This window comes from Acinetobacter haemolyticus CIP 64.3 = MTCC 9819 (assembly GCF_000369065.1).
In the GTDB taxonomy this organism is placed as follows: domain Bacteria; phylum Pseudomonadota; class Gammaproteobacteria; order Pseudomonadales; family Moraxellaceae; genus Acinetobacter; species Acinetobacter haemolyticus.
Genome location: NZ_KB849803.1, coordinates 1 through 115,110, shown reverse-complemented (window position 1 = coordinate 115,110; position 115,110 = coordinate 1). Strand labels below are relative to the sequence as shown.

Sequence of the window (115,110 nt, the reverse complement as noted above, 5' to 3'; positions counted from 1 at the left end):
AAGTATCCTCTGTAGAGCGCTACATCACGGGTATGATAACGAAAGCCTTCTTGCTGTTTATAAGAAAGATCATGCTCTTCATCGAGGATAATCAGTCCGAGATGAGGAAGCGGCGTGTAGATCGCAGAACGAGTCCCGATCACAATCGAAGCTTTTCCTGTTTGTGCGTGTTGCCATGCTTGTAAGCGCTTCGAGTCATTTAAACCTGAATGTAATAAAGCAATATCACAATGAAAACGTGATTTAAAGCGAGCGACAGTTTGAGGGGTAAGGCCGATTTCTGGAACCAGTACCAACACCTGCTTACCCTGCTTTAATACTTCATGCATGACTTGCAGATAAACTTCAGTTTTGCCACTGCCTGTTAAGCCATCCAGTAAAAATGCTTGGTAATGATGCTGCTCTTTGAGGATTTGTTGAATCGCTCTTTTTTGATCCTCATTGGCTGTGAGTGGTACTTGCGCCAATTGTACAGGTGTGGGGCTAAAATCATGTGGTTCCAGACAACACTCAACCAACCCTTTCTTTTCTAAAGCTTTCAGTGTTGCAGTTTCAACACCACTGAGGTTCAAGACATTTTCAGTGGTGCCATGAGGATGTATTTTTAAGATTTGATACGCCTCATATTGTTTTGGAGAGCGTTTCAATAATGCATTCGGATCATCATTTGGCACGATTTTCCACAGATGAAATAAAATGTCTAATGCACGCCCTTGTCTGAGTAGTGTGGGGAGGGCACTTTGCATCACTTCGCCAATTGGGAATTGATAATACTGAGCAGACCATGTCATCAAAGTTAAAACGTGTTGATCTAATATTGCTTCTTTATCAAGTAATTCAGTAATTGCTTTCAGTTTAAATTGACCTGTGAAAACTTGATTAGGATCAATTTTTTCAACAATGATACCTACGAGATTTTGTCGTCCGAACGACACTGCAACACGCGCTCCAATCTGTGCTTGTTGATACTGTTCGGCACTGACCGTATAGTCAAACGTGTCATACACATATACGGGTAGGGCAACTCGAATACGGTACAAAATGGCGTTAGAATTTTCGCTAGGCATATTGGTTTCATTCACGTGTAAAATGGCATGACTGTATGTCATATAATTATGCTAAAGTGCTGAGCGTTATGTATAAATGAATATGAATGATTCCAGCATATGGATGCAACAGTAACGACAACTATTTTGGGACAATTAGAACAGAACCATGCCAGCTTATCAATTTACTGCTATTGATGCTTCTGGAAAGCAACATAAAGGTGTGCTTGAAGGAGATTCTGCACGTCAAATTCGTCAACAGTTACGAGATAAAGCATGGACGCCAATCGCGGTCGATGCCGTTGAGCAAAAAGACAAACAACAACATCGCTCATGGTTTAGAAAAGGTTTTAGTGCTTATGATCTGGCTTTGATGACACGGCAACTTTCTGTTTTAGTGGCGGCGGGTATTCCATTAGAAGAGGCATTGCGTGCGGTTAGCAAACAGAGTGAAAAATCACATGTCCAAAATCTATTGATCTCAGTGCGCTCAAAGGTGTTAGAAGGGCATTCGCTGGCACAAGGGATGCAGCAATCAGGTCGTTTTCCTGAGCTTTATATTGCCACGGTCGCCGCTGGTGAGCGATCAGGGCATTTGGATCTGATTTTAGATCAGCTTTCAGATTACACTGAAAATCGTTTTGCCATGCAAAAGAAAATTCAGGGTGCAATGATTTACCCGATTATCTTGATGCTGATGTCCTTTGCAATTGTTATGGGGCTGATGACCTATGTTGTCCCCGAAATTGTGAAAACATTTGAGCAAAGCAAAGAAGCCTTGCCTTGGATTACTGTTGCCCTGATGAAAGCCAGCGCCTTTATTAAGCAGGCATGGGTGGCGATGTTAATCATTGGGTTTGTTGCCGTGGTTCTATTTACCCGTTTCTTAAGAACGACAGCGGGTCATTATGCATTTGACCGATTAACGCTCAGATTGCCACTATTTGGTAAACTTTCACGTGGTATAAATGCAGCACGGTTTGCCAGTACTCTGTCTATTTTGACGCGTTCTGGTGTTCCTCTGGTTGAGGCTTTACGTATCGGCGCAGAGGTGAGTAATAACTGGGTAATTCGTGATGCAATTACTGTGGCGATGGAACGTGTCACCGAAGGGGGGAATCTAGCAACACAACTAGAGCGTTGCGGCTATTTCCCACCAATGATGGTACAAATGATTCGCAGTGGTGAAGCTTCTGGTGAGTTAGATCGAATGTTGGATCGGGCATCAACCATGCAAGATCGAGAGGTCACCACATTTATCTCCACCTTGTTGGCATTACTTGAACCTTTAATGTTGATTTTTATGGCAGCAATTGTGTTGGTGATTGTGATTGCGGTAATGTTGCCAATTATTAATATGAACAATATGATCTAATGAGTGACATGAAAGAGATGAATATGAATAATTCAATGAATAAGCACAATGTTGAACAAAGCTTGAATACTTGCACTCAAAGCATAGCGGCGCGGTCGAGCGTTGCTCGAATGAAGCGTGCCTCAGGATTTACGCTCATCGAAGTGATGGTTGTTATTGTAATTCTTGGTGTACTTGCTGCGTTGATCGTTCCGAATGTGATGGGGCGTGGTGAAAAAGCAAAAGTGGATACCACACAAATTACTTTAAAAGGCGTGGCTGGAGCATTAGATCAATATAAGTTGGACAATGGTCGATATCCATCAATGCAAGATGGTGGTTTAGATGCTTTAGTGAATCAGCCTGCATCTGCAAAAAATTGGTTGCCTGGTGGTTATGTGAAAGGTGGTTATCCAAAAGACAGTTGGGAAAATGATTTACAGTATGTCATTCCAGGCCGTGATGGACGCTCATTCGATTTATATTCATTTGGTGCAGATGGTAAAGAAGGCGGAGAAGGTAATGATGCTGATATTTATTATCAACCATAATTTTTAATTAAAAATATCACTTCACTCTTAATTTAGATGAATAAGGAGTGAAGTGATAATGTTTCTTAATAATAAAACCAATCATAAGTTTTTGAAATAAAAAGAATTGATAAAATATTATAGATTTGAGATTTATAATAAGAATTATTCCTATATTTAATGGTTACAAGAAAAAAGAAATAAGAGTCAAAATAGACTTTTTCTTTAGATCAAAGCTTTGCATAATAAATTTAGATCATTGAATTGACGTGTGGAGATAACAGATGAAAGCATTTTTTGTGTTGGATGAACTGAATCAGTTTCATTGGGCAATGCTGAAATCTGTATTGCTTATTTTAACTTTATTACCAATTAGTCAAGGTGCTTTGACTTTATGGCAAACAACTGAAGGCAGTAGCCAAATTATGATTGGCTTTTTTGCACTGAGTATGTTGAGTGCATGGTTTGTCTTATGTTTTTTAAGTGCTTTGAAAACTAGTGTTTGGCGTCATGCAGATTTGATTTCCAAATATGAGAAATTTTTATTTAAAACCTATCGCTATATTCCCATGTTATTTTTGTCTAGTTTAGTCGCGTATTTATCTTTGCAATTGTCGTTGGTACTTTAACTCTCATTCGAGCTTTTACATCGTCTATTTTTTCTGAGGCAAATACAAAAGCTATTCGTAATGATGTAAATATTTTTGGGTCAAAAAAAGAGCGTTTTATTGTAAAACGCTCTTTTTGATATTATCGACGTGATTTGAAAGAAACATCGACCTTACGTGGACGATACATCCAGCCTACAATTAATAAAAGCAATGAGAAGATCAGTATTGGATAATCACTTAAACGGCTATATAAGGTTTGCCCTTGCATAGCAGGTAACTCCCCACGTAATACTGCCTCTTCATCGATAGGTGCTTGTTTAACAATATGTCCATGATGATCGATAAATGCGGTGACACCTGTATTGGTTGCACGAATAAACCAACGTCCATTTTCTTTGGCACGCATTTGAACCATTTGTAAATGTTGCCAAGGGCCTGCTGTACCTGTAAACCATGCATCATTCGAAACTGTAATGAGAAAGTCACTATTGAGTGCATTCCGACGGGTTAGATTTGGATAGGCAACTTCATAGCAAATCGCTGCTGCTAAAGCATGACCTTTAACCATCAATGGTTTTTGATTGGCTTCGCCACGAGAAAATCCTGCCATACTGACATCATTTTGCATGGCTGGCAGCACCCACTTCAACATTCCAGATAGTGGAATGTACTCACCAAAAGGAACTAAACGTTGTTTCTTGTATAAACCAGAAGAATCACTACCTGAAGCCATAATACTATTGTAGTACATTGGCTCACCCGCTTGTTGCGACTGAGGAATATCCCAGTATGGTATGCCTGTAACCCAAGCCGTGTCGGTCTTTTTGGCTTGGACAGCCATCGCCTTTAGAAAATCAGGAATATCAGTTTGAAACAAAGGAATCGAGGATTCAGGCCAAACGATGAGGTCTTGTCCCCATTCTTTGCGTGATAAATTGGCATAAATCTCGAGGGTCTTAATTTGATATTCAGTCAACCATTTAAGGTCTTGAGGAATATTGCCTTGAAGCAAAGAAACCTTGAGTGGTTTTTCATCTTTAGGTTGAACAAATTGAATAAGCCCTGCACCCCATGCACCGATCAATAACAGTGCAGAAGGAATCGCCCAAAACCAGCGTCGATTCAGAATTTCCACCAGCGCGCAGGCAAGTACGATCACTACAAATGAGACGGCATAGATACCAAATAATGGGGCATAGCCATCTAAAAAGCGTTCAGTGAAGGCATAACCAGCAAATAACCACGGAAAACCAGTGAATACCCAAGTCTTGGTCCATTCAAACAAAACCCAAAGTGGGGCAAAGGTCAAAGGTGTTTCTGGGAAAAAGCGACGATATAGCCATGTTTGCAGGGCAGTAAACAGCCCCATTAACAATGCCATGATGCTGATCATTAAGACACTGAGAACTGCATTGGTATCGCCGTAGACATGAATGGACGTATAGAGCCAAAAAGCGCCTACAAACCATAGGCCAAAACCATAGGCCCAGCCTAATATGAAGGCTTGTTTAGGGTTTCGTTGTCTCAAAGTTGCATATAACAATGCAGGCGATAGAATCGCAAGCCACCAAAAATAATAGGGTGCCAGTGCCAAACTAAAGATCGCACCTGAAATGAGAGCAATCAATAAAGGAATAATAAAAGGCAACTGTTTTTGATTGTTGGCAGGGCTTAACAGCTTGTCAAAAAAGTTTCTCATTGACGGACTGCTCGAATCAGGTGAATCGTACGCGCATCTGCTTCAATAATGGTAAATTGCCATGTTCCGAGCTCGATGGTTTGACCTTGTAAATCACTGACAAGACCAATTTCTTGGAGTAATAGTCCACCCATAGTTTCAACTTCATCATCAGAAAAGTCTGCATTGAGCACCGTATTGAAATGTTCAATTGGGGTTAATGCTTGCACAATCCATGTATTTGAAGTCGTAGGATCATTATCTGGAACGATAAATAATGCTTCTTCATCCGCAATATCATGCTCGTCTTCAATTTCACCCACAATTTCTTCTAGAATGTCTTCAAGTGTGACTAAACCAGAAGTTGAACCATATTCATCAATAACAATAGCGATATGCGTTTGTGTATTTTTAAGCATCCGCAGAACTTGATCGGAACGTGCACTCTCAGGAACAAATAAAGGTTGTCGCATTAAAGCACGAATATCAACTTTCACATTGCGATCTGTTAAGAACGGTAAAAGATCTTTAGCTAACAGAATCCCGACTACATTATCGCCTTGTTCCGATGAAAAAACTGGAAAGCGAGAATGCGCTGAGTCGATAAGAACATCTAAGATATCGAGTAATTGGTCATCTTCCTGCAAGCTAATAATCGCTGTACGAGGTGTCATGACTTCTCGAATCTTTGTTGCTGGCAGATCGAGAACACCCTCAAGCATAGCAACAGTATCTGGCTCTAAAAAGCGACGGGAGTCTTGAACTAACTTGAGTAATTCATCGCGGGTTTCGGGTGCGGTTCCTAACCATTTTCTTAAGCCACGCATACCCCACGACGGACTGGATTCCTCGATCATGATCTTTCCTAAAGACTCTCTATATCAATTAGATGATTTTCATCATACCGAAGATAAAGCCGATATGCATCAATAAAACGATGCAAGAAATGTACAGTTTTTCAAAATGCTGTTGATGATTTTTAGAAGTGCACTTTATGGTAAAATGTGAATATGAAAATATTTGAGCTTTATCATGTCTGAACAATCAAAACTTGCTACTGTTCAACTCAATACTAGAGGGTTACGTTGCCCTGAGCCTGTGATGATGTTGCATCAAGCGATCCGTAGAGCAAAGTCAGGTGATATTGTTGAGGTGTTTGCAACCGATCCTTCAACCTCATGGGATATTCCAAAGTTTTGTATGCATCTTGGACATGAATTATTACTCAAAGAAGAAAGTTTGGATGAAAATAGCAATACTGAATATCGTTATTTGGTGCAAAAGGGCTAATTCGCTTTTCAAGAATATTGAGCTCCCTTGTTATGGGAGTTCGATGCGCAATAAGATTGGCAACAGAACTTATTGTTTACGATAAATTTTTTGTATCAGGTGATTCAACCAATAATCTAGACTGACATAGCGACCACCACCTAGAACGAGTAACGCAAGTAACATCACAAAATAGGTCACTGCAAACTCAATTCCGTTATTTAAAATCACAAATGAACCACTCGATGTGAGCCAGTCATAGTTGCCATAGGCACTTAAAATCTCTCTTGCTTTCTCTAATTTTTCTGCGGACTCCATCACTTGCATATTTGCAAAAGGAGCATTGGGATCAGCAATCGCTTGCCAGCCATTGGGTAAATGCACGGTAAATATCGCGACGAGCATAGTGATCATCAGTGGAATACTAATCAGCCGAGTTGCCAATCCAAGTGCTAATAAAATTGCACCACCCAACTCAGCAGAGGTTGCTAGTGTCGCCATCAGTGTTGGAAAGGGTAATCCTAAGCCCCATTCAGGATTGCCAAACCATTCAACGGTATCTGCAAAATGAGCAAGTTTATTTGAACCTGCCATCCAAAACACTGGAATGAGAAACAGTCTTAAGGAAAGTGCTGCAATTCCATCGAAATGTTTTAGATATGAACAAAAATTCTGATAGCGTAATAATAAAGGATAAATAAGTTTATTCATGAGGATTTCACACCGACTCGTATTGAATAATGTTTAGTCGTTTGAATTTTTGATTTCTTACACAAAAAAATCTAAATTTGACTGTAATAATTTGATTGTTCGCACGTCTAATTTTATGTACCTAGTACAAAAGCAATATTTACTTAAAAGGAACTTCACAATGAATAAATTAAACTCAATGACTTCGGTTGCCGCTTTAGTTGCATTATCTATGGTTGGTGCAGCAACTCAAGTTTCGGCAGCATCGACGACGACTGAAACACATGTGACTAAAACTGCAGATGCAAAATGTGGTGAAGCGAAATGTGGTTCAGATAAAGCGAAAAAACAACACAAAACTACTGATGCAAAATGCGGTGCAGATAAAAAAACTGCGGATGCTAAATGCGGTGCAGACAAAAAAATGGCAGATGCAAAATGTGGTGCAGACAAAAAAGTGGCTGATGGGAAGTGTGGCGCTCACTAAGCCTTATGCAGACGGTTGATGACAGCATCTAAAAAGATGGCTGTCATTCACCAAAAGGATTCTTTATGGATGCAATCACAAGTGTTGGTCTTGGTCTAAGACGAGATTTTATCGAGGCATTTTTAGGTGCGACTCACCATCCTGATTTTATTGAAGTTGCTCCAGAAAATTGGATGGGCTTTGGTGGTCGACATGCCAAAATTCTAGCTCAGTGTGTAGAAAAATCTCCATTGATTTGTCACGGACTATCTTTGTCGATTGGTGGTCCTCATCCCTTAAATATTGATTTTATTCACCAAATCAAGAAATTCTTAGATGCTTATCAAGTCGAGATTTATTCGGAACATCTGAGTTATACCAATGATGGTGGTTATCTATACGATCTCTTGCCTATCCCAATGACTGAAGCTGCTGTGAAGTATGTAGTGGAACGGATTTCTCAAGTTCAAGATATTTTAGGGCGCAGATTAGTATTGGAAAATGTTTCTACTTATCTTATGCCGAATGCTGAAATGTCCGAGGCAGACTTTGTTCGTGAAGTAATCACCCAAGCAGATTGCGAATTGCTGTTGGACGTGAATAACGTTTATGTAAATAGTATCAACCACCAAGCAGATGCTTATGCTTTCATTGAAGCGATGCCGAAACAACGTATTCGTTATTTGCATATTGCAGGGCATGAACAGGTGAGTACAGATTTACTCATTGATACTCATGGTGCGGAAGTCTGTGATCCTGTTTGGGCATTGTTGGAATACACTTATCAAGTTTGTGGTGTGAAACCAACGTTATTAGAGCGCGATTTTAATATCCCTACATGGCAGCAACTTCAGAATGAATTGAATAAGATTCGGCAGTTACAGCATCAATATTCAAATCAACACACACTAATCCCAATGAGCCCGAATTTGGTCGATGGCGTGAAAGTATGAATATGAATGAGCATAGTTTTCAGCAGACCCAACATGATTTTTGTGACTGGCTGCGTGATCCTAATTCAGCAAAATCAGTACCTTTTGCTTTGGATCGTATGCAAGTTTATCGAGAACTGTTGTTCAACAATGTTTGCTCGTTCATCAATTTGGTTTATCCCGTGGCTCGATCGTTATTGCCTGAGCAGCAATGGCAACAGTTACTGACGGTTTTTTTTAGAGAATCTCAAAATCAATCACCGTTCTATAATGATATTTCGCTGCAATTCAGAGAATTTCTCACAGAACAGCAGCATCCTATTTTAGTTGAATATCCGTGGCTTGCTGAGCTGTTGCAATACGAATGGCTTGAACTGTACTTGGATACACTTGAAATTGAAGATGTCACTTTGAATGCCGAATTGAATTGGCAGCTGACTACACAAGTTTGGGTGTTGGTGTATCAATATCCTGTTTATCAATGGTCAATTAATCAAATAAACAAAGATCCTGCTCCAAGTGCCATTATGGTTTGGCGAAACAAACAGGATCGGGTTTGTGTTGAAATACTTACACCATTATCCGCTTATCTAATTGAGCAATTAGCACAACAACCATTGCCTCGAATAGCACTTGCTGAATTTATCCAGCAAATAATTCCAGATCTATCGGTCAGTGAAGTGAATACTCAACTGGATGAACTTGCAGAAGATTTGATCCGTTTAGAATTGTTATACAAACCAGACTAGCACAGTGAGAAACGCTATGCCTGAAATGACAACATCGAATGCTAATGCATCTCAGCAACTGTATAACGATGATTTTTTGTCGGAATTACGGCAACAAATGATGAAATTTGCAGTAGTGCAGCTCTCTTCATTTCATCAAGCTGAAGATGTGGTGCAAGAAGCTTTAGTCAGTGCTTTACAACATTCAGGCTCTTTTTCTGGCCGATCAGCATTTAAAACATGGGTGTTTGCGATTCTAAAAAATAAGATTGTTGATCTGATTCGTCAGAAGCAACGTTTAGTCAGTATGTCTGAATTGTTTGATACGGAAGAAAATGAGCGAAGCGTGGATGAGTTGTTTGATGCTTCAGGGCATTGGCAAAAATCAGAAAGACCAAAAGCATGGTTGAATCCTGAGGAAATGATGGAGCAGCAAGATTTTTGGATGATTTTTGACGCCTGTTTGAATCATCTACCAGCGAAGTATGCACAGGTGTTTATGTTGCGGGAAATGATTGAACTGAGTTCAGATGAAATCTGCGAAAAATTAGAATTAAGCATCTCAAACTTGAATGTTTTAATGTATCGCAGTCGAGTAAGACTACGTGAATGCTTAGAAAATAAATGGTTACTACAGGGGGATTGTTCATGTTGACGTGCCGACAAGCGACCCAATTGCTTTCAGAAAAACAAGATCGAACTCTGAACTTCAAAGAACAGAGTGCTTTACAGTTTCATGTGATGATGTGTAGTTCGTGTCGGCGTTTCGGTAAGCAAATGAACAGCTTAAGTTTGTTATCGAAACAATATAAAAAGTTTGATGAAGGGCAGAAAGATTAAATTAAAAAAGCCTCATATTTTATGAGGCTTTCTTGGCTTAGTTTGCGCTAAAAACTCAATTTCAGCGCAAATTAAAAATTACATGTTCGGGTAGTTTGGACCACCGCCGCCTTCTGGCGTTACCCATGTAATGTTTTGTGATGGATCTTTGATGTCACAAGTCTTACAGTGAACACAGTTTGCTGCGTTGATTTGGAAACGCTTCGAGCCGTCATCATTTTCCATGACTTCATAAACACCCGCAGGGCAGTAACGTTGAGCAGGCTCGTCCCACTTCGGTAAGTTGACCTGAATTGGCGTTTCAGGATTAGTTAACTTTAAGTGAGCTGGTTGGTTTTCTTCGTGTACCGTATTTGATACGAATACTGAAGACAAACGGTCAAACGTTAACTTACCATCTGGTTTTGGATAGTTTGGTTTGAACGTCGATGCATCAACAGTCTTAAGCGCAGCAAAGTCTTGTTTCAAGTCATGCAATGTGAATGGGACTTTAAAGATATTTTGATCGATAAAGTTAAATGCACCACCAATCCACGTACCAAATTTATGCATTGCAGGACCGAAGTTACGCGCTTTATATAACTCTTCTTTTAACCAAGAGTTGTTATATTTTTCAGTATAAGCAACCAATTCTTTTTCGAAGTGGTCTTCGCCTTCAGTAACGCGTGCAATCGCAAGGTCACCACCTTTTGCAACACCCGCAGCGATCGCTTCAAATACTGCTTCACCACACAACATACCTGACTTCATTGCGGTATGTGAGCCTTTGATTTTTGAGAAATTCAAGAAACCAGCATCATCACCGATCAAGCAGCCGCCTGGGAAAGTGAGTTTAGGTAAAGAGTTGAAACCACCTTTTACAACCGCACGTGCGCCGTAAGAGATACGTTTACCGCCTTCAAGGAATTGTTTAATCGTTGGGTGTGTTTTCCAACGTTGCATTTCCATGAATGGATACATATGTGGGTTTTCGTAAGATAAATCTACGATCATACCCAAAGTCACTTGGTTGTTTTCAGCGTGATATAACCACCAACCGCCTGCAGAACCTGTCTCAGACAATGGCCAACCTGCACCGTGCATTACAAGACCAGGTTTGTGTTTCGCTGGATCGATTTCCCAAAGCTCTTTGATCCCGATACCGTAATGTTGTGGATCAGCATCACGATCAAGTGCAAAACCAGCAATCAGGCGTTTACCTAGATGTCCACGGCAACCTTCTGCAAATAAAGTATATTTAGCATGCAATTCGTAGCCTGGTGCAAAGTTATGCGTTGGTTGACCATCTTTGCCGATACCCATATCACCAGTTTGAATCCCTTTTACCGTACCATCTTCATGGTAAAGGATTTCTGATGCGGCGAAGCCAGGGAAGATTGATACTTCTAATTCTTCTGCTTTTTGACCTAACCAACGAACTACGTTACCTAAAGAGATAACATAGTTGCCTTCGTTATGCATAGATTTTGGAACCATCCAATACGGCATTTTTTGTGCTTTCGTATCAGACAATAAGAAATAAGTTTCGTCTTCAGTAACAGGTACATTGAGCGGTGCACCTTCTTCTTTCCAATTCGGAAAGAGTTCATTCATGGCACGTGGTTCAAGTACAGCACCAGATAGGATATGCGCACCTACTTCAGAGCCTTTTTCAACAACACACACAGAAAGGTCAGGTAGGTTGTTTTCAATCGCTAGTTGACGAATTTTAATCGCAGCAGATAAACCCGCAGGGCCTGCGCCTACGATCACTACGTCAAACTCCATCGCTTCACGTTCGATGTGTTCCATGTAGGACTCCTCATATTTTATAGGGTGGCAACCGTAATGATGTAATTCGGTGCTGCCATGAGTATTCTCAATTACCAAACACAAATGCGACTAGTGTGCTTGCAAGTATTTGGGATAGTATAGTTTTAAACCTTGATCCCGCCAATTGGCTGAGCGGTCATATTTTTTCGTCAGCAAGGCATAAACTATGATAAATGAAAATGATTCTTCACAGAATACAGGAAAAATCGTGTTTTCTGATGATAAAAACTTAATGAACATTGCACAATACTTAAAAGATGTACAGCAAAGTCACAAAAGGTCAATTCCTCCGTTAGAGCAGTGGCATCCAAAGCATTGTGGCAAAATGGATTTGAAGATAAAAGCCAACGGTGAATGGTGGCACGAAGGTCAATTGATCAAACGACAAACATTGCTTGATCTGTTTAGCAAAGTATTGTGGAAAGAAGAAGGCAAATTCTATCTCAAAACACCCGTAGAACAGATTGAAATCGAAGTCGAAGATGAGCCATTATTGATTAATCAAGCGGATCAGGTTGAGATCGAAGGCAAGACTTATTTACAACTCACGACCACCAACCAAGATGTGGTGATTGTGGATGAACAGCATCCTATTTTTATGCGTGAGTTTGCGGGCGAATTACGTCCTTATGTTCATGTGCGATTTGGAATGAATGCATTAATTCAGCGACAAAGTTTTTATCATCTCGTTAACTATGGCAACTTGTCTGAAAATCAGCAAGGTGACACGGTTTTAACATTAAAAAGTGGTGATTTGGTCTTGCATTTAAGCACCTGAGGTTTAAGCTTGAAAGAGCAAATAAACCTATGTTCGTGTGTATGACAGCAGTGCAATTTTTAGCTCAATTACGTGACCCAATGCCGCAAGCATCAGCAGATGCACCGATTGGCATTTTTGATTCAGGGATCGGCGGACTATCGATAGCACAAGAAATTGCTCTGCATTTACCCAATGAGCGTATTCTTTATTATGCGGATACTGCACACGTACCGTATGGTGCGCGTTCAGATCAGGAGATACGGAATTTAACCGCACAAGCAATCGAATGGCTTTATCGGCAGGGATGTAAGGTTGCTGTAGTCGCGTGTAATACGGCTTCTGCATTTAGTTTGGACTATTTGCGAGATCATTACGGTGAGCGCTTTCCGATTATTGGATTAGTTCCAGCATTGAAACCCGCGGTGATTCAGACACAAACGAAGGTTGTAGCGGTTTTGGCAACACCTGCGACATTTCGCGGGCGCTTGATTAAAGATGTCATGTTAAATTTTGCTGAACCTGCAGGGGTAAAAGTACTCACGGTGACCAATTTGGCATTGGTGCCTTTTGTTGAAGCTGGGGAGCAAATGAGCGAGGCATGTAAAGCGGTACTCAAACAGATCCTACAACCTGTCATAGAGCAGGGTGCTGATTTTCTAGTACTTGGTTGCACACACTATCCATTTCTCAAACCCGCAATTCGTCAGGTTTTTGATGAAAAGTTGAAATTAATTGATTCTGGACAAGCAGTTGCGAGACAAACAGCGTATATTTTGATTAAAAATGGGTTATTATCTGACAAAATACGTCATAATGTTTCACGTATTGAATGTTTTGTCAGCGGTAACAATGCTGCCGTACTAGAACCTGTACTTCAGCACCTTATACCCAAACAACTAACATGGACGATTCATAATTTGGGCGATGAAATACGTGAAAAAACGTAGTCAATCGAACTCTATTTTACAGTTTATCGGGGTTGTCTTTTAATAAAAATCAAGATTAGAACTTGATGCTATTGATAAATAAATTGGGGCTTCGCCTATGCAAGATACTCGTTATCAAGTCTTTATTTCTACCTCTGGCAATGAAATGCAACCAGAGCGAGCGGTTTTAGCACAAACTTTAGTTGGTATGGGGTTTTTCTCTTGGGGGTTGGAGCAACGTACGCCATTAAGTACTTCGATTGCACGTCGTCAGATTGATGATTGTGATTATGTGGTGATCTTATTGGGTAGTCAGTATGGTGAGCAATCTGTTTCAGGTGTGGGTTATATGCATTTAGAGTATATCTATGCAATGACCAAGCAAAAACCCGTAATTGTATTTATGCATGAAGATCCAGAGTCTCGTGAAGCCAAATTGCATGATCACAAAGCCGAACTTAAAGAGAAATTCAAAGAGTTTAGAAAGCAGTTACAACATGAAGTCGATCAGGTTTTTTGTTACCGTAGCTTAAGAGATTTAGAGCTCGCAGTACGTTCAAGTATGCCGCAAATGTTAGAGCGCTACCCTGTGGTGGGTTGGGTACGTCCACAAAATACCCAAGTATTACGTGATGAGATAGACAACTTACGTGCCAAAGTCAAACAACTTGAAACAGAGTTGGGGAGCCGTGAGGCAGATCCTCTCACTAGTTTGCCTAAAGTTTCAATGTATGAACTTTATTCTTTTGAATATCGTATGCATGCTTATCAAGATGGGAATTTTAAAGAGATTAAGCCACATCGTAAAATGACGTGGGCACAGTTATTACATGTCCTCGGTGCGACTTTTGTGGTTCCTACGCCTGAAGAATATTTTTCTAAACGTATGAATGAATATTTAAATGAGACAGGTTTGGATGATGCACGCAAAGAAATGCCCAGAGCACATGCGGTGTCGCGTGCGCAAGTCAATATTCGAGCTTTGCATGAAATCAAATTACAAATGCGTCAGAATGAATGGATTATCCCAACCGGCCGTGATGATCGTCAACGCATGTTATGGCAATTAACCGCAAAAGGTCAGAAGCTTTTAGAGAGTAATGTCTTGGATAGTCATCGTGTTTTTCAGTTTAAGACGATGCATTAATTCAATTTAAAAAAGGGTGTGAAAACTGCTAAAGTAATTGAATAAATTCAGCTATAGCGGATGCGATCTATGTCAGCGACACCAAAACCCAAAGTGACTGTGGTTCTGGCAAATCTAGGTACGCCAGATGAAGCCACTGCGCCAGCAGTACGTCGTTTCCTTAAGCAGTTTTTATCTGATACGCGTGTCATTGAAATTCCCAAATTGCTTTGGTGGATCATTCTAAATTTATTCGTGTTACCATTTCGCCCAAAACGCGTTGCAGAAGCCTATGCTTCGGTTTGGTCAAATGACTCCCCAATGCGTGAAATCGTACTTGAGCAAACGCGCTTGATCAAACAACGTTTAGAAGATGAAAATCATCATTTTGATCTGACCGTTGTTCCTGCGATGACTTATGGGCAACCCAGCATATATGGGGTTTTGTCCCAACTTGAAAAATCACCACAAGAACATGTGATTCTGTTACCTCTGTTTCCGCAATATTCTGCAACTTCTACAGCACCGCTTTATGATGCCTTTGCTAGATGGATTCCGAAACAACGTCATTTGCCCGGTCTCACCATTATGAAGGACTATCACCAACATCCGATGTTTATTCAGGCATTGGCAGATAGTGTGTTGAATTATCAATCCCAGCACGGTAAAGCTGAAAAGTTATTGATGTCTTTTCATGGGATTCCACAGCCTTATGCAGATAAAGGTGACCCCTATGCGGACCGTTGTCGAGTGACGGCACGTCTAGTGGCTGAAGCGTTGCATTTAAATGAAGATGAATGGGCAATTAGTTTTCAATCTCGCTTTGGTAAACAAGAATGGGTAAAACCATATACCGATGTACTGCTTGAGCAATGGGGGAAAGCTGGTGTGAAATCGGTGCAGGTATTAAGCCCCGCATTTTCAGCAGATTGTTTGGAAACGCTCGAAGAGTTAGCGATACAGAATAAAGAAATCTTTCAACATGCGGGGGGTGGCGAATATGCCTATATCCCTGCTTTGAATACAGATCAAGCACATATAGATTTGCTTGCGAGTCTGGTTCAGGCTAATCTTGATGGCTTAACTCATACCTTAGCCCACCGTTAACTGCGTTTTAGCCAGAGGTTTTTATGCTGCAAGTCAAAATTGTTCCTGTTACTGCTTTCGCCCAGAATTGTTCCATTTTATGGGACAGTGAAACCAAAGAAGCGATTTTGATTGATGCGGGCGGTGATGCTGCTGTACTTAAAAAAGAAGTCGAGGATCTAGGCTTAAAGGTAAAAGCTTTATGGCTTACGCATGGCCACCTTGATCATGCTGGCGCAGTGGGTGAGCTTGCTGAAGCGTGGAAAATTCCAGTGATTGGCCCACACAAAGAAGATCAGTTCTGGTTAGACATGATTCAAGAAGTCTCAGCACGTTATGGCTTTCCGATTCCACAACCTGTCAAAGTAAATCAGTGGTTAGAAGGTGGTGAAGTACTGAAACTGGGTGAAGATGAGTTTGAAGTCCGTTTTGCTCCCGGACATACGCCAGGTCATGTGATGTTCTATAACAAGAAACATGGCTTGCTTTGGACCGGAGATGTACTGTTCAAAGGTTCAATCGGACGTACTGATTTTCCGAGAGGAAATCATCAGCAACTTTTAGATTCGATTCAACGTGAGTGCTTTAGCTTACCTGATGAGACTCAATTTATTTCAGGTCATGGTCCAATCAGTACCATTGGATATGAAAAACAATTCAATCCTTTTGTGGCGAGTAAAGCTGGTTAATGGGTTGAGTTATGCTTCTGTATCATCTCTATACAGAAGCATATCGATCGGTCAAATCGTTTCTAGCCATTTCTGATTGGCAAGACTCAAATCAAAATTCAAACTATTACAGATAGTTTGTAAGTCAAAAGATGCCCTATCTTCTGGAATCTCAATCAAAATCGGTAAGCGTGTGATTCCATTATCACCTGTTGGGAAGGCGTAGTGACGTTCTTTGTGGTTGACCGAAATCAGTGATTCAAATTCTAAATAGACGATCAAGGACGGGAATCGTCGTTGCATCCGAATAATTTCCTGATGTGCATTTCTCTTAATTTGAATCGTTTTCTCTTTTAACTTGGTAATATTATCTTTAATTTTTTGCGGTTTATTTAACAACTTATTCAAAAATGAAACACTTTGCTTTAATAAGCGTTGGTTTTCCTTAAGTTCAGAAAAGGCGTCTTTGTATTCCTGAAGAGAATTAAGACTAAGGTCTTTTAGGAGATTGGTGGGTTCTAATGCTTCGGCATGGTGTTGTTTCCACGCTTCATAGGAAAACACAGTGAAAATATCAGTATGTCTTTTTTGTAATAGGGTCGCGTAAGATTTTAGTCTAGCAATAAACAAGTGAACTTGTTTATTGAAAATAATGGATGGCTGGGATTGAAATTCCATAAAGTGTCGAATTAAATCATCCAGTATTTGTTTAATATTGATATATAAATAATGACACTCATCAGTGTGATGCACAGAATGTTTTAATGCATCTGCAATGGGTTCAAGTACATGATTAGATAGTTTTTGCTCAAAATCGATGAGTCTTTGTTCTACTAACTTTTCAATAAAAATGCCTCGTGGATTGAGCGGCGCCATAAGAAAAGGAATCAGCTCTTTGTGACAATATAGCTCGATATTACGCACGATATCAGATACATATTGGTTCACTTGTTTATCAATGGTTATGATGTGATTGATCTGCCATTCAAAGTGTTGCTGATGGACAGGATCATCTATTTTTTTAAGTATTAAGATCGCTGCATTGATGTAAATATTTTCACAGGCTTCGAATTTTTCTTCTTGCAAGAATCGTCGGATTGAAAACGTATTTACCATCCCTTCGGAGCTTGGAGCAAGTGCAAAAATATATTTGGATGTTTTTACAATATCGAGCTGTCTGGTTTTCTGTTGTTTATAAAGGAAATATTTAAGGATATGATTTTTTTCTTCTCTGAGTTGTTGCGAACGTAGGATATTAAAACTGTATTTCAAAAGTTGTTGTTTTAAGAATACTTCAGTAATAAAAGTTTTGATTACATCATTATTAATGTGACGGTGATTGATCGGTAAGGCGATATGATCTTTTTCAAAAATGATTTGTGCTGCCGCATAAATAAACTCTTTTAGAATCTGTTGTTTTTGTGCTTGCAGCTCAAGATCATCCTCAGCATCAATTTGATTGATTTGGCTCAAAATATTTTCTAAATAATCAGATATTTGGTAGATGTCATCATAAGTTTTCAACTTATCCAATGAGTCCGCAATTTGTTTGATTAGAATCTTGGTATAGGGAGAGTGCGTGTTTTCAATCAGTGAGTGAAAGTCATGTTTGGCAATGTAGCAAAAACTATTCTCTTTTCTATTCCAGTGGATTTTCTTTTGTTGCAGAATATGTTGACAAATGATTTCACGCTGATGAGGTTGTATTTCTGCAAATAAGCGTTGCAAGGTGATCTGCCAATTTTGATCTAAATTTGGATCAACTTGGGTTGCCAATAATTTTAGAGGGTAAGGAATATCATTATTCATTTTAACATCCTGTTGAATCTAAATATTTTTATTAAGGCTGATCGAAAATAATGATGATTGAATCAGCTGAATACTTTGGTTGTTATGCATTATCTGAAAGCTTAGTGACAGATAAAATTGTTTGAATAAGATTTGCATAACGTCATGGAAAAGTAAATTACTGTGATGTAAGTCACACATTTAAAATATGTAAATTTTTATTAAATTTGAGTTGCGATTGAGTTTTGTTGATCAATGCTAAAAGTATGCTTTGTTAAATACTAAAATTTAGACAAAAATCACAATTATCGAACAATATCTTCAGTAGATACGGTCTACAAAGCTGAGTTTTTTATTTAGAATGAATTTTTGAATGCTTTATTTAAGTTGAATCAGGTGTTTAATCTCAGACGATAAATACTGATTGGAGACGATTTTATGCAATGGACGAAACCCGCTTTTACTGATGTTCGGATTGGTTTTGAAGTGACAATGTACTTTGAAGCACGTTAATTATTCACATTTTCATTTGTCATAAGCCCTAGTTATTTCTAGGGCTTATCTCTTTCTAATAAGAACTTCATTTTTATGCATATTTATATTTTAGGTTCAGCTGCTGGGGGCGGATTTCCTCAGTGGAATTGTAATTGTCCTAACTGTCATGGTGTACGTACAGGCACGATGAATGCCAAAGCTCGCACACAATCTTCGATTGCGATTTCTGAAAATGGAATGGATTGGGTTTTACTCAATGCTTCCCCAGATATTCGCCAGCAATTGTTTGATTTCAAGGCTGCACAACCTGCTCGACAGTTAAGAGATACAGGGATTCGCAGTGTAATCTTAATGGATAGCCAACTTGACCATACCACAGGGCTGTTGACTCTACGTGAAGGTTGCCCGATGGATGTGTGGTGTACTGACATGGTCTATCAAGATCTCACCACGGGTTTTCCAGTATTCAATATGCTGAAACACTGGAATGGCGGTCTTCAATATCACCGAATTGACCCTAAAAAAGTGTTTAAAATTGATGGCTTTGGTTGTTTGGAATTTATCCCTTTTATTATTCAAAGTGCTGCACCGCCATATTCACCCCATCGCCACGATCCGCACGAAGGTGACAACATTGCCTTAATCATCAAAGATCATAAAACACAGAAACAGTTGTTCTATGCACCAGGGCTTGGAAAGATTGATGATCAAGTTATGCAGATTATGCAAAATTCTGACTGTGTCATGATTGATGGCACACTTTGGACAGATGATGAAATGCAGCAAACCGGTGTAGGTAAAAAAACTGGTCGTGAAATGGGGCATTTATATATTAGTGGTGAAGGTGGTTCGCTGTCTTATTTGAACCAACTCAGTACACCGAAGAAAGTACTGATTCATATTAACAATACCAATCCGATTTTAAATGAAGACTCTGCTCAATTTGCTGAATTAAAAGCAAATGGTGTAGAGGTTGCCTATGATGGCATGCAGATTGAACTCTAAGGTGAAACATGACTCAAACACCTGAAGCTTTAACAACTGAGCAATTCAAGCAGGCTATTATTGATAAGGGTCAGTACTATCATATCTATCATCCATTTCACGTGATGATGTATGAAGGGAAGGCTACTCAACAACAAATTCAGGCTTGGGTTGCCAACCGCTACTATTATCAGATCAATATTCCGTTAAAAGATGCTGCAATCATGGCAAATTGTCCTGATCAGCGTGTGCGTCAGGAATGGATTCAGCGCATGATTGATCAGGATGGTGAATATCCTGATGGCGGTGGCCGAGAAGCATGGTTACGCTTGTCAGAAGCAGTTGGGCTTAGCCGTGAACAGGTTATCTCTGAAGAATTAGTTTTGCCGGGTGTGCGATTTGCGGTAGATGCTTATGTCAATTTTGCACGCCGTGCCTCATGGCGTGAGGCAGCGAGTAGCTCTCTAACCGAACTATTTGCACCTCAAATTCATCAGTCCCGTCTTGAATCATGGCCACAACATTATCCTTGGATTGATGACAAAGGCTATGAATATTTTCGTTCTCGTTTAAGTCAGGCACGCCGAGATGTTGAACATGGTTTAACAATCACGCTTGATTCATTTACCACACAAGAGCAACAACAAAGAATGCTGGAAATATTACAGTTTAAACTGGATATTTTATGGAGCATTTTAGATGCGTTAACACTGGCATATGTACACAATCAAGCACCATATCACAGCGTGACCCAAGAACGTGTATGGCACAAAGGACTATTCAAATGAATAAAGAACAATTTGATGTAAATCTTGTGCCGACATGGCGACAAGGTTATCGCTTTCAATTTGAACCTGCTCAAAATGGTTTTGTGATTTTATATCCTGAAGGCATGATTACTTTGAATGAAAGTGCAGGGGCCATTGGACAGTATATTGATGGAAAAAATAATGTTTCCGACATTATTACCCAGCTCAAGCAGCAATTTGGCGATATAGCTGAAATTGATAATGATGTCATTGATTACATGTTAGTTGCCCAGCAACAAAATTGGATTGATTTTAGATGACCCATGGTGTTGGTTTGCCTCTATGGCTATTAGCGGAGTTAACGTATCGGTGTCCACTACAATGTCCATATTGCTCAAATCCTTTAGACTACGCACAACACAAAAATGAACTGACCACGCAAGAGTGGTTTGAGGTTTTTGATCAGGCACGTCAAATGGGGGCTGTCCAACTAGGGTTCTCTGGCGGTGAACCTTTGGTGCGTCAGGATTTGGAACAACTGGTTGCACATGCACACCAACTTGGGTTCTACACCAACTTGATTACCTCTGGCATGGGACTTACCGAGCAGCGTATTTCTCATTTAAAACACGTTGGTCTAGATCATATTCAAATTAGCTTTCAAGCGAGTGATCCAGTCGTCAATGATGCTTTGGCAGGTTCAAAGCATGCTTTTGAACAAAAGTATGAAATGTGCCAACTGGTGAAGAAATATGATTATCCGATGGTTCTTAATTTTGTAACTCATCGGCATAACATCGACCAGATTGATAAAATTATCGAGCTTTGCCTTGAACTTAATGCAGATACAGTTGAGTTAGCAATTTGTCAGTTTTATGGCTGGGCATTTTTAAACCGTCAAGGTTTATTACCTACACAAGAACAACTCATACGTGCCGAACGTATTACCAATGAATATCGGGAAAAGTTAAAAGCGCAAAATCATCCGTGCAAACTTATTTTTGTGGTGCCTGATTATTACGAGGAAAGACCAAAAGCCTGTATGAATGGCTGGGGAAAAATCTTCTTTACGGTCGCTCCAGATGGTATGGCGCTGCCTTGTCATGCAGCAAGACAATTACCGATTTCTTTCCCGAATGTTCGTGAGCAGAGCCTCTCTAAAATTTGGTATGAATCGACCGGTTTTAACCACTTCCGTGGCGATGCATGGATGCCAGAAGGTTGTCGTAGTTGCCCTGATAAAGATCGTGATTTTGGTGGCTGTCGTTGCCAAGCCTATATGTTAACCGGCGATGCAAGCAATGCAGACCCTGTCTGTGGCAAATCGCCGTATCATCAAGTGATCGAACAGGCACGTGCCGAGAGTGAACTCGATTCAACGCTAGAAAGACTGGTGTTTCGTAATAGCCGAAATTCAAAACAATTTACGGTTCAACAAAACATTCCTGTTCAAAATATTGCAGATGAATAGCGGTGAGAACGTAAATATGAACCATGGCACGTTTCCTATTTTTGATGGCCATAACGATGTACTCACGCGTTTGTGGTTAAGTGATCATAGCAATCCTGCTCAAGCTTTTATCCTCGATCATTTAGCAGGACATCTCGATTTAACACGTTGCCAACAAGCTGGTTTTGTTGGTGGCATGTTTGCTATTTTCTTACCTCCATACAGCTATGTTCAGCAGTACCATCCCAACAAACTTTTTGATCCAACTGCATCTGACTTTACACAACAACAAATTGAACACATTTGTTTGGCACAACTCGATTTAGCAAAACAACTTGCTCAGTATTCTAACAATATCCAAATTTGCACAACGGTTCAGGATATTCAGCACTGCTTAACACAACAAAAGTTAGCGATTGTATTACACATGGAAGGTGCCGAAGCACTTCAGCTCAATCCAGATTTACTCGATGTATTTTATGAGGCTGGGCTTCGTAGTATTGGTCCACTTTGGAATAGACCCAGTCGTTTTGGACATGGTTTAAATGCCAAGTTTCCTCATTCACCGGATACAGGAGCAGGTCTTACACACGAGGGCAAAGCATTTATAAAACGCTGTGCTGATAAAAAAATGGTGGTTGATGTTTCCCACATGAACGAACGTGCTTTTGGGGATACAGCTGACATTCTTCAACAGCCAATCGTCGCGACCCATTCGAATGTCCATGCTTTATGTCCACAAGCGAGAAACTTAACAGACGCTCAGCTCAGTGCAATTCGAGATTCTAATGGCATCGTCGGCGTAAATTTTGACGTTGCATTTTTGCGTAAAGATGGACAGCGTGAAGCGAACACGCCCATAGATGTACTTTTAGAGCATCTCGAATATTTAATAGATCGAATGGGTGAAGATCATGTTGGCTTCGGCTCTGATTTTGATGGCGCACTGATTAGCACTGAAATTGAAGATGTTATTGGTCTACACAGACTTATCGAGCGAATGCAGGAACGTCGTTATTCAACAGAATTGATTACCAAAATTTGTTGGCATAACTGGTTGAATGTGTTGAATCGAATTTGGATGTAATCAAATGAGGACATTTAGTCCTCATAATCATCTTCACCACGCTTTAAATCCGTTTGAGGTGCATCTTGGGTTGGCAGTTTATATTCATCACTGGCCCAAGCACCTAGATCAATTAATTTGCAGCGTTCTGAGCAAAAAGGGCGAAATTCATTGCCTTCCCAAGTGCTGTTTTCGCCACAACGTGGGCAGGGGAATGTACGAGGCATAGAAAATTCCTAAAACATAAAACAAATAGATTAGGCAAAAGTAAGGTGAGTTGTTAGACTTATGCCGATTTAGAGATAGTTTGATGTGAATATGTCGATTCGTCAATTTCAAGCCCACCGAATGCAGGCACCTCGAGATTTTGCTGTGATTCCCAATACGCCGATTTGCGTTGAAATCGGTGCTGGAAAAGGTAAACATGCATTGTTGTTTACAGGGCAGAATCCACAAACAACACTGTATGCAATTGAACGAACCAAAGAAAAATTTTTAGCGATGCAAAAACAGCATCAGCTCGAGGTACGTGAACACCTATATCCGATTCATGCGGATGCTTTACCTTGGATCGTACACGCATTATTCCCTGCTCAAGTAGAACAGTTTTTCATTCTTTATCCAAATCCAGAGCCGCATAACCCCGCACAGCGTTGGTTGAATATGCCTTTTTTTGAGTTTTTACTTTCGCGTCTTCGACCGAATGGTACGATTACCTTAGCGAGTAATATTCCTTCATATATTGATGAGGCGGAACAGCAGTTAATTCATGTATGGAAATTACCCTATGAGAAACAAAAAATTGCAGCGGATTCTGCAAGAACACATTTTGAAATTAAATATTTGGAACGTGGGGAACCTTGCCAACAGTTAGTCATCACAAAACCTGTTGCCTACTCAACCCGATTTGATGATTTTGCACCCTTACAAGGGAAAAATGAGCAAGAGCAACATGAAGTCTAAGCGTATTGCCATTATTGGAGCTGGACCCGCAGGTTTAATGGCTGCGGAAGTTCTTAGTCAATATGGTTATGAAGTTGATGTGTTTGAACAAAAACCTTCAGCTGCTCGAAAATTTTTAATGGCGGGTAAAACAGGACTTAATATTTCTCATGCTGAGCCTATACAGGCATTCATCCAACGTTATGACCGTGCTGAATGGCTAAGCCCTTGGATAACGCAATGGGATGCAAAGTGGATTCAAGATTGGATGAAAGGTTTGGGAATTGAATCTTATATCGGTAGTTCTGGGCGGGTATTTCCAATAGAGATGAAAGCAGCGCCGTTACTTCGCGCATGGTTAAAACGATTAGCTGTAGATGGGGTTAAATTTTATTACAGGCATCGCTGTGTGGGTTTATCTCAGAATCAACTGACCATTGAAAACCAAAGCCAACGCTTTACTGCAACTTATGATGCGATTGTGCTGGCTTGTGGTGCTGTGTCGTGGACGCAATTGGGGAGTGATGGAGCGTGGCAGCAATGGTTGTCGAGTGATGAGATTACCCCCTTCCAAGCAAGTAATGTTGGTGTATTGAAAACATGGTCGCCATTTATGCAGGATTGTTTGGGGCAAGCGCTTAAACGTGTTGATGCTTGGGTTGTTCCTGAACGTAAGACACATGGCGATATTGTGATTACTCACTATGGTTTTGAAAGTGGCGTGATTTATAAATTAGGGCGTGATCTAAGATCACAGCTTGCTCAAGATCAAAACTTGCAGCTTCATTTAGACTTGTTACCTGATATCAGCCTTGATCAATTAACTAAAAAGTTACAAGGCAATAAGAAGCAGTCACTTACCAATCTTTGGCGCAAAGCAGGTTTGGATCATGTGAAAATTAATTTAATTCGTGAAGTGGTTGAGAAAAATTTATGGTCAGATGCGCATCAAATGGCTGAGCACATTAAAGGGCTTATAATTCCTCTCAGTGGGTTTCGTCCAATTGAGGAAGCCATTAGTTGTGCTGGCGGAATTCAGCAAGCGGCATTGTCACCACGGTTACAATTGCAGTCAAATCCTTATGTGTTCTGTTGTGGTGAAATGTTGGACTGGGATGCACCAACTGGGGGGTATTTGTTGACTGCTTGTTTTGCAACAGGACGTGCCGTGGGTGAAGGGATACATCATCTATTGGCTTAGTTTGATTTAAGATGATGTTTTCTAAAGTATTGCTTATTTTTTATTTATTTTTCATGTTCTAAATATCCTTTATTTTTATTTGTTGGCGAGTTTTTTGCACTGTTGAGATTTATCTATTTATTGATGAATTTACAATGTGGCAAAAACTCAAATCCAGTTTATTTCTTCAGGTCGTTCTTGCATTAGTCCTTGGTATTATTATCGGGATTAGCTTTCATGATTTTTCTTTAGCATTGAAACCATTGGGTGATGGTTTTATTTCACTGATCAAGATGTTGATCGCACCGATTGTTTTCTGCGTGGTGGTACTTGGGCTGTATGGTGCCAATGACATCAAGAAAATGGGAAAGGTGGGGGCAAAAACAATTTTATACTTTGAGATAGTGACTAGTGTTGCGCTGATCTTGGGAATAATTGTTGCCTATGTATTCAAGCCTGGTGTGGGCATGAATATTGATATCACGAAACTAGACGGAAAGGATTTAAATGTCTATACGGAACGTGCCAACACAATGGGTTCAGGCTCAGATTTTCTTCTACATATTATTCCAAAAACTTTTGTAGATGCATTTGCTAGTGGGGACATTTTACAAGTTTTACTGATTGCAATCCTATTTGGCATTGCTTTATTGCTGATCCCAAAACATATGGGAGATTTGGTTTGTCAGGCACTCGAAGCATTTTCTGAAGTGTTCTTTAAAATGATGGGATTAATCATACGGTTAGCACCGATTGGCGTCTTGGGGTCTGTTGCCTATACCACCGCAAAATTTGGCTTGGACTCATTGATTCAATTGGGTTACTTAGTTTTGCTGTTTTATGTGACTTGTATCTTATTTGTGTTGATTATTTTAGGTGGGATTCTTCAAATCTCTGGCTTAAACATTTTTAAATTCTTAAATTATTTTAAAGCAGAACTGTCCATTGTGTTGGGTACAGCATCTTCTGATTCTGTGTTACCTCAAATTATGAAAAAGCTTAAAAATTTAGGTATCAAAGATTCCACCGTTGGCTTAGTCATTCCTACAGGCTACTCGTTTAATTTAGATGGTTTTTCTATTTACTTAACACTCGGCGTTATTTTTATTGCTCAGGCCTGCAATATTGATTTATCGATGCATGATCTTCTCGCAATTTTATTGGTGTCATTAATCACCTCAAAAGGTGCTCATGGTATTCCAGGCTCTGCATTGGTGATCTTGGCGGCGACATTATCAGTTATCCCAAGCCTGCCAATGATTGGGCTGGTTTTACTATTGTCTGTCGATTGGTTTATTGGAATTGTACGTGCCTGTACCAATCTAATCGGAAACTGCGTGGCAACAGTTGCAATCGCACATTGGGAAAAAGATATTGATCATGAACGCGCACGTGCCGTATTGGATCAGCGAATTTAGGTCATGATTCTTCTGTTGGAGGATTGCTTTCGTAAATTGAAAAGCGCGATCCAAATGCGATTCACAATTTGCGTGTTGTACCGATCTAGCCTATATTTTTATGTGAAAATTCATGAAAGGAATTAATAATGTCTCAGACTTCACCTGTATATCATGGTAGTTGTTTATGTGATGGAATTCATTATGAGATTCATGGCGAAATAGGCGAGATCATTCAATGTCATTGTCAACGCTGCCGTAAAGCAAATGGAAGCGCTTTTGCCACGAATGCACCGATTAAAATAGCTGATTTTAAAATTACGAAGGGCGAACATTTACTAAAAAAATTTCAGTCTACTGACACGACACAACGTTGTTTTTGTATGGAATGTGGCTCCCCAATTATGAGCATAAAAACCGATACGCCTGAGTATTATCGTTTGAGAATTGGAACTTTAGATACACGGTTACAACAGAAACCAAGTCTGCAAATTTTTACGGCGTCTAAAGCGGAATGGGATAGCATCACTGATGATTTACCACAATATGCAGAACGTCCTTAATATAGTGTTTGATTATGATTTTTGAGACAGCAAATTTAGAAGCAAATGAAATCTATCGTTTGTTAAATGGCGGGGTTACGCCTCGTCCGATTGCTTGGATTAGTACCTTATCTGTGGATGGTGTAGCGAATCTGGCACCTTATTCCTTTTTCAATGTGGCAAGCTGCAACCCACCGATCCTTTGGTACTCACAAGTAAATCCGAGAACAGGGCAGGACAAAGATACTTTGCGGAATTTAATTGAAACCAAAGAATGTGTGGTGCATATCGTAAATACTCAGTTACTTGAGCAAATGAACTTGTCATGCGCGGCACTGCCATCCGAACAAAGTGAATTTGATTTTGCTGAAATTGAATCTTGTCCAAGTCATGGCGTAAAACCTTTATCGGTTAAAAATTCTATGATTCGGTATGAATGTCATTTGCGAGAGGTGATTCAACTCAGTTCCTTGTCTTCTGGTGGAACGGTTGTCTTGTTAGACGTGAAATCTATTTATGTCGATGATCGATTGTGGCAAGCCGATACAGGCATGATTGATCAACAACAATTGGATAGTGTGGGAAGAATGGGGGGAGAGTTTTATAGCTTCACCACGGGATTACAAGCCCTCAAGCGACCATAAAATCAGATAGAAACAATAGGAGGTAAAATACCTCCTATTTTATTATTTTGCGACTAGCGCCTCACCTTCAAATTTCACACCATCCCAACCATTTTGCATAAATTGACGAATGTTTTGGTGGTCCGTTCCTTCTGGTGTTGCAAGCACAGAAGCATAATGCTCAGCAAATAAACTTAAGGTATCTTCAGCATTTAAGCCTTCAATTTTAGCAAAAGAAAAAACTTTGGCACTGCCTTGATTTTCCGTTGCAGCATTAAATTGTGCGCCATTTTGAAAAGCAGTTGGGGTGTGTTGATAGCGTGCTTCAATAAATGCCAACACATCTGCAAATTTTGCTGAGCCATCTTTTAATTGTGCGAGTAAGCTTTGTGCCATGAGGACTTTCCATTGTTATTTCGTCAGCGGACAATCATAACATGATGTATCTGTGGATAACTTCGCCTTTATACACAGAGTAAAAGATTCGTTGAGTTGTTTAAAAATTATGTTATTTTAGGGCAAAGGAGATGGCATTCCTCCTGTAACAAACCGCCATTGTGGCTAATGATGCCTACGTTACCCTGAACAGGGGCGTAGGATCGTGCGTGCTCTGTTCTTAATTTAGAGGGCTCGCAGATGCATACTATCGATAAAAAAATTGATCACACCATGTCTTATCTTTGTTGTACTCCACATTTGGTTTTGGAGTAATTATGTATTATTCCTTGATTTCAATTGCATTAGGTTCTGTGCTCGGCGCATGGTTACGTTGGTTTATTGGCTTAAAACTCAATCCAATTTTTCCACATATTCCACTCGGGACCGTAAGTGTTAATTTGGTTGGTGGCTTTATTATTGGTTTTGCGATTTCATATTTTTCGCAAAGTGCTTTAAGTCCAAATTATAAGCTATTTGTGATTACTGGATTTTGTGGGGCACTCACCACCTTCTCAACCTTTTCCGCTGAGATTATTGCGCTGTTGCAAAGTGGTAAATTGGAATACGCAGCGCTGACTATTTTGATCCATGTATTGGGATCATTGTTGTTTACGATTTTGGGTATGAGTCTACATCAATGGTTGAGTGCTGCTTAGTCTGGGAGGGTTAGATCGATGAATGGATTTTTAATTAGCTTTTATACTGCGCAAAGTCGTCAGTATGATGGACAATCAATCGTTGACTGGTTGCTAGCGATTGCAAAGCAAATGGATCTACGTGGTGCGACAGTGATGAATGCCAGTCAAGGGTTGGATCATCGAGGGCAATTTCATTCAGCGGGTTTCTTTGAGTTAGCGGATCAGCCCGTACAGATCCAGTTTGCAGTCACTGAACAACAGGCCTCAGCCTTACTTGACTATCTCAAGACTCAAGATATTTCATTATTCTATGTCAAAAGCCCAATTGAATTTGGCTTTATTGGCACTGCTTCTGCTTCGGATTAAACAATAATAATAAGTTTCAGACATAAAAAAAGAAGCCTAAGAGGAGGAGATTAGAGCCTTAGACTTCGAATTTTTTTACTTTAACTGCTCAACCTTAAAATAAGATTAAGCCTTACGACTAAAACGACCAAAACGTTTGTTAAAGCTTGCAACACGGCCTTCATTACTCGCCTGACGTTGCTCACCTGTATAAAACGGATGTGAAGCACTTGAAATATCAAGCGTCACATAAGGGTAAACTTGACCTTGATATTCTTTGGTCTGTTTGGTTTGAATGGTGCTACCAATCAAGAAATACGCATCTGCATTGGTATCATGAAAAAGTACTTTTTGATAAACAGGGTGGATATCTTTACGCATATTGAATACTCCTATGAATGATTGAAATGTTATAACATAACTTAAATTCCGTCAATCAGAGTACACTGTGTGTTGAGCTGTCAAAGCCTTTTCACGGCATGGGTACTAACTCTTCAAATAGATCATTTAGATTGTCATGTACCTTGAGATGGATAAGATTCCAGTAGTGACCAGAAATGGTACGGTTGACCATTAAGGTATCTGGCGATGGTTTAAAGACATCCCAATATTTCAATGATTTTTTAACCAGACGCATCCCATCATGATGTGAGGAGTTTTCTTCAAAGTCATAGTGCGTACTTAAAGGACGAAGCAGAATTTCGATCCATTGCAGATACAACTCACTTGGGAATTTCTGTTTTTCTGCAATTGAATGGAGTTCGACCAATAAATCTTCAACTTGATCAATGTCTTCTTGGCGAGCAGCATTCACCAGTGCTTTAAAGTGCTGAATAATTTCAGGTGAAAGGGTTTTGACGCTACCGTAATCGTAGATGATGACACTTCCATCTTCACGGAAGGCAAAATTTCCAGGATGCGGATCGCAGTGGAAACGTTTCAGGAAGAACATTTCCTGCCCTAAAGCACGAATCAAGCGACGACCGATCTGATTGCGGATATCAACTGACCACGTACTTGCCGTTTCAATCGATTCACCTTGTTCAAGACTTAAGGTCAATACGCGCCGTGAAGAATATTCTTTATATACTGTTGGGATAATGATTTGGTCATCCAATTTTTCATGGAAGGTTTTAAAAACTTCGAGATTCTGTGCCTCGATTTCATAGTTTAATTCTGCTGATAAACTGTCTTGGATCTCTTGGAATAATTGGTCTTGTAGTTTTTTATCAATTTTGAGGACACCCATGAGACGTAAGGCAAGACGGACTTGTTTAAGATCACTCTCACATGCGTCATCCACTCCAGGGTACTGAACTTTGACTACCACAGCTTGACCATTTGGAAGTACTGCACGGTGAACCTGTCCAATTGAGGCTGCTGCAAAAGGTTCTGCTTCAAATGAGCTAAAAATTTGATTTAAAGGCTTGCCGAGTTCTTTTTCAACTTGTTGTTGAATGGCTGAGAAAGGCATAGCGGGTGCTTGGCGTTGTAACTTGGCAATCGCTTTTGCAACTTCAGGCGGGAAAATGTCTTTGTATTGTGAGGCGATTTGCCCAACTTTCATGACTGCGCCTTTCATTTCTCCTAGTGTGTCAGCGATTTGCAAGCCAATGTCTTGGAACAGTTGGCTACGTGCTGCATTTTTTTGCTCTTCGTCAGCAGTGAAGTTGCGAATGGAGTTGGCGACACTTTTACTGGCAATGCTTGCGGTCATGCCAGCCAGTTTTAAAAAACGTTTACTGGGTGAGCTTGCATGTTTTGCCATTTTGCTTGACCTCGGGTGATCCGCTGTTATCGTGATACTTTGATCATAGGCGACAAAGCTTAAATTGCCTATAACAAAATGTTAAGTCCTGTAAGTATTAAGCCTTGCTGCCTTCATGATCATCATGAAACGTAATTTATGTGATCTCTGCTAAACGTTTATTATTTAAGTATAAGCGCCCAATTAAGAGTACACAGGCAATGCTTAAACCAATAATCAAACCGAGCCAAACGCCTGCGACGCCCCAAATGGTATAACGTGCCAAATATAAGCCAATCGGGAACGCAATGACCCAATAAGCCATGAGGGTAATCCACATCGGTGCTTGGGTGTCTTGCATGCCACGTAGACAACCTGCCGCACCGACTTGCCAAGCATCCATGAGCTGATAAGCCATCGCAAACCAGAGTAAATACATCGCTACAGGAATAACATGAGGGTCTGTTGTATAGATCGCAACGATATATGGACGTGCAACTGCAATTAACAGCATGGTACAGATTGCAAAGAAAGTCGCACTCATTAGTCCGATTTTCTGAACTTGACGCATGGCATGCCAGTTTTTCTCACCATAGTACATTCCAACACGAATCGTGAGCGCAATCGCGAGAGATAACGGAATCATAAATAAGACAGAGGTTACAGAGATTGCAATTTGATGTGCAGCAATCGCATTTTCCCCCAATGGACTTAATACCAATGCACCTGTGCTGAAGATACTCACCTCAAAGAAAATCGCCAAACCAATCGGCAGACCTAGCATCAAGATGCGCTTTGCCCACATTGGATCAAGTTTTTCCCATGTCGTGAAGATCGGAGTTTTTTGATAGGCTTTGGCTTTAGAAATATAAATGGCCAAGGTAATAAACATCAACCATTGTAGAATTGCTGTTGCGAAACCACAGCCTGCACTCCCTAAAGCAGGAATCGGCCCAAAACCATACATGAAAATTAGATTCAGTGGGATCAGTATCACAAGCGCAGCCAAGCTAATGACGGTGACTGGACGAGGATGTCCCAATGCCTCTGAATAACTGCGTAATGCGGCATACATCATCACTGCAGGCATCCCAAAACCAATTGCATGCAAGAATAGGCTTGCCTTGGGCAATAAGCTTTCAGGTACGCCAAACAATGGCAATAATAGTGGCATCGCTTGCAAAATGAGCATTGCGATTACACCGAGAATGGCAGCAACCCACAATGATTGGCGTGCAATGGTGGGAATCTTCTCGGGTGTCTTGGCACCTCGTGCTTCGGCAACGAGAGGTGTCGTTGCAATCATAATGCCTGCAAAGAGCAGCATAATGGGCATCCACAATCCAACCCCAACGGCAATTGCCGCAAGATCACCTGCGGATAGATGCCCCGCCATAATGGTATCTATCAAGCCAAAACCAGCTTGAGCAAATTGGGTGATCAAAATAGGGAGCATTAAATGAGACAGTTGTTTGAGTTCAAACCGTGTGTTGGTAACGTGAGCCACTAAATATACTCTTCAAAAATTAACGCTGTAGTGTGAGTAAAACACCAATAAAAATGACAATACTGCCGAGTAGGCGTTGCCAATTCACGGGGATTTTTTCTGTGCCTAACCAACCAAAATGATCTAATAAAATTGAGATGGTGAGCTGGCCAAAAATCACAAGGCCCGAAAAAGTCAGAAATCCGAGTTTAGGCGCAGTATAGATACTCATACTGATGGCATAAACCCCAAGAAAGCCGCCAATCCATAGAAACCATGGAATTTGTGAAAGTTCACCTAAACTAGGTTTTGCTGTGCTTTGAAAGTAAACCAATAACGCCAAGATAATCGTACCGACTAAAAAAGACAGAAAGGCTGCCTGTAATGGAGAGTGAAGATGCTCTCTGAGTTGAGCATTAATTGCAGTTTGAAATGCCATTGCCACGCCAACGCCGAGCGCTAGGGGAAGCATCAGAAGCAATTGGCTTGAAATTTTCATCATATGATTTGGTCTAATTGTTCTTTATTTTTACAGTCTAACTGAATCCAAGCATGATGATAAGCAATAGCATTGTTGCAACATGCAACCGACTTAAAGGCAGTCATGATAAAATAGAGGGGTTCTTTTATTGAGCCGCTATTTTGAGTCCGTTAAATCCAGCAAATATTCCTTTATCCTTATACATTCACATGCCTTGGTGTGTGCGTAAATGTCCTTACTGTGATTTTAATTCACATGCTGTTCCTGATGGGCATTTGTCTATGGATTTGGAACAGCAATATCTTGCAGCCTTAGTGGCTGATTTTGAGACGCAAATTGAAATGGCACAAGGGCGATCAATTCATAGCGTGTTTATAGGTGGGGGAACGCCATCGCTGATTTCTGCTCAAGGTTATCAGTGGTTATTTGAACAACTGAAAGCACGGTTGAGTTTTGAAGCTGATTGTGAAATTACCCTCGAAGCCAATCCCGGTACGGTTGAGCATGATCCATTTGCAGATTATCTTGCGGTTGGTATTAATCGGTTATCGCTTGGTGTGCAAAGTTTCGATACAGAGCACTTGCAGCGTTTGGGACGTATTCATACCGCCAGCAATGCACTGGATGCGATTCAACAAGCACGTCAAGCAGGTTTCGAGCGTGTGAATGTCGATTTGATGCATGGTTTACCTCAGCAAACAGAGCAACAGGCATTAACTGATCTAAAATTAGCTGTAGAGCATGGTGCGACGCATATTAGCTGGTATCAATTGACTATTGAGCCGAATACGGTTTTCTTTAGAACTCAGCCTGTGTTGCCACAAGATGAAGTCTTAGAACACATCCAAGCGGAGGGTGAGGCATACTTAAAAGCCAATGGCTATGTAAATTATGAAGTTTCCGCATGGCGAAAGGAAAAGCCATCAGCACATAATTTGAATTATTGGCAATTTGGCGATTACCTCGCGATTGGAGCGGGTGCACATGGAAAGGTGACACGTCCCGAAGGCGTCTATCGGTTTCAAAAAACCCGCTTGCCGAAAGATTATTTGGCTAAAGTTCCTGCTGAACATGTACAAATGAAGCGTATTGAAGCAGATGAGTTAGCATTTGAATTTATGATGAATGCTCTACGTCTCAATGATGGTGTTGAAGCGACTTTATATGAACAACGTACTGGTTTAAGTTTGGTGGAGTTAGCGCCTATTTTGAACACATTACGCGAGAAGAAACTTTTGGTGGCTGATACAGATCGTATTGCTTGTACCGAGCAGGGTCATATCTTTTTAAATACGGTATTAGAAGCGTTTTTATAAATTATAAACTCGGGAAGGGAATCCTGAAGTTATGACATAGCTCTTGTCATCTTTTGGAAAGATATTCCATACAAAATAAAAAACCTCATCATGAATGATGAGGTTTTTTAGAATCTGGTGGGTCGTCCGCGACTCGAACGCGGGACCAACGGATTAAAAGTCCGCTGCTCTACCAACTGAGCTAACGACCCTGAAATAATTTTAGAGTAACACTCTAAAATTGTTGCAAGACAAGCGAAGCGCGTAGTCTTACAAATCTTGATAACTTTCGGTTATCAATCCTTTTCAGGAGTATCAAAACTTAAAGTGGTGGGTCGTCCGCGACTCGAACGCGGGACCAACGGATTAAAAGTCCGCTGCTCTACCAACTGAGCTAACGACCCTAAGCAAGTGTTTAAACATGCTACGCAAGAAAAACTAATCAGTTCTAAGTGCGTCTTCGTTTTGATGTTGCGTATTCTAGCAACTTATTCAGCTAACACAAGAGGAAATTTAAAAACATGTGCATGATTGTTTATAAAAAGCACGATTTCCTCTTGTTTAGTTAAAAAATAAACTAGAAACGGTATTGATAACTTTGAATATTATCAAATATCTCAGTGTTTACATCACAATAGCTTGATGCACCAGGTAATAAAACCAGTAAACGTTCAGAAGTTTTGCTTGGATCAAATGAATCTTCTTTCAGCTTATTTTTCTGGTATTTAAATGTACCTGTAGTTTCAACTTTCTCTTGTACACGTAAGAACACTGGAATTGCGTAAGATGGTAAGCATTTTTTAAATACATTGACCATTTCGCTAAGATCGGTTTCAGTGAGTTCCTGTCCGTCAACTAAGGTGATTGCTGCCATACCTGCACGACCATTGGTATTTGGAATTTCTACACCATAAACAACTGCTTCTGCGATTTTTTCATATTCGCAGACCATGTTTTCAACTTCGGTGGTTGAAACATTCTCACCTTTCCAACGGAAAGTATCACCTAAGCGATCCACAAACTGTGCATGACGGAAACCGATATCACGAACTAAATCACCTGTGTTGAAGTATGAGTCGCCTTTTGTGAAGACATCTTTCAATATAACAGATTTGTTTTTTTCAGGATCAGTGTAGCCATCAAAAGGAGAGCGGCTGGTAATCTTCCCTACCAGTAAGCCAACTTCACCTGTTTTTACTTTCTTGCAATAGCCTTTGCTATCACGTACCAGTTCATTTTTCTCTTTGTCATATTCAACGATTGCATATGGTGTTGGAGAAAAGCCAACGGTGTTGTCAAAGTTAAAGATGTTACTAAAACCAACGTTACCTTCACTTGATGCATAAAGTTCAAGGACTTCTTGCACACCAAAGCGTTCTTTAAACTTGCCCCAAATATTTGGACGCATACCGTTACCAATCATTTTAGTGACACGATGTGCGCGATCAAGCTCAGTAACAGGTGCATCCATGAGGTAGCGGCACAATTCACCAACGTAGCCGATTGCTGATGCATTGAACTTTTGTACGTCTTTCCAGAATGCGCTGGTTGAGTATTTACGGCGTACCGCCAGTGTTGCGCTACCTGCAATCACACCACACCAACACACCACTACACCCGTGGCGTGGTAAAGCGGTAAAGTCACATACATGACATCATCTTTACCTAGATTGAGGATATGGCCATAGGTACCGTAAGCCAATGTCCAGCGGCTATGTGTAAAGATCACAGCCTTTGGTAGACCTGTTGTACCCGAGGTATAAATGTAAAATAAACCATCTTTGCCTGTTACTGTACGTGTGGTCGATGGATTGAATTTTGGAAATTGATCAATTTGTTGGGCTAGATTGACGTAGTCCTGAGGCGCAGTCCCCGCATTCTTGCGTGTCTCTTGATCAGCAAACCAATGAAAACGGTCTGGTGCAATGGTTAAGTCTTGACGAATTTCATCAATTACAGCGCGAACTTCTTCACCAGCAATCACTGCAATTGGATTGACTAGATTAATACTATGCGCGAGTACTTTACCAATTTGTGAAGTATTAACGAGTGCAATGGTTACCCCAATTTTTGCCAAAGCAACAATCGTTGCAATAAGCTCAGGACGATTCTCAACCATTACCGCAATCACATCACCTTTTTTTGCGCCGATTGAAAGGTAGTAGTGCGCAATTTGGTTGGCCCATTCATTGAGTGCCTGATAGCTATAGCTTTGCTCTTCAAATAATAGTGCTGTGCCTTGAGGATTACGTTTTACAGCTTTTTCAAAAGCGATGCCTAAACCTGCTGGTGAAGTCGGAGTGCGTATATACGCCTGCTTAAGTCCATTGAGGATATGAGGTACTTTGGTGATGAAGTTCGGGAGTCGAGTCGCGACATCACTTAGGGTAATAATATCGGTTTGTGTAGTTTGGCTCATATCAATCCTATTTATTTTTTGATCAATCCAAAATGGCTATCTATTGGAACACAACCATTTACATCACTGTTGTTGATGCTGTTTTTAATGGTAAGTTCCTAGAGCAATCAACCTAATTTTGACAAAATAACAAAAAAGCCCAGTCATCGAAATGACTAGGCTTTTGTTTATTGTGCGCAATTTAGCAAATTATTCATTGCCAGGCGTACTTTTCTTCGGCGGACGTCCACGCGGGCGGCGCGGGCGACTTGATTTTTCTTTTTCAATTTTAGCAGCTTCGTCTTCCTCAGCTTCAGTTGCTTCCGTTTTTTCTACAGCTTCAGCTTTTTCAGTCACTTTTTCTGCTTTGGTTGCTTTTTCTACAACCTCTTTCGCAGGCTTAGGCGCTGGTTGTTGAGGTTCTGGTTGCGTTTCTTCAACAACGGCTGTAACTGTTTCTGTTTCAGCGGCTTCTACTGCTGTAGCTGCAAGTTCCAAAGGTTGTTGCTCTGGTACTGGTGTTGCCTCTACTGAAGGTTCTTCAAGAGGTGCGGTTTCTTTCACCTCTTCAGCAGCGACTTCAGTGTTCTCTACAACAGTAGGTGTGGCATTTGAAGCAAGATGTGCTTCTTTTGCTTGTTCTGCAGCAAGTTTTGCTAAACGGCGACGCTCACGAGGATCGTTTGCGACACGAGCAGCGGATGCTTTAGGCGGTGTTAGGTCTAACACTGGCGCAGGTTCAGCTTCTTCCATTGCCTTTTGAGTTGGAAGTTCTGCATCTCGTGTTACAGGACGCTTTTCTTCAACAACTGTATTTTCCACAACAAGTGTGCTTGCATATTGTTCAGTGAACTTTTGCAAAGCACGATTGAACGTGGTGATTAAACCAAACTGCTCAATCAAGATTTTGCAATCTTCACCGTATACATGACGGATTAAGCTGCCAAGAGTGTATTGTCCCAATGTTGGGATTTGTGACGGCGCTATTTTAACGGAAGCTTCTTTAGCAGCAGCTTGACCACCACGTTGGCGACGGCGTGAACGTGGATCATTGCTGGCACGTTTCGCTGGAGTTTGAGTTGCTTCAGCCTCAGCTTCTTGTTCAATAACTACTGGCTCAGCTTCGGCAGTTGGAGTCACCTCAGCTTTTTCCACAACAGCAGGTACAGCTTCAACTTTAGTTGCTGGTGTCGTTTTTTGTTGCGGATTCAGTGCAATAATTTCACTTTGTCCTTGATCGATATTCACGACCAATGCAGTATTCATCGGCTCAGTGCGAGGAGCATCGATCACATCAACTTTGACCTGTTGAGGGTTAACCGCAGTTTCAGTTACAACTGGTGCTTCATTTAAAACGCTTTGGTCGCGGTGGCGATTTGGGCGATTTGGACGCTGTTGATTACGCTCACGACGTGGAACAGGAGCAGACTCATTGCCTTGTGCAGCATCGTGATGCTGTTGCTGGTTTTGAGGCTCTTGTGTTTGCTGACGTTTTTGTTGACGTTTTAGCTCACGTTGCTCATGGCGTTGTTCTTGGCGCGATAGTTGTACAACTTCTTCATGCACTTGATTTTGTTGTTCATGGGCATGTGCATGTTGTTCACGTTGCTCTTTATGCTTGCGCTTCTTCTGGTTTTGATTTGGACGATGTGTTTTTTCGTCTTTTTCAAAGCTTTCGCGCGCTTCATGTTTCACAGGGTTTTGTGAAATATAGGCATTGTTCGTTGTTGACGCAGGTGCTGGTGTTTCAGTGACAACAGGGGTGTTGACTTGACCAAATTGACCGCGGCTGACCGCACCACCATTGACCAATTGCTCAATCGCTGCTGCCGCATTTTGTGCAGAACGAGATTGATCAATCGTCTGTGCTTGTTTTTGAACAAATAGATTTTCTAACCAAGCACAAGGACTTGCTGACTTCTGTGCAGGCACTTGTGCTTGCTTCGGTTGAGCAGCCTGTGGCTGAGCAGTTTTTTTCTGTGGAGCGGCAGTTTGAGCTTGTACTGGAGCAGCATGAACGTGTTCTGCATCTTCTAAATGCCATTCAGATGACTCATAGCCCAGTTCTTTTTCACTTGAACGTGTTGCTTCGGTACGTTCATAGCTTGAAGGTGCAAAGCCTGCTGGATTGTATTGGATTTGGTAATGTGGTGTTTCTAAATGCGGATGAGGCAATACAGTGACACGTACATTTGAAGTTTGTTCAAGATAAACAAGGCTATGACGCTTTTCATTCAATAAGAAGGCTGCGATTTCTACAGGAACTTCAACTTGAACTTCACCTTGGCGCTCACGTAATGCAATTTCCTCGACCTTACGCATGATCGAAAGTGAAAGTGAACGTAAGTCACGTACCATACCTGTACCATGGCAACGAGGGCATACATAACCAGTTGCCTCTTCTAAGGAAGGGCGTAAGCGTTGACGACTCATTTCCATGAGGCCAAAACGTGACAGTTGACCAAACTGGATACGTGCACGATCGCTTTGTGTTGCTTCACGAAGTTTCGCTTCAACCATGCGTTGATTACGGTCTTTGGTCATGTCGATGAAATCGATCACAACCAAGCCACCAATATCACGTAAACGAAGTTGGCGTGCAATTTCTTCAGCTGCTTCTAAATTGGTATTTAAAGCGGTTTCTTCAACATCATGACCACGTGTTGATTTCGCTGAGTTGATATCGATTGAAACCAATGCTTCAGTTTGGTCAATCACGATAGAACCACCAGACGGAAGTTTTACTTCACGTTCATAAGCGGTTTGGATTTGGCTTTCGATACCAAAATGAGCGAATAACGGTTCATTTAAAGTATAGGTTTTTAATTTGTCGAGTTGACGTGGCATTACTGCTTTAACAAAGTTATACGCTTCGTTATAAGCTTGTTCGCTATCAATTAAAATTTCACCCACATCATCGCGTAAATAGTCACGAATCGCGCGCGTAACAACACCCGCTTCTTGGTGAACGAGCATTGGTGATGGACCCGTGCTTGCAGAGCTTTGGATTTGTGCCCAAAGGTCAAGTAAGTGTTGTAGGTCGAGTTGTAATTCTTCTTGCGTACGCCCGATACCTGCAGTTCGAACGATGACGCTCATGCCACGAGGGATGTTTAGTGTCGCTAAAATTTCTTTAAGCTCTTCACGGACTGAACCCGAAATTTGACGACTAATACCGCCACCTTTCGGATTGTTTGGCATAAGAACTAAATAACGACCAGCAAGTGAAATAAATGTCGAAAGCGCAGCACCTTTGTTGCCGCGCTCTTCTTTTTCAACTTGAACCAATAATTCAGTGCCTTCAGTAATGAGTTCACGAATATTAGAAGTTTGGCGAGGATCCGCTTTGAAATATGAGTTTGCGATTTCTCGCATAGACAAAAAGCCTTGACGCTGTGCGCCGTACTCAACAAAAACCGCCTCTAAAGATGGCTCAACGCGAGTGACATGGCCTTTATAGATATTTGATTTTTTTTGTTCACGAGTACGATTTTCTAAATCGAAATCGTAAAGACGATTACCAGTGATAAGTGCAACGCGGACTTCTTCTGCGTGGGTTGCATTAATCAACATACGTTTCATGGGTGTGACACCTAATAGTGATGCACACAAACAACTGGCCCAATATTTTTGAGCAAACATCAAATTGGCGCGATCAAGACTCAGAAGCAACTATATTTCGGATGCTCTGAAACCACTGACTGTAAATCCAGCTTGGGCTTTGATACGGTTGTTTCGATGTCAGCAATACTGCTTTAATCTTCGATCTATTGACATTTCATTCATGTCTTACATCTGTGAAATATCACTAGATCCGACATAATCAAAGTTTCCTGTACGCTTCACTGGCGGGTGAGCGGTGCATTGGATGGTGACTTTCACTGTCATTAAGCATTGAAGTCGATCCATCTGGAAGTCTTGATACGGAATGATCATCGTATCTCTGCTTAGCAGTTCCAATGCATCAACGCTTTAGCCTGAATGCGACATCAGGGAGCAAATTGTCTGATGTGGATCAGTTTACGTTTAATAACCAACAAGAGTTGGCGACATATTTTTTCTGAACAAACTGTATGTGCAGATGCACAATTAAACGCAACAGTTTGTCATTTTGCCGATATAATAAGCCTTCGGCGTCGGCATAATTCTTTAGGACCTATCCGAGCTGTTGGTGAATATCTCATCGATTTAAAATTTTATCTAAATAAAATTTTTGATTTGATGCTCACTTACGGTGGTATCCGTGCGCTGAATATATCAAACCTTGCGGCATCTGCCTATGGGCTAAGTTTAGGTTTCTTGTGAAATAACTTAGCTAAATGATCATTTTTTAATCATATTTAGCAAATCTTGGATAAATCGAGCGTATGAATTCTACACAACAATGGCAAAGTGTCACTTGGTTTGACGTGGATGAGCATCAAGACGGGCAGCGAATAGACAACTTTTTATTTACCCGATTAAAAGGTGTTCCAAAAAGTCGAATCTATCGTTTGATTCGTGAAGGACAAGTACGTGTCAATAAAAAAAGAATAAAAGCAGAAACACGGTTGCAGATTGGTGACCAGATTCGTGTTGCACCGATTCGTTATGAGCAAAAAGATGAAACGGCTGCGCCTGTGAGTGATAGCGTTGCTCAAAGCTTATTGAGCCGTGTCGTCTATGAAGATGAAGGTTTATTGGTGGTCAATAAGCCTTCCGGTATTGCAGTACATGGCGGTAGTGGTGTCGCATATGGCTTGATTGAGGCTTTACGTGCGGCGACAGGAAAAAAATATTTAGAACTGATTCATCGGATTGACCGAGACACTTCTGGCTTGGTGATGATCAGTAAAAAGCGTAGCACCTTAAAATTGCTACAAGACCTACTGCGTGAGCATAAAATTCAAAAAACCTATGCGGCGATTGTCAAAGGACAGGTCAGCTTGGATAAGCAGTTGATTGACGCACCTTTATTGCGTTATGAACTGGCTAATGGTGAACGCCGTGTGCGTGTCACCAAAGAAGGTAAGCCCAGTAAAACAGAATGGAAGGTGGCTGAGCGTTTTAAAACAGCAACTCTGGTGCATGCTTCGCCTTTGTCAGGTCGTACCCATCAAATTCGTGTACATGGTTTAAGTATTGGTCATCCACTGATTGGTGATGATAAATATGGGCACAATACAGCGTATTCAGGGCCTGAAGCGCGACGTTTGTGTTTACATGCCATGCGTTTAGAGATTCCAAATTATCCAACCATTGAAGCACCCATGCCTGAAGATATGCAGCAGTTAATTGATGAGTTGAGAAAGCAATCATGAATCAAATTGAGAACATCATCATGCGTCAAAATGTGGAGTTGGTGATTTTTGATTGGGATGGAACCTTATTTGATTCTGTTGGGCAAATTGTGGCAAGTTTGCAGCATGCTGCACAACAATTTGAACAGCCGCTGAGCAATGACGCTGCGAAAAGTATTATTGGTTTGGGTTTGCCTGAGGTCATGCAAATCTTATTTCCACAAGTGCCCCATTTACAGCAGGATATTTTGCAATGTTATGCGGATCATTATGTGGCGAACTCAAAGGGTGATGTCTGGTTTAATGGGGTGGCTGAACTACTCGCAGATTTAAAGCAACAAGGTTTAAAACTTGCTGTTGCGACGGGCAAAAGCCGTAAAGGCTTGGATCGGGTGCTTGGACAAACCAATAGCCATGATATTTTTGATATTACCCGTGCGGCGAGCGAAACAAGATCGAAACCAGATCCATTGATGTTAAAAGAAATCATTTCAGAGATGGATGTGGCTGTGGATCGCGCCATTATGGTGGGAGATACCAGTTATGATCTTGAGATGGCACAAAATCTGAATATGCCAAGAATCGGCGTCAGTTACGGTGTGCATAGTGTTGAAACGTTACAACGTTATCAACCGCTTACGATTGCGGATAATGTGCAACAATTGCATGGTTATTTGCAAGGGATGATACAATCGACGGCACTCTCAGAGAGTTAAGTGGTTTAAGCATTACACCAAGGTGGGGGAGTATGCTCTCCCATCAGAAAATAATAACAAAGCAATAGGGAAGCCATGAGTCGCTCAATTCGTTTGCTCAATCTTTTGCAATTATTAAGAGAATATCGATATCCAGTAACAGCAAAGGTACTGGCGGAACGTTTACGGATCAGTCAGCGTAGTGTTTATCGTGATATTGAGAGTTTGCGAGAGCAAGGGGTAAATATTGATGCTGCTGCGGGTCTAGGTTTTCAACTTAAAGAAAATTTCTTACTTCCACCGATGACATTAAATGAAACCGAAATTGAAGCTATTTTCTTGGCATTAAACTGGTTAAGTGAGATTCCTGATCAAGCCCTAAAATCAGCATCAACTTCTGTATTGGCAAAACTGAATGCGGTACTACCCACGCATTGTCAGCATCTACTAGAACAAACCACGCTAAGATCAATTCAAACATGGTTACCTGTAGATGAGCAGTTGGTCGAGCAGGTTCGAATTGCGATTCGTCAACAAGTCAAAATCATGGTTGATTATGTCGATGAGCAGCAACGAGTCAGTTCAAGAGTATTGTGGCCATTTGCATTAGGATATTTTAATGATCGTATCGTTTTAGCAGCATGGTGTGAACTGCGTAATGGCTTTCGACATTTCAGAATAGATCGCATACAGCAATTGAGTTTAAGCCAAGAATTATATCCTCATTTTAAACAACAACTTTTCCAACAATGGTGGATACAAGAAGTTTGCCATTCGACTACTGACAAAAACTGACAATCACAAGTATTAAATTTAAATAAGACCAAATAAACAAGGAAATATCAAAATGGCTCTAAAACTATATACAAATTCTTTTTCACGTGGTGTTGTTGTCGATTGGTTGTTAATCGAACTGGGTATTGAATGTGAACGCATTGAAGTTGCTTTTGATACGGAAATGAAAACACCTGAATATTTAAAAATTAATCCTTTTGGGAAAGTACCTGTTCTAGTTGATGATGATGTGGTGATCTATGAGTTGGGGGCTATTTGCGCTTATTTGACCGATAAGTTTGCAGAGAAAGGCTTAGCGCCAGCGTTAAATGATCCGCAACGTGGTGTTTATTATCGTTGGTTATTCTTCATTTCTGGACCATGGGAAGCTGCTGCAACCGACCGTATGCTTGGTGTAGGGGTGAATCCTGAACAGAAGTCTTCAGTTGGCTATGGCGACTATGATGATGCTTATAATGCCTTTGTGATTGGCGTGGGTGAAGCCGCACCTTATTTATGTGGTGAGCAGTTTACAACGGCGGATGTGTTGGTGGCAGCTATGTTATTTTGGCAACTGAAAATGGAAGAAATACAACCTCATCCAGCAATAGCGCGTTATTTGGATCATGTGAGTAAGCGCCCTAGTTATGAGAAATTTGCTGAATTTTTTAGTCATGCTGGTTAAGGATATAGAATTGTTAGAAACAGTCGCTTGATGCGGCTGTTTTTTTATGTGGTAAGGAAATTCGTGAAAATGCCCGTGTATATCATCTGGAATAAAATCAACCACCAAACCGTATGATAACGACGTGAAAATGGTATTGACTCGGTCAAAGAAAATCAGCATAACTAACAGCTTATGTTAGGATCAGAGCATCATTAAATTTTCTGAGATTGATACTTTTTGTATATGAGAAAAGCTTGGATTGACTTGATACTTAAAGCCTAAAGATCGAAATATTCCTATTATCCCATGCGATTGGATTTCACCATAGAAGACGTACATGAAAGATAAGCCGACATTAACCTATCAATTGCCGACACAATCTTGCTTGAGCCATACATGGATGAAGCCTCCATTTCCGCATGAGGCATCTGAGCATAGTGGTCTTGATCGTTTCTACAATCTAGAGCGTCCTTTGTCACCACTAGGTCGTAAAGGCTTGGTGAAATGGCTTGCCACACGGAAGTCCTTTACATGGCAGGTTGATCGTGCTCATGAGTTGAATCAGCGTAATCAAATTTTGGAGTTTCCCCAAAACCGTCCGCATGCAGATCTGAATGATTGGCAAATATGGTTTGTGGGGCATGCGACTGTTTTGATCCAAATAGGTCCGTATAACTTTTTAACAGATCCTGTTTGGAGTGAATATGCAAGTCCGCGGCAAGGACGTGGCCCTCAGCGTGCGTGTACAGCTGGAATTGCTTTAGAGCATCTGCCTTATATTCATGGTGTGCTATTGAGCCATAATCATTATGATCATCTTGATTTGGCGACTTTAGAATGGCTTCATCAGAAGTTTGAAATGCCGATCTATACGGGTTTAGGCAATGGTTATTATATGCCTGAACATTTGCATGTGATTGAAATGGATTGGTGGCAAGAAATTCCATTTCATGATGAATTGAAAATTGCGTATACACCTGCACAGCATGCCTCTGGGCGTGGATTGAGAGATCAGAATCGCGCATTGTGGGGCGGATTTTCGTTGCTCGCAAAAACAGGACATTGTTTTTTTGCTGGTGATACAGGATATGCTGGGCACTTTAAACAGATTCATGAGCGTTATGGTGATGCGAGAGTGGCATTGTTACCTATAGGCGCTTATGAGCCTCGTCATTTGATGCGTTATGTTCATATGAATCCACAAGATGCATTCCATGCACATTTAGACTTACATGCCCATCGCTCTCTCGCAATACATTATCGAACTTTTCAGCTGACGGATGAAGATCGTGATGCACCAGAACAAGAGCTGATGCATGAGATGAAAGCATCCTCAAAATTAGTGAGTCCATTTTATTGTATTCGTGAAGGGCATTTTATTCGAGCTTGATCTCTTGTAGAGCATCAATACACCACAATGCAATAATTGAAAGGCTAATCAGTCCGAGATTCATGACGACAGGATTAAATGCTTGATAGATTTTATTTGGGTAAATCAATAAAACGAAAATAAATAACCCAATCAAACTGATAATATTTAACCTGTGTAAATATCGATGTGTAAATAATAAAAACATAAAACCGAAGCTAATTTCAGCGATCCCCGAAAGTGAAATTACCCAGAAGATATACTCTGAAGCTAAGCCCATGTATTGCCAAAAGTATTGTTCATCCTCTACTTTAAAAATTAATTTTGGAAATAAACCCTGATAAATCCATAGCAAGCCAATCATGACCTGACTTAACTTCAAAATATGTTGATGGGTTTGGATTAAGGTATTCATGAAACCATATCATTAGTTAAAAAATGGGCCGCGATTTCAGGTGTCATTCTGTAGCATTGTTCAGTTTTACCAAAAAGACGATAGCGGTTGAGGGCAACACGTCGGTATCCAAAATCTCGGATCACTTTGGGAATAAATTGAGTGTACTTAAGTGTTGAATATGGAAATGATAAGTGCTTAATAATTCTGATAAATGCAGTTGATTCAGTATATAGTTTTCCACGCTCCACTAATACCATTGTTTCAAAATGATCAGTAGGAAGTTGATACATCGTTAAAATACGTTGACCTATTGGTGACTGAACTGATGCTAACTTGAATTGAAGTTGAGGATCATTTTTCACCATGAAATCCGCCCATGCAGAACATAGTACACAATGAGCATCAAACAAGATGATGTTACTGTCTTGGATTATATGATTGAGTGAAGTCGTCATTGTTATTATTTTCCACTTTGTACACGACAAAAAAAGATAACTCATTGAAATAATGGCATAATACTTGTTTTCTGACGACGAATATGATGACACATTTCAATGAGTTACATCTCATCTTAAACAAATATCTAAAGTGGAACAAGTCACATGCAAAATGTTTTACACTGATTATGCTTGCATTAATTGTAAAACAGACATGTAATCTTTCTTCTGCATCTAAAGCCTTACCCATCAAGTGCTTACCACAATCATTTTATCGACGTATACAACGCTTCTTTGCAGATCAGTATTTCGATTATCGTCAAATTTCTCAGTTAATTTTCAATATATTTTCATTCGATAAAGTCCAATTAACTTTGGATAGAACTAATTGGAAATGGGGAAAACGAGATATTAATATCTTGATGTTAGCCATCGTCTATCGTGGAATAGCGATACCTATTGTTTGGACATTGCTCAATAAACGTGGAAATTCAGATACAAAAGAGCGTATTGCTTTGATTCAACGCTTTATCTCCATTTTTGGTAAAGATCGTATTGTGAATGTGTTTGCAGACAGAGAATTTATCGGTGAGAAATGGTTTACATGGTTAATTGAAAATGACATTAACTTCTGTATACGTGTTAAAAAAACTTTATTGTGACCAATCACTTAGCCAAGAATCATAAAATTAGTGATTTATTTCGTCATCTTCAAGTTGGTCAAACTGAATGTCGTAAACGACGTATTTGGGTTGGTCGAGTGAAACTGTATATTAGTGCGCTACGATTAGAAGATGGAGAGCTTTTACTTGTTGTTTCTCCTATGTTTAATGCTTCTGCTATTCGTGATTATGCATTACGCTGGGAAATCGAAACGTTATTTAGTTGTCTCAAAGGACGTGGATTCAATCTTGAAAATACTCGTTTAACAGACCCTAGACGAGTCAAGAAATTGATAGCAGTGCTAGCTATCGGTTTCTGTTGGTGCTATTTAACAGGTGAATGGCAACATGATCGGAAAAAAGCGATAAAAATAAAGAAGCATGGACGACTTTCAGTAAGTTTATTTCGCTACGGTTTGGACTATGTTCAAATGGCTATTCTACGTTTGATTGGTTTTGGAAAAAAAGAAGAATTTAAGAAAGTGCTAGCAATTTTAAGAAAGAAAAAGCCTGATAGGACAAGGATCCTATGAAATTTGTCGTGTACAGAGTATTTTCCAGATTCATTGTTGTGATCATAGTTCAAAATCCAGCATAAAAAAATGAAGAACCATAAAAGGTTCTTCATTTCTCCATTTTAAGAGGATTTAAGCAAGATCAAAACGATCTGCATTCATCACTTTGACCCAAGTTTTCACAAAGTCTTTGACGAATTTCTCTTTGTTATCATCTTGAGCATATACTTCTGCATAAGCACGTAGAATTGAATTTGAACCAAAAACTAAATCCACACGGCTTGCTGTCCATTTAACTACACCGCTGTCACGTTCGACGATGTCATAACTATTGCGGCCTGTTGGCTTCCAGTTAAATTTCATGTCAGTGAGATTCACAAAGAAATCGTTACTAAGTACGCCAACACGATCCGTCAAGACACCTTGCGGGTTGTTACCATAGTTCGCACCGAGTACACGTAGGCCACCAACCAATACTGTCATTTCCGGTGCAGTAAGTCCCATGAGTTGTGCTCGATCTAATAGCAACTCTTCTGGCATTGTTGCATAGTGTTGCTTCTGCCAGTTACGGAAACCATCATGTAACGGTTCTAATGGTTCAAATGAGTAAACATCAGTTTGTTCTGCGGTTGCATCACCACGACCTGGGGCAAATGGTACAGTGATCTGTACACCTGCTTTATGCGCAGCTTGTTCTACGGCAGCCGTACCTCCAAGTACGATTAAATCAGCAATACTGACTTTTTTGCTGAAACTTGCTTGGATTGACTCCAATACACTTAACACACGTTGTAAACGCTCAGGTTCATTGCCAACCCAGTCTTTTTGAGGTGCTAAACGGATACGGGCACCGTTGGCTCCACCGCGGAAATCTGAACCACGATAAGTACGTGCACTGTCCCAAGCAGTTGTAATTAAATCTGAGCTAGATAAACCACTTGCAAGTAACTTCGCTTTAAGCTCTGCAATTTCGCTATCTGTCAAAGTATAGTCAACAGTTGGAATTGGATCTTGCCAAATTAAATCTTCTTGAGGAACATCTGGACCTAGATAACGGCTCTTTGGCCCCATGTCACGATGGGTCAACTTAAACCATGCGCGCGAGAATACTTCCGCTAAATAAGCTGGATCACGATAAAAACGTTCTGAAATTTTACGATATTCAGGATCGATTTTGAGTGCCATGTCGGCATCGGTCATGATCGGATTACGACGGACATTTGGGTTGTGGGCATCGACAGGCTTATCTTCTTCTTTAATGTTAATGGGCTCCCACTGATGAGCACCTGCTGGGCTCTTGCGCAACTCCCAATCATAAGTGAAAAGTAGATAGAAAAATTCGTTATCCCATCGAGTTGGGTGAGTGGTCCAAGCGCCTTCGATACCACTGACCATAGTGTTTTCAGCATTGCCCGTTCCTTCAGAGTTATGCCAACCTAAACCTTGGAATTCAACATCTGCACCTTCAACGTCAGCACCTAAATTCTCTGCTTTACCATTTCCGTGTGCTTTACCGACAGTATGACCACCTGCAGTTAATGCGACAGTTTCTTCATCATCCATTCCCATTCGATCAAATGTGGTACGCATATCTTGAGCTGTGCGTAAAGGATCAGGTACACCATCAACGCCTTCAGGGTTGACATAAATGAGGCCCATTTGAACTGCCGCAAGCGGATTTTCTAAAGATTCACGGTCTTGATCATTGTCATAACGGTTTTTGGTTGCATCTAACCATTTTTTTTCGCTACCCCAGTACACATCTTTTTCGGGTGCCCAAATGTCGACACGACCGCCAGCAAAACCAAATGTTTTCAGTCCTGCAACCTCATAAGCGACTGTACCTGCAAGCACAATTAAATCGCCCCATGAAATTTTATTGCCATACTTTCTTTTGATTGGCCAAAGCAGACGACGGCCTTTATCGGTATTGACGTTATCAGGCCAGCTATTTAGAGGTGCAAAACGTTGGTTACCAGTATTTGCGCCACCACGCCCGTCCTGTTTACGGTAGCTACCGGCAAGGTGCCATGCTGTACGCACCATCATACCAACATAACTGCCCCAATCGGCAGGCCACCAGTCTTGGCTCGTATTGATGAGTTCTCGTAAATCTTGCTTGACGGCTTCTAAATCAAGTTCTGAAAAAGCTTTTGCGTAATCAAAATCAGGATCCATTGGATCAGTTTTTTTATCATGTTGATGTAAAATATCGAGATTTAAGGCATTTGGCCACCAAGCCATGGGGCCGCCTTGCATTTCTGTATTGCCGCCGTGGAGAACAGGGCATTGTCCTGATGTCGTATTGATTTGTGATTTATCGTTCTGGCTCATGATTCTTCTCCATCGAGATAACGCCTGAGTAACGTAATCTCGACTATTGGACCGTTCAAAGATATGAATGTGTAACCGCCGCATTGACAAAATCGGTATCGAAATCTCAGATGCCTAAATTGATGTGCAATGACTAAGTTCGCATCCTTTGTATTTTTACTCTAGGTTGATGACGTTTTTTTTTCCAATGGATTAAAGTTGATGTCTTAAGTGCTTTATTCGATTGAAACTGTTTAAAGCTTAAACAGGAATAGGATATTTGTGGATGTGAAAATTGTTAAAAATGATAAAAAATGTTGAAAAATAAAAAGCTTAATTCATTTTTAATTTTTTATATAAAAAGTCGTTGTAATGATTAATGACCTAACTAAAAATAGATGAAATCGGTAAAAAAGCATGAAATAGACCTGTTGCAGTTATGTAAAAATAGTGAATTTATGCATATTTTTCTACACTTATTTTAATAAAGAGGCTCATTTAAGTTTCTCAATGAAATGCTAGGTAGGAGATATGTAAGTCACAAGAATTTGCAGGTTTACTATGATATTTTTGATTTTATCTTTTGAGGAGATTAAAAAATAATGAAAGCATTCGCAATAGGACTCGGTCTATCATTAACAGCACTTGCAGGTTGTACATCTATGCCTGAAACAGATGGAGGTAAAGCAAACTCATTACAATCACTCAGTGTTGAGTTTGTGGGGCAAGGAACTTATGGCGTCTCGCCACAGCAAGGTACGGCAAGTTTGTATGCAGTAGATAGTCGTATGGCTGATGTGCCAGCAACGTTGATTCAGCAAAAGAAAATTCAAGTTTCTCAGATTCCTTTTACTGTGGATTTTACAATTCCAGCAGATCATAAAAAGCTGATTCAACCAGCGGTTCGAGCGGATGCTGAAATTACGTATTATGTGACATGGGAATCTGATCGTAAAAATCTTGCAGCTAAAGATACGATTGTGATTGACTATGATCGTCAATTTCCTCGTGTAAGCTTAAATCAAGGTAAGCAGCAAGTTTATCTTCGTGCTGCAAAATAATTATATTGATAAAGGGGACTCTGTCTGAACAGCATCCCCTTTGATGATGTTGCGTTTAGGCGCCGACTAAACGATTCGATTTGACCATATCAGCTAAACCATGTGTTCTGAAATAGTGTTCTAACCAACTTTTAATGACTAAAGGGTTATTCATTTGCAGAACGTCATCCAGTAGACGCTTCGCGTCACTCATTGGGACATGGCAAATCGCTTTACGTACTCTTAAAATATTACTTGAACTCATTGACAGTGTGTCAAAGCCCATTGCAATTAATAAAATAGCGGTTAATGGGTCACCTGCCATTTCTCCACAGACACTCACTGGTTTTTGGTGTGCCTGACAGTCGAGTGCTAAACGCTTTAATGCTCTGAGGACTGATGGGTGATAATGTGAATAAACGTTGGCAACATGAGGATTGTTACGATCAACAGCGAGTAAATATTGAGTTAAATCGTTTGAACCCACAGAGAAAAAATCGACTAATTCTGCAAACTCATCAATTTGAAAGAGTACACTTGGGACTTCAACCATAATCCCAATTTTAGGTTTATTGATTTTGACTTGTTCTTCTTCTTGAACTGCAATCCAGTCACGTTCCAATAAATACAGAACTTCCTCAACCTCACTGACACTGGTCACCATCGGCAAGAGGATGTGTAGATTGTTTAGACCAATACTTGCCTTTAGCATTGCCCGAATTTGAGCTGAGAAAATTTCTGGGTGGTCGAGTGTAAAACGCAGACCACGCCAACCTAAAGCGGAGTTTTCTTCTTCAATGCTAAAGTATGGTAGGTCCTTATCTGCACCAATGTCGAGAGTTCGCATGGTGACAGGCTTATTGGCAAAATGGCTGAGCTGTTGACGATATATTGCTCGTTGCTCTTCTTCACCAGGAAAGCGATCACGGAGCATGAACGGGATTTCACTACGGTATAAACCAACGCCTTTTGCACCACGTTGCACGCCACGAACTACATCAATCATTAAACCCGTATTTACAAATAGCGGAATCGCAACGCCATCTGGGGTAATCGCATCTTTGGTTTCGTATTGTTTTAAATCTTTCGCAATTTGTTCTTCTTCTTTTTGGACTTCTTTATAGCGTTGACGTAAACGTCGTGGTGGATTAACGAAGATACGTCCTTGATAAGCATCGACAATCATCTCAATGTCATCAAGTGTTGTAATCGGTAATTCAGTCACCCCGACAACGGTTGGAATACCCAACGCACGTGCAACAATCACCATATGTGAATTGGCAGCACCTTCTGAGGTTACAATCGCCGCTATATTGTCAACAGGTAGTTCAACTAATGCAGCAGTACTGATTTCTTCGCCGATCAGGATACTATCTGGACTCAACTCTCGATGACTTGTATCGTTTTCTTGTAAACAAGCGAGGATTCGACGGCCTAGATCTTTTAGATCAGATACGCGTTCACGCAAATAATCATCTTCCATTTGTGCAAATAGAGCAGAGTGCTTGTCGATGACTTTTCGTACGGCACCTTGTGCCCAGCTACCATCACGAATATGATCTTTGATCTCACTTGGAAGTGCATTTTCATCTAGCATTCGTAAGAACACACTAAACAGTGCTCGTTCTTCCGACATCAATGAATCTTGCATCTTTTCATCAAGTGATTGGATTTCTGCGCGAACAGCAACGATTGCTTGATCCAAGAGTTCCAGCTCTTCACTGATATCATCAGCCTCACGATCTGGAATCGCAGTGAGATCTGCGGGTGGATACAATACGATAGCACGTCCTAAGGCAATTCCCCCAGCACCTGATACGCCTTGAAAGGTTTTGTAGCTAGGTCCATTACTTGGTTTACGGAATACATCAATATTTCCCACCGCATGCGCATGGGCAATAACACCTGAGAGCTGTGCACAAAGCGTAACGAGAAAAGATTCAGCCGCTTCACTAAAGTCTTGGGGCTCTTTCTTTTGTACAACGAGAACGCCCATTACCTTACGACGGTACATGACGGGAACGCCGAGGAAGGAGTTAAATAACTCTTCACCTGTTTCGGGTAAATAAGCAAAACGATCATGTTTCGGTGCATTGTCTAGGTTGACGATTTCTTCGCGTTGACCGACTAAGCCAACAAGTCCTTCACCTACATTTAATGCAACTTGACCAACAGATTCTGGATTTAGACCTTTAGAGGCCATTAGAACATAACGTTTATTACGCTCATCCAGTAAATAAATCGAGCACACATCCACATCCATTGCTTCTGCAACATGGTTGACCATAATGTCCAAAGAATCATGCAAACTGACGGACGCATTAATTTCTTGGACAATGCGTCTAAGGGTGTCGAGTTGCATGTTTGACATGGATGTTTACTCCAATTTATAAATCGTTATTGCTTAGTTATAACAGCTCTCTTGTCAAAAATCATTGCTTAAAGTAATGATTTATTAACGTTTAACGCTGAGGTAATTGTAAACACAACTCCATCATGGCCTTGCGGTAAACATCACGTTTGAAGTTGACCACTTGACCCAAAGGATACCAATAACTCACCCATTGCCATTCGTCGAATTCGGGTGGGTCAGAGAGGTTTAACTGAATATGATGTGGCGATGCCGTCAGCTTCAGTAAAAACCACTTTTGCTTTTGTCCAATACATACCGGATCTGAATCTGACCGAATGTACCGATGTGGCAAACGATAACGCAGCCAACCTTTTGTTTGCGCTATAATTTGGACGTGTTCGGGCAATAAACCGACTTCTTCTCTCAGTTCACGATAAAGTGCCTGTTCAGGGGTTTCTCCAAACTGGATTCCTCCTTGTGGAAATTGCCAAGCATTGTGACCAATGCGTTTTGCCCATAAGACGTGTCCGTCATCGTTTGCCAAAATGATCCCGACGTTGGGTCGGAAACCTTCTGAGTCGATCATTTGGCTACCTAAATTTTGTCTATATCGTTGACTTTGATCTCGGGGACAGTCACGCTTGCACGTCCAACTCGTAAAAGATCAAAGTAAAATGTTTAAAATTGCTATGATCTTAACGAATTTTTAGTGACTTACGGAAATAGATTTACGTTTTTTTTCTTTAATTTGCATTTAAATGAGCATTTATATGAAATTGGCTTTGTTTGATTTAGATCACACCCTGTTAAATACCGATTCTGACCATTCGTGGGGTGAATTTTTGGTCAATGAAGGTTTAGTTGATCCAGTTCATCATCGTCAAATGAACGATAAATTTTATGAAGATTACAAAGCAGGGCAACTGGATCCGATTGCTTATAACGAGTTTGTTTTTGAGTTTTTAACTAAGCATGACAATAACTACTTAACTGATCTTCATCAGTTGTTTATGCAAAAAGTTATTCGCCCTAAAATGCGCCCCAAAGGTTTTGATGCCATTAAAAAACATCAAGATCTGGGACATGCGATTGTGGGAATTACCGCGACCAGTGACTTTATTACGGCACCAATTTTCCGTGAATTTGGTATTACTGAAATTATTGCGACCAATGCAGAAATAACCGACGGCAAATACACCGGCAAGGTGACTGGAATTCCATGTTATCAAAAAGGAAAGCTTGCGCGTTTAGATCAATGGTTAGCAGGACGTACGGTGAGTGAGTCTTGGGCCTATTCCGATTCAATCAACGATCGGTTCTTACTTGAATATGCGACCCATGCCATTGCGGTAAATCCAGATGATCGTTTGGAAAAACTTGCACAAGAACAACAATGGGACATTCAGGACTGGTCAATTTAAGTCATCATTTGGATCAGTTCCTCAGCCGCTTTAGATTGAATTCGTGCTGGATGCCAAACCATGCCTAGCTGACGATTCATGTTTAGGTTTAAATCTAAGCGGGTGAGCTCATGATTGAGTAGAGTTTTTGGCAAGACTGACCAACCTAAACCGATCGAAACCAGCATTCTGATGGACTCTAAAGGATTATTGCTCATGGTAATTCTGGGCTTTAATCCTTTTTTCTCAAACTCAGCCAACGTGATTTGGCTGGTATAGGTATGTGCCGCAGGTAATAAGCTCGGATAGGCAATCAAATCCTCAAGTTGAAGATCATGTTGTTGAGCCAGTGGATGAAATGGTGCGGAGACGAAAACCAAAGGATCTTCCCAGATCGTGACATAATTAAGACGATCATCGCCGACAGGCGGCAAGGTCAGAAATGCCAGCTCCAACTCTCCAGCCAGTACTTGTTCATGAGCCTGTTCAGAATCAACAAAATGAACATCTAAAGTGACTTTGGGATAATGTTGCACAAACTTTTTTAATGGTTCGGCAAGATGATGCAGGCCAATATGATGGCTGGTACCGATCTTGAGGCGACCCTGAACTTGGGCTTGCTCATGGCTCAATGTATGATGAATCTCACCGAGTTCGTTTAACCATGTTTTGACTTTGGGTAATAATGAGTGAGCAGCATGAGTAGGCTGAATTCCTCGACCAGCCGATTCAAATAGTTTGACGCCAAAATAATCCTCTAAACTATGAATTCGTTTAGTGACCGCTGGTTGAGTAATGAAAAGCTGTTCAGCAGCAATTGAAATTGAACTTGTTTCCATAACTTTAACAAACGCTTCAAAGGCGGCAAGATTCATAATTTAGGCTCGAAAATCATTAAAATTTAGATGTTTATTTTTGATGGCTATGCATATACAGCAAACTATTTTAGGCAAAAGCGGTGAACGAAGATAGTTTAAGCTATATATGTATAATTAAAAGTTAGGCTTTTTGTTCTGTTTTATTCCAAATTTTTTCATGGAAGAAATAGGCAAATGCTTGTACGGTTGGTTCAAGTAAACTCAAAGTTACCGCCATGATGAGATTTCCTGTGACTACATAAGCGACCAACATGGCCACTGTGATATGCATGAAGTAGTAGCTTAAGGTTTTTTTTAAAGTTCGCTGATTTTTAATCACAAACTGTTGGATATTAGCCATGTTGCCACCGTCTTGTTAAACCAGATTTATATAAATAATAATCATTATCATTAAAAATGTAAAAAAGAAATTTCAATTGCTGATGATTGAATTTATGAATCGTGGTTGAAGAGAATATTATTATAAAAAAGAAATCATTCCAAAAAGTTTGTTAATTTATAAAAACGATAAATTAGATTTATGTGAAAGCATTGCTATAATCATTTTAAGATTTAGATACCCAGTCCTATGACAAGCACGATGGAGAGCGATGACATGGCAGGCAAGACATTGTATGACAAATTATGGGATGACCATTTAGTCACTGAGCGTGATGATGGATCGTGTTTAATTTACATTGATCGTCATTTATTACATGAAGTGACTAGTCCACAAGCATTTGAGGGTTTACAGCTTGCAGGACGTCAACCATGGCGTTTAAGTGCCAATGTCGCAACACCTGACCACAATGTACCGACCTCTAAAAAAGAGCGTGAACAAGGCATTGCAGGGATTGAAGATGATACTTCTCGTATCCAAGTTCAAACCTTAGATGATAACTGTAAGACCTTTAATATCGTTGAATTTGGTATTAATGATATCCGTCAAGGGATCGCGCATGTGGTTGGACCAGAACAAGGTTTAACATTACCTGGGATGACGGTGGTATGTGGTGATTCGCATACGGCAACGCATGGTGCTTTCGGTTGTTTAGCGCATGGTATTGGGACATCTGAAGTTGAGCATGTATTAGCGACACAATGCTTGGTACAGAAAAAATCGAAGAATATGCTTGTTCGCGTTGATGGTGTCTTAGGCAAAGGTGTGACATCGAAAGATGTGGTTTTAGCCATCATTGGTAAAATCGGTACAGCGGGTGGCACAGGCTATGCCATCGAATTTGGTGGACAAGTGTTCCGTGATATGTCGATTGAAGGTCGTATGACGGTTTGTAATATGGCGATCGAGGCTGGCGCACGCGTTGGTATGGTTGCTGTCGATGATAAAACTATTGCTTATGTGAAAGATCGTAATTATGCACCTAAAGGTGAACAGTGGGATCAAGCAGTAGAATATTGGAATACGTTACATTCGGATGAAGATGCTGAGTTTGATGCAGTCGTGGTGTTAAATGGTGCCGAGATTGAACCACAAGTATCATGGGGAACTTCTCCAGAAATGGTGATTCCTGTTTCACAGGCTGTTCCGACATTAGAACAAGCCAAAGATGATGTACAACGCAATGACTGGACACGCGCATACCAATATATGGGCTTAAATGCAGGTCAAGCTTTGGCAGATATCCAATTAGATCGAGTGTTTATTGGTTCTTGTACAAACTCACGTATCGAAGATATTCGTGCGGCTGCTGAAGTTGTCAAAGGTCGTAAAGTTGCTGCTAGCATTAAACAGGCGATGATTGTTCCGGGGTCGGGCTTAGTTAAACAACAAGCAGAACAAGAAGGTTTAGATCAGATTTTCTTGGAAGCCGGTTTTGAATGGCGTGAACCAGGTTGCTCAATGTGCTTAGCGATGAATGCTGATAAATTGCAACCAGGTGAGCATTGTGCATCGACTTCAAATCGTAATTTTGAAGGTCGTCAAGGTAATGGCGGACGTACACATTTGGTTAGTCCAGCAATGGCAGCAGCGGCAGCAATTGCAGGTCATTTTGTTGATGTTCGTTCATTCTAAAGGAGCTAAACCATGGAAAAATACACTGTAGAACAAGGTATTGTTGCACCTTTAGATCGTGCCAATGTCGATACAGACTTAATTATCCCAAAACAGTTTTTGAAATCAATTAAGCGTACTGGCTTTGGCGACAACTTATTTGATGAATTGCGTTATTTGGATGAAGGTTATTTAGGGCAGGATATTAGTAAGCGTCCGAAAAATCCAGATTTCGTTTTAAATAAACCACGTTATCAAGGTTCAACGATTTTATTGGCACGTACCAACTTCGGTTGTGGTTCAAGTCGGGAACATGCACCTTGGGCGTTAAACGAGTATGGTTTCCGTACTGTGATTGCGCCAAGCTTTGCAGATATTTTCTTTAACAACTGTTTTAAAAACGGTATGTTACCTGTGATCTTGTCTGAAGAGATTGTTGATCAATTATTTAAAGAATGTGCTGAAGTCGAAGGCTATCAACTCACCATTGATTTGGAGGCACAAGAAGTGCGTACGCCAAAAGGTGATGCATTCAAATTTGAAGTTGATCCATTCCGTAAACATTGTTTATTGAATGGTTTGGACGATATTGGTTTAACTTTGCAGGTTGCTGATGAGATTCATGCATATGAAGCTAAAGCAAAACAAGCGCGTCCTTGGGTATTTGCCGAAATCAAAGCCTAATTGTTTGAATACATTTTGAACATAGACATAGCATAGCGATACAACTCTTGCTAACATGCAAACAAAGATTATTTTGCTTGCATGTTGCTATGACATGAGGACTGGGCCTGAACAATGAGAAGGATATTGGCACGCAATATTTTGTTGTGTTTATCTGTTGGAACAATTTTAGCTGGATGTCAAAACACAACTAATGTGGTTGATCAAGTTCGTATTGCTCAAAATACACTAGAGCAAAAAGCGAATAATGCAACCTTACATTGTTCAGGCGTAGAGAATTGTGAGTTTGCTCGAATTAATGATATTGAGGTCATTAATGCATCGTCACATCGTATAAGTCGACAGGCGATGGAACGTGGCATTGTCAGATTACAGGGTTCTGTATTCAGCCGAAAACAGCAAGTTTATCTCAGTGTTCCCGCGAAAGAATATGAAATCGTGATCCGTTTCTATCCGATTTCTCTTGATCGTGCGGAAACCTTTCATGTCATTCATGAGTTTAAACCGTATTTACGCTATACCTTCAAAATGTATCGTGATCGCACTTCTCGTTCAGGTAGCTTACTAACCGTTTCTGCACCTGATCCTTTATGTGTTGATTTACAGCAAGAGCAACAAACAATTCGCCGTTTTTGCAGATCTTATGATGTCAGCAAAGGCTTAGGTGAATTTATTGAAAAAAAGATTTAATTCGCTTGCAGTGAGAACTGCGCATATCAAACTGGAAAAATAGATGTCTAAACATATTTTAATTTTAGCGGGTGATGGCATTGGTCCTGAGATTGTTGGCGCTGCTGAAAAAGTACTAACTAAGGTCAATGATAAATTTAATTTAGGTTTGACATGGGAGCATGGTTTACTCGGTGGCTCAGCGATTGATAAACACGGTGAACCTTATCCAGCCATCACGAGCGAACAAGCCAAAAAAGCTGATGCAATTTTATTGGGTGCAGTGGGTGGACCGAAGTGGGATACCATTGAGCGTTCGATCCGTCCTGAGCGTGGACTATTAAAAATTCGTAGTGAACTCAATCTATTTGCAAATCTACGTCCAGCAATTTTATATCCACAATTGGCTGATGCTTCGAGCCTTAAACCAGAAATTGTTGCGGGTTTAGATATTTTGATTGTTCGTGAATTAACGGGTGGGATCTATTTCGGTCAACCACGTGGTATTCGTGAACTCGAAAATGGTGAGAAACAAGGCTATAACACGGACGTTTATTCAGAAAGTGAAATCAAGCGTATCGCAAAAGTAGCATTTGAACTTGCAGGATTGCGTGGCGGAAAAGTTTGCTCAGTGGATAAGGCCAATGTGCTCGAAGTGACTGAGTTGTGGAAGCAAACTGTTACTGATTTACAGCAAGCACAATATTCAAATATTCAGTTATCACACATGTATGTTGACAATGCTGCGATGCAATTGGTACGCGCGCCTAAACAGTTTGATGTGATTGTGACTGGTAATCTATTCGGTGATATTTTATCGGATGAAGCGGCGATGTTAACGGGTTCAATTGGTATGTTACCTTCTGCATCGTTGGATGAGAATGGCAAGGGAATGTATGAGCCTTGTCATGGTTCTGCGCCAGATATCGCAGGTCAAAATGTCGCAAACCCGCTTGCAACCATTCTCTCTGTAGCGATGATGTTGCGTTATACTTTCCGTGAAGAGGCTGCTGCTAAAGCAATTGAAGATGCTGTTGGTCAAGTATTGGATCAAGGTTTCCGTACAGCTGACATTATGTCAGAAGGTATGAGCAAAGTAGGTACCGATGCGATGGGTGAGGCGGTAGTTTCTGCACTCAACTAAATGCTTATAAATAAAAAAACGCAGCTAAGGCTGCGTTTTTTTATTTGGGATATCGCTTTAGCAAGCTTTGCCTTCATAGCGAATTGAGCGCGCAATTTGTTGCTGATCGAGCTCAAAAATAATATGGCAGTAAAAATTGACATCATAAGACTGTTGTCGGGTAGAGGCTGAGTTTAATCGCACTGAACCTCCCATATTCGGCCCTGAACCACTTATAGACTCGGCAATGGGTATAGGAATGTTAATTGGTCGCAAAACCGTATACGTCAAGGTATTTGTTGTCATTTGAGGATGTTTAAGCGTTTGAAAGCCTAAGTCATTCAAGTTGAGATTCTGTTGAATGTTCTGAGCAGATTGCCCGATGTAAGGTTGGAGATAGTCTTGTAATTGAATAGACTGCCATTTGGGTGTTGCACAGCCTTGCAATAGTAATGCGAAGAAAATAATAAAAAATTTATAATGCATTGCGACTATTTCCTTATTTTTGGAATAAATAATTTTTTATATTTGATCGAAGAATATGAGATGCGTATACAAATCTATCGGTTCTGGAGACGATATTATATTACAGTGATAATTACTATTGCTCTAAACAACTAAGTGAGTGTTAGATCATTAAATAGCGTATTCGCTTATAGCTTATAAAAAAAGCCACATGAGTTGTGGCTTTTTTGCATTCACGAATTCTTAGCGCGCACGATAAGTAATACGACCCTTTGTTAAATCATAAGGTGTCATTTCAACTTTTACGCTGTCGCCTGTCAAAATACGGATATAGTGTTTACGCATTTTACCAGAAATGTGAGCAATAACTTCGTGACCGTTTTCTAAACGTACACGGAACATAGTATTAGGAAGCGTTTCGGTGACAACGCCTTCGAACTCGATGAGTTCCTCTTTATTGGCCATGGCCTACCTGATGATCAAATTGGAAAGGCGCAAATTATAGTCAATTTATTTAAAATTTACAAGATGAAGTCACGATAAGGCAGCCAGATATTAGCCGAAAGAAATTGTTAGACAATTCTTAAAATTTTTTTTACAAAAGAAGCAGAATATTGTTGTCAGTTTGGTCAATCAACGTTAATCTAAATTTATTGTTCATTGTCACAATAACGTACTTACAGGGAAGGGCACTGCGTGGGTCAGCTAACAGATGCATCAGTTGTATTGCGCTTTGGTTATCAGGCAATTCGTAAAGCAGGATTACCGACTGAAGAGATTTTAACCAAGGCTGGAGTGGCTCTCAATCAAGTTGATACCAATGCACGAACGCCATTAAGTGCACAGAATGCATTTTGGATCGCTGCACAAGAAGTAAGTAACGATCCTGATATTGGGCTACATCTTGGTGAGCATTTGCCTTTGTATCGAGGGCAAGTCATTGAACATTTGTTTATTAGTAGCGAAACTTTTGGTGAGGGGCTAAAGCGTGCTTTGGCTTACCAACGTTTAATCAGTGATGCTTTTGATGCGAAATTGATTATTGAAGATGGTCGTTGTTATCTCAGTAATGGCGAGCAATATTGGCCAGATAACTTGGTGAATCGTCATTTTTCTGAATGTGCGATGTCGGGTATTCTACGGTTCTTTAAGTTTATTACTGAAGGTCAGTTTCAGCCGATTTATATTGATTTCAATTTTAATGAAGGTGCTGACGATGATGAGTATTTTCGTGTTTTCGGCTGTCCTGTGAGCTTGGGTCAAAAAGAGACTCGACTTTATTTTGATGCAACTGTATTAGATTATCCGTTATGGCAAGCTGAACCAGAACTATTGCAGCTCCATGAACAATTAGCGATTGAAAAATTACAAGAGCTAGCCCGCTATGATTTAGTGGGTGAGGTACGTCGTGCCATTGGTTCAACCTTGGAAAGTGGTGAGACAACTTTGGAGACAGTTGCCGCACAATTGAACATCACACCTCGCCGTCTAAGAACTCAATTGAGTGAGGCAAATACCAGTTTTCAGCAAATTCTTTCTGATTATCGTTGCCGTTTAGCCAAAAAGTTATTGGCAAACACCAATGAGAGTGTAGAACGTATTGTGTATTTAACTGGATTTTCAGAGCCAAGTACTTTTTATCGCGCATTTAAGCGCTGGACCAATGAAACCCCTGTTGAATATCGTAAAAGAAAGCAACGTTAAAAGTTTCCAAAAACCTTATCAATCAGATAAGGTTTTTTTATTCAGGAAGATTCAACCAATGCGGTCCCAATGGGGGTTGCGGGAGATCAAACTGTTCAGGATACTCTGCTTGAATGAAGTACAGTCCATCGGCAGGTGCCGTAATACCAGCGGCTTTGCGGTCTTGTGCAGCGAACATGTGATCAATATGGTCGATCTCATACATCCCTTGTCCAATCTCAAGTAAGCAGCCCATAATATTTCGCACCATATGATGCAAAAAACCATCCGCTTGGATATCAAGAACTAGATAGCGGCCATGTTCAAACAAACGACAATGTTTGACGTGGCGTACAGGTTGATTGGATTGACATGCTGCAGCGCGGAAGGTCTCAAAATTGTGCGTGCCTTCAAATTTTGCAGCAGCAGCAATCATTTTCTGTACATCAAGGGTTTGATAGAGATGGGTTACTTGCTTATACAATAACGCGGGGCGAGTTGGGGCGTTATAAACGATATAGCGATAGCGTCTTGCGCGAGCTTTAAAGCGAGCATGGAAGCTTTCATCCATGCGTTTAATCCACTGAAGTGAGATATCCTTCGGAAGTTGGCTGTTTGTCCCCATGAGCCAACCACGATCTGGGCGGATTGCGGTAGTATCAAAATGCGCAACCATATTGGTTGCATGTACTCCTGCATCCGTACGTCCAGCACCATGCAACATAATAGGGTGATCTGCAATTGTGCTTAAGACTTTTTCAATGGTTTCTTGAACACTTGCAACGCCTGCTTGTTGTGTTTGCCAACCACGGTATTGAGTACCGCAAAATTCAATACCAATTGCATAACGTTGCATGTCTTAACCTCGGAATTAGTGTTGCTGCCAATGAGTGAACCATTGATCGTGGGTCGGGTATTTTAAATACATTTGCAGGGCTTTTGCATATAAATCGGCATGGCTATGACAATCATTGAGCAAAACTTTGGCAGAATGAATCCATGAACTAACCGCATAACGTTGATCTATTTGCCCAAAGGTGACTTGAGTACTAACAATGGTGAGGCATTGGCGCTGATAGAGGGCTTCAAATAACGATAGTATCTCATCATTGACAGCAATATTGCCCGTCCCAAATCCTTGTAAAATTAAAAAGTGAGGTGGGTTTGCAAGAATATTCTTTAGCTGTAGGGTGAGCTGCTCTTGCGCGATGGGTTGTAACATCAAGTTGAGTACGCTGAGCTGTGTGGCTTGTTCAAAATGTTCATTTTGGACCACAAAATAATCGGCGACAGTATGACATTCTTGAGTTGCTGCAACACCTGCAAATGCATTCAATTCAGTCGTATGAACTTTTAGTGCTGTTTGTGCATGGAAAATCTGTTGATGAAAGGCAAGATAGACACCAGCAGGGAGTCGAAGGACTTGCTCACATGCGAGAGTTAAATTACTCAATGCATCAGTAAACTCTCGGATGTCATTTCCATCAATGTTGAGTAGAGGATACTGGCTACCTGTAATCACGACATGGCAAGAATGCCCTATGAAACGCGCAAGTGTTGCTGCTGCATAGCTTAAAGTATCTGTACCATGGATGATGACAAAATGCTGAAAACCGTCAAGTTGTAGTTGCTGAACTTGTTGTATAAGTTTGAGCCAGTCTGTTGCAGTACAAGCGCTACTGTCTTTGATGCTTGGTGCAGCAAAACACTCTATCGAGAAATGTGTAGGGATTACTTTTTTCAGTGCAGGTAAAAAGCTGTGTTCAGGCATCGGCATCAAAGGATCACCAACGCAGCCAAAGGTTCCACCCATATAAATTAAAGCGATTGTTTTCATAATAGAAATTTTTTCATCATAAAAAAAGCAGTCATGGAGACTGCTTATTTTAGACCGATCTGCTTTATGACGCTATTTGATTCAGTAATTTTTGTGAACGTTGTTGTTGTTCAGCATTAAACTGAGATTGGCTGCTTTGTAGCAATACTTGGGCAGACTCGTATGCCCCAAGTTCGATGTATTGCTCAGCAAGATCTAAGTTAAGTTGAGCTTCATCTAGCTGTTGCAAATCTGGAAAAGATTGGGCAAGTGGATCAGTTAGCGTAACAGCTTCTGGTACGACCTGTGCAGGAGAATTTGCTGCTAAATCAACATTTGTTTCGGTTGTACCAAAGTCCAATTCAGCTTTTTCTAGTTCAACTGGACTGTCTTTAAATGCCACTTGTTCAGGTGCGAGGTTCGGGGATAGATCCGTTTTAGATTGAGCCTCCTCAACTTCATCTATAGGTTGAGTGGGTGCTAACTCTAAATTACCAAAGCTAAAATCTAGGGCTGGTTTTTCTTCAGGTTTTTTTGTTTCTTCGATACTTGGTGTTGAATCAATACTTGGGGTAAATGCCAGCGCTTGCTGGTCTTGAACATCTACAGCAGTAGTGTCAGTTTTGGCTGTTTCTTTTTGCTCGAAAGAGAAGTCAAAATCTAAAGGTTCAACGGCTGATTTCGGCTCTGCAACCTTTTCTTGTTCAGCAGGTGCAATATATTCAGATTGCAAGTCATCAAAACTTTGGGGAGTATCTTGTGCTAAGCCATCAAACTCAGATTTTTGCTCTGATGTCGTGTCTATCGTAGGGGCACTAGCTTGATGGTCGAACTCAATACTGTCAAATGAAGTCGCTTTTAACCCTTCTTTTTTCTTAACTTCAGCAGCCTGAGCAATATCGGCTAACTTTAATGCATGCAAATGTTTGATCAATTGATCAATTGCGAACTCATCTTTTTGTGCTAAATGAATATCTGCTAAAAATAAATATAATTCATGTTGAGCATTATCTTGTTTTAACGCTTGGTTAATCTGTGCTTCAGCAGTCAGATAATTACCCTGTTGAATTTCATGACTCAGTCTTTGACGCAGACTTTCCGAGATTGGTGTTGTCACTGCTGGGGCAGGTACATGCTCTTCTTGAACCAATGTAGTACGCGATGAAGCTTTTTTCGCAGTTTTGCTAGCAGTTTTTTTTGCTGCGGTCTGCTTTTGCTGACCTTCACGCTTTTTAAGAACGATTGCTACAATCAAAACGATGACGAGCAATACGATTATTATAGTTGACATGATCTATACCCCTTAAAGCCAGAACCGCTTTATACAAATCTATAAATGTTTTCGTAACTTAGTGCGCTGAATTCTTCGCTTCCTGTTGCGCTTTCAACTGATCTTGTAGTGCAGCGAGTCGAGCATTGAGCAGTTGAATCCGTTGTTCCTTTTGGCGTAAAGCCAATTCTAACTGCGTTACGTTTTTTTGTAATGTAACGGTTTTTTCTCGTGCTGTCATAACTTTTAATGACAAGTCTGCAGTGCTTTTTTGCTGTAATGTGTCTTTTTTGGCACTTCCAGTGCTTGAATCTTGATTGCTTTCCGCAACTAAGGTCATTTCGGCCTGTTGCAAGCGATATTTCGCTTTCTCAGCTGGTATACGTGATTGTGCAGTTATAGTTGATGTTGGTGGTGTTTTTCTCACTGGAACTGAGTTGAGATTGAAGTTTAAATGAGAACCTTGTCTTAAGCGATTGGCATTGCCGCCGATAAAAGCATGTTCGTTCTGTTGCTTAATTTGATGCATCACTTGATGTAATGGTTGTTGCGTCTGCGCTGAAATGCGTTGGGCAATACTCCAAAGTGACTCATTTCGTTGTACGACATGCTGTTGAGCATTGGCTGATGCTGCTGGTTGTTGATTGGTTGGCGCTTTAGGCTTTGTTGCCTCTTTTAACGGCTGTTCTTGGGCCTTTTCAGATGCTTGTTCTATTTTTACTTCTGCTTGGGCAGTTTCTATTTTGCTTTCATTTGCTGTGGTATTGCTTTGCGTAATGGCTTCATCTGTAGCAGTTTGAGTTGCTAACGTATTTGTATTGGCTTGATTTTTAGCTGTAGAGTTGATCTCTTCTTTTATTTGAGCTTGCTCAATAGTTGCAGTTGCAGTTGCAGTTGCAGTTGCAGTTGCAGTTGCAGAATGACGTGTCTCTGAAATATTTAAGACAGGAGGGAGTACAAAGGGGGCGTTTAAGAGCTTTTCTTGTTTCAGACTGGGTTGGGTAGTTGTATTAAATTGAGTGCTTTCAGGCAGGTTTAAAGCAATGTCTTTTTCACTTACGATGAACTTGGGTGTCAAAGATTTTTCATAGCTGCTTTTAGCATTGTTTGCGACTTTGGCATTTTGTCGAATGGGTTGTCGAATATGCTTTAAATGTGAGGCACTACCTTCTTGTATTTTTAGAATAATATTTAGCTCAGGATCGAGCATTGGGCGAGTAGAGGTAACAACGATAACACCCTCACCGCGATTATTACGACGTGTAAAAAAATTGAGATGTGCAGGTGGTTGATGTGTTGCACCTAACATACGCAAGTCATCTGGTGTTGCTAGTGAAACCTCTAATCTTGCATTTGAATCTGCTTGATGAAAGCTCATTTCAGCATAAAGTAATTCACCAGGTGCAGATTGAATTTGCAGCGGGTCAAAGGTAATCGCATAAAGAGATTGCGAAGATAAAATGGCTAAAATGGCAATTTTTAATTTGTTATTAACAGTCATCTCGATCCATGAATAGTGGTGTTGTAGTCAGGTCTAGGGCCCGTTGATATTTCAGCCATGGTGAAATGCCAACACTAGCTGAGTATACATTACCGTGATGTAAATGGATTGTAAATTCCTTATCTACGGTAATAAAAAAAGCCGATCAAATGTGATCGGCTTTTGTTTTTTATCAGTTTTTGCTTACGCGTTCTTGAATTCCACAAGAATGCGTAACATACGACGTAAAGGTTCAGCAGCGCCCCAAAGTAGTTGGTCTCCTACCGTAAATGCACCGAGGTATTCTTTACCCATGTTCAATTTACGTAAACGACCAACTGGTACAGTTAATGTACCAGTAACTGCAACAGGGGTCAGATCGGTCATTGACGCTTCGCGTGTATTAGGAACAACTTTAGCCCATTGACTCGAATTACGGATCATATCCTCGATCTCATCAAGCGGTACATCTTTTTTCAATTTCAAAGTAATTGCTTGAGAGTGACAACGCATCGCACCGATGCGGACACAATGACCATCGATAGGAACAATTTGTTGATTACCTAAAATCTTGTTGGTTTCAACTTGACCTTTCCATTCTTCTTTTGACTGACCACTTTCGAGTTGTTTGTCGATATAAGGGATCAATGAACCTGCCAATGGCACGCCAAAGTTAGCTTTAGGGAAGCCTTCACCACGTTGTAAGTCAGCAATTTGACGATCAATATCAAGAATTGCAGACTTAGGGTCATCTAATAATTCTTTGGTATTGTTGTACAAATAACCCATACCTGTAATGAGTTCACGCATGTTTTGGGCACCAGCACCAGAAGCTGCTTGGTAAGTCATAGAGGTCGCCCACTCAACCAAATTATTTTGGAAAAGTGAACCTAAGCCCATCAGCATCAATGAAACGGTACAGTTACCACCAACGAAAGTCTTTGTTCCGTTGACTAAACCATCTTTGATCACATTTAAGTTTACTGGATCAAGAACAATGATCGCATCATCTGCCATACGTAGTGTAGATGCAGCATCAATCCAGTAACCATCCCAACCCTCGGCTTTAAGTTTTGGGAAAACTTCAGAGGTATAGTCTCCACCTTGACAGGTCAAAATGACATTCATTTGCTTCAGACTATTAATGTCCGTTGCATCCATAAGTGCTGGGGCAGTCTTACCACCAAATGAAGGTGCATCGCCACCTGCATTACTGGTAGAGAAATAAAATGGCTCAATGTGAGCAAAATCATTCTCTTCAACCATACGTTGCATAAGGACAGAACCTACCATCCCACGCCAACCGACCAGACCTACTTTCATGTCATTTTGCCTCGGTATCTAAAAAACTTTAAGGGGCTTGAGTGTATCAAAAGTGAACGCAACTGCAAGCGTTACATGAATAAAACAGTTGATTTATTGTGTGGAATTATTTGTTTGTGTTAGATGAAAAACTGATAAAGCCACAACTTTATTTAAAATTTATCACCTCCCAAGAGAAAAATGAACATGATATGGATTCAGGTTGGTGCGGTACTGGTTATATGGCTGACGTTTTGGTCACTGATCCCACGAGATGAATGGTGGTTTCGAGGAACGGATTTCCCTCGGTTGCAAATCTTAGCCGTTGGTCTTTTTATTTTCTGTGCGATGTTATTTGTAATCGCAGATTGGACGATCTGGAGTGAGGTACTGTTTGTTCTATTAGTTGCCGCAATTGCTTATCAATTAAAAATGGTTTTGCCGTATACGCCATTGTGGAAAAAACAAGTGCTTAAAGTGAAGGCAGGTCAATTAAAGTCTGAACAACAAATCTCATTATTGGTGGCTAATGTTTTAACACCTAATGATCAATATCATTTGTTGTTAAAACAGATTGAAAGTTTAAAACCTGATGTTGTACTAACACTTGAATCTGATGCAGTGTGGCAGCAAGCATTGAGTTCAATTGAAAAAGATTATCCTTACCGCGTTCCTGTTCCTCTGGATAATTTATATGGTATGCATTTATATAGTCGTTTGCCACTCAGCCATAGCGAAGTTAAATTTATTTTAAGTGATGAAATTCCATCGATTCACACGACTTTAACTCTGCCATCAGGTTTGCATGTGCAATTATATTGCTTGCATCCTAAGCCCCCAAGTCCAACTGAAGCAAAAGATTCAACGCTGAGAGATGCTGAGTTACTTATTGTTGGGGATCAGATTAAAGATCTGGATCAATCTTGTATTGTGATGGGCGATTTAAATGATGTTGCGTGGTCCAGAACTACACGATTATTTCAAAGAATTAGTGGTTTACTCGACCCACGAGTTGGTCGCTATTTTATGAATACTTTTCATGCTAATTATCCTTTGCTGCGCTGGTCTCTCGACCATATCTTTCATAGCACAGATTTTGGTTTGGTTGAAATGAAAAGACTTGCTCATATTGGCTCTGATCATTTTCCTATCTATGTGGTTTTGCAAACAGATCGCATTTTTGAGCAGCAACACCAAGAGTTAGAGCAAAGTGCAGAAGATGAGCAGGATGCAAAGGAAGCGATCCAAGATGGTATAGAAAAAGCTGAAAAAGAAGAGAAAATAGTTGTAGATGAGTTGGCTCAGCCACATAAACGTGAGATGGAAAGTGAAAATAGACAAGGAGTATTGTAAGCATTATCGTACAGGAATTTAGGTCTACAGCGAATAGTCTGACAAGATTAAAAGGTTTATTCTAAATACATCAGCACAAGGAAGCAGGAATGGATTTCCGTTTAAGGATAGCAACGCTGAGATGGATAAAAGCATTATGGATATGATGCATGCGATGGACGCAAGAGAATAAAAAAGATGTGAAAGCACAACCTCATTTGCCCGAGTTTTGCAGGATGCGAAACTCGGGTTTTAATTTTTTAATAAATATCTTCATACCCTTCAGCACGGGTTTTAAAACGGCGGTGGAACCACATCCATTGCGTTGGTGCAATGCGCAGTTGAGCTTCAATGATTTTATTGACACGAATCGCATCATCGACTTCATTTTCACTCGGCATATTTTCGACGATTGGTTCGATGAGTACTTTATATTGTGGATTGCGGATATCACCATAACGGTAGAAATACAGTGGAATCGCAACCGATTTAGAGATTTTTAATAAACGACGATGTGCTGTCACTGTGGCGGCTGGTACACCAAAAAATGGTGCCATGACACCTTGTTTCAAACCAAAATCTTGATCTGGGCTATACCAAATAGCACCACCATCTTTTAATCGTCTTACTAAGCCCCGCATATCATCATGATCAATTTGTTGTTGGTAAATGGTCGCACGACAACGATAAATTAACATATCGAGCATTGGATTGTTTTGTGGTCGATAAACTACATCAGGTTCGAAATATTGAGCACAAATAAAACCACCAGCATCAAGTAGAGTGCTGTGTGTGCCAAGTAGTAGAATACCTTTACCTTGAGCCTTTGCGTTGGTGATATGTTCTAATCCATCTATGCTATGACGACCCTTAAACCAATTTGGGCAATACCATGCATTTAAAGTTTCAAACATACCGATCATCATATCAATGAATACCTGTTTGGCTTTCGCCTCGACTTCCTGAGCTGACCATTCAGGAAAACACAGCTCTAAATTCCTTAGCGTGGTTTTACGACGTGATTTAAGCAGGTGCCAACACAAAGCTGCTAAAACATGCGCCAAGCGCCATTGAATCGCCCAAGGCAGGATAGCCAAAAGCATAAGAAAAGTAATGGCGATCCAAATTTTCCAATATTTTGGAAGTAAAAATTCCCATCGAAACTCGCCAGGAATATAAGACTGTTGTTGGCTCATAGACTTAGATGCGTAAATTAATTGAATTTTTGTGAAGTGTAACACGAAGTTGCTTGTGAAATAATTGTTCTAAGGGGTTTGTTATATTGCTTATAAAAAGCATAAACTGGTGTTCGAGTTTTGGCCTATTCCTATGCAAATGAAAGGAAAACATCTTAATCTGGCCATATTATCGAAAATTTAAAAACAAAAACTAAGGAAAAATAGATGAATATCCTAGAGTTGCTGCAAGGGAAGAAAATGAATTCTCAGGAGATGGTGGGCTTCTTTGATCATTTGGACGAGATAGATTGCGAGTTTATGCATGGTCAATGGAAAGGTTTAGAGGTATTCACTGATCATCCAATGAATGGTGTACTAGATCATGCAAATTGGTATGGAAAATTATTTGTAGACAATGAAACCGTTTTTCCTCTTGTTTTGTTTAATCCCAAAAGAACCGCATTGTTTTCGATTGATCCTAAATGGTTGCCACTAAGCTTGGATTTTAATCTTCTAAAAAGAAATAGTCAGTATCTGGTCGGTGCTTTGAGATTACTCAAAACAGATAAAAGTAAAGCAAGACTAAGAATGACAGAATTTAGAGGTAAATCATCTGCAACCATGATTTATGATGAAAAGCCGATTCATGATGTATTTAGACGTATTGACCAAGATACAGTCCTTGGTTGGATGGATTTAAAAGATCAATCTCAGCCTTATTTTTTTATTCTTATACGAGATGATATGAGTAAACTCAATTTAGAATAGACCAATCTTCAAATTGTTATTTAAAGCAATTTGAAGATTGGGTGATCGAATTGAATTATAAGCCTTTGCTAAGATTTTCTAACACATCCCAACGTTCTAACTTTTCTAGCAGTAACTCTTCAATTTCTGCTAGACGTTGGCTGGCTAAAGTCGCTGCATTGGCATCACTCACAAACCATGAACCATCCGCTAGTTTGTCTGAAAGTTCAGTTTGTTCTGCTTCTAATTTCTCAATCTCAGCAGGAAGTTGCTCAAGCTCACGTTGATCTTTATAGCTTAACTTAACTTTTTTCGGCGCTGGGGCTGCGGCGGCTAATGCAGCAGCTTCAGCTTTGGCTTGCGCTTTTTTTACATCACTTTTTTGATCAACGACCTTCTGATCTGGACGTTGTTCCAAGTAGTCTTGATAACCACCAATGTATTCATCAATATTGCCTTTGCCATCAAACACCCAAGTTGAAGTCACGACATTGTCCATAAATGCACGGTCATGTGAGATTAACAGGAGAGTACCTTTATACTCAGATAGCATTTCTTCCAGCAACTCAAGTGTCACCATATCCAAATCATTGGTTGGCTCATCCATCACAATTAAGTTCGATGGTTTGAGAAGAAGTTTTGCCAATAGAATTCGGTTACGCTCACCACCAGAAAGAGCTTTTACAGGTGTGCGTGCGCGTTCAGGTGAGAATAAAAAGTCCTGTAAATAACTATAGATATGACGACGATTACCATTCACATCGACAAAGTCTGAACCTTCTGACACGTTGGCCATGACGGTTTTCTCAAGATCCAGTGCATTGCGTAATTGATCGAAATAAGCAACTTCGAGTTGTGTCCCTGTTTTAACCGAACCACCGTGTTGGATTTGACCTAAAATCGCTTTGATAAGTGTAGTTTTGCCGACGCCATTATCGCCGACTAAACCAATACGATCTCCACGTAACACGATTGCAGAGAAATCTTTAATCAGTGGTTTACTGTCATAGCTGACGCTTAAATTCTCAATCTCAAACACCAACTTACCTGAACGGTTGGCCTCTTGGGTCGCCATGCTGACTTTGCCTTGTTGTGAGCGGCGTGCTTTGGACTCTTCACGTAATGCTTTTAAGGCACGAACACGTCCTTCGTTACGGGTACGACGTGCTTTAATACCTTGACGAATCCATGCTTCTTCTTCAGCAAGCTTTTTGTCAAATAAAGCATTTTGCTTTTCTTCGGCTTCCATTTGTTGTGCTTTGAGATCAAGGTAGCGTGAATAGTTACCTTCATAGCTGCGCAAAATGCCACGATCAAGTTCAACAATTCGTGTAGCGATACTGTCTACAAATGAGCGGTCATGTGAGATAAATAAAAGCGTTAGATTATTTTGGTCCAGTAAGAATTTTTCTAGCCATTCAATACTTTCGACATCCAAGTGGTTGGTTGGTTCGTCGAGTAATAATACATCTGGTTGGGTGAGCAGGGCGCGGGCGAGGAGCACACGACGTTTACGACCACCTGAAAGGTCAGCCAAATCTGCATTTGGATCGAGTCCCATTTTGCCCAAAATAGTATTTACTTTGTTTTCTAACGCCCAGCCATCTAGCTGATCTAGTTTGTGTTGCAGCATGCCCATACGATCACAGGCATCCATATTACCGAGTACACAGGCATCGCTTGCCTCATGGTATTCTTTTAATACACTGGCGGCTTCACCAGCACCATCGGCAACAATATCGGCTACTTTACCCGAATCCATAGGTACATCTTGGGCTAACATTGAAACAGTTAAACCATTTTGAATCGAAACTTCGCCACCATCAGGCAATAAGCTTCCCTCAATGAGTTTAAGTAAAGTAGACTTACCTTCACCATTACGACCGATTAGACACACTCGCTCACCTCGTTCTAGGTTAAAGTTCGCGCCGTCGAGTAGGGCTGGTCCGCCAAATGCGAGATGGACATCCCTTAAAGTAATATAGGCCATAATGTTTCCTAAAAGCTCAGATGAGGTCTGAAATGACTAAACAACAAAATTTTGATGATCACGCGTCATTGTCCGCACCCATTGAAGATTTGCAAGTGCGAATTGCATTTTTAGACGATTTAGTTGAACAACTCAATCAACAGCTCGCAATTCAGACACAAGAAATCGCAGTTTTAAAGAAACAGATGCAAATTTTGTATCAACGAGTAGAGGCTTCTGACTTGTCTGAAGGCATTGCACCTTTTGATCCGATGAGTAACAAACCACCGCATTATTAATTCATGGTAAGTGATCGACTTACCATGAAGCGAATTTATATTTAGAAGCCATGTAAAACGATTTTACCTTTGGTTGAACCACTTTCAATTTGTTGATGTGCTGTTATTAAGTTTTCAGCATTTATTGGTGATAAAACTTGGCTAACCGTGGTTTTAATTCGCCCATCATCGACTAATTGAGAGACTTGATTTAAAAGTTCGCTTTGTTTGATAATATCTTCAGTTTGATACATTGAACGTGTAAACATAAACTCCCAATGAACTGAAACCGATTTTGATTTAAAGAGTTTAATATCAAGCTGTTCTGGGTCATCAATTAGACCAAAATGCCCTTGTGGCGCAATCAATTCAGCGATGTCGGCAAGATGTTGATCAGTTTGAGTGGTCGAGAATACATACTTTGGAGCAGTGAGATTTAACTGCTTGATTTGTTCTGCCAAAGATTGACGATGATCTAATACGTAATCCGCACCAAGTTGCTCAATCCATGATCGGGTTTCGGTACGAGAAGCTGTGCCAATAACCGTCAAGTTAGTTAATTGTTTCAAAAGTTGAATCGTAATAGACCCAACGCCACCTGCAGCACCAATAACTAAAATAGTTGTATTATCTGGTGCTGTGTGGGGAACTTGTAGTCGATCAAATAGCATTTCCCAAGCAGTGATTGCAGTTAGAGGTAAAGCTGCTGCTTCAATCATATTTAAGGATTTGGGTTTGTGTCCTACGATTCTTTCATCAACCAATTGCAATTCACTATTACTACCTTGTCGATTGAGTGCACCTGCATACCACACTTCATCTCCAATCTTAAAAAGAGACACTTTTTCTCCAACGGCCTCCACAATACCGACTGCATCCCAGCCTAAAATTTTCCATTGTCCTGATTCAGGACTGACATTTTTACGAATTTTGGTATCGACTGGATTAACCGAAATGGCTTGAACGCGAACAAGGAGGTCATGTCCTCTGGCGACAGGCGATTCTATTTCAATACTCACTAATGAGTCTGTAGATGCAATTGCACCTGCATGTTGATATGCCACAGCTTTCATGGTTGTGCTTCCTCTAGGTTGGATGGATTCCACTTGATAGGCTGTTCAGCATAACGTAAGCTTTAATTTTGTAACTACAGACAAATAACGCTCATAGTGTCAAAAAGGATACTGTAAAATGGCAAAAGTTCGACATTCGAGTTTTGATTGTTCCCCAGGTTGCTCAGTTGAAGCGGCAATCAGCTTAATTGATGGGAAGTGGAAGACCGTGATTTTATGGCATTTACTCAATGAGGGGACTTTACGTTTTAATGAAATCCGTAAACGTGTCCCGAGTATCACGCAAAGGATGTTGACCAATCAGCTTCGAGAATTAGAACAAGATGGCATCATTCATCGTGAAGTGTATCCGCAAGTCCCCCCGAAAGTTGAATATAGTTTGACTGATTTAGGATACAGCCTTGAACAAATTCTGATTGCGCTAAAAAGCTGGGGAGATGCGCACCTTGATCAATTCGGTAAGTTATCTTTAACATCTTAAACGCTGTGTTAAAGGAAGGCGCTGTAGACGCAGCTTTTTAAATAAGCCGGGATTTGGTGTTTAGAGTATAAAACTGGATTCCATATTATTTTTATGTTGTAACTTGCGTTTTTGATTCAACTTATGTAACGCTAATAAAAGGAAGTTTTGGGCACCTTAAATGAGTAATGTTGGAATTTGGATAACGGCAGCGATTGTACTATTTGTACTTGGCTCTATTTTTGGTTTACGTGTGAGTCCGCGAGAAAAAGCGCTTGGATCAATGCGTGACCAAGCTCGAAAAATGGGATTGCATCCTCGTATTATTGTTGCTCCAGAGTGGACCAAAGTTCCAATGGCAACCGAAAAACGTGCCAGTATGGTGGCCTATTATAGTGTATTGATTCCAGATGCACGTTTAGCACTTATGCGAGCAAGAGTTGTTGATGGAAAGCTTCAAGTCGTGCAAGGTGATCAGAAATTTAATGATTTAACCATTGCATTAAAAGGAGTTTATGCTATTGATATGCAGGCAAACTGTGTTGGGTTGTATTGGAATGAAGAAATTGATTTAAAAGCCACACAGCTTGATGAAATGAAAGCTTATTTATACCAATTAGCTCAACGCTAATTATCTGATTAATGACAGGAAAAACGATTTATTATGGCGAATACTCCACGCTCTGCTTCAGAAAGCACAGCAGCTTCCGCATCTGCTGCAAAGAAACGTGCCTTAGTGATTGTGGAGTCGCCTGCAAAAGCGAAAACAATTAATAAATATTTAGGCTCACAATATGTGGTGAAGTCTTCCGTTGGCCATGTGCGTGATTTACCGACAGGAGGTGGGGCAAAATCCACCGAAAAGAAGCCTGCAACGCGTGTTAAATTAACGGAAGCACAAAAAGCTGAAAAAGCACAATCCGCCTTAATTAATCGTATGGGTGTCGATCCAGAACATGATTGGATTGCACACTATGAAGTGCTTCCAGGTAAAGAGCATGTAGTCGCTGAACTTAAAAAACTTGCTAAAGATGCTGACGCAATCTATCTCGCAACGGATTTGGATAGAGAAGGAGAAGCGATCGCTTGGCATTTAAGAGAAGTGATTGGTGGTGATGACAGTCGTTATCATCGTGTGGTCTTTAACGAGATTACCAAAAATGCGATTCAGGAAGCCTTTAAGCAGCCAACACGTCTTGATTTAAATCGTGTCAATGCACAACAAGCTCGTCGATTCCTTGACCGTGTTGTTGGTTTTATGGTTTCACCATTGCTGTGGGAAAAGATTGCCCGTGGCTTATCGGCAGGTCGAGTTCAATCTGTTGCGGTCAAACTAGTGGTCGAACGCGAGCGTGAGATTCGTGCTTTTATCCCAGAAGAATATTGGCAAGTCTTTGCGGATACGTTGTCTAAAAAAGACGACATCCGTTTAGAAGCCGTTAGACAAGCAGGTAAAACGCTTAAACTCAAGAATAAAGCTGAAACAGATGCGCTATTAAGCGTATTAAAAGATGCTGAATACAAAGTCGCATTACGTGAAGATAAACCGACCAAGGTTAATCCAAGTGCACCATATATCACCTCAACCTTACAGCAAGCGGCTAGTACACGTTTAGGTTTCTCAGTAAAGAAAACCATGATGTTGGCGCAGCGTTTGTATGAGGGTGGTTTTATTACCTATATGCGTACCGATTCAACCTTCTTGAGCGATGACGCCGTGAATATGGTACGTAATCATATTCAACAAAACTTTGGTGAAAAATATGTGCCTGCTAAGCCAAATCGTTATGGCAATAAAGCGGGAGCGCAAGAAGCCCATGAAGCCATTCGTCCATCTGATGTTGGCTTGACAGGGGATAAGCTTGCAGGTGTTGAACGAGATGCACAGCGTTTATATGATTTAATTTGGCGTCAGTTTGTGGCTTGTCAGATGACACCAGCAGAGTATTTATCTTCAACGTTAACGGTTCAAGCGGCTGATGTTGAACTTAAAGCCAAAGGTCGTACCTTAGTTTTTGATGGTTTTACCAAAGTTCGTGGTGCAAACAAATCAGACGATGATGTATTACTGCCGGCTGTAAAAGTGGGTGAGGTGCTCAAGTTAGAAAAGCTTGATCCGAGTCAGCATTTTACCAAGCCACCTGCACGTTTTACAGAAGCATCGTTGGTTAAGGAATTAGAGAAAAAAGGCATTGGTCGTCCATCAACCTATGCAGCGATCATTTCAACTATTCAAGATCGTGGTTATGTGAAGTTGGAAAATCGTCGTCTCTTTGCTGAGAAGATGGGAGAAATCGTCACGGACCGCCTTGATGAAAGCTTTAATAACCTGATGAATTATGCATTTACCGCTGATTTGGAAGGCCAGCTAGACCGTGTTGCTGTGGGTGAGCGAAATTGGAAGGAGCTACTAGATACATTCTATGGTGACTTTAAAAAGCGTTTGACCAATGCGCAAGGCGAAAACGGTATGCGCCGTAATCAGCCAGTTGAAGTCGCGGATGTTGCTTGTCCTGAATGTTCTCGTCCGATGCAAGTTCGTACAGGAACAACAGGTGTATTCTTAGGATGTTCAGGTTATAACTTGCCACCGAAAGAGCGTTGTAAGGGAACATTGAATTTAACCCCAGTTGAGTCTTTAGCTGCGCTATCGGATGATGATGGCGCTGAGACAGCCGATCTCATGTCTAAACATCGTTGTCCAAAATGTGGTACAGCAATGGATAGTTATGTGATTGATGGTGGACGTAAGCTTCATGTCTGCGGTAATAATCCAGACTGTGATGGTTATGAGCTTGAGGAAGGGCAATTTAAGATCAAGGGCTATGATGGCCCAACCATTCCTTGTGATAAATGTGATGGTGAAATGCAGCTTAAAACTGGACGTTTTGGTCCTTATTTCGCATGTACTAGCTGTGACAACACTCGTAAGGTCTTGAAGAGTGGTCAACCTGCGCCACCGCGCGTAGATCCGATTAAAATGGAGCACTTACGCTCAACCAAGCATGATGACTTCTTTGTACTGCGTGATGGTGCTGCTGGTTTATTCTTGGCAGCAAGTAAATTTCCGAAAATTCGTGAAACACGTGCGCCAAAGGTTGCAGAATTACGGAGCGTTGCAGATCAACTGGACGCTAAATATCAGTTCTTATTACAAGCACCAGATGTAGACCCTGAAGGGAATCCGACAGTGGTGAAGTTTAGCCGTAAGAACCAAGTACAATATGTGGGTTCTGAAACTTTGGAAGGGAAGCAGACCAAATGGAGTCTGGTGTTCCAAGATGGGAAATGGGTTGAGGCTTAAAAACTGAGATCATCAAAATGCTAGCAATCGCTAGCATTTTTTATAGCCAAAATAAAAAATAGATAAGATTTAGTTGAAGGGGGAGTACATGTGGAAAAATATTCGAGTCGTCTGTTTACTGATGGTGTTATTGATTGTCGCAGTCAATGCATATCGTGATCAAAATCAAGACTGGAATCAGCCAATCATGCTACTGCTACATCCGATTAATGCGGATGGGATGGTGACGACACAACAGTATATTGAGCAATTACAATTGCGTGACTTTGCTGAGATTAAAGATTATTTGGAAAAAAATAGTCAGTCGTATCGTGGGCAAAGTAGTTATTTTATGCTTCAGATTGGTCGTCAATTGAGTCAAAAACCGCCTCAAGTGCCAGCACAACCAAGCCTTCTGAATAATATTTTATGGAGTTTAAAATTTCGTTTTTATGCATGGAAACAACATCAATCTGTTGATGGTTCACCGACATTAACGCTGTATTTAAACTTCCATGATCCTAAGCAAAGCAATGAACTGAAGCATTCAACTGCTTTAGAGCGTGGTCGGATTGGTTCAGTGAACTTATTTGCTTCGGATAGACAAGCTGCACAAAATAATGTGGTCATTGTGCATGAGTTACTTCATGGATTCGGTGCAACTGATAAATACAATTTAGCGACTGGAGAGCCACTTTTCCCAATTGGATATGCACAACCAGAACAGCAGCCGTTATATCCACAAACACAAGCTGAAATTATGGGTGGACGAATCCCGCTATCAGAGCATAAAAGTAAAATGCCGAATGGTTTGGAGCAAACCATAATCAGTGCACTGACTGCACAAGAAATTGGCTGGATCAAGTAATTTGTGGATAAGTTCTGACTTATCCATACCTGCTGGATTACGCTTACTTAAAGAAAAATGATGCAATAAAAGCCTGCTTTTTCTGACATTCTTTCATTAATTATCAACATGCCTTATACAGAGTTTGATGGAAAATTTGCTCAATATAGAGATATAACATTGATGATAAAAGAGTAAATAAATATGAAAACAGTGGGTAATGATTTGATTCGTAATCAGCTGCACGCTGATCGTAAATGGTATTTATTATTAGGCATTTTATTGGTTGTCTTTGGCTTCATTCTTTTAGCTGCTTTACCGTTTGCAACCCTTTCCGCCGTTCTATTATTTGGTGTGCTTATGATGTTAAGTGGTGTCATGCATTTGGGTGCTGCATTTATTGTATTTAAAGGTGGAACCCGATGGTTATGGGCAATATTTGGAATATTGTATTTAATTGCAGGTTATTTTGCTTTTACCACACCTGTGATTACGGCTGTCGTGTTAACGAATTTGTTGGCGATTGCTTTAATTATTGCAGGCATGATTCGCTTAATTAATGCATTTATCCTAAAACCGCTTTCTGGGTGGGGCTGGATTTTGTTTTCGGGTTTATTGACATTGTTGACTGGTATCTTGATTTTGTCGTTGCCAGGATCGCCTTTTTGGGTATTGGGTATGTTTCTTGCGATTGATATCCTATTCCAAGGAATTAATTACCTCACCTTTGCAAATGCGATTAAACAATTACCGCATAGTTCAACCGCTGTCTGAGTGAAGCGATCATTTTAAAATTAAGAGCATGCATTGACATGCTCTTTTTGTTTTGTCGTGGGGCGGATTGAAGCATTCTAGTCTGCTAAAATAGTAATTCATTTTTAATTGACGATTTCTATGACGCTTGCCAAGCTAATTGATGAATTAAATTCGCAACAGCAACAAGCTGCAACAACAGCCGCTCAAAACTGTTTGGTTTTAGCTGGTGCAGGTTGTGGCAAGACCAAAACTATTGTGGCGAGAGCAGCGTATTTAATTGATCAGGGTCTACCAGCTCAACAGATTCAGATTCTCACGTTTACGCGTCGTGCCGCGAGTGAAATCGTGACGCGTGTTGAACAACATATGGGTGCACAGGCGAAGGGCTTACGGGCTTCGACATTTCATACCTTTTGTATGTATTTATTACGTCGTAATCCACGCGCTTTTGGTCTTACACAATTCAGTATTATTGATCGAGATGATCAATTACTGATGTTTCGTTTGTTACGTGGTAAAGATAAAGGAAACGTGCTGCCTAAAGCGGCTGAGCTGTGTGATTTGTACTCGTATGCACGAAATACTAAGACCAAACTATCAGAAGCTTTGGTGGCGCAGTTACCACAAGCTAGCGAATATAAAGCACAAATTACTGAACTCATGAAAGCTTATGAGCAGCGTAAGCGAGAGCGAAACTTCCTTGATTACGATGATATTTTGGCGATCGTGGCGGTACATTTGCAGAATTCACCTGAATTGGTGACGTGGGTAACAGGTTTTTGCTCAGCGCTTTTGGTCGATGAGATGCAAGATACCAATCCTTTACAATGGGCATTGTTGCAGCCCTTGGTCGGTAAAGTAAAATTATTCTGCGTAGGGGATGACGCGCAATCTATTTATGGCTTTCGTGGTGCGGATTTTGAAAATATTCATCACTTTAAAGAGCGTGTGCCTGATGCAGAAGTGCTGACCTTGCAAATGAATTATCGTTCGACACAAGGCATTTTAGATTTATCCAATTGGTTACTCGATCAAAGTCAGATTGAATATGATAAACATTTGAAAGCCTATCGTGGGCAGGGCTTAAAACCTCAACTTCATATTTTAAGTAATGAGTTTGAGGAAGCGAACTGGATCATTCAGGATTTAAATCAGCGTCATCTACAAGGCGCTGCGTGGTCTGAGCACATGGTGTTGCTGCGTTCTGGTTTTAGTGGGCGTTATTTGGAAGGGGCATTGATCGCAGCTAATATTCCTTACCGCTTTATTGGCGGGGTAAAACTGCTTGAATCTGCACACGTCAAAGATGTATTGAGCTTGCTGCGGGTAAGTGTCAATCCACAGGATGATTTGGCTTGGATGCGCTTTTTGACTTTATGGGATGGGGTGGGTGATGTCGGTGCAAGTAAATTAGCGCAAGAGTTGATTCAGCTTCCTGATATTGAGGCTCGCTGTCAGCGCTTAGAACGCCACGGTAAAGTTCCACAACAAGCGATTTTGATCTTGATGCAGTTGGATGTGTTACAGCAACATGTGGAAGCCTGTATTGGTTTGGCGCTTGATGCGCTCAATGAACAATTAGAGAATAACTATAAAAACAAAGATTGGTCTCGTCGTACGAAAGATTTTGATTTGGTTAAACAATTGGCACGTAAGCATCGTTCTCTCGGGGAGTTTTTAGAAGAATATGTCCTCGATCCAATCTCTGTTTCAGAAATTGATAAAACACCTGATCAAGATTTGGTGACTCTGATTACGATCCACTCGGCGAAAGGAACTGAGCAAAAGGTCTGCTACGTCCCACATGTGTCGCCAAATCAATATCCACACGCTAGAGCACAAGGTGATTTTGATGATGTTGAAGAGGAACGGCGTGTATTGTATGTGGCATTGACACGTGCGGAAAATGAATTGATTTTGACCAAACAGAATTTAAATCTATGGTCACAAGATCAATATGATGAGTTAGGACGGAAGATAGAAAGCTACTTTCTAAATGATTTACCTCAACATTTAGTGGATGTTCAGATTCATCGTCAGGTTCCATCGTCATTTAATAAAAGTAATTGGCAGCGTAACTCAGCAATAAGTTTAGGTTTTGGTATTGATCTCGATTAAACTAGGCATATTCAATTATTTTGATTCATTTCTTTAAAAATGAATCATTTTTTAGGTTTTAGCATGAAAATTTTAGTTCGTAATTTAGATCGTTCCGTGACTGATGCAGAAGTCCTTGAGTTATTCAAGCAATATGGCAAAGTCGAATCTTGTGTCGTAGTTAAGGATGAGGGAACAGGGAAATCTAAAGGTTTTGGCTTTGTAGAAATGACCAACCCTAGAGAAGCTGTTAAAGCGATTAAAGGCTTAAATACCTTACGTGTCAAAGGTGTGGGTATCCGAGTGAAAGCTGCAGACGATAAAGCTTAAATTATTCGTAAGGAATCACTTCCTCGTCTTTCTTTGATGTAATCTCGGCTATTTGTTTCTCACATATTTCGTTTTACAATCGATCATGCTTTAAATTATTTGAAATAGGGATTTATCTATGTCTCGTGTTGCTCGTTATCATGCTGATCGGACCAATCAAAAACTGTATTTTGCTCGACTCGCATGTCAACAAGCAGAGCAAACTGAACATATTCAACAAGTGCAAGCGCATCGTGAAGCTGCTGTATTTCACTTACATGGTGCGATTTTAGCGTTCTTACAAGAATTGGTACGTTATTATCGACTGAATGATTTGCAACCAACTTTCAAGTCAATTGAAGAGCATATGGCTGACAAGGGGCAAGTTTCACCTGAAGTTGCGGTGTTACAACAATTAGCAAAAGATGGTTTTATTGCTGAGTTAAAACGAGCTTACCGTATGTGCCAATATGCCCCTGAGCCGACTGCGCCTGAACCTGAAAATGAGACTTCTTCAAATCTGATTATTAAAGTTACGCAAAGCCCTCAAGCATGGTTACCCGATGTAAAAATCTTGCGTGAATGGCATCGTGAACTCAGCCATTTAATTGATGGTTTTCGTAATGAAATGGTTGAGTTTTAAGTCTTAGCAGTGAGATACTTGAAATCTATGCACATCGTACTTATATAAATAAGACGTGAGAGAGTAAAGCACAGTTGTGTTTTGCCACCATGGTTGAAGCATGGAGAACTTATATGTCAATGCAGCAGTTAAAAGAATTATTTGGTAATCAAGAAGCCGTTCTCGAATTAGTTCAACTCGAAGGTGGTGTACTTGCTTTGCGTAATGCAGGTTCTGAGAATGAACCTTTAGTAAAAATTCAATTTAGCGAAGAAGTGAAACAAATACTCGGTGATCAAACACCTACTGTCGCACAACACATGATACAAGCGGCGCTCTTTGGTCTGTTGGAAAAACAGATGAATCAATGGCAAGCTGAAGTGGTGGATGAACAACCACAGCATTTCAGCTGATCAAAGCAAAAAAAAGCGTACTTCAAGTACGCTTTTTTATGTTTTAGGAATTAATGTCCAACAGGGTGATGGGCAAGTTCGATTTGATTGAGAATATGGTGGCTCATATTCTTTGCCATTTCTTCTTTAGCATAGAACACCTCACCAATATTTTCCTCTCGAATAACGGCTGCTTCCTCTTTACTTTCAGCACAGATGAGAACTTGAATTTTCGGATTAAGCTTTTTAGAAATATCGACGATGCGATGAATATCTAAGATATCCATTGGTGAGATCACCAACAAACGAGCATGATGTATGTGTGCTTGAATTAATACATTTGGTTCGGTTGCCTCACCACTAACCGCAGCAACACCTTCAGCTCTTAGCTTTTCTACTATTTCTCGGTTTTCCTCTGCGATCACAACTTTGATATCTTGTGCGATGAGATTCTCCGTAATACGACGTCCAACACCGCCATAGCCGATAATCACGACCTGATCACGTAAATACTCTTGATCTACTTCATCTGGAAGCATGGCAAGCGGGTCACCACTACGCTCTAACAAGCGTGCTAAATGCGAACGTTGACGAATCCAGCGTTGTGTCGGTTCAATTGCTGAGAACACAAAAGAGTTTAATGTGATCGAGAACAAAGCTCCCGCTAAAATAAGATTTTGTGCTTCGAGCGTAAGTAATCCTAGTGCGACCCCCATGGTTGCTAAAATAAATGAGAATTCGCCAATTTGTGCGAGACTTGCACCGACTGTTAAAGCTGTATTGAGGGGATAACGGAAAAACAAAACCAGAGCAATCGCTGCAAGCGTTTTACCAATCATAATGATCGCAACAACTGCGAGAATATGATGTGGTTCTTTGAGCAAGATGCTTGGGTCGAATAGCATCCCGACCGAAACAAAGAACAAAATGGCAAAGATTTCACGAAGAGGAAGTGTTTCCTCTTCAGCACGATGACTAAAGTCTGACTCTTTGACCACCATACCCGCAAAGAAAGCACCCAGTGCCATAGAGACACCAAATACCGCATAAGAGCCATAAGCAATCGAAACTGCGGCAGCCACAACCGTTAGGGTAAATAACTCACGTGAGCCAAGACGAGCAACAAACTGCATGATCATGGGTACAACGCGCTTACCTACAATCAGCATGAAAGCGATAAAGCCCGTTACTTTTAAAAGTGTTAAGCCAATTGTGACCCAGATACTCTGTTCAGGATTTGTGCCATGCAGGGCTTGCCCACCGAGTAATACAGCAACAGCAGGTAGTAGTACCAAAGCTAAAACCATAACCAGGTCTTCGACCAAAAGCCAACCCACGGCAATTTTGCCGTTGACCGAGTCGAGTAAACCTCGATCTCCTAGGGCTTTAAGTAGAACGACAGTGCTCGCACACGATAAGCTGAGACCAAAAATGAGTGCAGCTCCAAAGTCCCAGCCCCAGTACATAGACACACCAATACCAAGCAAGGTGGCTACAGTGATCTGTAAAATTGCACCAGGTAAAGCAATTCGGCGAACTTGTAATAAGTCATTGATCGAGAAATGCATGCCCACGCCGAACATGAGAAACATCACTCCAAGTTCGGCGAGTTGATTTGCGAGTTTCATATCACCCACAAAGCCTGGGGTGTTCGGGCTAATAATAATCCCGGCAATAAGATAACCAATTAAAGGAGGTAGGCGTAAACGTGCTGCGATAAAGCCAAAAACCAGCGCCAAACCAAAACCAGCAGCAAGTAATATAATTAAACCAACGTCATGTGGCATTGTTGCTCCTTAATCATTGCGGTTAAGGTATAAATAAATGAGCATAAAACATGCCAAGAAAATTTCGAATAAATTGTAACAAGTAAAATCGGATTTGTTGATGTCAATTTTTTTAATTATCAAAAAAAATTATGTAAATTTTCTCTAACTTTGAGCGGTATTCTGAGTTTCATAGCAATAGATGCAGAGTAGAAATGTTAAGCAAAAAAAACGACTTCAATAGAAGTCGTTTTTTTAAAGAACTAAAATTATTTAATTTTAGCTTCTTTGAAGATTACGTGTTGACGGATTTTTGGATCAAATTTTTTGATTTCCATTTTTTCCGGCATAGTACGTTTGTTCTTAGTAGTGGTATAGAAATAACCTGTACCAGCTGTAGAAACGAGGCGAATCTTATCACGCATTGTTCAGACTCCTTAGATCTTTTGACCTTGAGCACGGAGATCAGCAACAACTTTCTCGATACCCAATTTATCAATAATACGCATACCTTTAGTGGTTAAACGAAGACGTACAAAACGCTTTTCGCTTTCTAACCAAAAACGGTGGTGGTGCAGGTTCGGCTCGAACCGGCGTTTGGTTTTGTTGTTTGCGTGCGATACGTTGTTACCAACGATAGGACGCTTGCCGGTAACTTGGCAAACCTTAGACATGGTGAACTCCATTGCTAGTTCATATAGCACGGTTTCGTGCAACTAGCCATTCAAGTAAACGGATGAAATCATTCAAGGGGCGTTTTATACCAAAAATACGATTAAAAGACAAGCGAATTTGGTAAAAACTCGGCATGATCTCGTGTGATAGATCATGCCTTGATCATCTTAACGGAATAGTGTTTTCAAAAGCAGTTTGTGTGCTGCTTTATTGTACGGAGGTAAAATAAATTTCAGACTATAAAGTTTAGGGCTGACTGGATTTGACATCATTGAGCGTTCATGAGAGAAGCTAAAGAAGCCTTCTTTACCATGATATTTACCCATACCTGATGCGCCAACACCGCCAAACGGTAAGTCATCCTGAGCAACATGAGTTAAGACTTGGTTGATCCCGAAATGTCCAGAATGGGTACGACCCGCAATATATTCAGCACGAGCGCTATCGACATCAAAATAATAGAATGCGAGCGGGCGAGGGCGGCTATTGATAAATTGCAGTGCATCTTCAATTTGCTCATATTCTAAAATCGGAAGAATTGGACCAAAGATCTCATTCTTCATGATTTCCATGTCAGTTGTTACACCTGTGACTAATGTCGGTGCAATTTTACGTGCTTCAGTGAGAGATTCATTGTTATTGTTTAATTCAACAATGGTTGCACCTTGCTTATGAGCATCTTCAAGATAGCCTTGGAGGCGATTGTATTGCTTATCGTTCACAATCGAGGTGAAGTCTTTGTTATCAGCAAGTGTTGGATACATGCTATTCACAAAGTCTTGATAATGTTTGGTGAACTCTTGAGTTTTTCCTTTAGGAAGGAACATATAATCAGGTGCGACACAGGTTTGACCTGCATTCCACAATTTACCAACAGCAACACGTTGTGCCACATCGCGAATATTCATGGAAGAATGTACAAGCGCAGGTGATTTACCACCGAGTTCCAAGATCACAGGTACGAGATTTTGAGAAGCAGCAGCCATCACTGTTTTTCCGACAGAGGTTGAGCCAGTGAAAATCATTTTGTCGAATGGTAAATGACTAAACGCATCAGAGATTTTACCGCCGCCGTTTACAACTGCGACAAGTTCTTGAGGGAATGCTTCTGAAAGTGCATTTTCAAGTACATATCCAAAATTAGATGAGGCACTTGAGATTTTGATCATGGCGTGGTTACCCGCAGCCAATGCACAGATTAGTGGTCCAACCGAAAGCAATAGTGGATAGTTCCACGGTGCAATAATTCCGATTACACCGAGTGGTTGATACTGTACCCAACCTTTTGCGGGTTGATGTAACATGCTGATATGGCGTTTAGAGGGCTTCATCCACTCGGTTAAGTTCTTGCTATAGTACTTAATATGTTCTAAACAAGTTAGAACTTCACCAATTTTGGTTTCCATAACGGCACGATTGCCATAATCTTGACTAATTGCATCCGCAAATTGATCTTGATATTTTACCAAGATGTTTTTTAATCGAGCCAAGCGTTCAATACGTTCTTTTGCGCTTGGTACAGGATGGCGTTGGTAAGCTACTTTTTGTTGCTCAAGCAAATCATGTAATCGTTGCACGTCAACATGAGGTGTCATTGCGGTTGTTTTTGTTTGACTGTTCATAGGAGTAGACCAAAAGAAATCTTATTACTTTTTAATTTTTAGAGTAAATACTCTAAAGTGTCAAGTCGCTTTTATGGGCTTGTTTTATAACCTATTGATAATGTTATAGATGGTTGAATTCAATGTCGCATGCTAAACCAAACAAAACCAAAGACAGAATTTTGCAAATCAGTTTGCAATTATTTAATGAGCGTGGTGAACGTTCAGTCACAACCAATCATATCGCGGCTGAACTCGGCATTAGCCCAGGCAACTTGTATTATCACTTTCGTAATAAGCAAGAAATCATCAAAGAACTAGCATTGCAATATCAGGCTGAAACTTTGGAAATGTTAGCGCTACCTGATGATCGTCCTCTCAATGCCAATGATAAAATTAGTTATTTTCAGGTATTAAGTAACCAGCTTTGGGCTTATCGTTTTATTCATCGTGATGTTTACCATCTTGTTGAAAATAATGAAGACTTTAGAAAGATTTACCCTCGCTTTGCAGGGCAGGTCATGCAGCAAGGACAAAAAATTTATCGTGCCTTTGTGGATGCAGGATTGATGAAAATGACTGACTCAGAAATTGAGGCATTGATCATTAACTTGTGGATCGTACTGACCAACTGGACCAACTTCTTATATATGTCGGGTCATATTAGTGACAACAATCGTTTAGAAGAAAAATGGGTCTGGCAAGCATTGCGACAAATGGTGTTCTTAGAAGGACCATATTTAATGGGTGAAAGTCGTCAAACCTATGAGCAATTATTGCAATCGCTTGGACCTTCAGAGTTATTTGCTAGCTGATCGAATCTTAAAAATGATGATGATCATCTGTGACTAGCTATTTAGTCGTAGGCAAAAAAGCGTTAGAATGCTCGGCTTGATTTTTTTAATTTGATTCGAATAAGTGAATTAACAACATGAACACGACTACTGCCCATACAGCACGACTACTGATTACTTGTGAAGACAAGCCAGGGATTGTGCAAGCTGTATCGAGCTTTTTGTATCATCAGGGAGCAAACATCACCGCACTTGATCAGTACGCAACAGAAGCTCAAGGCGGACGTTATTTTATGCGTGTTGAATTTGAGTTGGATCATTTACAATCACGTAAAGAAGCATTGATGCAAACCTTTGCGGCAAATGTTGCTGAACGTTATGGCATGCAGTGGAAACTAAATTTTGTTGGTGAGTTAAAGAAAGTCGGCATTTTGGTTTCTAAAGTAGATCATGCTTTGTTAGAGCTATTATGGCGTCATGCACGCGGTTCATTAGCTTGTGAAATCACTCAGGTGATCTCAAATCATCCTGACTTACGTGAAGCAGTGGAAAATTTTGGGATTCCATTCCATGTTGTGCCGGTGAATAAAGACAATAAAGCAGAAGCTTATGCACAAATTAATGACATGATGCAAGGCAATGATTTATTGATCTTAGCGCGATACATGCAGATATTGAGTGAAGACTTTGTTTCTCAATGGGAAATGAAAATTATCAATATTCATCATTCATTCTTACCTGCTTTTGTGGGCGCAAATCCATATAAGCAAGCGTATGAGAAAGGGGTGAAGTTGATTGGTGCAACAGCGCATTATGTGACTGCTGATCTTGATCAAGGTCCAATTATTGAACAAGATGTTGAGCGTGTGAGCCATGACTACAATGTTGAGCAGTTACGTGAGTTAGGTGAAGATGTTGAACGTAATGTGTTGGCACGTGCGGTAAAGTGGCATCTTGAAGACCGTGTGATTGTTGATGGCAATAAAACGGTTGTGTTTCAATAAGCGATCAAAAACTTTAAAAGTATGCTTTTTTAGGCATACTTTTTTTATGTGAATGTGTTGTTATATTATAACGTTACTTTTTTGTGTGGCTTATCAGTGATTTGAAGTATATTCACAAAAAAACAGTTGCAAATGAAAACACTTCTCATTTATTATTACGGCACTTTAATTGTTCTATCCGATGTGTGTAATCGTTTTTTAGACTAACACCATCTATATAGGTACTTAGATTCTTATGAGTCCATCTCCTGCATCATTTAACACACCAAACCCGATGAAAAAGAAAATCATCACTGCTTTAGTTGCAGTTATGATTGGACATGTGGGAGTCTTGTGGGCAGTTAGCCACATCAAAACGATTGAGTTAAAACCAATCGAAAAAGAACCGCTTAAAGTCAAATTCGTTAAGATTAAAGAACCACCAAAAGCTGAGCCTCCTAAGCCAAAAGAGACCCCTAAACCTGAACCGAAAAAAGAGGTAAAAGAGGTTAAGGTCGTTGAAAAACCTGTTGCGCCACCTCCAAAGAAAATTGAGAAAGTGCAACAAGTTAAGGCTGAAGCACCGAAGCAAGTGATTCAAAAAACTGAACCAAAAGTTGAAACCAAGGCTGAAACGACTGTTGTTAGTACAACGGTAAAAGAAAAGGTTGTTGAAAAACCACAACCAGTCCAAGAGGTGGCGAAACCCCAGCCAGCAGCTGATCCGTCACCGAGAACCGTATCAATTGGTGGTTCAGGTGTACAATGGAGTCGATCTCCAAGAATTAGCTTCACACCTAAAGAGTTAGATAACCAAGCACGCACCATTATGGTTATGATTGAAGCGGATGAAAAAGGCCGTGTAACCAATGTGCGTGTGACACGCAGTTCGGGCATACCTGCTTTGGATGAAAAAGTAGTACGTGCTGTGAAAAGTGCAAAGTTTAAACCGTATATGGAGAATGGTGTTGCTTACCCAATTCGAGCAGAGCAACCGTTTGATCTTAATCCTTAATAAATTTGAGTCCTTGTGACAGATTAAATCAGGAGTTCGTATATGAACTTTTCAGTTTATTGGCAACATGCAGATGCAGTAAGTAAAACACTGTATTTTGTTCTTCTCGCAATGTCGATTGCAACGTGGACGATTTTTATCCTACGTATTTTAGGAACACGCCAATTAAAACAACAAGCTTATGCTCAGCTTGCTCAGGCTTTGGCTACACTGAAAGCAAAGTTACAACCACTCACCTTTGAACAGCGTAAAGCGGTTGCTGAACAAGCTTTGCTTCGTCAGATTTCTGCTGAAAAATCGCAAGCTGAAAAAGGTGTTTCAGTCTTGGGTACGATTGCTTCACTTGCACCGTTTGTGGGTTTGTTCGGTACGGTGTGGGGGATTTTCCATGCACTTGTCGCTGTTGGTAAAAGTGGTCAGGCAGGCTTAGCGCAGGTTGCAATTCCTGTCGGTGAGGCATTGATCATGACGGGTCTTGGTCTTGCTGTTGCGATTCCTGCGGTATTGGCTTACAACATTTGTATGCGTTTTAACCGTGGTTTGGCACATGAACTTCAAGATCAAGCACATCTGTTGCTTATCGATACGATGTTGCAACAAGAGACAACGGTAAAAACTGAAGCTAAAGCAACGCAACAAAGTTTAGTTGGAGGTCAAGCTTAAAATGGGCTTTCAATTGGGTGAAGACCACGACAGTGGCATGAATGAGATGAACCTCATTCCTCTGATCGATATTATGTTGGTATTGATGATTATCTTTTTAGTCACAGCAACGGTTGCAAACCCATCAATTCCATTAAGTTTACCAAAAACAACTGCTGAAATTATCGATCCACCACCAAAAGCAATTACGATTAGTATTAATGCCAAAGGTGAAGTTGCTTGGGATACTCAGATCATTAGTTTGGATGAGTTAGAAACACGCTTTGCAGAAGCGGGTCAAGCAACAACAAAACCGACAGTGCAGTTACGTGCAGATAAAGAATCAAAATATGACATGGTTGCACAAGTCATGTCGCGTGCCAGTGAAGCTGGATTGAGTGATATTGCTTTCGTTAGTGAAAACTAGAACTAGCGCCTCGCCTATCATTGAAAAATTAAAGCAACTCTTTCGAGTTGCTTTTTTTATTGCTATTCAGTTTTGAGTAAATCTAAAAACTTAGAGCGTAGCTTGGATAATTTGGGTGGAATACTAAAGTTGCAATAACCTTGGGAAGGATTACGGGCATAGAAATTTTGATGATATTCTTCAGCTGGATAGAAAGTCGGTTCAGGACTTAGTTCAGTCACAATGTTGAGCCCTTCATCCTCTAAACTTTGGATGACCTGTTCGGCTTGTTGTTTCTGCTCTTCATTGAAATAATAAATAACAGAACGGTATTGTGTTCCAATATCATTGCCTTGACGGTTTAATGTGGTTGGATCATGGGTGGTAAAAAACACATTTAAAAGTTGGGTGTAACTGATTTGTTGCTCATCAAAATCGATAAGCACAACTTCAGCGTGTTGAGTATTACCTTGGCAAACCTGCTCATAGCTTGGATTCTGCACAATACCGCCAGCATAACCACTGACTACTTTTTCAACGCCTTTGAGCTGTAAAAAAACTGCTTCTACACACCAGAAACATCCACCACCAAATAGTGCTTGTTGCATTTAAGTCCCCAATTTCTAATTTTATGAATGCCTTTAAAGTAAACGATGTCGACAAAAAGTAAAAGCCCGTGTTTGCAACGGGCTGTGACTTTGATCAAGGTGAATTACGGTAATGGTTGAACCACCGTAACGAAAGTTACAAGAACTTGTCCAGAAGCATCTAGGAATTTTAGTTCATGTCCTTTCAGCTGGTAGTTTGTAGTTGCAGCTAAGGCATTTGCGTATTGACGTGATAGGTCATTGTTGTCTTTACCAATACATGCAATCTTGGTTGATGCGACAGCACCTAAACGTAAAATAGCACCTTGGCTTTCGAAGCTTCCTTGAATATTGTTACAACCATCTGCACCAAAAAAGCGTTTAGCTTGAGCATCAAACTGAATCGAAGGTCGTTTTATTGATAACTCATTACTTTTGACTTCGATACCGTTAATGTGTGTAGCAATCCACGTACGATTATATAAATTGATAGTTTCTTTCTGTGATGCGTTTGGTGAGGTGCTTAAAGATTCTGTGGTTGTACAACCCGTCATGATGATCGCAACTGCCAAAGTACAAGAAGCTAATAATGGTTTTAACATAAATGAAAGATCCGAGTCTTTGAGTTTAATGATTTTAATTAAACTTAATAAACGTGGATCTGAGCCGCATATTACGTATCATTTTGTAAATATTGAGATAGGTTTGATTAAGTGAGCAGAAGAATTATTCAGTTTTGGGTAGTCCTGCGCGAATGACTTCAGAATAATATTCACTACTTTGATTTGGTTGTTTGGCATATTGTTCGGTACGTGGATTGATATGTGCCAGTTGATACCATTCTTTCATGCTGTAATTCTGATTCAGTGCTTTGAGATCATGTAGATAATTTGGCAAATAACCAGAAGCCAGTAAGCGGTAATCTTTGGGTAATGCTTGCTGGCTAATTGCTTGTGCCATATCAAAGATTAAGGTGGTACAGTTACTGGTCAGGGTGTTATACCATTTTGCTTCCGCACGCAGTTCATCTGCCTTTTTAAGATATTCAATAAATAATGCTTTACGTTCCGCAGCAGGAATTTTGATCGGGAATAAATAAACCTGTTCATTACGAATATTGCTACGTGTATAGACGATATCTTTCTCATCGGATGCAATTAGGCTTAACTCATATTTACGAAAGAATCCTCCGATCGCAGAGAAAGATTCGCCTTTTTCTTTTCGAATTTCGATCGAGAATACCAGTGGTTTTTGATCTGAGAAGTCAAAGCTCACGAGAGTATGTGCGATTTGGGGACCCATCCAGTAGGAGGCAATCACATTAATTCCTGTGATTTTGTTCAGATCAATTGTCCGATCCTCCCAGTGAATGTCATAACTTCCATCGGGGTACCAATTAAAGTTTCGTACCTTGTGCAACTTTACAATATCGCCTTTTTTCTCATAGCTGAGTTGCTCAGATACCTCAGGATCCCAGACGCGGTCTTGACGTGCATCTAAAGAAAAATACCATAACAAAGAACAAGCGAACGCGAAACAATAGAGCAGAATATCAGTGCGTCGACTAAAAATATGTCCGCTGACATAGAAACCAAGCAAACTGAGTGCGAATAGTCCCCAAAGAATAATGATAATGCGACTAAAGATCGGACCAAGGGGTTGCTGTATCCATAAGGCTAAACATAGCCAAATACTGGAAAGGATCACGAAAAGAGTAAAGGTACTATGTAAGAACCATATCCCTAATCCAATGAAGAACTCACGTGATCCAATCTCATGCATAACAATTCGCAGTCCATTTTATTTTTGGTAAGTCGCGAACTCGAAGGCGATATTTGATTTTTCATCAGTATGTAGTTCTGAGTTCACTTTTTGAAAATTCTCAGAGATTTTTGGGTAATGTGCATCGCCTTGAACATCTAAATCTACATGGGTCAGTTCTAGGCGGTCAGCAATGGCAAGTGTTTGATTAAAAATCTCTCCTCCACCAATAATAAATAAGGATGCTTTTTCAGAGTGTTGTACGTCTGTAAGTGCAGCATCTAAAGCTTCCTCAATACTATGCGCAATTTTTACACCATCAAATTGCCAAGATGGATCTCGCGTAATCACCCAATTCACGCGATTCGGTAATACACGTCCCATCGACTCAAGCGTCTTACGACCCATGATAACCACACCACCTTGAGTGATGGCTTTAAAATGTTTGAGATCTGCAGAAATATGCCACGGCAGGGCATTTCCTTTTCCAATGCAGTGATTTTTATCCATTGCCACTACGTGGACAACTTCTGTGCCTTGCCATGCCATAAGTGAGCTCTCTTATCGTTTTAAACTGCAACGGGTGCTTTAATTGCTGGGTGTGATTCATAACCCACGATTTCAATATCTTCAAATTTAAAATCAAAAATATCGGTAATTTCTGGATTCAGTTTAAGCTGGCACAACGGTAGAGGATCACGGCTAAGTTGTAATTTCGCTTGTTCAAAATGGTTCGCATAGAGATGCGTATCGCCACCTGTCCACACAAAATCACCGACGCCTAAACCGCAAACCTGTGCAATCATATGTGTCAGCAAGGCATAGCTGGCAATATTAAATGGCACACCTAAGAACACATCAGCACTGCGCTGATACAGCTGGCATGACAATTTATTATCTTGTACGAAAAATTGGAATAGCGTATGACAAGGCGGTAAAGCAACCTTTCCAGCCTCGTTAGGATTCCATCCAGACACGATTAAGCGACGTGAATTTGGATTGGTTTTAATTTCGTTAATCAGCCATTTGATTTGATCAAAACCATTTTGTTGATAACTACCATCCTCATTTTGAGTTGCACCAAAATTACGCCACTGATGTCCATACACTGGACCTAATTCACCTTCTGGACGATCAAAGCGAGCGGTTTGTTCGGCAGTTGCCCATTCATCCCAAATGGTGACTTTATTGTCTTTGAGATATTGAACATTAGTATCACCTTTGAGGAACCACAGTAGTTCAATCACGATGGAACGAAAATGGACTTTCTTGGTGGTAAGTAATGGAAAGCCTTTAGAAAGATCAAAACGCATTTGATGACCAAATACTGAACGTGTACCTGTACCTGTGCGGTCACCCTTGTCACCACCATTGTCTAGGATATGTTGTAAAAGGTCTAAGTATGTGCGCATCGTAATTCCTAATCGCAAATTTTATCGGGCTAATCTTAGCAGAATTTATGTGATAAATAATGGTTCAATTGCACGTCATTAATTGTCGTATCATAAAGTTAGCTCTATGTATAAATTCAGCTGCTTGTTTTATATTAAGTTCTATAAATAACGACATGGACAATCAACAAAATGAAGCTTTTACCTGAAAATTTACCGAGTATTTTGCATCCATATCTAGAAAAAATTTCAGCAACTATGTTACCTACTGTCACCATGAAACTCACGCTAAGCGACGAGTTAACGTTATGGCAAAGTAAAATTGGAGGGCAGCCTTATTTACCATTGGATGTAAGTTATCCAACCGATGACAATGGTAATCGATTGGCTTTATTGGCGCAGTTTAATTTCGCTGAAATCCCCAATTTACCGAATTTTCCTGATAAAGGTATTTTACAGTTTTATATCGCTGCAGATGATTTATATGGGATGAATTTCGATGACCAACAGCAGCAATCAAGTTTTAAAGTATTGTTTTTTGATCGAATAATCGAAGATGTAGCACAATTAAAACAAGATTTTTCAGAAGTTCAATTCGGTGAAGATGATTATTTGCCGTTTACTGGGCAATATTCAATTAAGTTTGAATTAGCATCACAACCTATTAGTGTTGAGGATGAAGGATTCAACATAGGATCTGACGACGACGACTTTTATGATGCATATAGCAACACATTTGCTTCAACAGGACATCGTTTAGGCGGATATCCATTTTTTACACAAAGTGATCCACGTGGTTATAACAAAAGTATTCGAGACTATATTTTGCTTTTCCAACTTGATACGGACGACGCTAAGAATGATATTATGTGGGGAGATTCAGGTGTGGGGAATTTCTTTATTCACCCAGAAGATTTGAAGAAAAGAGATTTCTCTAAGGTGCTCTATAACTGGGATTGTTGTTAAATAAAAAAGCGGATGAACTTTCATCCGCTTTTTAAGTATTGAATCTTATTCAGTCACGAAGGTTACTTTACCATCGCTGAGGGATTTAACGCGTGCCAAAGACTCTACACGATAGCCTTTTTCGAGTAAGACATCACGACCAGGTTGGAATGACTTTTCAATCACGATTCCTACTCCAACCACTTCAGCATTTGCTTGATGAATAAGGTCAATCAGGCCCAATGCCGCTTGGCCATTTGCCAAGAAGTCATCAATCACAAGTGCTTTATCACTTGAACTGATGTGCTTGTTAGAAATAGCAATTGTACTTTCAGTTTGTTTAGTAAATGAAAACACTTTAGAACGATAAAGATCATCTTTTAATGTTAATGACTGATATTTGCGAGCAAAAATCACAGGCACACCAAGCTCTAGACCCGCCATGATCGCAGGTGCAATACCTGACGCTTCAATGGTAATAATTTTGGTAATGCCAGCATCTTTGAAACGAGCAGCAAATTCTTTGCCGATCTGCTGCATGAGCACAGGGTCGATTTGGTGATTCAAGAAAGCGTCAACTTTCAAGACTTGATCAGATAGAACGATACCTTCATTTAAGATTTTCTGTTCTAGAGCGTACACGGGAGAATCCTCTAAACGGATGCTTTTTCAAGCAAAGGCATATTTTAAAAAGCATCAAAAAAATTGCAAGCCATAAATTAAAGCTTTGTTGATATTTCACAGAACTTTACGATGTTTGGTATATGGCTGCAATTTTAGCGCTGATTAATTAGTTTTACCCGTATAGCCCGTTAATAAAAGCCCATACGAAGATTTTCCGTCATTATGTGTCACCTTGACAGGGAGATAATCAAGTTTTGGCGCGAGCCAGAATACCGTGTTGCGTTCTGGTTTGTCGTGCTGAAGTACGACTTTAATTGTGTTAAAAGTCCCATAACTGGTTTTGATGGTTTCAGTACCTTGGCGAATAAAACGGCGCTCATCCACGGCTTTACTATCAGCAATGAAGTAGCGTGTTTGTAAGGTGTTACCATTTTTGAGATCTTCACGAACTTGTAATTCGGCATTCAGTTCATCTAAAACACCATCTTTCCAAGGGAAAGAGCGCTTTTTGTCATCTTTCTGGGTGTTAATTACTTTCGCACTAGGATTAAAGTTGATGTTCATAGTATTGTTATGAATCAAGATCTTACTGCTACGACTAAATTTCTGCGATGTGATTTTATTGTCAGCAAAGCTAAATTGACTGGTTTCAGAGGCAGAGGCGATACCACCAGCACGTGCGTTAAAAGAATATGTCCAGTTATTACCTTGTTGAGCGAGTGTACGTGTTGCAGAACCTAGGTTTTTGTTATTGTAGCTAAATTGATAGTTTGCTTGGAATGGGGTCATTGCCAAAGCATGACTAGATAAACTGCCGCATAGAATCGCTGCAGATGTTACTGTTGCAATACCGAGCACTTTTGATAATTTCTGTGTCATAACGTTGAGTCCTTAGAGCGAATACGAGGTATTTGCACTCATTTATCAGGAAAATTTAGATTTATTATGCCTGTAGATTGTGAAGAAAAGTTCAGCCTTTTTACTAAGCGCTTGTTAATTTTCGTATAAATCGTAAAGGTGGAGGCTCAATGGGGTAGGTGTAAAGTAAGAAGTAACCCCATTGAGCATTTTATTTATTTTCTTTTCGCTTTCTTCTGTTGAATTGGCGTCACAGTACTATCTTCTAACTCATCTTCACCAAAATCATCATCATTCGGTGGGTATAGAATCGCAGTGAGATTGACATTGCCCCACACGATGAGCTCAGCAGGTCGGACCCTTGCTCGGTTGACATGAACCTTACTCAAGGTTTCGATAATGCTTGGCTTTTTCCCAAACCAGCGATTTAGATCGAGATAGAGTAAATCATCTTTCACCGTTACAATTTCAAAATGCGCTAAAATTTTGCCTAAAGGATCTTCTTCCTTAAATTTTTGGTAATACCAAATCGCAATATGGAAGCCCCATTTTTGAAAAATGTTTTTGAATTTTGCTTCGATCACTTGAGTATTACTAATTTGTTCAAACACCATCAGTTGAACATCCTGATTCATTTCCATTTGAATCAGTTTTAAATCAACGGATAGCGTCGTGTGTAAGCCTTTTACATCCAAAGTGGTGTATAGACGTAACCAACCATCATATAGATCTGCATGTAAATCTTGCATGATTTCGACATTATTGGTGACGTACCGCTCCATTGTGGCATTTACAAATACTTGTGAAAGTGGGAATTCTCTTTCTTCTTCAATGAAATCTTCGGCTTTTTGGTAAACTTTACGTAGACGTTTAACAACAGATGAAAGTAGCGTTTGCATAAAAGTTGTTCCAGAAAGTGAATGGTGTATTCGCCATCTTTGCTTAACTAAAAAGTAAAAATTAAATTTGTGGCTTGCAGTGTAGCAAAATTAATTGCTACATTTTCATAAAATGATGCGATGGAAGCACTCAAGCTATAAGTGGATCACATTTTTTCGTACTTTTGAATATTGGTTTGGTTTTTTTATGCGGTAGCTGCCGTTGGGGATGAGACATTTTTGTCGCTTATATACCATGTGGAATAAAATAAATTTTCGTACTCAAATGACTTCCTTTTGGTGGCAAGATCCGATTTTTGTTGGAGCAGTTGTTATTGCAATCATGGTACATGGCCTCGTACTGACAACACAATTTTCGATGCCGTCACCTACTGATACATCAACCAAAGAAATCGCCGTGTCTGTACGTCCAAGTCAAGATAAGGTCGAGCATGCAGATTTTTTAGCGCAAACTGATCAACAAGGATCAGGTGAATTTCATCAAGCACATCGTATGTCTAGTGATATGCCTACGCCAATGCAAAGTGATGCAACCACAGGAGAGCATGAACTAGAAAGTCTCGAAACCATACAACAGAAGCGTGAACTCCTCTTTGAGGAAAAAGTGTTAATGACAGTGTTAAGTTGGCAAAAGCAAGCTGAACAGAATGAACGTAAGAAAGCATTAGAAGAATTACAAAGTCAATTTCAAGCCAAAGCTGCGATGGTGGCAAGTTTAGAAGCGCAATATTTACAACGCCAACAAAATTTTAGCCGTAAGCAACGTATTAAAACGGTTGATGGGATACAAGCGAAACAAGATGCATCGGCAGCATATCTCGATAAATTCCGACAAAAAGTTGAGTTGTATGGCAATCGTTATTATCCCGATGCGGCAAAACAGCAACGCTTAGCAGGTGAAGTCCGTTTAATGGTGATTTTAAATGCGCAAGGCGGTATCCGAGCCATTCGTTTAATTGAGAGCTCAGGACATCCGATTTTGGATGAAGCAGCTCGTGCTTCTGTTCGCCGTGGTGCACCATTTGGAGCTTTTGACAGCAGTATGAAAGATATTTCTGAGTTACGGATTATCCGAACATGGCGTTTTGATCCAGTGGATGCTGAATTTGAAGTGCATTAACTAAGACAGAATTTACTTTGTTGTATGTGTTGAAATATCCATTAAAATTAATATCTTATATTTTATGAGTCATCTTTTTTAAGTACAAACTTCATAGTCATAGCTGCTTTTGGTTTATAGTTCTTGAATTGATAATAAAAACGATTATCATTCGTCTTGTAATTTCTTTAATTCTCCTTTAGGGCATTCATACATCCTTCTTTAAAATTTCGGGGGGAAGTGGTGTGTGTCTCCAAATGCTCTAAACTTTGTGAAAAGGATATTTTTGCATGCAACACGATTCTGAATTGAGCTTATTTAAAGCACACCCGCTTGTTCTGGCAATGGCAGCAATATTTTTACCCTCATTGACTTCTGCTCAGTCAAATATTGAAAGTACACAAATGCCAACAATTACAGTAAAAGCTAAAGAAAATAATGATGCGACCACTGAAGGTACGGGGAGTTATACAGTAAAAAGTACCAATACAGCGACTAAACTGAATATGTCTTTACGAGAAACACCACAAGCAGTGAAGATATATACTCGGGAATATTTAGATGATCGAAATATTGAGTCGTTTCAAGAGTTAATGAGTAATGTCACAGGAGTAACAGTTTCTCGAACAGATGAACGTCAAAGTTATTTTGCTCGCGGTTTTCAGTTGGATTATCACTTAATCGATGGGATGCCAAGTACATCATCACTTGCAGAAGGTGATTTAGATTTGGGAATTTATGATCGTGTTGAGGTGGTGAAAGGAGCAAATGGTCTTAACTCTGGCGCAGGTAACCCTTCAATGGGGGTAAATATGGTGCGTAAACGAGCGAATGCCACAGAGTTTACAGGCAATGTTAATGCAGCTGTTGGATCATGGAATAATTATACAAGTTCTGCGGATCTTTCGAATTCATTAAATGAGGATGGTTCATTACGTGGTCGCATTTATGTGAAACATTCAGATGAAGATTCCTTCATGGACTACTATTCAAGAGAGCGAAATATTGTTTATGGTGTAATTGATTACGATGTGACTGATAGAACAAATTTATCATTGGCTGCAACCTATCAGGAATTAAAGCGCGATGGAATCCGTTGGGGAGGATTACCAGCTTTTTATAATGATGGGACAAGAACCAAATTTGATCGTTCTTTGACTGTAAGTTCGGATTGGACTTATTGGAACGTTGATACGAAAGCGGTTTTTGCTAACTTGAAACAGAACCTTTTTAATGATGTTGCTTTAAATATTGCTTATTCATACCAACAAAACGATAACCAATCAGCTCTGCTCTATGTCGCAGGTAAAGTCGATAAGGAGACGAACAAAAGCTTAGGGGCTGTGTCTGTATATTCTTCTGATAAGCGGAATGAAGAAAATAACATAGATATGTATATATCAGCACCTTTCACCATCGCCAATCGTAAGCAAGAAATTATATTGGGCGGCTCATGGAATAAAAATGAATTGGTTTATAGCCGTTATGGAACGATTCAGGGAAAAGATAAAGGAACCAATGATTTGGATATTGATCAATGGGAACATTTAGATTTTTCTAATATGAAAACTCAATTGTTAACGCCTATTACTAATCCCAATAAATTGGCTGGAAATGAAACCAGGCAAACAGGATATTACATTGCAGGTAAATTCCAAGTTCTTGATCCATTAAAGATTGTGGCAGGGGCCAGATTGACGAACTGGGAATATAAGTCTGAAGATCATAAAGGTAATCGACAATTTAATGATCAACTCACGCCCTATTTTGGTGTTATTTATGACTTTGCTCAAGATCATTCTCTTTATGCAAGTTATACCGATATTTTCACGCCTCAAAATCGTCGTGAAGAAAATGGGAACTATTTAGACCCAATCATTGGACGGAATTATGAAACAGGAATTAAAAGTGAATGGTTTGGTGGTCATTTAAATACAGCTCTATCTATCTTTAGAATTGAACAAACCAATTTCGCTGAAGCAATTTCAGGTAAGTTCGTTAAGAATGCGCAAGGTATAGATACTTCTGAGCAAGCCTATCGTGGGGTTGATGGCGTTGTAAGTAAAGGGGTGGAGCTCGAAGTTGATGGGGAGATCAATGACAATTGGGCAATCAACTTTGGCATCGCGAACTTTGAAGCAAGAGATGGTAAAGATCAGAAAGTCGCTACAACAAGCGCCCGCACAACATCTAATTTATTCGTTAAATACAAACGTGATCAGTGGAATACGGGTGTTGGGGTAAATTATCGTGGTAAAACCTATACAGGGACTGGAGCAACTTTAATTGAGCAAGATGAGGTTTTCTTATTGAGTGCGATGCTAGGTTATAAAGTTGATCAAAATATCAGTGTGCAACTGAACTTGGATAATTTATTAGATAAAGAATATTTTGATGGTATTGGTGAAAATCGTATGAATTATGGCGCACCACGAAATGCAACATTGACTTTCCGTTATCAATTCTAAAAGTTTAATAAATAAAAAACGGCTGAATTCAGCCGTTTTTTATTGAGTATGTGGATAACTTAAATGTTATTCACAATCCATTTTGACTAGAGTAAGCACGCTCAACTTTGCAAATTTCCACACTAAAGTGTTGGTACCATATTTCTTTACCTAGCCGCTGAGCAACTTGATGTTCAGCGTCTTGTTGCCAATGTCTGATATCTTCATGGTTGTGCCAATAAGACAATGCAATTTCAAAACCATTTTCACTACATGCTTCGAATTTGATACAGTTAAATTGGCTTAAAGCTTTATTTCTCAGCTTTTGTGCCATTTCAGAGTAAGTTGCATCGAGTGTATTGATTGTGGCTTTAAAAATGACAACATACATAAGCGTTTTAACTAGATTTCATCAGCTTGGTAAGGATTGGCAATGTTGAGTTTCTTCAAAATTGCTATTTCTAATGCTTCCATCTCTTCAGCATCAGATTCACTGGTTTCATGGTCATAACCGAGCAAATGCAAAATGCCATGTACCAATAAATGTGTGAAATGATCCATCGGTGTTTTTTGTTGCTCTTCCGCTTCTTGCAAAACCACAGGCATACAAATGACCAAATCACCCAAAGGTTCAGCATCTAGCAAACTTAGCATTTCCTCTGGAATGTCACTTGGAAAAGAAAGTACATTTGTTGGTTTATCTTTTTCCCGATATTGCAGATTGAGTTCATGGCTTTCTGTAAGATCAACACAAGCAATGCCAATTTCACAATCAGCATCGAAACCGACATGACGTAATGCGGTTTCGATGTGTTTTTTGATTTGACCACGTTTCAGTGGTAACTCAGCAGTTTGAAAGCCTTGTTGTAGACTTAAATTAATTTTCAAAATAAACCCTTAATCATCTTAATGCTGTGCATCCGCTTTTTCATCGTTCTCAGCAATTAGAGCTTCTTGCTTGGCTTTCCGTTCGGCGCGAGCTTCAGCTGACAAGCGCTGTTGTTCGCTGTCCCAACCTTCATAAGCTTCTACAATTTTTTGTACTAACTGATGACGAACCACATCGCGAGAGTGGAAGCGGGTAATATGAATTTCGTGTACATTTTCCAGTACACGGAGTGCTTGTGCTAAGCCTGATTGCTGTCCACGTGGTAAGTCAACCTGTGTCACATCACCTGTAATTACAGCACGAGAACCAAAACCTAAGCGTGTGAGGAACATTTTCATTTGTTCAGGTGTGGTGTTTTGCGCTTCGTCTAAAATCACGAATGAATGATTGAGTGTACGCCCTCGCATGTAAGCAAGAGGCGCAACCTCAATCACTTGGCGTTCAATTAGTTTGGCAACTTTCTCAAAACCGAGCATCTCATACAAAGCATCGTATAGTGGGCGCAAATATGGATCGATTTTTTGAGTAAGATCACCGGGCAAGAAACCTAGTTTTTCCCCAGCTTCGACAGCAGGGCGAACCAATAAAATACGTTGAATTTCATTGCGTTCTAACATGTCAACCGCAGCGGCAACCGCTAAGTAAGTTTTACCTGTACCTGCGGGACCAATACCAAAAGAAATATCGCTTTGCAAAATACGTTGTACATAACGCTTTTGGTTAGCGCCGCGAGGATTAATTCGTCCTTTGCGTGTTTGAAAATACACATCTATCGGCGCGTCATATTCATCCAACTCCTCACCCACCAACTCGAAATCACGCTCGGATTGTGAGGATTGAATCATGAGATGTAACAGATCAGCACTGATTTGTTGTGATGTTTCAGACTCTTGATAGAGCCGTTGCAATAATGCTTCGGCTCTTTCGACCGTTTCTATATCACCATCGAGATAGAACGCATCTCCTCGGTGAGTAATTTTGACATCTAAACGTTGTTCGATTTGTTTTAAATGCCCGTTATATGCACCGAGCATGCTTTTTAAGCGTTCCATGGAAATCTCAGGGAACATTACTGTACGTCGAATCGCTGCAGTCAAGAGAAGCCCTTTTTGTTGACTTATAAGAATACCTCTACATTACGCCACGTCAGGTTCAAGATTCAAGAGTTCACCATAAACTAAATTTAAAGTTTTAATTTCAGTAATCTCGATTTCAGCAAAACGACCGACCCAAGCTGCATCGCCTATAAATGTAACCAGACGAGTATTATCAGCTGTCCCAATCAAGATATTTGGATCTTTATCAGATACTTTCTCAATTAAGACACGTTCGATCTTACCGAGCATGGCATCAGTTTTATCGATGCTTGAGCGTTTAATCACCTCTTGAACTTGTGCAAGACGATCCTTTTTCACTTGTTCAGGTGTGTCATCTGGAAGATCAGAGGCAGGTGTCCCCGGACGTTTTGAATAAACAAAACTATAAGAGTGATCAAAGTCTAAATCTTTAATGAATTGTAGGGTTTCTGCGAAATGTTGATCCGTTTCACCAGGAAAGCCAATAATGAAGTCACTTGATAAATGCATATCAGGACGTACTTTGCGTAACTTGGCTATTTTATCGATATAGACATCAATGGTGTGGTTACGTTTCATGGCTTGCAATACGTCGTTTGAGCCACTTTGTACAGGTAAGTGCAAATGCGAAACCATTTGCGGTAAATCACGATAACATTGAATCAACTCATCTGAAAACTCAAGTGGGTGAGAAGTGGTATAACGTAAACGTCCAATACCTGGAATTTCTGCCACTAAGCGAAGTAATTCTGGGAATGTACAAATTCCGCCTTCAAAAGTTTCACCACGATAACCATTTACGTTTTGACCAAGTAGGCTGATTTCACGAACACCTTTTTCAGCCAACCCAGCGATTTCTGCTAGAACATCATCTAATGGTCGTGAAACTTCTTCACCACGAGTATATGGTACCACGCAGAAAGAACAGTATTTTGAACAGCCTTCCATAATCGAAACAAATGCTTTAAAGCCTTCGACGCGAGGTTCTGGTAAGAAGTCAAATTTTTCAATATCAGGGAAGGAGATATCGACCAGTTTAATTTTTTCTTTCTTTGGTTTTTCAACTTGCGCTTGATGTTGATCTAACATTTGCGGCAAACGGTGCAAGGTTTGCGGACCAAATACCATATCGACATAAGGCGCACGTTTTTGAATGTTGTCACCCTCTTGAGAGGCAACACAACCACCGACACCAATCACGAGGTCAGGATTTTTCTCTTTAAGTTTGCGCCAACGGCCGAGTCCACTAAATACTTTTTCTTGCGCTTTTTCACGAATAGAGCAAGTATTCATTAAAAGGATGTCAGCTTCATTTGGATTGTCAGTGAGCACATAGCCATGTGAATCACCTAACAAATCTGCCATACGATGACTGTCATACTCATTCATCTGACACCCTTGCGTTTCAATATATAACTTCTTCATTGAAACATCAGCGGTGTGCATTGGCTGGGTAACAGTGTTTTCTGAGGCAGCGTGTGTCGCACTTGGAATGAATGTTTGAACCGTCATGCAGGCTCCTAAACAAGATGGGTTTAAATAAACGGCGGATTATAACAGTATTTTTGTCAGAACGCAGAGAATAAAAAACTGACAAAAATGGACAGTTTGTGAATAAAATTGTATGCATTTTAATGAATATGAATCAGTAAGTTACATAACACAACAATAGTGGAAAGCTAGACTTATTACACTATATCACTAGGGTGAATAGAGCATATTGATTGATGAAGATGAAAAAGCAACGTGATTTGATAACAATGGATGCTAAAAAAGTGAAGTATAAGAACAGTTTCCGTTATTTTTTCGCAGTGGGAGGTATGTTCGCATGTTCATCCCTATACGCTTTAGATATTCAATTCAATGATGCTTTGCGTGCGGCAAATGCCAGTAATATAGCTTTACTCGATCAATTCCAAGAACAAATGCAGAATGATGTATTGGGGTATTACCCTGAATACTGGAAACTCAATACCAATTTAGCCTCACAGCCTGCCTCTGCCATTATTAGTTTTGCTCAACGCTACCCACAATCAGCAATGGCTGAAAAGTTGGCTGCTGACTATGTTGAAGAAAAAGTGAAATACGCCAGCTTTGCTGAAGCCAAGCCCGTACTCAGTTATGTCACAAACCCTGATCAAGCAGAAAGCTGTGCTGTTGCCCAAGTTCGAGCACAAACAGGAGATAGCCTTGTTTTTGCAGAGTACAAAGACATTTGGTTAACCACCACGACACAACCTGAATCATGTAATGGTTTAGGGCGATTGATGCTGGCTAGCCCGTTGATGACCGCGCAAGATCGCCAACATCGCTTGTGGTCACAACTACGTGCGGGGCAATCTGGCTTTGCGATCACCACAGCACAATCAATGGGGCTGAATTTATCGCTTGCACAGCTCAATCAGATTCAAGCCAATCCATTGGGCTATCTGTGGAGTGCAGCTAAAAACAACGACGCAGATTATGCATATTTGATTTTTGCTTTGGGGCGGGTCGCGGATAGTGATCTAACCAATGCATTGGCGAATCTTCCTCGTGCGCTTCAAGATACGCCACAAGCTGTACAACAATATCTATATCGTACAGTCGGTTATGTGGGCGGTACGACTGTGATGAAAAATGGTTTTAATCGTGAAGTATTAACTGCATTTGATCAAAGCTATGGTTATCCCTTTAGTCCTGAAGAAGCCGAAATTTATGCAAGACAATCCATTCGATTTGGTTCTTGGGAAAGTCTGATTCGGGCAATAGATGCGATGTCTGTGACGCAAAAACAAGAAGATCGTTGGCAGTATTGGTTAGCAAGAGCGTCTGAGCAACGTGCCGATGCTGCGTCTAAGCAAGCAGCACAGCAGATTTATCGTAAATTGGCTCAAGCTGGTGATGATTATCATCATTTGTTGGCCAAAGACCGTTTGGGCCAGCGTTATCACCATCAACCATTTAATGAGCAACCCTCTGCCCAAGATACGCAACGACTTAATCAAAATATCCATTTTAGACGTGCATTTACCCTTAGAGAAATTAATGCACCAGCCCAATATATCAATCGTGAGTGGAATTGGGCAGTACGCCAAGCTTATTTACAGCAAGATGATGGTTTGATTCTCGCTGCTGCAAAACGCGCGCATGATATGGGATGGTATGATCGGGCAATTTATGCTGCTGATCGTACGACCACCCGTCACAACGATACCTATCGATTTGCTACACCTCATCGTGCGAATGTCACGAGCCATAGCAATAATGCAGGTGTAGATCCTGCTTGGGCATATGGTTTAATGCGCCAAGAAAGTCGTTTTGTCACCACAGCACGTTCTCATGTCGGTGCTGGTGGTTTGATGCAGATCATGCCAAATACCGCAAAGTTAATTGCGCGACAAATGGGTGAAACCTACAATCCAGCTGCGCTGAGTGAAATGAATACCAATATTCGTTATGGTACTTTCTATCTTTCAATGATTCAGGGGCAACTCAGCGGCAATGCAGTGCTGGCTACTGCGGGTTATAACGCAGGTCCTAATCGAGCACGACGTTGGCAGCCTGACAATCAACCTTTGGCGGCAGATCAATACACAGAATCGATTCCATTGTTGGAAACACGTGACTATGTCAAACATGTCATGACCAATGCGACGCATTATGGTGTGGTATTGGGGCAAGGGCCACAGTCCCTAGAGAAAAGGATGGGTGTGATTCCTGTGCGAAATAGCCCTTGAAATATAAGCTGATATTAAATTTGAAGTCATGAAGGGCAGAGTAAAACTTGAAGTGCGACATAAACCACCTAATTAATTTAAAGGGTTTATGGAGTATATAAAATTGTCATACCATCATCTTAACTTTGAAGATCGTACTGCATTAATGCTTGAGTCAAGAAAAGAAGGCTTTTCAGCCAGAAAATTTGCTGAACTCATTAAAAGACATCCTAGTACGATCTATCGTGAGCTTAAAAGAAATAGCATCAATGACGTTTATCAAGCTCAATATGCTTCTGATAACACCTTCGCTAGACGTAGACGTGGTCACAGAAAACTCAAAATCGATTCAATCCTCTGGAAATTTATTGTTGAAGCGATCCGTTGTTTATGGTCTCCTCAGCAAATAGCAAAGCGTTTAAAGACATTTCCTGATTTGGATCAAACAATGAATGTAAGCCATACAACGATTTATTCAACGATACGAGCATTACCAAAGGGTGAGTTGAAAAAAGACTTATTATCCTGTCTGCGTCATGAAAATAAAAAGCGAAAAGCTAACGGTGAACCTAAAAAAGATTCTATATTACAGGATATTAAAACTATTCATGAGCGCCCAGCCGAAGTTCAAGAAAGAAAAATACCGGGTCATTGGGAAGCTGATTTAATTAAAGGTAAAGACAATAAAAGTTCGATAGCAACACTTATTGAACGAAATACACGGCTCTGTATCTTGGCAACATTACCTGATGCAAAGGCAGAATCAGTGCGCAAGGCTTTAACTGAAGCTCTGAAATATTTACCTGCAGAACTGCGTAAAACGTTGACCTATGACCGTGGACGCGAGATGGCAGAACATAAAATACTTGAAGAAGATTTAGGCATAGATGTATATTTCTGTGACCCACATTCACCCTGGCAAAAAGGCACATGCGAAAATATGAATGGTTTAATTAGGCAATATTTACCTAAAGGGATTGATTTAAATCAGGCAGATCAGCATTATTTAAATCAAGTTGCCATGTCACTGAATACTCGTCCTAGAAAAGCGTTAGATTGGCTTACACCATTAGAGAAATTTGCTCAGCTTGTTGATTATCATAAGACTTTTCAAACTGTCGCACCTCATGTTTGAATTCGCCAAGTTTTGGTATTTGATGAAATCAATAGATTTTTTAAAACGACGGTTTACAAGGTGGGTACAGGCTTTAGGCTGTATGCTTGTGCTTTCGTTTGCCTCATCATTATATGCTGCGAGTAACCAAAATCTCGCGGGCTATATTTTACATGTAGAAATGACGCCAGCGGTATGTGCTTTAGATTCATCAAAACAAAAACAACGTAAGTGTTTGGAAGGTTATTCTTTAACAATTTCAAGTTTATTGCCAGAAGTTCCAGTCAATCGGAACTGCGAAACAAAATCATCAGCCGCATTATCTCCATTGCAATCGACCGTGGTCGCACGTGTCATGCCGAATGAAACTGAGCGGGTACAACTTTGGCAAAATGTTGGAGGTTGTGTCCCGATGAATGCGAGCCAATATTATAGAACGATTATTAATTTCGCTGAACGTTTAAAGATACCTGCTGATCTGACCAGTCAAAACACGATTAGTGTACAAAAAGAAAATCTGAGACAACAATTTACTAAATTAAATCCCTCTTTACCTGCAAATGGTATTCGTTTTAGTTGCCAATCTTCACGATCAGACTCCATTTTGACCGAGATCCGAGTGTGTTATCACAAAAATGGGCAGTATAAACAATGTGCAAGTCATGTTGTGACAGGTTGCCCAAGTGAATTTACAATTAAGGGTAGCTATTAACTTTTCTAGCTGCACTTAATTTGTATTTTCTATCAGACTTTTGTTGAAATTCATTCTCTTTTATATGCATATGCTGCTGCTTTAGAGTACAATCTTTGCCGTTTATGATGATTTGACTGGATAGAATCACTATCTAGTCCAATTAAGGACCCTCATTGGAGACAATTACATGAAGCAACCCGTTCGTGTTGCCGTTACAGGCGCTGCAGGTCAAATTGGTTATAGCTTATTATTCCGTATCGCAAGCGGTGAAATGCTTGGTAAAGATCAACCTGTAATTTTACAATTGCTTGAAGTTCCTGTTGAGAAAGCCCAACAAGCGCTTAAAGGCGTAATGATGGAGTTAGACGACTGTGCTTTCCCATTATTGGCAGGCATGATCGGAACTGATGATCCTAAAGTTGCATTCAAAGATGCTGACTATGCATTATTAGTTGGTTCTCGTCCACGTGGTCCTGGTATGGAACGTGCTGACTTATTGAAAGTAAACGGTGAAATCTTCATCGGTCAAGGTCAAGCATTAAACGAAGTTGCTAGCCGTAATGTAAAAGTATTGGTTGTAGGTAACCCTGCAAATACAAATGCTTACATTGCAATGAACTCTGCTCCAGATCTTCCTGCGAAAAACTTCACAGCGATGTTACGTCTTGACCACAACCGTGCGTTGACTCAAGTTGCTCAAAAAGCTGGTGTTGCTGTTGCTGATATCGAAAAATTAACGGTTTGGGGTAACCACTCTCCAACGATGTATGCTGACTACCGTTTTGCGACTGCAAATGGTGAAAGCTTAAAAGACAAAATCAACGATGCTGAGTGGAATAAGGATGTATTCCTTCCAACAGTTGGTAAGCGTGGTGCTGCGATCATCGAGGCGCGTGGTTTGTCTTCTGCTGCTTCTGCTGCAAATGCTGCAATCGATCATATGCGTGACTGGGCATTGGGTACAAACGGCAAATGGGTAACTATGGGTATCCCATCTGACGGTTCATATGGTATTCCAGAAGGCGTTATGTTCGGTTTCCCTGTAACAACTGAAAACGGCGAATACAAAATCGTTCAAGGTTTAGAAATTGATGAGTTCAGCCGTGAGCGTATTAACTTCACGTTGAACGAACTTGAAGAAGAGCGTGCAGCAATTGCTGATATGCTAAAATAATTTATCACTGATAAATTAAAAAATGCCCCCGATTGGGGGCATTTTTATTGTGTAGGAACCACACAAAAAACAACAAGAAAACAAAGTGCTTCACTGCAATAGTGCGTGCTTTATTGATACATTAAAAGAAGAAAAAAGCTAAGGGAGAATAAACATGTTTGAACAACAACCTACACTAGAACTGTTATTTGAACAGCTTGGGTTAGAAGCGGATGAAGCGGCTATGGAGCTTTTTATCCAAACGCATCAATTACGTGCCGAGGAAAAACTGCATGAAGCTGATTTTTGGAGTGCAGGGCAGCGAGATTTTTTAAAAAGTCATTGGGAAAAAGATGATGAATGGGCGATAGTGATTGATGAGTTAAATCAACAATTGCATGTAGACAGCACGGAATAATCATAAAAAAGTAAATAAAGCTCACAAATCATTAGTGAGCTTTATTACGTAGAAGTGTTTTAAACCAAGCTTCTTGTCGTACTTGATCGAAAGCAGGGTGGGCTTGAAGCAATTCAAGATCATGATCTAAGCAAGACACATATTTTTTCAACCAATGTCGAGTAAGTGCATATTCTTGCTTTACAACAGATGCATAGGCGAGAAAGAAATAAATGTCTAAGTGATCATGATGTGCTAAAGGTTTTAAGATCTGTTGTGTAATCAAAGCGAAACGTTGTTCTTTGTTGAGCTCAAAATAAATCATATATGCTTTAGCTAAATACAATGACAAACTCAAATACAAGCTTAAAGGCATCTCTTCGTGTTCAATACGCGCTTGTTCAAGTAATACAATTGCTTCTTGTAGAAAATGTAATTGTTCCTGACGAACATGGCTGAGCATCACTAACTGCAAACGTAAGTCCGCACGTTCTAAAGCAAGCTCGGGGGTGTTGCCACTTAAATAAAGTTGGTCTGTTTCCCCAATCCGAGAAATTACCTGTTTGGTTTCATTCGACATGCATTGATCCACAAAAATCGTCAGTTAGGTAGCTTATATAAGGTTGTTTTGAGAAATTTAAAGGTTTAGTGTCCCTTGATATTCATTCGATCCTAATTATTCCAAATAGAATTTCCACTTCTTAACCATGCAGTAATAGAGAGACGCTGTTGTTTGGAGAGAAGAACTTCATGCAATATATCGCTTTGGAAAATAGCAAGGCGATTGGGTGTAGGTTGAATGATATGCCACTCCCCATTCTTATCCTGTAAACGCAATTGACCACCCCAGTCTTCCTGCCAATGTTCGTGTAGATAGAAAACAGTTGAAATCATTCGATCATTTTTTAATTGCGGATTATCGCGATGTAACGCGTAAAACTCACCTGCGTTATAGCAAGCAAAATGTGCTTCTACTTCTTTAATCCCGAGATAGAATGCTTGATTTAAGGTTTGAGATAAGCTTTGTAAGGTCTTGATGTGTTGTTGTGCGATGGGCAGTTGATGATCAATCCATAAAATGTGGTCGCTTCGAATATGACTGACAACGCCATTCTGTATTCCCGCTGCTCGAAACTCCTCCAGATGAAGACTACATTCTTGAACCAGATCGATTATATATTCTTTAGGGTACGCGTCATTCACTAAAGCAAAACCAGACGTATTTAAATCATCTAAAATTTGATCAATATTCCAAGATGTAGGAAGAGAGGTGGATTGCATACAGCTCCAGTTAACATTCATTTGATTACAGTACAATTTTGGCTGATCACATCAACGCTAAAGAATAGCCTTTATTTTCATGATAAACTATCCTTTGAATTGAGGAATAATTGTCAACATGAATTACCGTCACCATTTCCATGCAGGTAACTTTGCCGATGTTATGAAGCATGTGCTTTTGCTTCAACTGCTTAATCGTTTAAATGCTAAAGATAAGCCATATCGATATATCGATACCCATGGTGGGGCAGGTAAATATGACTTATCTCTTGCACCAGCACAAAAGTCTGGTGAGTTTTTAACAGGGATCCATCGTCTCGTACAGTTGGGCGAGATAGAAAAGCGTCAAGCACCTGAGGGTGTGCAAGAATATTTGAAACTAGTTGAAAGTTTACGTGCCGAAGAGGGCAAAGGTAGTTACCCGGGTTCCCCGTGGTTTGCTTTGCAAGGAATGCGTGAAATTGATAAGGCAACTGTTTTTGAAATGCAGCGTGATGTGTTTCAACAGCTACGCCAAAATATCCGTGATAAACGCATGGGTTTACATGAGCGAGATGCTTATGAAGGTTTGCTCGGCGTTATCCCACCAAAAGAAAAACGTGGGTTGGTCATGATTGATCCACCATATGAACTAGAGCGTAAAGATTTCCCACAATTAGTCGAATTGCTCCAAGCTGCTCATAAAAAATGGCCGACTGGTGTGTTTGCTGTATGGTATCCAATTAAAGATCGCGCCATGATTGAACGTTTCGAAAAGAAAATGTTTAAAACAGGCATTCGCCGCCAATTGGTTTGCGAAATCTGTGTATGGCCTGATGATACACCTGTGGGGCTAAATGGTTGCGGGCTTTTAGTGATTAACCCACCTTGGAAATTTTCGGAAGATGCAGATCAAGCATTACAATGGTTATTTCCACATTTGCGTATGCAAGAAATTGGCGGTCATGCCGCAGTGCGTTGGTTGGTGGGTGAATAACCCATCAACATCAAGATATTGTTGAGGAATTGAAAATAATGACAAATTCTCTGAAACCTGATTCTGATTTAAATAAAGATGGTCGAACTTTCGATGGCATTACATTTGAAGTGGAAGAGGAAGAGCATACGCAGGAAGGGCAAAAAGTAAAACGTCGTGGAATTTATTTGTGGCCGAATTTAATTACAACAGCGGCGCTTCTATCTGGTTTTTATTCCATCATTGCGAGTATGAATGGTAATTTTAATCAAGCGATTTATGCAATCTTTTTAGCTGCATTGTTGGATGGTTTAGATGGGCGTGTTGCACGTGCAATCGGGGCGCAGAGTGCCTTTGGTGAACAATACGACTCATTATCTGATCTGCTTGCTTTTGGTGTTGCGCCTGCAATTTTGATGTATAGCTGGAGTTTACACGATCTTGGGCGTATAGGGTTGGCATGTTGTTTTATCTATACCGCTTGTGCAGCTTTCCGTTTAGCTCGTTTCAATGTACAGATTGGTGTGGTCGATAAGCGTTATTTTATTGGTATTGCAAGTCCACTCGCTGCTGTAGCTGTGATTTCGATGGTGTGGGTCGGGCGTGATTTTCCATTTATTTTTGATTTAAAAGACATTGTGATTCAAATTATTAATGCCGCTGTCATGGTTGGTATAGGTTTGCTCATGATTTCAAATATTAAGTATTACTCATTTAAACAAATGGACCGTAAGCGTGTACCTTTTGTTGTGATGTTGCCCGTGGTCTTGATTTTTGCAGCGATCACGTACAACATTCCAGTAGGGATATTGACAGTTTGTATTATTTATATCCTCTCTGGATTTGTAACGACTTTGTTGGCGAAAAAGAATGATTCAAAAATAACAACTTAAAAAATGGAGGTTCAGTATGCCAATATTGATCAGTAATAATCAATTAAAGCAGCTGAACCTCAATAAGTCAGATGCTCTAATCTTCTATCCACCTAAAGGTTTGTTTAAAATCGTTTATCAGGCATTGATCCTGCCGAATCTTCCAGCGCCCTTCCATTATCTGAATTTTATCAGCCTCATTGGACAGCCACGCATTCCGGTTTGCTATAACGCGAGTGCAGTAATGACAACCGCAATTGATACAGCAACCGTATTGGTGAGCAGTAGTGTAGCAACGGTCGGGCATCTTAAAAGTTATAGCGCAAAAGATCAGTGCCAATTTGATGTTGATCGTTATCAATTTTTAAATATTGATCATATCCATGTTGATGCACCCAACTATTATTTTAAGCGCTTTGATGATGAACTTAGTTGTGAATTAAAAGTAAACACATTTGCTGAAGTTGAAAATCACTCTGCGTTACAATGGGGAGTTGCTGATTATTGGTATACACGATGTCAATGCGAAGGGGAACTGGTATATAAAAAACAAAAATATCAAATCGCAGCACAAGGGGTTTTAAAACATGCTCGCGCTGTACATTTACCTTTTATTGCATTTCACTTCTTTACCTATCAAATTATTCAAGTCCATGCTGAATTGCAAATTATTCTCACAGAGTTAAGAAATCAATGGAATCAGATTATTTTTACTCGAATAGAAGTTCAATATGATCAACAACCAAGCATACTTTACAATCAAAATGTGAGTTTTGATGTTATGCGAGTTTATCCAAAAGTACGAACGCCAAATGGACGTGATATGTACTTAGCACGAGAATTTATTTGGCAGTACCAGCAAGGTGATCAGATTGTTTTTCAATTACATGGTCAAAGTCGTGGTGATTATAAATTTGGATTAGCTGCAGGTTATGTCGGAAGTTTTAACTATCAGCTTTTTTGGAATAATGAGGCGTATCAAGGATCAGGTTATTGTGAATACATTGATTGTCGACCTTTACATTGGCAAGAAAAAAATAAAACCGAGCAAATAATAGATAAAATTCCACATTTTCAGCCCTATTTGTGCAAGAAGTAGACAGTCGTTCTGGTAAATGTGAAAAACCTCTTGCAACTCATTCCTAATCCTCTATAATGCACATCCATCGGCGGTGATGCAGATAAAAACTTGTTGATAAACAAGGATTTGGCTTTAGTGGTTAGATTTTTGGGTTGTTTGATAAGTTTTAAAAATATCTAAATTACCTGTTGACTTTTAAGAGATTGAGAGTAATATAGCCGACCTAGCTTGATG

119 protein-coding genes, 2 tRNA genes and 1 riboswitch (1 of these 122 only partly in view) are annotated in these 115,110 nt (G+C 40.3%); of the genes, 70 read left to right on the top strand and 51 right to left on the bottom strand.

The window, feature by feature from the left end; all coding sequences use genetic code 11:
- Positions 1 to 1,067, bottom strand: partial view of a primosomal protein N' gene (locus F927_RS08885; RefSeq protein ID WP_017394557.1) — the beginning only. The gene continues 1,159 nt to the left of window position 1, outside the view; 1,067 of the gene's 2,226 nt are visible here — the first part of the coding sequence; it begins with the start codon at positions 1,065 to 1,067; its stop codon lies beyond the left edge, outside the window.
- Between the two features lie 148 nt (positions 1,068 to 1,215).
- Here F927_RS08885 and gspF point away from each other — a divergent pair, with 148 nt between their 5' ends.
- The 3 genes from gspF to F927_RS08870 all read left to right on the top strand — a co-directional run bounded on the left by gspF (position 1,216) and on the right by F927_RS08870 (position 3,559).
- On the top strand, positions 1,216 to 2,421 hold the full coding sequence (gspF, locus tag F927_RS08880) for a type II secretion system inner membrane protein GspF (protein ID WP_005083777.1): 1,206 nt from the start codon (positions 1,216 to 1,218) through the stop codon (positions 2,419 to 2,421).
- Entirely contained in the window at positions 2,421 to 2,951 is a 531-nt protein-coding gene (gene gspG, locus F927_RS08875; RefSeq protein WP_005083774.1) for a type II secretion system major pseudopilin GspG, read from the top strand. The genes gspF and gspG overlap by 1 nt, the downstream gene beginning before the upstream one ends.
- Positions 2,952 to 3,214: 263 nt before the next feature.
- Entirely contained in the window at positions 3,215 to 3,559 is a 345-nt protein-coding gene (locus F927_RS08870; protein WP_005083772.1) for a hypothetical protein, read from the top strand.
- A gap of 121 nt (positions 3,560 to 3,680) precedes the next feature.
- Here F927_RS08870 and lnt read toward each other — a convergent pair whose 3' ends face one another.
- Together lnt and F927_RS08860 are read right to left on the bottom strand one after the other, a co-directional pair.
- Entirely contained in the window at positions 3,681 to 5,240 is a 1,560-nt protein-coding gene (gene lnt / locus F927_RS08865; protein ID WP_005083770.1) for an apolipoprotein N-acyltransferase, read from the bottom strand.
- The gene (locus F927_RS08860; protein WP_004637737.1) at positions 5,237 to 6,076 is read right to left on the bottom strand and encodes an HlyC/CorC family transporter; all 840 of its coding nucleotides are present in this window, start codon (positions 6,074 to 6,076) and stop codon (positions 5,237 to 5,239) included. The genes lnt and F927_RS08860 overlap by 4 nt, the downstream gene beginning before the upstream one ends.
- Before the next feature lie 175 nt (positions 6,077 to 6,251).
- Here F927_RS08860 and tusA point away from each other — a divergent pair, with 175 nt between their 5' ends.
- A complete protein-coding gene (gene tusA, locus F927_RS08855) occupies positions 6,252 to 6,509 on the top strand; it encodes a sulfurtransferase TusA (RefSeq protein ID WP_004637738.1) in 258 nt (85 codons plus the stop codon).
- A gap of 69 nt (positions 6,510 to 6,578) precedes the next feature.
- On the opposite strand, the gene F927_RS08850 is transcribed toward tusA, so the two are convergent.
- The gene (locus F927_RS08850) at positions 6,579 to 7,199 is read right to left on the bottom strand and encodes an HvfX family Cu-binding RiPP maturation protein (protein WP_005083768.1); all 621 of its coding nucleotides are present in this window, start codon (positions 7,197 to 7,199) and stop codon (positions 6,579 to 6,581) included.
- A 160-nt stretch (positions 7,200 to 7,359) separates the two neighbouring features.
- Between F927_RS08850 and F927_RS08845 the strand changes: the two genes are divergently transcribed.
- The 5 genes from F927_RS08845 (at position 7,360) to F927_RS08825 (ending at position 10,144) form a co-directional block, all read left to right on the top strand.
- Positions 7,360 to 7,665, top strand: coding sequence for an HvfA family oxazolone/thioamide-modified RiPP metallophore (locus F927_RS08845; RefSeq protein ID WP_005083766.1), 306 nt, complete (start codon positions 7,360 to 7,362; stop codon positions 7,663 to 7,665).
- A gap of 65 nt (positions 7,666 to 7,730) precedes the next feature.
- Positions 7,731 to 8,597: an HvfB family MNIO-type RiPP peptide maturase gene (locus F927_RS08840; RefSeq protein ID WP_005083764.1), complete on the top strand. Its 867-nt coding sequence runs from the start codon at positions 7,731 to 7,733 to the stop codon at positions 8,595 to 8,597.
- Complete coding sequence (locus tag F927_RS08835; protein ID WP_005083762.1) at positions 8,594 to 9,325, top strand: HvfC family RiPP maturation protein; 732 nt, start codon at positions 8,594 to 8,596, stop codon at positions 9,323 to 9,325. Before F927_RS08840 ends, F927_RS08835 begins: the two co-directional genes overlap by 4 nt.
- Before the next feature lie 16 nt (positions 9,326 to 9,341).
- Positions 9,342 to 9,959 carry an RNA polymerase factor sigma-70 gene (locus F927_RS08830; protein WP_005083760.1) on the top strand — a complete coding sequence of 206 codons (618 nt, stop codon included), beginning with the start codon at positions 9,342 to 9,344 and terminating at the stop codon, positions 9,957 to 9,959.
- Positions 9,953 to 10,144 (top strand): zf-HC2 domain-containing protein, encoded by a 192-nt coding sequence (locus F927_RS08825; protein ID WP_005083758.1) that lies wholly within the window; start codon positions 9,953 to 9,955, stop codon positions 10,142 to 10,144. The genes F927_RS08830 and F927_RS08825 overlap by 7 nt, the downstream gene beginning before the upstream one ends.
- Before the next feature lie 78 nt (positions 10,145 to 10,222).
- Here the strand turns inward: F927_RS08825 and F927_RS08820 are convergent, their stop codons facing one another.
- On the bottom strand, positions 10,223 to 11,935 hold the full coding sequence (locus F927_RS08820) for an electron transfer flavoprotein-ubiquinone oxidoreductase (RefSeq protein WP_004637739.1): 1,713 nt from the start codon (positions 11,933 to 11,935) through the stop codon (positions 10,223 to 10,225).
- A 187-nt stretch (positions 11,936 to 12,122) separates the two neighbouring features.
- Here F927_RS08820 and F927_RS08815 point away from each other — a divergent pair, with 187 nt between their 5' ends.
- The 5 genes from F927_RS08815 (at position 12,123) to F927_RS08795 (ending at position 16,543) form a co-directional block, all read left to right on the top strand.
- Positions 12,123 to 12,734 (top strand): DUF1285 domain-containing protein, encoded by a 612-nt coding sequence (locus tag F927_RS08815; protein WP_005083755.1) that lies wholly within the window; start codon positions 12,123 to 12,125, stop codon positions 12,732 to 12,734.
- Positions 12,735 to 12,775: 41 nt separating this feature from the next.
- Positions 12,776 to 13,663 carry a glutamate racemase gene (gene murI / locus F927_RS08810; RefSeq protein WP_017394556.1) on the top strand — a complete coding sequence of 296 codons (888 nt, stop codon included), beginning with the start codon at positions 12,776 to 12,778 and terminating at the stop codon, positions 13,661 to 13,663.
- Between the two features lie 97 nt (positions 13,664 to 13,760).
- A complete protein-coding gene (locus F927_RS08805; RefSeq protein WP_004637742.1) occupies positions 13,761 to 14,789 on the top strand; it encodes a DUF4062 domain-containing protein in 1,029 nt (342 codons plus the stop codon).
- A gap of 69 nt (positions 14,790 to 14,858) precedes the next feature.
- Positions 14,859 to 15,875, top strand: a complete 1,017-nt coding sequence (gene hemH, locus F927_RS08800; protein WP_005083749.1) for a ferrochelatase — start codon at positions 14,859 to 14,861, stop codon at positions 15,873 to 15,875.
- A gap of 23 nt (positions 15,876 to 15,898) precedes the next feature.
- Complete coding sequence (locus F927_RS08795; RefSeq protein ID WP_004637744.1) at positions 15,899 to 16,543, top strand: MBL fold metallo-hydrolase; 645 nt, start codon at positions 15,899 to 15,901, stop codon at positions 16,541 to 16,543.
- A gap of 51 nt (positions 16,544 to 16,594) precedes the next feature.
- Here F927_RS08795 and F927_RS08790 read toward each other — a convergent pair whose 3' ends face one another.
- Positions 16,595 to 18,331, bottom strand: a complete 1,737-nt coding sequence (locus tag F927_RS08790) for a hypothetical protein (RefSeq protein WP_005083748.1) — start codon at positions 18,329 to 18,331, stop codon at positions 16,595 to 16,597.
- 417 nt (positions 18,332 to 18,748) lie between these two features.
- Here F927_RS08790 and pqqA point away from each other — a divergent pair, with 417 nt between their 5' ends.
- The 6 genes from pqqA to F927_RS08765 all read left to right on the top strand — a co-directional run bounded on the left by pqqA (position 18,749) and on the right by F927_RS08765 (position 23,075).
- Complete coding sequence (gene pqqA, locus F927_RS16840) at positions 18,749 to 18,823, top strand: pyrroloquinoline quinone precursor peptide PqqA (protein ID WP_075316535.1); 75 nt, start codon at positions 18,749 to 18,751, stop codon at positions 18,821 to 18,823.
- Positions 18,824 to 18,898: 75 nt separating this feature from the next.
- Positions 18,899 to 19,810, top strand: a complete 912-nt coding sequence (gene pqqB, locus F927_RS08785) for a pyrroloquinoline quinone biosynthesis protein PqqB (RefSeq protein ID WP_005083746.1) — start codon at positions 18,899 to 18,901, stop codon at positions 19,808 to 19,810.
- A gap of 8 nt (positions 19,811 to 19,818) precedes the next feature.
- Entirely contained in the window at positions 19,819 to 20,577 is a 759-nt protein-coding gene (gene pqqC, locus F927_RS08780) for a pyrroloquinoline-quinone synthase PqqC (protein WP_005083745.1), read from the top strand.
- Positions 20,574 to 20,858: a pyrroloquinoline quinone biosynthesis peptide chaperone PqqD gene (pqqD, locus tag F927_RS08775; RefSeq protein WP_005083742.1), complete on the top strand. Its 285-nt coding sequence runs from the start codon at positions 20,574 to 20,576 to the stop codon at positions 20,856 to 20,858. Before pqqC ends, pqqD begins: the two co-directional genes overlap by 4 nt.
- On the top strand, positions 20,855 to 22,009 hold the full coding sequence (gene pqqE, locus F927_RS08770) for a pyrroloquinoline quinone biosynthesis protein PqqE (protein ID WP_005083741.1): 1,155 nt from the start codon (positions 20,855 to 20,857) through the stop codon (positions 22,007 to 22,009). Before pqqD ends, pqqE begins: the two co-directional genes overlap by 4 nt.
- Before the next feature lie 16 nt (positions 22,010 to 22,025).
- Entirely contained in the window at positions 22,026 to 23,075 is a 1,050-nt protein-coding gene (locus F927_RS08765; RefSeq protein ID WP_005083737.1) for a dipeptidase, read from the top strand.
- A 14-nt stretch (positions 23,076 to 23,089) separates the two neighbouring features.
- Here F927_RS08765 and F927_RS08760 read toward each other — a convergent pair whose 3' ends face one another.
- Complete coding sequence (locus F927_RS08760; protein WP_005083735.1) at positions 23,090 to 23,281, bottom strand: DNA gyrase inhibitor YacG; 192 nt, start codon at positions 23,279 to 23,281, stop codon at positions 23,090 to 23,092.
- A gap of 85 nt (positions 23,282 to 23,366) precedes the next feature.
- Between F927_RS08760 and F927_RS08755 the strand changes: the two genes are divergently transcribed.
- From F927_RS08755 to F927_RS08735, 5 genes are all read left to right on the top strand, one after another.
- Positions 23,367 to 24,017, top strand: a complete 651-nt coding sequence (locus tag F927_RS08755; RefSeq protein WP_171055735.1) for a class I SAM-dependent methyltransferase — start codon at positions 23,367 to 23,369, stop codon at positions 24,015 to 24,017.
- Positions 24,007 to 25,197: a TIGR03862 family flavoprotein gene (locus F927_RS08750; protein WP_005083733.1), complete on the top strand. Its 1,191-nt coding sequence runs from the start codon at positions 24,007 to 24,009 to the stop codon at positions 25,195 to 25,197. Before F927_RS08755 ends, F927_RS08750 begins: the two co-directional genes overlap by 11 nt.
- A 134-nt stretch (positions 25,198 to 25,331) precedes the next feature.
- Complete coding sequence (gene dctA, locus F927_RS08745) at positions 25,332 to 26,594, top strand: C4-dicarboxylate transporter DctA (RefSeq protein ID WP_004637754.1); 1,263 nt, start codon at positions 25,332 to 25,334, stop codon at positions 26,592 to 26,594.
- A 128-nt stretch (positions 26,595 to 26,722) separates the two neighbouring features.
- Complete coding sequence (locus tag F927_RS08740; protein ID WP_005083731.1) at positions 26,723 to 27,136, top strand: GFA family protein; 414 nt, start codon at positions 26,723 to 26,725, stop codon at positions 27,134 to 27,136.
- Positions 27,137 to 27,150: 14 nt separating this feature from the next.
- Positions 27,151 to 27,759: a flavin reductase family protein gene (locus F927_RS08735; RefSeq protein ID WP_005083729.1), complete on the top strand. Its 609-nt coding sequence runs from the start codon at positions 27,151 to 27,153 to the stop codon at positions 27,757 to 27,759.
- A 42-nt stretch (positions 27,760 to 27,801) separates the two neighbouring features.
- On the opposite strand, the gene F927_RS08730 is transcribed toward F927_RS08735, so the two are convergent.
- Positions 27,802 to 28,134 (bottom strand): HopJ type III effector protein, encoded by a 333-nt coding sequence (locus tag F927_RS08730; RefSeq protein WP_005083726.1) that lies wholly within the window; start codon positions 28,132 to 28,134, stop codon positions 27,802 to 27,804.
- 118 nt (positions 28,135 to 28,252) lie between these two features.
- Positions 28,253 to 28,319: riboswitch (Fluoride riboswitch) on the top strand.
- Positions 28,320 to 28,451: 132 nt separating this feature from the next.
- Between F927_RS08730 and crcB the strand changes: the two genes are divergently transcribed.
- Both crcB and F927_RS08720 read left to right on the top strand, forming a co-directional pair.
- The gene (gene crcB, locus F927_RS08725; protein ID WP_005083724.1) at positions 28,452 to 28,832 is read left to right on the top strand and encodes a fluoride efflux transporter CrcB; all 381 of its coding nucleotides are present in this window, start codon (positions 28,452 to 28,454) and stop codon (positions 28,830 to 28,832) included.
- An 18-nt stretch (positions 28,833 to 28,850) separates the two neighbouring features.
- A complete protein-coding gene (locus F927_RS08720; protein ID WP_005083721.1) occupies positions 28,851 to 29,180 on the top strand; it encodes a DUF190 domain-containing protein in 330 nt (109 codons plus the stop codon).
- 105 nt (positions 29,181 to 29,285) lie between these two features.
- On the opposite strand, the gene F927_RS08715 is transcribed toward F927_RS08720, so the two are convergent.
- The 4 genes from F927_RS08715 to F927_RS08700 form a co-directional block, all read right to left on the bottom strand.
- Complete coding sequence (locus tag F927_RS08715; RefSeq protein WP_005083719.1) at positions 29,286 to 29,540, bottom strand: type B 50S ribosomal protein L31; 255 nt, start codon at positions 29,538 to 29,540, stop codon at positions 29,286 to 29,288.
- 91 nt (positions 29,541 to 29,631) lie between these two features.
- Entirely contained in the window at positions 29,632 to 30,927 is a 1,296-nt protein-coding gene (locus tag F927_RS08710) for an ABC1 kinase family protein (RefSeq protein WP_005083717.1), read from the bottom strand.
- A gap of 136 nt (positions 30,928 to 31,063) precedes the next feature.
- On the bottom strand, positions 31,064 to 32,413 hold the full coding sequence (locus F927_RS08705; protein WP_005083715.1) for an MATE family efflux transporter: 1,350 nt from the start codon (positions 32,411 to 32,413) through the stop codon (positions 31,064 to 31,066).
- A 19-nt stretch (positions 32,414 to 32,432) separates the two neighbouring features.
- On the bottom strand, positions 32,433 to 32,894 hold the full coding sequence (locus F927_RS08700; RefSeq protein WP_004637767.1) for a DMT family transporter: 462 nt from the start codon (positions 32,892 to 32,894) through the stop codon (positions 32,433 to 32,435).
- A gap of 140 nt (positions 32,895 to 33,034) precedes the next feature.
- On the opposite strand from F927_RS08700, the gene hemW reads away from it, so the two are divergent.
- Positions 33,035 to 34,189 carry a radical SAM family heme chaperone HemW gene (hemW, locus tag F927_RS08695; protein WP_005083713.1) on the top strand — a complete coding sequence of 385 codons (1,155 nt, stop codon included), beginning with the start codon at positions 33,035 to 33,037 and terminating at the stop codon, positions 34,187 to 34,189.
- A 115-nt stretch (positions 34,190 to 34,304) separates the two neighbouring features.
- Here hemW and F927_RS08690 read toward each other — a convergent pair.
- The 4 genes from F927_RS08690 to F927_RS08675 all read right to left on the bottom strand — a co-directional run bounded on the left by F927_RS08690 (position 34,305) and on the right by F927_RS08675 (position 40,148).
- A tRNA-Lys gene (locus tag F927_RS08690) sits at positions 34,305 to 34,380 on the bottom strand.
- A gap of 116 nt (positions 34,381 to 34,496) precedes the next feature.
- Positions 34,497 to 34,572 (bottom strand) — tRNA-Lys (locus tag F927_RS08685).
- Between the two features lie 173 nt (positions 34,573 to 34,745).
- Positions 34,746 to 36,587, bottom strand: a complete 1,842-nt coding sequence (locus F927_RS08680; protein WP_005083710.1) for a long-chain-acyl-CoA synthetase — start codon at positions 36,585 to 36,587, stop codon at positions 34,746 to 34,748.
- Positions 36,588 to 36,776: 189 nt separating this feature from the next.
- A complete protein-coding gene (locus tag F927_RS08675) occupies positions 36,777 to 40,148 on the bottom strand; it encodes an Rne/Rng family ribonuclease (RefSeq protein WP_005083708.1) in 3,372 nt (1,123 codons plus the stop codon).
- 426 nt (positions 40,149 to 40,574) lie between these two features.
- Between F927_RS08675 and F927_RS08670 the strand changes: the two genes are divergently transcribed.
- The 6 genes from F927_RS08670 (at position 40,575) to F927_RS08645 (ending at position 45,371) form a co-directional block, all read left to right on the top strand.
- On the top strand, positions 40,575 to 40,871 hold the full coding sequence (locus tag F927_RS08670; protein ID WP_005083706.1) for a hypothetical protein: 297 nt from the start codon (positions 40,575 to 40,577) through the stop codon (positions 40,869 to 40,871).
- Positions 40,872 to 40,933: 62 nt separating this feature from the next.
- Entirely contained in the window at positions 40,934 to 41,866 is a 933-nt protein-coding gene (locus F927_RS08665; RefSeq protein ID WP_004637773.1) for an RluA family pseudouridine synthase, read from the top strand.
- 20 nt (positions 41,867 to 41,886) lie between these two features.
- Positions 41,887 to 42,561 (top strand): HAD-IA family hydrolase, encoded by a 675-nt coding sequence (locus F927_RS08660; protein WP_026057246.1) that lies wholly within the window; start codon positions 41,887 to 41,889, stop codon positions 42,559 to 42,561.
- Between the two features lie 75 nt (positions 42,562 to 42,636).
- Positions 42,637 to 43,335 (top strand): helix-turn-helix transcriptional regulator, encoded by a 699-nt coding sequence (locus F927_RS08655; protein WP_005083701.1) that lies wholly within the window; start codon positions 42,637 to 42,639, stop codon positions 43,333 to 43,335.
- Between the two features lie 52 nt (positions 43,336 to 43,387).
- The gene (locus tag F927_RS08650; RefSeq protein ID WP_005083699.1) at positions 43,388 to 43,999 is read left to right on the top strand and encodes a glutathione S-transferase family protein; all 612 of its coding nucleotides are present in this window, start codon (positions 43,388 to 43,390) and stop codon (positions 43,997 to 43,999) included.
- Positions 44,000 to 44,318: 319 nt separating this feature from the next.
- A complete protein-coding gene (locus tag F927_RS08645) occupies positions 44,319 to 45,371 on the top strand; it encodes an MBL fold metallo-hydrolase (protein ID WP_004637777.1) in 1,053 nt (350 codons plus the stop codon).
- Here F927_RS08645 and F927_RS08640 read toward each other — a convergent pair.
- Together F927_RS08640 and F927_RS08635 are read right to left on the bottom strand one after the other, a co-directional pair.
- Positions 45,358 to 45,765, bottom strand: a complete 408-nt coding sequence (locus F927_RS08640) for a DoxX-like family protein (RefSeq protein WP_005083696.1) — start codon at positions 45,763 to 45,765, stop codon at positions 45,358 to 45,360. The genes F927_RS08645 and F927_RS08640 overlap by 14 nt on opposite strands.
- Positions 45,762 to 46,202 carry a thiol-disulfide oxidoreductase DCC family protein gene (locus F927_RS08635; protein ID WP_005083694.1) on the bottom strand — a complete coding sequence of 147 codons (441 nt, stop codon included), beginning with the start codon at positions 46,200 to 46,202 and terminating at the stop codon, positions 45,762 to 45,764. The genes F927_RS08640 and F927_RS08635 overlap by 4 nt, the downstream gene beginning before the upstream one ends.
- Before the next feature lie 86 nt (positions 46,203 to 46,288).
- Between F927_RS08635 and F927_RS17090 the strand changes: the two genes are divergently transcribed.
- Positions 46,289 to 47,379 (top strand): IS4-like element ISAba33 family transposase gene (locus tag F927_RS17090; RefSeq protein ID WP_107010211.1). Its coding sequence is split into 2 segments (ribosomal slippage): positions 46,289 to 46,829 and positions 46,829 to 47,379, totalling 1,092 coding nucleotides; the frame shifts between segments, so codons are not numbered across the junction.
- Positions 47,380 to 47,493: 114 nt separating this feature from the next.
- Here the strand turns inward: F927_RS17090 and katG are convergent.
- The gene (gene katG, locus F927_RS08620) at positions 47,494 to 49,695 is read right to left on the bottom strand and encodes a catalase/peroxidase HPI (protein WP_005083689.1); all 2,202 of its coding nucleotides are present in this window, start codon (positions 49,693 to 49,695) and stop codon (positions 47,494 to 47,496) included.
- Between the two features lie 581 nt (positions 49,696 to 50,276).
- On the opposite strand from katG, the gene F927_RS08615 reads away from it, so the two are divergent.
- Positions 50,277 to 50,735: a hypothetical protein gene (locus F927_RS08615; RefSeq protein ID WP_005083687.1), complete on the top strand. Its 459-nt coding sequence runs from the start codon at positions 50,277 to 50,279 to the stop codon at positions 50,733 to 50,735.
- 55 nt (positions 50,736 to 50,790) lie between these two features.
- Here F927_RS08615 and ptsP read toward each other — a convergent pair whose 3' ends face one another.
- Positions 50,791 to 53,085, bottom strand: a complete 2,295-nt coding sequence (ptsP, locus tag F927_RS08610; RefSeq protein WP_004637783.1) for a phosphoenolpyruvate--protein phosphotransferase — start codon at positions 53,083 to 53,085, stop codon at positions 50,791 to 50,793.
- Positions 53,086 to 53,176: 91 nt separating this feature from the next.
- Complete coding sequence (locus F927_RS08605; RefSeq protein WP_004637784.1) at positions 53,177 to 53,653, bottom strand: RNA pyrophosphohydrolase; 477 nt, start codon at positions 53,651 to 53,653, stop codon at positions 53,177 to 53,179.
- Positions 53,654 to 53,837: 184 nt separating this feature from the next.
- Here F927_RS08605 and F927_RS08600 point away from each other — a divergent pair, with 184 nt between their 5' ends.
- Complete coding sequence (locus tag F927_RS08600) at positions 53,838 to 54,488, top strand: HAD family hydrolase (protein ID WP_005083685.1); 651 nt, start codon at positions 53,838 to 53,840, stop codon at positions 54,486 to 54,488.
- Here F927_RS08600 and F927_RS08595 read toward each other — a convergent pair.
- Positions 54,485 to 55,342, bottom strand: a complete 858-nt coding sequence (locus F927_RS08595) for a LysR family transcriptional regulator (protein ID WP_005083683.1) — start codon at positions 55,340 to 55,342, stop codon at positions 54,485 to 54,487. The genes F927_RS08600 and F927_RS08595 overlap by 4 nt on opposite strands.
- 124 nt (positions 55,343 to 55,466) lie before the next feature.
- A complete protein-coding gene (locus tag F927_RS08590; RefSeq protein ID WP_005083680.1) occupies positions 55,467 to 55,685 on the bottom strand; it encodes a DUF2061 domain-containing protein in 219 nt (72 codons plus the stop codon).
- Positions 55,686 to 55,940: 255 nt separating this feature from the next.
- Between F927_RS08590 and leuC the strand changes: the two genes are divergently transcribed.
- The 4 genes from leuC (at position 55,941) to leuB (ending at position 59,835) form a co-directional block, all read left to right on the top strand.
- Positions 55,941 to 57,359 carry a 3-isopropylmalate dehydratase large subunit gene (gene leuC, locus F927_RS08585; protein WP_005083678.1) on the top strand — a complete coding sequence of 473 codons (1,419 nt, stop codon included), beginning with the start codon at positions 55,941 to 55,943 and terminating at the stop codon, positions 57,357 to 57,359.
- Between the two features lie 12 nt (positions 57,360 to 57,371).
- Positions 57,372 to 58,022 carry a 3-isopropylmalate dehydratase small subunit gene (gene leuD / locus F927_RS08580; protein WP_004637790.1) on the top strand — a complete coding sequence of 217 codons (651 nt, stop codon included), beginning with the start codon at positions 57,372 to 57,374 and terminating at the stop codon, positions 58,020 to 58,022.
- A gap of 114 nt (positions 58,023 to 58,136) precedes the next feature.
- Positions 58,137 to 58,712 carry a hypothetical protein gene (locus F927_RS08575; protein WP_005083676.1) on the top strand — a complete coding sequence of 192 codons (576 nt, stop codon included), beginning with the start codon at positions 58,137 to 58,139 and terminating at the stop codon, positions 58,710 to 58,712.
- A gap of 43 nt (positions 58,713 to 58,755) precedes the next feature.
- Positions 58,756 to 59,835, top strand: coding sequence for a 3-isopropylmalate dehydrogenase (leuB, locus tag F927_RS08570; protein WP_005083674.1), 1,080 nt, complete (start codon positions 58,756 to 58,758; stop codon positions 59,833 to 59,835).
- 57 nt (positions 59,836 to 59,892) lie between these two features.
- On the opposite strand, the gene F927_RS08565 is transcribed toward leuB, so the two are convergent.
- Both F927_RS08565 and infA read right to left on the bottom strand, forming a co-directional pair.
- On the bottom strand, positions 59,893 to 60,300 hold the full coding sequence (locus tag F927_RS08565; protein ID WP_004637793.1) for a hypothetical protein: 408 nt from the start codon (positions 60,298 to 60,300) through the stop codon (positions 59,893 to 59,895).
- 222 nt (positions 60,301 to 60,522) lie between these two features.
- Positions 60,523 to 60,744 carry a translation initiation factor IF-1 gene (gene infA, locus F927_RS08560; protein ID WP_001284370.1) on the bottom strand — a complete coding sequence of 74 codons (222 nt, stop codon included), beginning with the start codon at positions 60,742 to 60,744 and terminating at the stop codon, positions 60,523 to 60,525.
- Between the two features lie 231 nt (positions 60,745 to 60,975).
- On the opposite strand from infA, the gene F927_RS08555 reads away from it, so the two are divergent.
- The gene (locus F927_RS08555) at positions 60,976 to 61,983 is read left to right on the top strand and encodes an AraC family transcriptional regulator (protein ID WP_004637794.1); all 1,008 of its coding nucleotides are present in this window, start codon (positions 60,976 to 60,978) and stop codon (positions 61,981 to 61,983) included.
- Positions 61,984 to 62,020: 37 nt separating this feature from the next.
- Here the strand turns inward: F927_RS08555 and truA are convergent, their stop codons facing one another.
- The 5 genes from truA to asd form a co-directional block, all read right to left on the bottom strand.
- Complete coding sequence (gene truA, locus F927_RS08550) at positions 62,021 to 62,818, bottom strand: tRNA pseudouridine(38-40) synthase TruA (protein WP_005083672.1); 798 nt, start codon at positions 62,816 to 62,818, stop codon at positions 62,021 to 62,023.
- Positions 62,819 to 62,833: 15 nt separating this feature from the next.
- Positions 62,834 to 63,799 (bottom strand): asparaginase domain-containing protein, encoded by a 966-nt coding sequence (locus F927_RS08545; RefSeq protein ID WP_005083670.1) that lies wholly within the window; start codon positions 63,797 to 63,799, stop codon positions 62,834 to 62,836.
- Between the two features lie 64 nt (positions 63,800 to 63,863).
- Positions 63,864 to 65,069: a FimV/HubP family polar landmark protein gene (locus tag F927_RS08540; RefSeq protein WP_005083667.1), complete on the bottom strand. Its 1,206-nt coding sequence runs from the start codon at positions 65,067 to 65,069 to the stop codon at positions 63,864 to 63,866.
- A 58-nt stretch (positions 65,070 to 65,127) separates the two neighbouring features.
- Entirely contained in the window at positions 65,128 to 66,549 is a 1,422-nt protein-coding gene (locus F927_RS08535) for a type IV pilus assembly protein FimV (protein ID WP_005083665.1), read from the bottom strand.
- A 183-nt stretch (positions 66,550 to 66,732) separates the two neighbouring features.
- Positions 66,733 to 67,851, bottom strand: a complete 1,119-nt coding sequence (gene asd / locus F927_RS08530) for an aspartate-semialdehyde dehydrogenase (protein ID WP_005083664.1) — start codon at positions 67,849 to 67,851, stop codon at positions 66,733 to 66,735.
- Positions 67,852 to 68,037: 186 nt separating this feature from the next.
- On the opposite strand from asd, the gene F927_RS08525 reads away from it, so the two are divergent.
- A complete protein-coding gene (locus F927_RS08525) occupies positions 68,038 to 69,183 on the top strand; it encodes an endonuclease/exonuclease/phosphatase family protein (RefSeq protein ID WP_005083661.1) in 1,146 nt (381 codons plus the stop codon).
- Between the two features lie 239 nt (positions 69,184 to 69,422).
- On the opposite strand, the gene F927_RS08520 is transcribed toward F927_RS08525, so the two are convergent.
- The gene (locus F927_RS08520) at positions 69,423 to 70,358 is read right to left on the bottom strand and encodes an LpxL/LpxP family acyltransferase (RefSeq protein WP_005083659.1); all 936 of its coding nucleotides are present in this window, start codon (positions 70,356 to 70,358) and stop codon (positions 69,423 to 69,425) included.
- Between the two features lie 207 nt (positions 70,359 to 70,565).
- Between F927_RS08520 and F927_RS08515 the strand changes: the two genes are divergently transcribed.
- On the top strand, positions 70,566 to 71,108 hold the full coding sequence (locus tag F927_RS08515) for a DUF4334 domain-containing protein (protein WP_005083657.1): 543 nt from the start codon (positions 70,566 to 70,568) through the stop codon (positions 71,106 to 71,108).
- 55 nt (positions 71,109 to 71,163) lie between these two features.
- Here F927_RS08515 and F927_RS08510 read toward each other — a convergent pair whose 3' ends face one another.
- A complete protein-coding gene (locus tag F927_RS08510; protein WP_005083656.1) occupies positions 71,164 to 73,077 on the bottom strand; it encodes an ATP-binding cassette domain-containing protein in 1,914 nt (637 codons plus the stop codon).
- A gap of 32 nt (positions 73,078 to 73,109) precedes the next feature.
- Here F927_RS08510 and F927_RS08505 point away from each other — a divergent pair, with 32 nt between their 5' ends.
- Entirely contained in the window at positions 73,110 to 73,355 is a 246-nt protein-coding gene (locus F927_RS08505) for a SlyX family protein (RefSeq protein WP_005083653.1), read from the top strand.
- Positions 73,356 to 73,396: 41 nt separating this feature from the next.
- On the opposite strand, the gene F927_RS08500 is transcribed toward F927_RS08505, so the two are convergent.
- The gene (locus tag F927_RS08500; protein WP_005083650.1) at positions 73,397 to 74,407 is read right to left on the bottom strand and encodes a zinc-binding alcohol dehydrogenase family protein; all 1,011 of its coding nucleotides are present in this window, start codon (positions 74,405 to 74,407) and stop codon (positions 73,397 to 73,399) included.
- A gap of 118 nt (positions 74,408 to 74,525) precedes the next feature.
- Between F927_RS08500 and F927_RS08495 the strand changes: the two genes are divergently transcribed.
- From F927_RS08495 to F927_RS08455, 9 genes are all read left to right on the top strand, one after another.
- Positions 74,526 to 74,888 (top strand): winged helix-turn-helix transcriptional regulator, encoded by a 363-nt coding sequence (locus F927_RS08495; RefSeq protein ID WP_004637806.1) that lies wholly within the window; start codon positions 74,526 to 74,528, stop codon positions 74,886 to 74,888.
- A 160-nt stretch (positions 74,889 to 75,048) separates the two neighbouring features.
- Positions 75,049 to 75,498 (top strand): hypothetical protein, encoded by a 450-nt coding sequence (locus F927_RS08490; RefSeq protein WP_004637807.1) that lies wholly within the window; start codon positions 75,049 to 75,051, stop codon positions 75,496 to 75,498.
- Positions 75,499 to 75,531: 33 nt separating this feature from the next.
- Entirely contained in the window at positions 75,532 to 78,171 is a 2,640-nt protein-coding gene (gene topA, locus F927_RS08485) for a type I DNA topoisomerase (protein ID WP_005083647.1), read from the top strand.
- Positions 78,172 to 78,259: 88 nt separating this feature from the next.
- Entirely contained in the window at positions 78,260 to 79,018 is a 759-nt protein-coding gene (locus F927_RS08480; RefSeq protein ID WP_005083644.1) for a hypothetical protein, read from the top strand.
- A 183-nt stretch (positions 79,019 to 79,201) separates the two neighbouring features.
- Complete coding sequence (locus F927_RS08475) at positions 79,202 to 79,771, top strand: HdeD family acid-resistance protein (RefSeq protein WP_005083641.1); 570 nt, start codon at positions 79,202 to 79,204, stop codon at positions 79,769 to 79,771.
- A 120-nt stretch (positions 79,772 to 79,891) separates the two neighbouring features.
- Positions 79,892 to 81,871: an ATP-dependent helicase gene (locus F927_RS08470; protein WP_005083639.1), complete on the top strand. Its 1,980-nt coding sequence runs from the start codon at positions 79,892 to 79,894 to the stop codon at positions 81,869 to 81,871.
- A gap of 63 nt (positions 81,872 to 81,934) precedes the next feature.
- Positions 81,935 to 82,180 (top strand): RNA recognition motif domain-containing protein, encoded by a 246-nt coding sequence (locus F927_RS08465; RefSeq protein WP_005083637.1) that lies wholly within the window; start codon positions 81,935 to 81,937, stop codon positions 82,178 to 82,180.
- 118 nt (positions 82,181 to 82,298) lie between these two features.
- Positions 82,299 to 82,802, top strand: a complete 504-nt coding sequence (locus F927_RS08460; protein WP_004637814.1) for a DUF6586 family protein — start codon at positions 82,299 to 82,301, stop codon at positions 82,800 to 82,802.
- Between the two features lie 113 nt (positions 82,803 to 82,915).
- Positions 82,916 to 83,194, top strand: coding sequence for a hypothetical protein (locus F927_RS08455; RefSeq protein ID WP_005083636.1), 279 nt, complete (start codon positions 82,916 to 82,918; stop codon positions 83,192 to 83,194).
- 50 nt (positions 83,195 to 83,244) lie between these two features.
- Here the strand turns inward: F927_RS08455 and F927_RS08450 are convergent, their stop codons facing one another.
- The 4 genes from F927_RS08450 to F927_RS08435 all read right to left on the bottom strand — a co-directional run bounded on the left by F927_RS08450 (position 83,245) and on the right by F927_RS08435 (position 87,236).
- Complete coding sequence (locus F927_RS08450; RefSeq protein ID WP_004637816.1) at positions 83,245 to 84,960, bottom strand: cation:proton antiporter; 1,716 nt, start codon at positions 84,958 to 84,960, stop codon at positions 83,245 to 83,247.
- A gap of 248 nt (positions 84,961 to 85,208) precedes the next feature.
- On the bottom strand, positions 85,209 to 85,364 hold the full coding sequence (gene rpmG / locus F927_RS08445) for a 50S ribosomal protein L33 (protein ID WP_003654787.1): 156 nt from the start codon (positions 85,362 to 85,364) through the stop codon (positions 85,209 to 85,211).
- 12 nt (positions 85,365 to 85,376) lie between these two features.
- Positions 85,377 to 85,613 carry a 50S ribosomal protein L28 gene (gene rpmB / locus F927_RS08440; protein ID WP_004649871.1) on the bottom strand — a complete coding sequence of 79 codons (237 nt, stop codon included), beginning with the start codon at positions 85,611 to 85,613 and terminating at the stop codon, positions 85,377 to 85,379.
- Positions 85,614 to 85,781: 168 nt separating this feature from the next.
- The gene (locus F927_RS08435; protein WP_004637818.1) at positions 85,782 to 87,236 is read right to left on the bottom strand and encodes a coniferyl aldehyde dehydrogenase; all 1,455 of its coding nucleotides are present in this window, start codon (positions 87,234 to 87,236) and stop codon (positions 85,782 to 85,784) included.
- A gap of 122 nt (positions 87,237 to 87,358) precedes the next feature.
- On the opposite strand from F927_RS08435, the gene F927_RS08430 reads away from it, so the two are divergent.
- From F927_RS08430 to F927_RS08410, 5 genes are all read left to right on the top strand, one after another.
- Entirely contained in the window at positions 87,359 to 88,030 is a 672-nt protein-coding gene (locus F927_RS08430) for a TetR/AcrR family transcriptional regulator (RefSeq protein WP_005083633.1), read from the top strand.
- A gap of 116 nt (positions 88,031 to 88,146) precedes the next feature.
- Positions 88,147 to 89,013 carry a formyltetrahydrofolate deformylase gene (gene purU, locus F927_RS08425; protein WP_004637820.1) on the top strand — a complete coding sequence of 289 codons (867 nt, stop codon included), beginning with the start codon at positions 88,147 to 88,149 and terminating at the stop codon, positions 89,011 to 89,013.
- A 235-nt stretch (positions 89,014 to 89,248) separates the two neighbouring features.
- Positions 89,249 to 90,007: an energy transducer TonB gene (locus tag F927_RS08420; protein ID WP_005083631.1), complete on the top strand. Its 759-nt coding sequence runs from the start codon at positions 89,249 to 89,251 to the stop codon at positions 90,005 to 90,007.
- Positions 90,008 to 90,049: 42 nt separating this feature from the next.
- Entirely contained in the window at positions 90,050 to 90,670 is a 621-nt protein-coding gene (locus F927_RS08415; RefSeq protein ID WP_004637822.1) for a MotA/TolQ/ExbB proton channel family protein, read from the top strand.
- 1 nt (position 90,671) lies between these two features.
- Positions 90,672 to 91,076 carry an ExbD/TolR family protein gene (locus F927_RS08410; protein ID WP_005083629.1) on the top strand — a complete coding sequence of 135 codons (405 nt, stop codon included), beginning with the start codon at positions 90,672 to 90,674 and terminating at the stop codon, positions 91,074 to 91,076.
- Between the two features lie 62 nt (positions 91,077 to 91,138).
- Here F927_RS08410 and msrA read toward each other — a convergent pair whose 3' ends face one another.
- The 5 genes from msrA to thyA all read right to left on the bottom strand — a co-directional run bounded on the left by msrA (position 91,139) and on the right by thyA (position 94,815).
- Positions 91,139 to 91,663 carry a peptide-methionine (S)-S-oxide reductase MsrA gene (gene msrA / locus F927_RS08405; protein ID WP_004637824.1) on the bottom strand — a complete coding sequence of 175 codons (525 nt, stop codon included), beginning with the start codon at positions 91,661 to 91,663 and terminating at the stop codon, positions 91,139 to 91,141.
- Between the two features lie 104 nt (positions 91,664 to 91,767).
- Entirely contained in the window at positions 91,768 to 92,244 is a 477-nt protein-coding gene (locus F927_RS08400) for an META domain-containing protein (protein WP_005083627.1), read from the bottom strand.
- A 124-nt stretch (positions 92,245 to 92,368) separates the two neighbouring features.
- Positions 92,369 to 93,424, bottom strand: a complete 1,056-nt coding sequence (locus F927_RS08395) for an Lnb N-terminal periplasmic domain-containing protein (protein WP_005083625.1) — start codon at positions 93,422 to 93,424, stop codon at positions 92,369 to 92,371.
- A gap of 18 nt (positions 93,425 to 93,442) precedes the next feature.
- Positions 93,443 to 93,952: a dihydrofolate reductase gene (locus tag F927_RS08390; RefSeq protein WP_005083623.1), complete on the bottom strand. Its 510-nt coding sequence runs from the start codon at positions 93,950 to 93,952 to the stop codon at positions 93,443 to 93,445.
- A 20-nt stretch (positions 93,953 to 93,972) separates the two neighbouring features.
- Positions 93,973 to 94,815, bottom strand: coding sequence for a thymidylate synthase (gene thyA / locus F927_RS08385; RefSeq protein WP_005083621.1), 843 nt, complete (start codon positions 94,813 to 94,815; stop codon positions 93,973 to 93,975).
- A gap of 171 nt (positions 94,816 to 94,986) precedes the next feature.
- Here thyA and F927_RS08380 point away from each other — a divergent pair, with 171 nt between their 5' ends.
- A complete protein-coding gene (locus F927_RS08380; RefSeq protein WP_004637830.1) occupies positions 94,987 to 95,760 on the top strand; it encodes a YwqG family protein in 774 nt (257 codons plus the stop codon).
- 45 nt (positions 95,761 to 95,805) lie between these two features.
- On the opposite strand, the gene F927_RS08375 is transcribed toward F927_RS08380, so the two are convergent.
- From F927_RS08375 to F927_RS08365, 3 genes are all read right to left on the bottom strand, one after another.
- On the bottom strand, positions 95,806 to 96,381 hold the full coding sequence (locus F927_RS08375; RefSeq protein WP_004637831.1) for a xanthine phosphoribosyltransferase: 576 nt from the start codon (positions 96,379 to 96,381) through the stop codon (positions 95,806 to 95,808).
- Between the two features lie 144 nt (positions 96,382 to 96,525).
- The gene (locus tag F927_RS08370) at positions 96,526 to 97,242 is read right to left on the bottom strand and encodes a DUF3108 domain-containing protein (protein WP_005083618.1); all 717 of its coding nucleotides are present in this window, start codon (positions 97,240 to 97,242) and stop codon (positions 96,526 to 96,528) included.
- A 194-nt stretch (positions 97,243 to 97,436) separates the two neighbouring features.
- Positions 97,437 to 98,120 (bottom strand): hypothetical protein, encoded by a 684-nt coding sequence (locus F927_RS08365; RefSeq protein ID WP_004637833.1) that lies wholly within the window; start codon positions 98,118 to 98,120, stop codon positions 97,437 to 97,439.
- A 235-nt stretch (positions 98,121 to 98,355) separates the two neighbouring features.
- Here F927_RS08365 and F927_RS08360 point away from each other — a divergent pair, with 235 nt between their 5' ends.
- A complete protein-coding gene (locus F927_RS08360; protein WP_017394567.1) occupies positions 98,356 to 99,240 on the top strand; it encodes an energy transducer TonB in 885 nt (294 codons plus the stop codon).
- A gap of 269 nt (positions 99,241 to 99,509) precedes the next feature.
- Positions 99,510 to 101,687 carry a TonB-dependent siderophore receptor gene (locus F927_RS08355; protein ID WP_005083614.1) on the top strand — a complete coding sequence of 726 codons (2,178 nt, stop codon included), beginning with the start codon at positions 99,510 to 99,512 and terminating at the stop codon, positions 101,685 to 101,687.
- Positions 101,688 to 101,757: 70 nt separating this feature from the next.
- On the opposite strand, the gene F927_RS08350 is transcribed toward F927_RS08355, so the two are convergent.
- From F927_RS08350 to miaB, 4 genes are read right to left on the bottom strand one after another with little or no spacing between them, the layout of a single operon-like run.
- The gene (locus F927_RS08350; protein WP_005083612.1) at positions 101,758 to 102,057 is read right to left on the bottom strand and encodes an antibiotic biosynthesis monooxygenase family protein; all 300 of its coding nucleotides are present in this window, start codon (positions 102,055 to 102,057) and stop codon (positions 101,758 to 101,760) included.
- A gap of 11 nt (positions 102,058 to 102,068) precedes the next feature.
- Positions 102,069 to 102,554, bottom strand: coding sequence for an rRNA maturation RNase YbeY (gene ybeY / locus F927_RS08345; RefSeq protein ID WP_005083609.1), 486 nt, complete (start codon positions 102,552 to 102,554; stop codon positions 102,069 to 102,071).
- 18 nt (positions 102,555 to 102,572) lie between these two features.
- Positions 102,573 to 103,652 (bottom strand): PhoH family protein, encoded by a 1,080-nt coding sequence (locus F927_RS08340; RefSeq protein WP_017394568.1) that lies wholly within the window; start codon positions 103,650 to 103,652, stop codon positions 102,573 to 102,575.
- Between the two features lie 39 nt (positions 103,653 to 103,691).
- Positions 103,692 to 105,143 carry a tRNA (N6-isopentenyl adenosine(37)-C2)-methylthiotransferase MiaB gene (miaB, locus tag F927_RS08335; RefSeq protein WP_004637839.1) on the bottom strand — a complete coding sequence of 484 codons (1,452 nt, stop codon included), beginning with the start codon at positions 105,141 to 105,143 and terminating at the stop codon, positions 103,692 to 103,694.
- Positions 105,144 to 105,358: 215 nt separating this feature from the next.
- Between miaB and F927_RS08330 the strand changes: the two genes are divergently transcribed.
- From F927_RS08330 to F927_RS08310, 5 genes are all read left to right on the top strand, one after another.
- Entirely contained in the window at positions 105,359 to 107,350 is a 1,992-nt protein-coding gene (locus F927_RS08330) for a lytic transglycosylase domain-containing protein (RefSeq protein WP_005083604.1), read from the top strand.
- A gap of 88 nt (positions 107,351 to 107,438) precedes the next feature.
- On the top strand, positions 107,439 to 108,464 hold the full coding sequence (locus F927_RS08325; RefSeq protein ID WP_005100823.1) for an IS30-like element ISAba125 family transposase: 1,026 nt from the start codon (positions 107,439 to 107,441) through the stop codon (positions 108,462 to 108,464).
- Between the two features lie 22 nt (positions 108,465 to 108,486).
- A complete protein-coding gene (locus F927_RS08320; RefSeq protein WP_020846387.1) occupies positions 108,487 to 109,155 on the top strand; it encodes a ribonuclease T2 family protein in 669 nt (222 codons plus the stop codon).
- 169 nt (positions 109,156 to 109,324) lie between these two features.
- A complete protein-coding gene (locus F927_RS08315) occupies positions 109,325 to 110,311 on the top strand; it encodes a malate dehydrogenase (protein WP_004637843.1) in 987 nt (328 codons plus the stop codon).
- Positions 110,312 to 110,465: 154 nt separating this feature from the next.
- Entirely contained in the window at positions 110,466 to 110,708 is a 243-nt protein-coding gene (locus tag F927_RS08310) for a DUF2789 family protein (RefSeq protein ID WP_004637844.1), read from the top strand.
- 31 nt (positions 110,709 to 110,739) lie between these two features.
- Here F927_RS08310 and F927_RS08305 read toward each other — a convergent pair whose 3' ends face one another.
- Both F927_RS08305 and F927_RS08300 read right to left on the bottom strand, forming a co-directional pair.
- Entirely contained in the window at positions 110,740 to 111,267 is a 528-nt protein-coding gene (locus F927_RS08305) for a hypothetical protein (RefSeq protein WP_005083598.1), read from the bottom strand.
- 92 nt (positions 111,268 to 111,359) lie between these two features.
- Positions 111,360 to 111,968, bottom strand: a complete 609-nt coding sequence (locus tag F927_RS08300; protein ID WP_004637846.1) for a 2OG-Fe(II) oxygenase — start codon at positions 111,966 to 111,968, stop codon at positions 111,360 to 111,362.
- Between the two features lie 118 nt (positions 111,969 to 112,086).
- Here F927_RS08300 and F927_RS08295 point away from each other — a divergent pair, with 118 nt between their 5' ends.
- From F927_RS08295 to F927_RS08285, 3 genes are read left to right on the top strand one after another with little or no spacing between them, the layout of a single operon-like run.
- On the top strand, positions 112,087 to 112,944 hold the full coding sequence (locus F927_RS08295) for a 23S rRNA (adenine(2030)-N(6))-methyltransferase RlmJ (RefSeq protein WP_005083594.1): 858 nt from the start codon (positions 112,087 to 112,089) through the stop codon (positions 112,942 to 112,944).
- 38 nt (positions 112,945 to 112,982) lie between these two features.
- On the top strand, positions 112,983 to 113,816 hold the full coding sequence (gene pssA / locus F927_RS08290; protein ID WP_004637848.1) for a CDP-diacylglycerol--serine O-phosphatidyltransferase: 834 nt from the start codon (positions 112,983 to 112,985) through the stop codon (positions 113,814 to 113,816).
- A gap of 16 nt (positions 113,817 to 113,832) precedes the next feature.
- Positions 113,833 to 114,894: a DUF6670 family protein gene (locus tag F927_RS08285; protein ID WP_004637849.1), complete on the top strand. Its 1,062-nt coding sequence runs from the start codon at positions 113,833 to 113,835 to the stop codon at positions 114,892 to 114,894.
- Positions 114,895 to 115,110: the final 216 nt, after the last annotated feature.

Bases quoted from the DNA above. Each gene is read 5' to 3' on its own strand.
- F927_RS08360 (WP_017394567.1), top strand. From the start codon at position 98,356: ATGTGGAATAAAATAAATTTTCGTACTCAAATGACTTCCTTTTGGTGG.
- F927_RS08330 (WP_005083604.1), top strand. From the start codon at position 105,359: ATGAAGATGAAAAAGCAACGTGATTTGATAACAATGGATGCTAAAAAA.
- F927_RS08310 (WP_004637844.1), top strand. From the start codon at position 110,466: ATGTTTGAACAACAACCTACACTAGAACTGTTATTTGAACAGCTTGGG.
- F927_RS08285 (WP_004637849.1), top strand. From the start codon at position 113,833: ATGCCAATATTGATCAGTAATAATCAATTAAAGCAGCTGAACCTCAAT.
- F927_RS08825 (WP_005083758.1), top strand. From the start codon at position 9,953: ATGTTGACGTGCCGACAAGCGACCCAATTGCTTTCAGAAAAACAAGAT.
- F927_RS08600 (WP_005083685.1), top strand. From the start codon at position 53,838: ATGAAATTGGCTTTGTTTGATTTAGATCACACCCTGTTAAATACCGAT.
- F927_RS08415 (WP_004637822.1), top strand. From the start codon at position 90,050: ATGAACTTTTCAGTTTATTGGCAACATGCAGATGCAGTAAGTAAAACA.
- F927_RS08450 (WP_004637816.1), bottom strand. From the start codon at position 84,960: ATGCCACATGACGTTGGTTTAATTATATTACTTGCTGCTGGTTTTGGT.
- truA (WP_005083672.1), bottom strand. From the start codon at position 62,818: ATGCAACGTTATGCAATTGGTATTGAATTTTGCGGTACTCAATACCGT.
- F927_RS08315 (WP_004637843.1), top strand. From the start codon at position 109,325: ATGAAGCAACCCGTTCGTGTTGCCGTTACAGGCGCTGCAGGTCAAATT.
- F927_RS08380 (WP_004637830.1), top strand. From the start codon at position 94,987: ATGAAGCTTTTACCTGAAAATTTACCGAGTATTTTGCATCCATATCTA.
- F927_RS08760 (WP_005083735.1), bottom strand. From the start codon at position 23,281: ATGCCTCGTACATTCCCCTGCCCACGTTGTGGCGAAAACAGCACTTGG.
- F927_RS08860 (WP_004637737.1), bottom strand. From the start codon at position 6,076: ATGATCGAGGAATCCAGTCCGTCGTGGGGTATGCGTGGCTTAAGAAAA.
- F927_RS08730 (WP_005083726.1), bottom strand. From the start codon at position 28,134: ATGGCACAAAGCTTACTCGCACAATTAAAAGATGGCTCAGCAAAATTT.
- F927_RS08510 (WP_005083656.1), bottom strand. From the start codon at position 73,077: ATGGCCTATATTACTTTAAGGGATGTCCATCTCGCATTTGGCGGACCA.
- F927_RS08295 (WP_005083594.1), top strand. From the start codon at position 112,087: ATGAATTACCGTCACCATTTCCATGCAGGTAACTTTGCCGATGTTATG.
- dctA (WP_004637754.1), top strand. From the start codon at position 25,332: ATGTGGCAAAAACTCAAATCCAGTTTATTTCTTCAGGTCGTTCTTGCA.
- F927_RS08320 (WP_020846387.1), top strand. From the start codon at position 108,487: ATGAAATCAATAGATTTTTTAAAACGACGGTTTACAAGGTGGGTACAG.
- miaB (WP_004637839.1), bottom strand. From the start codon at position 105,143: ATGACGGTTCAAACATTCATTCCAAGTGCGACACACGCTGCCTCAGAA.
- gspF (WP_005083777.1), top strand. From the start codon at position 1,216: ATGCCAGCTTATCAATTTACTGCTATTGATGCTTCTGGAAAGCAACAT.
- F927_RS08470 (WP_005083639.1), top strand. From the start codon at position 79,892: ATGACGCTTGCCAAGCTAATTGATGAATTAAATTCGCAACAGCAACAA.
- F927_RS08435 (WP_004637818.1), bottom strand. From the start codon at position 87,236: ATGAACAGTCAAACAAAAACAACCGCAATGACACCTCATGTTGACGTG.
- F927_RS08430 (WP_005083633.1), top strand. From the start codon at position 87,359: ATGTCGCATGCTAAACCAAACAAAACCAAAGACAGAATTTTGCAAATC.
- hemH (WP_005083749.1), top strand. From the start codon at position 14,859: ATGTCAGCGACACCAAAACCCAAAGTGACTGTGGTTCTGGCAAATCTA.
- F927_RS08680 (WP_005083710.1), bottom strand. From the start codon at position 36,587: ATGAGCCAAACTACACAAACCGATATTATTACCCTAAGTGATGTCGCG.
- thyA (WP_005083621.1), bottom strand. From the start codon at position 94,815: ATGCGCACATACTTAGACCTTTTACAACATATCCTAGACAATGGTGGT.
- F927_RS08490 (WP_004637807.1), top strand. From the start codon at position 75,049: ATGAGTAATGTTGGAATTTGGATAACGGCAGCGATTGTACTATTTGTA.
- leuB (WP_005083674.1), top strand. From the start codon at position 58,756: ATGTCTAAACATATTTTAATTTTAGCGGGTGATGGCATTGGTCCTGAG.
- F927_RS08545 (WP_005083670.1), bottom strand. From the start codon at position 63,799: ATGAAAACAATCGCTTTAATTTATATGGGTGGAACCTTTGGCTGCGTT.
- msrA (WP_004637824.1), bottom strand. From the start codon at position 91,663: ATGCAACAAGCACTATTTGGTGGTGGATGTTTCTGGTGTGTAGAAGCA.
- F927_RS08820 (WP_004637739.1), bottom strand. From the start codon at position 11,935: ATGGAACACATCGAACGTGAAGCGATGGAGTTTGACGTAGTGATCGTA.
- F927_RS08455 (WP_005083636.1), top strand. From the start codon at position 82,916: ATGTCAATGCAGCAGTTAAAAGAATTATTTGGTAATCAAGAAGCCGTT.
- pqqC (WP_005083745.1), top strand. From the start codon at position 19,819: ATGACTCAAACACCTGAAGCTTTAACAACTGAGCAATTCAAGCAGGCT.
- F927_RS08635 (WP_005083694.1), bottom strand. From the start codon at position 46,202: ATGACGACTTCACTCAATCATATAATCCAAGACAGTAACATCATCTTG.
- F927_RS08395 (WP_005083625.1), bottom strand. From the start codon at position 93,424: ATGCATGAGATTGGATCACGTGAGTTCTTCATTGGATTAGGGATATGG.
- lnt (WP_005083770.1), bottom strand. From the start codon at position 5,240: ATGAGAAACTTTTTTGACAAGCTGTTAAGCCCTGCCAACAATCAAAAA.
- F927_RS08305 (WP_005083598.1), bottom strand. From the start codon at position 111,267: ATGTCGAATGAAACCAAACAGGTAATTTCTCGGATTGGGGAAACAGAC.
- infA (WP_001284370.1), bottom strand. From the start codon at position 60,744: ATGGCCAATAAAGAGGAACTCATCGAGTTCGAAGGCGTTGTCACCGAA.
- ptsP (WP_004637783.1), bottom strand. From the start codon at position 53,085: ATGTCAAACATGCAACTCGACACCCTTAGACGCATTGTCCAAGAAATT.
- F927_RS08665 (WP_004637773.1), top strand. From the start codon at position 40,934: ATGAATTCTACACAACAATGGCAAAGTGTCACTTGGTTTGACGTGGAT.
- F927_RS08835 (WP_005083762.1), top strand. From the start codon at position 8,594: ATGAATATGAATGAGCATAGTTTTCAGCAGACCCAACATGATTTTTGT.
- purU (WP_004637820.1), top strand. From the start codon at position 88,147: ATGAACACGACTACTGCCCATACAGCACGACTACTGATTACTTGTGAA.
- pqqE (WP_005083741.1), top strand. From the start codon at position 20,855: ATGACCCATGGTGTTGGTTTGCCTCTATGGCTATTAGCGGAGTTAACG.
- katG (WP_005083689.1), bottom strand. From the start codon at position 49,695: ATGAGCCAGAACGATAAATCACAAATCAATACGACATCAGGACAATGC.
- F927_RS08850 (WP_005083768.1), bottom strand. From the start codon at position 7,199: ATGAATAAACTTATTTATCCTTTATTATTACGCTATCAGAATTTTTGT.
- F927_RS08645 (WP_004637777.1), top strand. From the start codon at position 44,319: ATGAAAGATAAGCCGACATTAACCTATCAATTGCCGACACAATCTTGC.
- F927_RS08765 (WP_005083737.1), top strand. From the start codon at position 22,026: ATGAACCATGGCACGTTTCCTATTTTTGATGGCCATAACGATGTACTC.
- F927_RS08750 (WP_005083733.1), top strand. From the start codon at position 24,007: ATGAAGTCTAAGCGTATTGCCATTATTGGAGCTGGACCCGCAGGTTTA.
- F927_RS08830 (WP_005083760.1), top strand. From the start codon at position 9,342: ATGCCTGAAATGACAACATCGAATGCTAATGCATCTCAGCAACTGTAT.
- F927_RS08410 (WP_005083629.1), top strand. From the start codon at position 90,672: ATGGGCTTTCAATTGGGTGAAGACCACGACAGTGGCATGAATGAGATG.
- rpmB (WP_004649871.1), bottom strand. From the start codon at position 85,613: ATGTCTAAGGTTTGCCAAGTTACCGGCAAGCGTCCTATCGTTGGTAAC.
- F927_RS08675 (WP_005083708.1), bottom strand. From the start codon at position 40,148: ATGAAACGTATGTTGATTAATGCAACCCACGCAGAAGAAGTCCGCGTT.
- F927_RS08535 (WP_005083665.1), bottom strand. From the start codon at position 66,549: ATGACTGTTAATAACAAATTAAAAATTGCCATTTTAGCCATTTTATCT.
- F927_RS08715 (WP_005083719.1), bottom strand. From the start codon at position 29,540: ATGCGTAAAGATATCCACCCTGTTTATCAAAAAGTACTTTTTCATGAT.
- pqqB (WP_005083746.1), top strand. From the start codon at position 18,899: ATGCATATTTATATTTTAGGTTCAGCTGCTGGGGGCGGATTTCCTCAG.
- F927_RS08350 (WP_005083612.1), bottom strand. From the start codon at position 102,057: ATGTATGTTGTCATTTTTAAAGCCACAATCAATACACTCGATGCAACT.
- F927_RS08370 (WP_005083618.1), bottom strand. From the start codon at position 97,242: ATGACACAGAAATTATCAAAAGTGCTCGGTATTGCAACAGTAACATCT.
- F927_RS08790 (WP_005083748.1), bottom strand. From the start codon at position 18,331: ATGAATAATGATATTCCTTACCCTCTAAAATTATTGGCAACCCAAGTT.
- F927_RS08505 (WP_005083653.1), top strand. From the start codon at position 73,110: ATGACTAAACAACAAAATTTTGATGATCACGCGTCATTGTCCGCACCC.
- F927_RS08605 (WP_004637784.1), bottom strand. From the start codon at position 53,653: ATGATCGACTCAGAAGGTTTCCGACCCAACGTCGGGATCATTTTGGCA.
- F927_RS08365 (WP_004637833.1), bottom strand. From the start codon at position 98,120: ATGCAAACGCTACTTTCATCTGTTGTTAAACGTCTACGTAAAGTTTAC.
- F927_RS08805 (WP_004637742.1), top strand. From the start codon at position 13,761: ATGCAAGATACTCGTTATCAAGTCTTTATTTCTACCTCTGGCAATGAA.
- crcB (WP_005083724.1), top strand. From the start codon at position 28,452: ATGTATTATTCCTTGATTTCAATTGCATTAGGTTCTGTGCTCGGCGCA.
- pssA (WP_004637848.1), top strand. From the start codon at position 112,983: ATGACAAATTCTCTGAAACCTGATTCTGATTTAAATAAAGATGGTCGA.
- F927_RS08325 (WP_005100823.1), top strand. From the start codon at position 107,439: ATGGAGTATATAAAATTGTCATACCATCATCTTAACTTTGAAGATCGT.
- topA (WP_005083647.1), top strand. From the start codon at position 75,532: ATGGCGAATACTCCACGCTCTGCTTCAGAAAGCACAGCAGCTTCCGCA.
- F927_RS08495 (WP_004637806.1), top strand. From the start codon at position 74,526: ATGGCAAAAGTTCGACATTCGAGTTTTGATTGTTCCCCAGGTTGCTCA.
- F927_RS08400 (WP_005083627.1), bottom strand. From the start codon at position 92,244: ATGTTAAAACCATTATTAGCTTCTTGTACTTTGGCAGTTGCGATCATC.
- F927_RS08840 (WP_005083764.1), top strand. From the start codon at position 7,731: ATGGATGCAATCACAAGTGTTGGTCTTGGTCTAAGACGAGATTTTATC.
- pqqD (WP_005083742.1), top strand. From the start codon at position 20,574: ATGAATAAAGAACAATTTGATGTAAATCTTGTGCCGACATGGCGACAA.
- F927_RS08655 (WP_005083701.1), top strand. From the start codon at position 42,637: ATGAGTCGCTCAATTCGTTTGCTCAATCTTTTGCAATTATTAAGAGAA.
- F927_RS08735 (WP_005083729.1), top strand. From the start codon at position 27,151: ATGATTTTTGAGACAGCAAATTTAGAAGCAAATGAAATCTATCGTTTG.
- F927_RS08870 (WP_005083772.1), top strand. From the start codon at position 3,215: ATGAAAGCATTTTTTGTGTTGGATGAACTGAATCAGTTTCATTGGGCA.
- F927_RS08650 (WP_005083699.1), top strand. From the start codon at position 43,388: ATGGCTCTAAAACTATATACAAATTCTTTTTCACGTGGTGTTGTTGTC.
- F927_RS08815 (WP_005083755.1), top strand. From the start codon at position 12,123: ATGATAAATGAAAATGATTCTTCACAGAATACAGGAAAAATCGTGTTT.
- leuD (WP_004637790.1), top strand. From the start codon at position 57,372: ATGGAAAAATACACTGTAGAACAAGGTATTGTTGCACCTTTAGATCGT.
- F927_RS08515 (WP_005083657.1), top strand. From the start codon at position 70,566: ATGAATATCCTAGAGTTGCTGCAAGGGAAGAAAATGAATTCTCAGGAG.
- asd (WP_005083664.1), bottom strand. From the start codon at position 67,851: ATGAAAGTAGGTCTGGTCGGTTGGCGTGGGATGGTAGGTTCTGTCCTT.
- F927_RS08525 (WP_005083661.1), top strand. From the start codon at position 68,038: ATGATATGGATTCAGGTTGGTGCGGTACTGGTTATATGGCTGACGTTT.
- F927_RS08740 (WP_005083731.1), top strand. From the start codon at position 26,723: ATGTCTCAGACTTCACCTGTATATCATGGTAGTTGTTTATGTGATGGA.
- F927_RS08475 (WP_005083641.1), top strand. From the start codon at position 79,202: ATGAAAACAGTGGGTAATGATTTGATTCGTAATCAGCTGCACGCTGAT.
- F927_RS08480 (WP_005083644.1), top strand. From the start codon at position 78,260: ATGTGGAAAAATATTCGAGTCGTCTGTTTACTGATGGTGTTATTGATT.
- F927_RS08670 (WP_005083706.1), top strand. From the start codon at position 40,575: ATGTGGATCAGTTTACGTTTAATAACCAACAAGAGTTGGCGACATATT.
- F927_RS08300 (WP_004637846.1), bottom strand. From the start codon at position 111,968: ATGCAATCCACCTCTCTTCCTACATCTTGGAATATTGATCAAATTTTA.
- F927_RS08845 (WP_005083766.1), top strand. From the start codon at position 7,360: ATGAATAAATTAAACTCAATGACTTCGGTTGCCGCTTTAGTTGCATTA.
- F927_RS08420 (WP_005083631.1), top strand. From the start codon at position 89,249: ATGAGTCCATCTCCTGCATCATTTAACACACCAAACCCGATGAAAAAG.
- F927_RS08520 (WP_005083659.1), bottom strand. From the start codon at position 70,358: ATGAGCCAACAACAGTCTTATATTCCTGGCGAGTTTCGATGGGAATTT.
- F927_RS08390 (WP_005083623.1), bottom strand. From the start codon at position 93,952: ATGGCATGGCAAGGCACAGAAGTTGTCCACGTAGTGGCAATGGATAAA.
- F927_RS08795 (WP_004637744.1), top strand. From the start codon at position 15,899: ATGCTGCAAGTCAAAATTGTTCCTGTTACTGCTTTCGCCCAGAATTGT.
- F927_RS08595 (WP_005083683.1), bottom strand. From the start codon at position 55,342: ATGAATCTTGCCGCCTTTGAAGCGTTTGTTAAAGTTATGGAAACAAGT.
- F927_RS08540 (WP_005083667.1), bottom strand. From the start codon at position 65,069: ATGTCAACTATAATAATCGTATTGCTCGTCATCGTTTTGATTGTAGCA.
- leuC (WP_005083678.1), top strand. From the start codon at position 55,941: ATGGCAGGCAAGACATTGTATGACAAATTATGGGATGACCATTTAGTC.
- F927_RS08500 (WP_005083650.1), bottom strand. From the start codon at position 74,407: ATGAAAGCTGTGGCATATCAACATGCAGGTGCAATTGCATCTACAGAC.
- F927_RS08590 (WP_005083680.1), bottom strand. From the start codon at position 55,685: ATGGCTAATATCCAACAGTTTGTGATTAAAAATCAGCGAACTTTAAAA.
- F927_RS08615 (WP_005083687.1), top strand. From the start codon at position 50,277: ATGAAAGCATTCGCAATAGGACTCGGTCTATCATTAACAGCACTTGCA.
- rpmG (WP_003654787.1), bottom strand. From the start codon at position 85,364: ATGCGTGATAAGATTCGCCTCGTTTCTACAGCTGGTACAGGTTATTTC.
- murI (WP_017394556.1), top strand. From the start codon at position 12,776: ATGACAGCAGTGCAATTTTTAGCTCAATTACGTGACCCAATGCCGCAA.
- F927_RS08710 (WP_005083717.1), bottom strand. From the start codon at position 30,927: ATGGCAAAACATGCAAGCTCACCCAGTAAACGTTTTTTAAAACTGGCT.
- F927_RS08700 (WP_004637767.1), bottom strand. From the start codon at position 32,894: ATGATGAAAATTTCAAGCCAATTGCTTCTGATGCTTCCCCTAGCGCTC.
- F927_RS08660 (WP_026057246.1), top strand. From the start codon at position 41,887: ATGCGTCAAAATGTGGAGTTGGTGATTTTTGATTGGGATGGAACCTTA.
- F927_RS08465 (WP_005083637.1), top strand. From the start codon at position 81,935: ATGAAAATTTTAGTTCGTAATTTAGATCGTTCCGTGACTGATGCAGAA.
- F927_RS08355 (WP_005083614.1), top strand. From the start codon at position 99,510: ATGCAACACGATTCTGAATTGAGCTTATTTAAAGCACACCCGCTTGTT.
- F927_RS08640 (WP_005083696.1), bottom strand. From the start codon at position 45,765: ATGAATACCTTAATCCAAACCCATCAACATATTTTGAAGTTAAGTCAG.
- tusA (WP_004637738.1), top strand. From the start codon at position 6,252: ATGTCTGAACAATCAAAACTTGCTACTGTTCAACTCAATACTAGAGGG.
- F927_RS08460 (WP_004637814.1), top strand. From the start codon at position 82,299: ATGTCTCGTGTTGCTCGTTATCATGCTGATCGGACCAATCAAAAACTG.
- F927_RS08720 (WP_005083721.1), top strand. From the start codon at position 28,851: ATGAATGGATTTTTAATTAGCTTTTATACTGCGCAAAGTCGTCAGTAT.
- F927_RS08575 (WP_005083676.1), top strand. From the start codon at position 58,137: ATGAGAAGGATATTGGCACGCAATATTTTGTTGTGTTTATCTGTTGGA.
- F927_RS08565 (WP_004637793.1), bottom strand. From the start codon at position 60,300: ATGCATTATAAATTTTTTATTATTTTCTTCGCATTACTATTGCAAGGC.
- gspG (WP_005083774.1), top strand. From the start codon at position 2,421: ATGAGTGACATGAAAGAGATGAATATGAATAATTCAATGAATAAGCAC.